We start from the raw sequence: 115,343 nt of genomic DNA, 5'->3' as shown, positions 1-115,343 counted from the left end.
CCTCCTCGATCACGGTGCGCACCAACGCCGTTCCCACCCCGAGGCCACGCGCCCGCTTCGACACCGCGAGCATCCGGAACTCGAGTTCGCCGGGGCGGGCGATCTCGGCGTAGGGGCTGCCGGGTTCGGCGATGGTGAGCGATCCGACGACCTGCCCTTCGTGCAGGGCGACGAGCACCTGTGCGTGCGCGGCCCGGTGCGCCGCGTCACCCAGTTCCCGCGTGTAGTCGTTGTCGGCGGGTACATACCCGTCGCCGACGTACACGTCGACGGTGAGGGCGGAGATGGCGTCGTATTCGTCGGGCTGCGCGGTCCGGATCTGCGGACCGCTCGCTGTTGCGTGGTTGTTGCCGTGCATTCCCGCATGATCGCACCCGGGCGGCTGTGAGCTTCGACGCACCCGTCCCGGCTACCGGGACCGTCTCAGCTACCGAGATATGGGCGCAGGCCCGGGTGCTGCGCGGACCAGCGGTCGGGGTTGCGCGGTGAGTAGACCACATCGAGCTGGTCGCCGATCGACGGCCACTGCGCCGCGTCCCACGCGAACCGCCCGTACACGACCTTCGCGGGCACCGACGGGCCGGTGATGGTTCCGGTGATGGTCACGTAGTGCTCGCCGGTCATGGCGGGCAGCGGGCTCACCCCGGTCACCGACAGCGACCCGTGCTCGACCTGAACTCCGCCACCGCCGCCACGCCTGGTCAGGAGGGCGCCGATCATGACCACGAGCATCGTCACCATGGCCGCCGCCATCACCACTTCGAGCATGACCCCATGGTAGGCCGACTACAGACCGACGAGTTCGCTGACGCCCTGCGTCCGCCGCACCTGCCACACCGCCGTCCTGGTGCGCTGGGACCGGCCGTTGTTACGGTCGATGAGCGCGCGATTCGCGGTGGTGTAGATCAGCTGGGCGCCGCGAGCGTTGGTCTCCGGGTTCTGGAACAGCTGCACCAGACGGTCGGTCTCCTCCACCGGCAGGCCCGCACCGAGATCGTCGACGGCGAGGACACCGCCGGTGTCGAGCGCCTCGAGCATCGCGGGCAGCACCCGCAGCAGTGCGCGGGTCGCGGTCGATTCGTCGGCCAGGTCGAACGCGATGTCGATGCCCTCGTGCACCAGGCTCAGGCCGGGGCCGCGCCGGTCGACCATGCGGCGGTAGAGGGTGTCGCGGGCGGCACGCAGCGTGCTCAGTTCTCGTTCCACGAGAACGGCATCCGCGCCACCCTGGTCCAGTTGTGCTGTGAGCGAGGCGATTCCGGCATCCATGTCACGCAGGTAGTCGGCGTACATCGGGTCGTGCTCGGCGATCAGCAGATCCTCGATACCCAGATCGGCTGTGCGCAACAGCATCAGCAGGCGCGCGGCGTTGTCGGGCGAACGAGAGATGTGGCTGCCGAGCTCGTACGCCAACGCCTCCACACCGATATCACCCTGCTGCACTTGCAGATTCGCCGCGAACCAGCGATAGGCGGGTACCAGAGCCTCCGCGTACAACTGACCGGCCAGGCTCAGCAGCAACGCGTTCGGCCGCAGCAACGGCACCAGCGCCGTCACCCCGTATCGGGCCGCCTCGAACATCGGGCCGATCTTGACCTGATCCCCGTTGCGCTCGAACACGATTCGCTTCCGCGAACGCGGATGGGTGTAGAGCCACTCGGCGATCACATCGGCACTGTCGAGGCGGAAGCCGTAGGTATACGGAACGCCTTCCGCCACGAAACCGGCCACGAATTCGGTCGGCCGATCGGCAAATCCGAGATGCGGCCGACGCACCGGACCCGCGTACGGATCCCACCCGCTCACCGAATTCAAGACGGCATCACGCATCTGCGCGAGCGCGTCGACCACACTGGTCTTCCCCGACGCCGCGACGCCGTACACCGCCGTCACCGGCACCGCGAGCGGTCCACCGGCCCCCTTGGTCAGCCGCAATTGCTGCGCCTCGGCCAAAGACCCATGATTGGCCACCTGAAAACTCCGCAACAAGTGCTCTTCCGCCTCTCTATTCCGCCTCCCCGAGAATCTAGGCCAGATTCAGGTGGGGGGAGACTCCCGTTGGCGGCCAGACCATGTAGCAGGTCACCGTCGCCCGTTCCCGGTGAGTTACCCATGTTCTCACCTGCTGTCGACGCGACAGTCGATGCCCGAGGCCTCGAACAGACGTCAGAAGGTCTGTGTGGACCGACGGTAGCAGGCGTCATCGGCACCCTGGGCAGTTGAGAGTCGCTGGGTCTAGGCGGAAGTGTCCAGGTTTGCGATCGTGTGCATGTCGCGCGCGGGGGTGTGGGTCTGGCGTAGTCTGGCCGAAAATCGGTGAGAGGCGGAGCTGCAGTGATGATTCGTGGGCTGGTTGTTGCGGCGTTGGGGGCCGGGGCCGTGGTTCCGGTGCTGATGGTAGGTGCGCCGAGCGCGGCGGCCGATCCCTGTCCGGACGGGACCGCACGGGTGTTCCTCGGAAACTCGACGAACAGTTGCCAGGGGGCCGGGACCGTCAGCTACACCGAGGCGCCGGTGTCGAAGGTGTGCTCGATGACCGGTAGCGACGTCGTCGTCGACATCGAGGGCAACTCGAAGAAGACGCACCGGCACGTGGAACTCACCAACGGCCAGTGCGCCCAGTTCGACATCCGCACCCAGATGGCGAACACGGTCACCGTCACCCCGAGCTGAGCCGAACCCGGCCCGGGGGTCGCTACTCGGCTTCTGATTCGGCCGGTGCGCTGACCGCTTCCGGCCCTTGCTCGAGCAGCAGACGGAAACCGTCCTCGTCGAGGATCGGAACACCGAGTTCTTCGGCCTTGGCCGCCTTGGAACCGGGCGAATCGCCGATCACGACGAACGCGGTCTTCTTCGACACCGAGTTCGCCGCCTTGCCGCCGCGGACCAGGATCGCCTCCTTGGCACCGTCGCGGGTGAAGGTCTGCAGCGAGCCGGTGACCACGATCGACAACCCCTCGAGGGTGCGTTCGATGGAGGCGTCGCGCTCGTCCTCCATGCGCACACCGGCGGCCCGCCACTTGTCGACGATGGCGCGATGCCAGTCGACGGTGAACCACTCCACCACGGCCGCGGCGATTGTCGGACCCACGCCGTCGGTCGACGAAAGTTCTTCCACCGTCGCGGATTCGATGCGCTCGAGGCTGCCGAACTCGGCGGCCAGCGCGCGGGCGGCGGTCGGGCCGACGTGCCGGATGGACAACGCGACCAGCACCCGCCACAGCGGCCGGTCCTTCACCGCCTGCAAGTTTTCGAGCAGCCGCCTGCCGTTGGCGGACAAGCCGCCTTCCTTGTTGGTGAACAGCGGAACCGACAGCAGTTTCTGCTCGTCGAGGTCGAACAGATCGCCTTCGTCGGTGATGGCGCCGGAGCGCAGCAAAGCGTCGGCCGCCTTGTCGCCGAGCGCCTCGATGTCGAAGGCGCCGCGCCCGGCGAGATGGAACACCCGCTCGCGCAGCTGGGCGGGGCAGAATTGCTGGTTGGGGCAGCGGATGTCGGCGTCGCCCTCTTTCGCGGGCGCCAATTCGGTGCCGCAGTTGGGACAGTGGGTGGGCATCACGAACTCACGTTCGTCGCCGGTGCGGGCGTCGACAACCGGGCCGAGCACCTCGGGGATCACGTCACCGGCTTTACGGATGGTGACGGTGTCGCCGATCAGCACACCCTTGCGCTTCACCTCCGAGGCGTTGTGCAGGGTGGCCATCGCGACCGTCGATCCCGCGATGGTGACGGGTTCCATCACGGCGAACGGGGTGACTCGCCCGGTGCGGCCGACGTTCACCTCGATGTTCAGCAGCGTGGTGGTCGCCTCTTCCGGCGGGTACTTGTAGGCGATGGCCCAGCGCGGTGCACGGGAGGTGGAGCCGAGGCGCCGCTGCAACGCCATCTCGTCGACCTTGATGACCTGCCCGTCGAGCTCGTGCTCGATGTCGTGGCGGTGCTCACCCCAGTAGGCGACCCGTTCGATCACCGCGTCGACGCCCTGCACCAGCCGAGTGTGCTCCGACACCGGCAGTCCCCACGCGGCGAGCGCCTGATAGCCCTCGTGCATGGAGATGGGGCGATAGCCCTCGATGCGACCGAAGCCGTGGCAGATCATCCGCAGCCTGCGCTGGGCGGTGATCGCGGGGTTCTTCTGGCGCAGCGAGCCGGCGGCGGTGTTGCGCGGGTTGGCGTAGGGCGGTTTGCCTTCGGCCACGATCTGGGCGTTGAGCGTCTGGAAATCCTCGAGCCGAAAGTACACCTCGCCGCGCACCTCGAGCAGTTCCGGGATGGGGAACTGCTCGGTGGCGGTGAGTTCGGTGGGGATGTCGTCGATGGTGCGGGCGTTGAGGGTGACGTCCTCACCGGTTCGCCCGTCGCCGCGGGTGGCGGCACGCACCAGTCTGCCGTTCTCGTACACCAGGTTCAGGGCCACACCGTCGATCTTCACCTCGCACAGGTAGTGCAGGTCGGGACCGGTTTCGACCTCCACGCGGGCGGCCCAGGCGCGCAGTTCGTCGAAGTCGAACACGTTGTCCAGCGACAGCATGCGCTCGAGGTGGTCGACCGCGGTGAACTCGGTGGCGAATCCGCCGCCGACCAGCTGGGTCGGCGAATCGGGTGTGCGCAGATCGGGGTGCGCCTCCTCCATCGCCTGCAGTTCACGCAGGAGCGCGTCGAACTCGTCGTCGGTGATGATCGGCGAGTCCCGCACGTAGTAGCGGAACTGGTGCTCACGCACCTCGTCGGCCAACTGCTGCCAGCGCACCCGCTGCTCGGGGGTGGCACCTTCGGCACTCACGGAAACCGCGCTGTCGCTCTCACTCACACCCAGCACATTAGTGGAGGCCACCGACACTTTCGGCGACCGTTCCCGCACGTCGCGGCCTCATACCGGCGAGATGACCTCGACGGTGGGAAAGTAGCTGCGATAGCGTGCCGCATCACGAGTGAGCAGCCGGTATCCGCTGATCGCGGCGTGCGCACCGATATAGAAGCCAGGCAGAGGTGACCGCTTCTCACCGCCCCGCCGACGGTAAGCGAGAAAGGCCCGAGCAGCCAGAAAGGCCGCGTCCCACGGCAGCGGTTCACGCTCGAACGCCTGAGGCGGCAACGCGGCCTCCACCGCTTCCTTCGTCGAATAGCCGATCGAGACCTCCGCGTAGATCAACGGATTGATCACCACTCGCCCGGAGTTGCGAGCGGCGGACAACTCCGAAGCCGACCATTGTTCCCAGGTGGGGTCGCCGTCCAGCACATCAATGAGCACACAGCTGTCGACCAACGTGGTTCGCCGCAGGGCGGTAACTGATTCAGTCACGCAGCAGCGCCATGATCTCGTCGGTCGTCAACTCCGCGACCTCAGGATTGTCGAATCGATGCCGACGCATCTGGCGAACGAGCCGCTCGCCGGGGCTGTCCTCGCCACCACGAACCACGATGCGCAACGCGCCGCCGTCCTCGATCACGTCGAGTTCGTCGCCTTCTTTGAGATTGAACTTCGCCCGCAGCTCAGCGGGGATGGTGACCTGGCCGTTCGCGTTCATGCGCATGTCGGACTCCATCTATTAGGCAACTACGTAATAGATGGTACCTCTGATGAGCCGACCAGCGGAAAGCTATTCGGAGTTGATCGACTCCGGGTCCTCGGTGAACGCGCGGGCGACGTCGGTGCTGAGAGAGAGGGCTTTGCGGGCCCAGTCCAGCGGTGCGCCTGCCAGCCCGCACCCCGGGGTCGCCAACACCTGAGTGGCCAGGGTGGTGCGCGGAAAGCCGAGGCGGTCGATCAGGCGGACGGCGGGTTCCGCGATCGCCCGCCAGGTGGTCGGCGCGGCCGGTTGCTCCGTCGGAACGAGGCCGAGAGCGATCTTCTTGCCGCGGTCCACGATGTCGCCGAGGACGTCGAGGTCGGCGGTGGTAATGGTGGAGGCGTCGAAGGAGATTCCGGCGGCGGCGGTGCGGCCGATGGTGGCGAGGGCGGGCCGAGAAGCGCAGGTGTGCAACAGAACCGGGGCGCTCTGGGCGTCGATCACCGTGTCGAGGATGCGTAGCGCCTCGGGTTCGGGCAGAGCGCTGATCGTATTGAGGATGCTCGGGCCACGCAGCGAGCCGTCGAGGACCGTGGTGAGCTGCGGTTCGTCGAGCTGGATGACAACCTCGGCGCCGAGCCGCCTGCGCACCTCGTCCGCATGCCGTGCCAATCCCTCAGCGAGGGATTCCGAAAGATCGCGCACCGCACCGGTATCGGTGAGGATCCGATGCCCACCGGGGAGTTCCACCTCAGCGGCCAGAGTGAGCGGTCCGGCCGACTGCAGCTTCACGACGCGGCCGGTACCGACCAGACCTGTTGTCTCCCACGCCTCTTCGATGGCGTCGAGGTCGAACTGGAGCAGATCGCGCGCTCGGCGTGAAACAGCACCGGGACGGGCGGCCAGCCGGTATCCGCGCGTTGTCGAATCGAAGCGCAGGTCCACCAGCAAGGCCGAAACCCGGCCGATCATGTCGGCGCCGATTCCGCGCTGCGGCAGTTCGACCAGGTGCGCGAGGTCGGGCAGTTCACCGATGATCGTCGCGGCGGCTTCCCTCGGATCGGTGCCCGGCCACGACCCGATGCCCGTGGCGATGCCGCCGACGAGCAGGTCCGCGGGCGCGCTCTCCTCGAAGTTTTCGCTTCGCGACAATGTCACGTGCACAACACCTTTCGTGTCGTCGAACGGCGCGCTCCTCAGGCGGAAGCGTCGGTGATCCCCGCGTCGACCCCGGCGCGATCGGTGCCGTTGATGGTGCCGCTGCCGACCACGGTGTCGCCACCGTCGGCATCGGGCAGGTAGACCACGATGGCCTGACCCTTCGCGACGCCGCTGAGCGGTTCATGCAGCCGCGCGACCAGCCCGTCACCCACCGGTTCGACCACAGCGGGCGCGGTGCCGCCGTGGGCGCGCACCTGCACCACGCACTCGACCGGTTCGGTCGGGCGCACACCGGAGGTCCAGATGGCGCGGTCGGCGGTGATGACGTCGACCTGCAGGTCTTCCACCGAACCGACCTTCACCGTGCCGGAATCGGGGTCGATCCCGGTGACGTAGCGAGGCTTGCCGTCGGCGGCGGTGTGGCTCAGGCCGAGGCCCTTGCGCTGACCGACGGTGAACCCGTGCACGCCTTCATGAGTGCCGAGCACGGTGCCGTCGGAATCGACGAGCGCACCGGGCCGGATGCCGATCTTGGCGCCGAGGAACGCCCGGGTGTCGCCGGAGGGGATGAAGCAGATGTCGTGGCTGTCGGGCTTGTTCGCCACGGCGAGACCCCGCTCGGCCGCTTCCTCCCGGATACGCGGCTTCGGGGTGTCGCCGACCGGGAACATGGCCCGGGACAGCTGCTCGGCGGTGAGGACCGCGAGCACATAGGACTGGTCCTTGTCCGCGTCGACCGCGCGGCGCAGCACACCGTCTTCGAGGCGGGCGTAGTGCCCGGTGACCACGGCGTCGAAGCCGAGGGCCTGCGCGCGGTCGGCCAGGGCGGAGAACTTGATCTTCTCGTTGCAGCGCAGGCACGGGTTCGGGGTCTCGCCCGCGGCGTAGGCGGCGACGAAGTCGTCGATCACGTCTTCTTTGAAGCGGTCGGCGAAGTCCCACACGTAGAACGGGATGCCGAGCACATCGGCGGCGCGGCGGGCGTCACCGGCGTCTTCCTTGGAGCAGCAGCCACGCGAGCCGGTGCGCAAGGTGCCCGGCGACGCGGACAGCGCCAGGTGCACCCCGACCACCTCGTGACCGGCGTCCACGGCCCGCGCCGCGGCCACCGCCGAATCGACTCCACCACTCATGGCGGCAAGTACTCGCATCAGGCACCTCCTCTAGCGCCGGCCAGACCCGCGGCCCTGGCCCTTTCGATGACCTGCGGCAGCACGGTCAGCAATGTGTCGATATCGGATTCGGTCGAGGTGTGGCCCAGCGAGAACCGCAGCGAACTGCGCGCCTGCCACGGCTCGACACCCATGGCGATCAGGACGTGACTCGGCGAGGCCACCCCCGCGTTGCACGCCGAGCCGGTCGAGCATTCGATACCGGCGGCGTCGAGCAGCATCAGCAGGGAGTCGCCCTCGCAACCGGGAAAGGTGAAGTGGGCGTTGCCGGGAAGTCTGCGTTCGTCGGCCGGACCGTTGAGCACAGCGTCGGGTTCCAGCGCGAGCACACCGGCGATCAGCTTGTCGCGCAAGCCTTTCAGTCTGTGTGCCGCCTTGACGGAGGCGGCGCGCAGGGCGGCGGCGAAGCCGACGGCGGCCGCCACGTCGGAGGTTCCCGAACGCAAGTCGCGTTCGTGCCCGCCACCGTGGATCAGCGGCACACAGGGCACCTGCCGACCCAGCAGCAGCACGCCGACACCGTGCGGACCGCCGACCTTGTGCCCCGCGACGCTCAGCGCGGCCAGCCCGCTCGCCCCGAAATCGACCGGAACCTGGGTCACCGCCTGGATCGCGTCGCTGTGCATCGGAATGTCGAATTCCTGTGCGACGGCAGCCAATTCGGCGATCGGCTGGACGGTGCCGACCTCGTTGTTGGCCCACATCACGCTCACCAGCGCCACTTCGTCACCGTGCGCCTCGAGCACTTCGCGCAGCGTGTGCGGCGACACCACACCCTCGCCGTCGACGGGCAACCAGCTCACCTGCGCACCCTCGTGCTGCTCGAGCCACTCCACCGCGTCGAGCACCGCGTGATGCTCGACGGAGCTCACCACCAGGCGGGTCCGGCGCGGATCGGCCGCCCGACGCCCCCAGAAAATCCCCTTGATCGCGAGATTGTCGCTCTCGGTGCCCCCAGAGGTGAAGATCACTTCCGACGGCCGCGCCCCCAACTCAGCGGCGATCGACTCCCGCGCCTCCTCGAGCGTCCGCCGGGCGGCCCGCCCCGACCCGTGCAGCGACGAGGCGTTCCCCACCATCCCCAAGGCAGCCGTCATCGCCTCGACAGCGGCAGGCAACATCGGAGTGGTCGCCGCATGATCGAGGTAGACCGTCTTGGGCGCACCCGAATAAGCCGACTTCATGACCGACAAAGCCTATACCACCGCTGACCTGGTCATCTTCGGGGTCCACCCCTGCTTCCTACGATTTTCTCGGACTCGTCCACGACTCTCAACACGCATCACACCTGTCTGTATTCCTGGATCGCCATTCCTGGATCGCCGGCAAGAGGCCCGGTGAGCAGGCGTGGTGGTGCTGGCACTACCACCTCGGGGCAGCAGGCGGGAGCCCGTATTCGGGTGCGCGTGGCATGGGCGGGCGGGTTGTCGATTCCTAGGCTCGAAATCGTCGGAAACGCACCGATGATTTCCGGCTCGAACAGGAGAAAAGACACTGCTCATGAACCGATTTCGGTGGAACTCCGGTAAAGCGGGCCTTTCAGTTGTTGTGGTGGGTGCGGTGCTCGCGGTGGCCGCGTGCGGGGGTGGGACGTCGGTGGGGGCATCGGACGAGGTGGTGACGATGCCGCCGCCCGCGGTGGCCGCCGCGATGGACGCGGTGGTTCGCCAGGGATTCCCAGGTGTCCAGGTGGTGATCGATGGGCCCGGCGGGCATCGGACGTTCAGTGCGGGCGTCGGTGACCTGGGCACCGGCGCACCGTTCCCGGACGACGCGCGCGTCCGGATCGGGAGCAACACCAAGACCTATGTGACCACGGTGATCATGCAGTTGGTCGCCGAGGGCAAGGTCGACCTGGACGCGTCGATCGAGCGCTACCTGCCCGGGGTGGTGCGCGGCAGCGGCAACGACGGCAACCGGATCACGGTGCGGCAGATGTTGCAGCACACCAGTGGCGTGCCCGACTATCTCGGTCGTGGCTCCGGCGACGGCATCACAGCCCAGGATTCCGAACAGCTCGATCCGGACGAGGAGGCGCTGCGCTGGCAGCACTTCGAGATGAACGAGCTGGTCCGACGGGCGATGACGGCACCGCCGCAGTTCGAACCGGGCGCGAAATCGGTGTATACGAACACCAACTACCTGCTGGCCGGCCTGCTGATCGAGCGGGTGACGGGCAATCCGGCCGCCGACGAGATCGGGCGCCGGATCCTCGAGCCGCTCGGTCTGCGCGACACCTATGTGCCCGCTTCCCGCGAAACCGGCATCCGCGGCCCGCATGCCCGTGGCTACCAGCGGGTCGACGGTGAGCCGGTCGATTTCACCGACTTCGACCCGTCCTGGGCCGCCACCGCCGGTGACATGGTCGCCACCGCGACCGACCTGAACCGCTTCTTCATCGCGTTGCTGTCCGGAAAGCTCGTGCCGCCCGCGCAATTGGCCGAGATGCAGCGCACCGTGCCGTTCGACCGGATGCCGGGCGCGGACTACGGACTGGCGCTGATCCACCGAACAGCGCCGTGCGGTGCGCAGGCGTGGGGGCACGGCGGCAGCATTCCCGGCTTCGCGACCCGCAACGGCGTGACGGCCGAGGGCACCGCGGTGACCGTCACGGTCAACCAGTTGCCGACCAGCGACGAAGAGGCCGACGCGGTGGACAGCGTGCTGGACGCCGCCCTGTGCGCTTCGTGATCACCAGTTACCAAGACCTATGCGGCCGAACAACTTACGAGGAGAAACAGTGAAGCGCGCGAAAGGGCTGACGGTCGCCCTGACCGGCCTGATGGCCTGTGCCGCCCTGATCGGCTGTGCCGGTCCCGAGGCAGAGGCGGACCCACCCACCGCGGTGCCGGACCGGTTCACCGGTCAGCAGCTTGAGTGGAAAGACTGCGGGGTTCCGAAACTGGACGAGGCCGGGGCACAGTGCGCCGACGTCACCGTGCCGGTGAACTACGCCGACCCACAGGGTCCGACGCTGACGGTGGCGATCTCCCGGATCGCCGGTACCGACCCCCAGCGCGGCGTCATGCTGTCCAATTCCGGCGGTCCCGGTGGTGAAGGTCTGGACTTCATGGTCGATGTCGGCAAGGCGATGACGCCCGAGGTGCGGGCTCGTTACGACCTGATCGGGATGGACCCGCGTGGTGTCGGGCGCTCGTCGGCCGTCGATTGCAAGTGGCCGGTCGGCTTCGGTTTGCATTCGGCGGGGCTCGACGCGGTCGGCTTCGCGGAATCCGTTGCGATGCAAGGTGATCTGGCCGCCCGTTGTGCCGCGACCGAAGGGGCGCGGCTGCCCCACATCACCACCCGCAACACCGCACGGGACATGGACGTCATCCGCGGCCTTCTCGGCGCGGAGAAGATCAGTTACTTCGGCACCTCGTACGGCACCTACCTCGGTGCGGTGTACATGCAGATGTTCCCCGACCGCAGCGACCGGATGGTGCTCGACAGCGCGGCCGACCCGGACGAGTACGGGCCGGTCGGCATGATGCAGGCCATGGGTCCGCTCAACGAGGCCGCGTTCGACCTGTGGGCGGAGTGGGTCGCGGCGCGCGACGCGGAATACCACTTCGGTACCAGCCGCGCCCAGGTTCGCGAGGCCGTTCGAGCGCTGATCGGACAGGCCGCCGTCACGCCGATCCGATTGAGCGAGTACGAGATCGACGAACACTGGCTGCCGGTGGTGTTGTTCGTCGGGTTGGACAGCCCCGACCAGTACGAGATGGTGGCCCGACAGATCCGGACCATCGCCGACGCCGCCGCGGGCAAACCCGCCCAGCCCGACGAGACACTGGATTCCACCCTCGGATTCGCCTTGAAGGCACGGCCGAAAGACAATTCGTCGCAGATGGCGATCATGTGCGGTGACGTGGCCACGCCGCGCGATCCCGAGTTCTACCGGCGCAATATCGAGGCCGCCCGCGCCACCCAGCCGCTGTTCGCCGGGTTCACCAACAACATCACTCCGTGCGCGTTCTGGGCGCCGCCCGTCGAACCGGCCACGGTGGTGCGCAACTCGGTGCCTGCGCTGATCGTGCAGTCCACCGGTGACACCAGGACCACCTACGACGGGGCTGTAGCCCTGCACGAGGATCTGAGCGCTTCCCGCATGGTCACCCTGCAGGATGTGCCGATCCACTGGATCTTCGGGCGATACCCGAACTCCTGCGTGTACTCGGCGGTGAACACCTACTTCCGCGACGGCACACTGCCCGCCGACGACATAACCTGTCGAGCCGACTGACCAAAATCGGGTGTGGCCCTGAATCCCCCACGGGTTCAGGGCTTCACGCGTTCAAATAGGCAAGCACGGCGAGAACCCGACGATGCCCGACGTCCTCGGCAGACAGTCCCAGCTTCGCGAAGATGCTCCGAATGTGTTTGTGCACAGCGCCTTCGCTGACCACCAACCGCTCGGCGATGGTCGCGTTGTTGTGGCCCTCCGCCATCAGCGCGAGCACCTCGCGCTCGCGGGCGGTCAGCGCGGCCATCGGGTCGTCGGCCTTGCGGCGCACCAGCAGTTGCGAGATCACCTCGGGGTCCATGGCGGTGCCACCGGCCGCGACCCGGCGCAGCGAATCGAGGAAGCGATCGACCTTGCCGACCCGCTCCTTGAGCAGATAGCCGACACCGCCCATCCCGTCGCCGAGCAGTTCCGCGGCATAGCTGTCCTCCACCCAGGACGACAGCACCAGCACGGGCAGCCCGGGGTGCAGTTTGCGTGCGCTGACGGCCGCGCGTAAGCCGTCGTCGGTGAATGTGGGCGGCAGGCGCACATCGACGACCACCGCGTCCGGGCGATCAGCGGCCACCGCCGTGAGGAAGTCGTCGGCGTTGTCCACGGCGGCGACCACCTCGATACCCGCGGTGCTCAGCAGCAGCACCAGCCCCTCGCGCAGCAGGGCATTGTCCTCGGCGATCATGACCCGCACGGCAACTCCACCCGCACTACAGTAGGGCCACCGGGTGGACTGGTCAGCGTCATCCGGCCGTCGAGTGCCTCGGCCCTGCGCCGGATTCCGGCCAGCCCGCCGTCGTAGGTTTCCACGGCGCCGCCCACGCCGTCGTCGCGGATCTCGATCGTCAACAGCTCGGGCGCACCGCCCAGCACCAGTGAGATGCCGGTGGCACCGGAATGCTTGGTGGCGTTGGTGAGTGCCTCGGTGATGACGAAGTACGCCGCCGCCTCCACCGCGGCGGGGCGCCTGCCGACCTCGTGGAGGTCGAGCGTGCAGGGGATCGGGTTGCGAGCTGCCACGGCCGCGACGGCACTGGCCAGTCCGCGGTCGGCGAGCACCGGCGGGTACACGTTGCGCACCACATCACGCAGCTCGGCCAGCGCGGCCGTCGCGGTGTCCTGCGCCTTGCGCACGAGCTCGCGCGCGGTGTCCGGGTCCTGGTCGCGCAGCTGGTCGGCCAGTCCGAGCTGCATGATCACCGCCGCGAGGCGGGCCTGCGCGCCGTCGTGCAGGTCGCGTTCGATGCGGCGCAGCTCGGCGCCGTGCGCGTCGAGCGCGGCGGCGCGGGTGGCGGTGAGGGCCGCGACCCGGTCTGCCAGCAGGGCGCCCTCGGGTGGTTTCAGCAGGGCGCGGGTGGCCATCGCCTGCCAGCGCGCGGCGACGGGGAGTTGCAGGGTCACCAGGGCCACCGGGATCGCGAGGACGAAGCTCAGTATCGCCCTCGGCCACGAGTCGACCGCGAATCCGAAACTGGCGAACTCCTCCCCCGGCGGCATCAGCTGCCAGAATGCGGGGATCGTCAGCTGGATGAGGGTGCTGAGCGGGAGGGCGAGGGCGAATACGGCGAGGTAGAGGCCGGTCAGCGCGTGGGCGACCAGCCAGCCGAAGTCCCGGCGGTTCGCCGGATCGGTGAACACCGTCGCGACTCGCTGCCGCAGCCCACCGGTGAACGGCTGATAGGCCCGCACCGCGGGCTCACCGAGGTAGCGTGCCGCTCGGCGCCGATCGAACGACACCAACGGGCGGACCAGCCGAACAGCCTCGGGCAGGGCCGGTATCCCGACCCCGATCAGGCAAAAGGCGCCGACGATCAGCAGGCCGACCACCGCGAACAGCGCGAGCAGAGCGGTGACGCCACCGACCGCCAGGTACCAGACAGCGCCCGGCAACCGCCGTGCTTTGTCTCGCGCCGAGCGCAGGGCCTTCATCACCTCGCCATGCTGTCAGAACGGGACGCGACCGTGCCCGGCCGGTGCGCCGTCGGCACCGACTCCGAACCCTTGACCCCAAGTCGAGTTGAGGTCTTAGCGTGGCGTTCGTCGATCACCACGCGAGAGGACATGCTCATGATTCTGGTTACCGGGGCCACCGGAAATATCGGCGGCCCGTTGCTGAAAGAGTTGCGGGCGTTCAGCTCCGAGCCGATCAGGGCACTCACTCGTGATCCTTCCGGAGCTGCCTTCCCGGCGGGGGTCGAGGCGGTCGAGGGCGACCTGGCCGACCCAGCCTCGGTGCCGACGGCGCTGGAGGGGGTGCGGTCGATGTTCCTCGTGACGGGGATCGGGCCGGACGCCGAGATCATCGACCGCGCCCGTCGAGCCGGTGTCGAGCATGTGGTTCTGGTGTCGTCGATCACCGTGGAGACCCACCCTCACCTCGGTCCCGCAGTCGACAAGGCGTCGGTGGAGAAGATTCTCGAGGCCAGTGGGATGGATTGGACGATTCTGCGGCCGACGCAGTTCGCGTCCAATGCGCTCATGTGGGCGCCGACCATCCAGGCGGGGCAGCCCGTCCAGCTGCCCTACGCCGATGTCGGGCTCCCCACGATTCATCCCGCCGATATCGCCTCGGTGGTCCGGGTCGCGCTGACCGAACCCGGGCACCGAGGGCAACGGTATGCGCTCACCGGCCCCGCACCGGTGAGCGCGCGTCAGCAGGTGACGACCATCGCCGGGCTGCTGCACCGCGACGTCGAGGTCACCGAGATCACCCGCGAGGAAGCCCGGGCAGGGATGGTCGCGGTCTTCGGGGAGGACGCCGCCGATGCCGTCCTGGATGTCACGGGTGGCGATGTCGACGACGCGCTGCTGCGGGTGCGTGACACCGTCACGCGGGTGACGGGGTCGGCGGCCAGGACCTTCGAGCAGTGGGCCGAGGAGAACATCGAGTCCTTCCGGTGAGGGTCACCGGTTGGGGAACGAGCCGACGAGTCCGCCGTCGATGACGAGGTCCTGCCCGGTGATGTAGGAGGCGTCGTGGGAAGCCAGAAAAGCCACCGCCGCAGCGACTTCCGCGCCGTGACCGACGGCGCCCAGCGGTACCTGTGCGGCGTTGCGTGCGTCGGCCTCCGGATCGGTGGTGGCGTCGCGGTACATCTGGGTGTCGATGAAGCCGGGACTCACCGAGTTGACGCGGCCCGAGTCAGCGGATTCCTGCACTGGTTCGCCGGTCGATGCCAGGGAGCGGATCGGCGGCGGCCGCACGAATTGATTTGGTGCCTAACGTCGAACTCGATGTTCTTGTCAGAGGCTCGAGTTACCTTGAGGCGGTCGGCCATTCGTTAAGCAGGGGTGCTCGATGGGGGACAACCAAGATCTGTGCGTGGCGTACAAGATGAACGCGGCGCTAGACCCGTATCGCGACCATCTCATCGACATTCGCATCGATGAGAACTGGGAGCAGTGGCACGGAATCGGGAAGCCGGGTCTGCGTTGCGTGCTCTGCCGCCGCGTCGTCACGCCGTTCCTGTCCACCCAGAGAAACCGGTTCGTTCGCCACGAGAGCGGAGAAGGTACCTCGGCTTCCACGTCTGCGAAGAGGACTGCGCACGAGTCATTTCTGCACCAGCGATGCAAGTACTGGGTCGCTGACCAGTTGCGCGAGGCCGGCGCGATCGCTGAAGTCGAACAGCAACTCGGTGACCGCCGCCCTGATGTGCTCGCGATACGTGACGGCCGACGGTTCGCAGTCGAAGTCCAATGGTCCTCGCTGAGCTTCGCTGCCGCTCAGGAGCGAACGGCAGATCTTCGACGCGCCGGCGCCGACGAGGTCATGTGATTGACCCGCGGCTATACGTGGGTCGAGAAGCTGCCCACGCTCGGCCTTCACGGGTTCAAGCCCGGCGGCGATGGCTACAGAACCGAGTTCGGCTTCCTTGCGCTCACCCCGAGCGGTGGACTCAGGACAGCCATCCGGCCAGTGCGGCAGGCATTGCATCAATGGCTCGACGGCGAGATCGCGTGGGCCTATCGAGACTCCGAGAAGGCGGGATGGGCCACCGTGCAGGACTGGGCGCAGTACACCAAGCAGCAGGCAGAGAAGATCGAGCGACTTGGCAGTGAACTCGGCAAGGCGACGGACAAGATCGAGCGGCTCAGCACGACAGTGCGCAAGCAGAGCGCGCGGATCGAGGCGGTGGAATCAGATCTGAAGAGCGCCAAGGCCGAGCTGTCGCTCGAGCAGGACAAGGTCGAAAAGGCAAGCGCCAAAAGGCCCGTGATGCTGCAACGTTCGAGAGGCTCGGTCGCTGATAGAGAAGGCCATCGGTCAGCGCGACCAGCACGCCGGGGCGGCCTCCGCTCTGGAAGCCCAACTCGAAGCCGAGCGCGAGGCGCACAATCGCACCGCGGCTGCGTTGGTTTGGCGCGCGAGGCTGGTGAAGGTTCTGCTCGCCGCCTGTCTCGTACTGGCGGTTCTCGTTCTGCTCAGCAGCAATTGATCTCTAGGCATCAATGTCAAGGAAGTATGGACCGGTCAGGAGGACCGATTGCGACTGAGAATGCAGCTGAATCAGTTCGGTGCTTTGTGCATCGAATGCCAAGAGGGCGTCGGATCGGGCGGCGGATTCATCTTTAAGCCGGGGTCGAGCAACCGCGTCCTGTGCTTGGACTGTGCGTACCTCCAGTGTGGTCGATCCCGTGGCCTGATCGCGCAGCCACCCAGCGCGCCGTTGGACTGATGCTGTCGGCGACGATGGTATGCACCGCGCGATCGCGGATTCGGTGCGGCGATGCACCCTACGATGAACCGCATGGCAGTCAGCATGAGCAATGTCGGCATCGTCGTCGAGGATCTCGGGGTGGCGATCGAGTTCTTCCAGGAGCTCGGTTTGGAGCTCGAGGGGCGGGCCGTGGTGGCGGGCGAGTGGGCCGGGCGGGTGACCGGGCTCGGGGACCAGCGGGTCGAGATCGCCATGATGCACACGCCGGATGGGCACAGTCGGCTCGAACTCTCGCGTTTTCTCGAGCCCGAGGTGGTCGCCGATCACCGCACGGCCCCGGTGAACGCGCTGGGCTATCTGCGGGTCATGTTCCAGGTGGACGACCTCGACGACACACTCGAACGCTTGCGCAAGCACGGTGCGCGGGTGGTCGACGAGGTGGTGCGGTACGAGGATGTCTATCGGCTCTGCTACGTGCGCGGTCCCGAAGGGTTGCTGATCGGGCTGGCCGAAGAATTGGGGTAGGCGTGCGATGAGTTCCACCGGATCTGCTCGCGAAGAATATCGCCGTGGCCTGCGTGTCTGGCGAACTCCTCGATCATGGCGAGCAGTGTCCAGCGCATGCTGACCCTTCCCTCGCCGGGGATGTCGAGGATGTCGTCGAGGTCGAAGCGGGCGGCGATGTCGCGGGAGCGGCGACTCGCGCGTTCGAACTCGGCGATGACGTCGTCCAGCGATTCGTCGTCGGACACGGCGAACGTACCTTCGTCGCGGCGCGAGTACCCGTCACATTCGGACTCCGCGAGCCCGGCCCAGAACCGCTGAAACCAGATCCGTTCCGCACCCGCGGCGTGCTTGAGGAGCGAGATCGGCGTGGTGAGCGATGGGACGAGACGTCTGCGCGCGTCGGTTTCCGACAACCCGCGCGCGGTATCGATGAGCGCTTCGCGGTTGCGGTCGAGCATATTCTCGAGGAGCAGCCGCTCCCCACCATCGGTGATCCGTTCGGTCTTCATCTCTTTCACTCCATTTCCGTTGTGCCAGAATGCGCGGATGGCCATCAAGTTCGATGCTGTCGACGCCGCGTTGCTCGCCGAGCTGGCGCGGGATCCCCGGGCGCCGATTCTCGAACTGGCGCAGCGGCTCGGGATCGCGCGCAACACGGTGCAGGCGCGGATGAAGCGGCTCGAATCCTCGGGGGCGGTACGGGGGTATCCGCCGGATATCGATGTGGCGGCGATCGGGTTCGCGGTGCACGCGTTTCTCGGAATCGAGCTCGATCAGAACAAGATGGACCCGATCATCGAGCGGTTGCGCGACTTCCCGCATGTGCTCGAGGTACACGCGACGACCGGTCGCGCCGATCTGCTGGTCCGGGTGGCCGCGCGCTCACAGCAGGATCTGCTGGAGATCATTCAGCGGGTGCACGCCATCGATGGGGTCAACCATACCGAGACGATGCTCGCGCTGGCTACACCGATCGGGTATCGGAGCCTGCCGCTGGTCGAGGATCTGACGGCACGGCGATCCGACGACGATGTGAGCTAGGTCTCTCGGCTCGAGCAGTTTGACTCATCCGCCTCAGTGTCCTAGATCACTTTTGAGCAGTCTGATCAACTTTTTGTGTGACTGTTGACACAGTTCACCCCTTCACGGCACATTTCGCAGCACGGGTAGCAGTTTTCCTTCGTGCAGTGAGGTGTTCATGACCAGCGTCGTCTGTTCCACCGCCCGACCGCTGGCCGAACCGGCCGGGTCCTACGATCTGGCCGACCGGTATCGGTCCGGCGCGGGTCCGGTCCTGCTCACCGGGGTCCAGGCCATCGCCCGGCTGCTGGTGGAACAGCATGTGCGTGACATCCGCGCCGGGCGCCGGGTCGCGACCTTCGTCTCGGGGTACCAGGGCAGTCCGCTGGGTGGGGTCGACAAGATGCTGCTCGGCATGCCGGAGGTGCTCACCGAACACGACATCACCTTCGTGCCGGGACTCAACGAGGAATTGGCCGCCACTTCGGTGTGGGGCAGCCAGGCCGACCTGCCCGCCGGGCGCCCGACCCACGACGGCGTGCTCGGCGTCTGGTACGGCAAGGGCCCCGGTGTGGACCGGGCGACCGACGCCATCCGCCACGCCAACATGTACGGGGTGAACCCGCGTGGCGGGGTGTTGCTGCTGGTCGGTGACGATCCGTCGTCGAAGTCGTCGACCGTGCCCGCTGTGAGTGAACGTTCGCTGGCCGCGATGGGTGTGCCGGTGTTGTTCCCGCGCAATGCCGAGGAGATCATCACGCTCGGTATGCAGGGCATCGCGCTGTCGCGGGCCTCGGGGTGTGTGGTGGCGTTGAAGATCGTCGCCGATGTCGCCGACGGCGCGTGGACGGTCGACGCCGACGTGGCCGACCTCGCCGTGACGGTGCCCGAGGTGCAGTGGGAGGGACGGCCCTTCACGTATCGGCAGCGCCCGATGGCCGCTCCGACCGACAGCCTGCTCGCCGAGGCGGACCTGTACGGCCCGCGCTGGGCGATGGTGCACGCCTACGGCGCGGCCAATGCCATCGACAGCATCGAGGTGGACCCGCCGGAGGCGAAGGTCGGCATCGCCGCCACCGGAACGACATTCGACGCCGTGCGCCAAGCACTGCTCGAACTCGGCGTCGACGAGGCCGCGATGCACCGGGCCGGAATCCGGTTGCTGCGCATCGGGATGCCCTATCCGATCGGCCCGGCCAAGGTCACCGAGTTCGCCCGTGGACTCGAGGAACTGATCGTGGTCGAGGACAAGACCGCCTTCATCGAGACCCAGATCCGCGAGATCCTCTACGGCACCGAGCACACCCCACGCATCCTCGGCAAGCACGACCAGCGCGGCGCCCGGCTGATGCCGGTCGACGGCGAACTCGACGCCGGGCGGCTGCTCGCCCCGCTGCGCCGGGTGCTGCGCGAGCGCGTCGAGCTGAAAAGAGCTGCGCCGCCCGCACTTCCGCTGGAGGTGCTCAGCACCAAGCGCACGCCGTACTTCTGCAGCGGCTGCCCGCACAACCGGTCCACCGCCCTGCCCGAGGGCTCGATCGGTGGCGGCGGCATCGGCTGTCACACGCTGGTCACCATGTCGGGCCGCGCCGACAGCGCCGTCACCGGGCTGACGCAGATGGGTGGCGAGGGCAGTCAGTGGATCGGGCAGGCACCGTTCACCGATGTGCCGCACCTGTTCCAGAACATCGGCGACGGAACGTTCTTCCATTCCGGGCAGCTGGCCGTGCAGGCGTGCGTGGCGGCGGGGGTGAACATCACCTACAAACTGCTCTACAACGAGGTCGTCGCGATGACCGGGGCGCAGGAGGTGGGCGGCATGCTCACCGTCGCGCAGCTCACCCACAAACTCACCGTGGAGGGCGTGAAGCAGATCATCGTCTGTGCCGACGAGCCGAAGCGGCACAGCAAGCGGGCGCTGGCCGAGGGGACGCTGCTGTGGCATCGTGACCGGCTCGACGAAGCCCAGCGGATGCTGCGCGAGATCGAGGGCGTCACCGTGCTGATCTACGACCAGCACTGCGCCGCCGACGCCCGCAGGCAGCGCAAACGCGGCACACTGCCGGTGCGCAACACCCGCGTGGTGATCAACGAGGCCGTCTGCGAGGGCTGCGGCGATTGCGGCACCAAGTCGAACTGCCTGTCCGTGCAGCCCGTCGACACCGAATTCGGGCGCAAGACCCGCATCGATCAGACCTCCTGCAACACCGACTACAGCTGCCTGGACGGCGACTGCCCATCGTTCGTGACGGTGGAGGTGTCACCCGACAAGCGTGCCGGCCGCAAAATCCTGGAGCCGCCCTCCGTTCCGGATCCGGCACCGGGCGTGCCGCAGCGCACTCAGAACGTGCTCATCGCGGGCATCGGCGGCACCGGCATCGTCACGGTGAACCAGGTGCTGGCTACGGCCGCCCTGCGCGCCGGGTACGAGGTGGAGACGCTTGATCAGATCGGCCTGAGTCAGAAGGCCGGGCCCGTGGTGTCGCATCTGCGGTTCTCGGGCTCGGAGCTCGAACCAGCCAACCGGCTCACCCCGGGCAGCGCGGACTGTCTGCTCGCGGTCGACCTGCTGACCGCCACCGATCCCCGGTACCTGCGCTACGGCAACGCGGCGAGCACGGTGGCCGTGGCGTCGACGAGCAAGACACCGACCGGCGACATGGTGTACGACAAGTCGACGTCCTACCCCGAGACCGATGCCTTGCTGAATCGTCTTGCAGCCGTGACCCGTTCGATCGACCACTTCGACGCACTCGCGGCCGCGGAGACCCTGTTCGGCAACACCGCGGCCGCCAATTTCCTCGTCGTCGGCGCGGCGGTGCAGGCGGGTGGCTTGCGGTTGCCCGTGGCGGCGATCGAGGAAGCCATCGGGATCAACGGGGTCGCCGTGGCGGCCACCCTTGCCGCGTTCCGCTGGGGTCGTGTCGCCGTCGCGGATCCGGCGGCCTTCGCCGCGGCTGTCGATGAGGGGCAGCCGCGGCGGATTCCGCCGACCGCACCGGCTGAGCTGTTGGCCAATACCGGCTTCGAAGGCGAGGTACGACGGATCGTGGAACGGCGAGCCGGTGAGTTGGTCGGCTACCAGAACACGACGGTGGCCCGACGCTACATCGACACGGTCGAAAGCGTCTGGGCGGCAGAACGTTCCGTTACCGAGCGCACCGAGTTCAGCGAGGCGGTAGCACGTGGGCTGTACAAGTTCACCGCGTACAAGGACGAGTACGAAGTGGCGCGGCTACTGGTCGACCCGGCGTTCCTCGCCGAGGTACAGGCCCAGGTGCCGGGTGGCGAGAAGCTCACCTACAAGCTGCACCCGCCCGTCCTGCGCGCCATGGGCCGGAAGAAGAAGATCGGGCTCGCGCCGAAATCCCATCTGGCGCTGAAGGTCCTCGCCAAGGGCAAGTTCCTGCGCGGCACGAAGCTCGACCCGTTCGGCTACGCCCATGTGCGCAAGGTCGAACGCGAACTGCTGGCCCACTACACCGCGATGGTGACGCGGCTCGCCGCCGGGCTGACCGAGGAGAACTACGAGACAGCCACTGCGGCAGCCGCTCTCGCCGACCTCGTGCGCGGCTACGAGGACATCAAACTCGCCAATGTCGAGCTGTACCGCGCCGGGCTGCGCGATCTCGGCATCGACTTCTGAGTGATCACGGCGCCGAATCCATCGGCGCCCGTCAGCGACATCAGGCCGCAGACCCGCGGCACGAACGAACCACCCGGACACGACCCGTGGTGGAGGCAACCGGAAAGGATCGACAGTGACCGTCGCACACCCCGAAGCAGGAGTTTTCGGACGATCGCACGAGTTGAGTGCCCGCGCCCACGAGCAGGTGGTGTTCTGCGAGGACGACAGGTCCGGGCTGAAGGCGATCATCGCCATCCACTCCACGGTGCTCGGCCCCGCCCTCGGCGGCACCCGCTTCTACCCCTACGCCGACGAATCCGCGGCGTTGCAGGACGTGCTGCGACTGTCCTGGGGCATGACCTACAAGGCCGCCGCCGCGGGTGTCGACCTCGGCGGCGGCAAGGCCGTCATCATCGGTGACCCGGCGACGATGAAGAGCGAGGAACTGCTCGCCGCCTACGCGCGCTTCGTCGACACCCTCGGCGGCCGCTACATCACCGCGGGCGATGTGGGCACCACCACCGACGACCTCGACATCATCGGCAGGCACACCCGCTATGTCACCGGCCGCAGCGTCGCCGCGGGCGGCAGCGGTGACAGCGCCCGGCTCACCGCGCTCGGCGTGTTCCAGGCCATGCGCGCGGGCGCCGAATCCGTGTGGGGCGCACCGACACTGGCCGGGCGCACCGTCGGCGTGGAAGGCGTCGGCAAGGTCGGCCGCGAGCTCACCGCCCTGCTGCTCGCCGACGGCGCCGAGGTCTGCGTGACGGATGTGAACGAAGCGGCACTGCGCCGCATCGCCTCCGAGCACCCCGAGGTCCGGCTGCTGTCCACGGTCTCGACCGCACCGGTCGACGTGTACGCCCCCTGCGCGCTCGGCGCCACCCTCACCGCCTCGACCGCCGCGACGATCGAGGCCAAACTCGTCTGCGGCGCGGCCAACAACCAGCTCGCCACCCCCGATGTGGAGCAGGCACTCACCGAACGCGGCATCACCTGGGTCCCCGACTTCGTCGCCAACAGCGGCGGACTCATCCAGGTGGCAGGCGAATTGCGCGCCGCCCCACCCGCCGAGGTGGAAGCCGAAGTCACCGACATCTTCCCGCGCTGCCGCGAGATCATCGCCGCGGCGAAAGCCGACGGTATCGCCACCGGTGCCGCTGCCAATCGGTTCGCCGAACGCCGCCTCGACGCCATCCCCCGCTCGCTCTGAGCGCGCCCGAGTTTCAAGGAGGAGACACAGTGGCGATCACGAGCGGGTTGTTCCGCACGAAATCTGTCGAGCAATCGATCCGGGACACCGACGATCCCGATGCCAAGCTGCGCAAGGACCTGACGGCGAAGGACCTCACGATCTTCGGTGTCGCGGTGGTGATCGGTGCGGGCATCTTCACCCTCACCGCCCGCACCGCGGGCACGGTGGCCGGGCCCGCGGTCTCGCTCGCGTTCGTCTTCGCGGCGATCGCGTGCGGGCTCACCGCCCTCTGCTACGCCGAGTTCGCCTCTACCGTTCCGGTGGCCGGCAGCGCGTACACCTTCGCCTACGCCACCTTCGGTGAGGTGATCGCCTGGATCATCGGCTGGGATCTGATCCTGGAATTCGCGCTCGCGGTCTCCGTGGTCGCCAAGGGCTGGTCGCAATATCTCGGTGACGTGCTCGGCTCGTCGGCACCGGTGGTGCACATCGGGTCGGTGAGTTTCGACTGGGGTGCGGTGGTGATCATCGCGGTGGTCGGCGTGCTGCTGGCCACCGGGACGAAGCTGTCGTCGCGGGTCTCGGCCATCGCCGTCGCCATCAAGCTCGGCGTGATCGCGCTGGTGCTCGTGGTCGGCGCGACCTACTTCAAGCCGTCGAACCTGTCGCCCTACATTCCGCCCGCCGAGCCGTCGGAGAAGGCCGAGGGGCTGCGGCAGTCACTGTTCGCCTTCGTCACCGGGTCCGGCGGCACCAGCTACGGCTGGTACGGCCTGCTCGCCGCCGCCAGCCTGGTGTTCTTCGCCTTCATCGGCTTCGATGTCGTCGCCACCACCGCCGAGGAGACCCGCAACCCGCAGCGCGACATCCCGCGCGGCATCTTGGGTTCGCTGGCCATCGTGACCGTGCTCTACATCGCGGTGTCGCTGGTCCTCACCGGCATGGTCTCCTACACCCAGCTCGCCGACGGAAATGCCACCCTCGCAACAGCGTTCGCCATCCACGGCGCCACCTGGGTGAAGAACATCATCGCCATCGGCGCCCTGGCCGGGCTCTCGACGGTGGTCATGGTGATGTTCCTCGGGCAGACCCGGGTGCTGTTCGCCATGGCCCGCGACGGACTGCTCCCCCGCAGCTTGGCCCAGACCGGTCGCAAGGGCACGCCGGTGCGGCTCACCGTGATCGTCGGTGTGATCTGCGCGCTGCTCGCCGGGTTCGTCGACTTCGGCACGCTCGAGGAAATGGTCAATATCGGCACGCTGGTCGCCTTCGTGCTGGTGGCGGTGGGCGTGCTTGTCCTGCGCCGCACCCGCCCCGACCTGCCGCGCGGGTTCCGCGTGCCGTTCGTCCCGGTTGTTCCGGTCCTCGGCGCGCTGGCCTGCCTGTGGCTGATGGTCAACCTCTCCATCGAGACCTGGCTGCGGTTCATCATCTGGATGGCACTCGGTGTCGTCGTCTACTTCGCCTACGGCCGCAGGCATTCCGTGCTCGGTCGCCGACGACCGGATCCGGACAAGCCGGAATTGACACCAGTGGGATAGGCCACGTTCCACCTCCCCTGGCACTGAGTGCCAGGGGAGGTGAAATAATCGCCGGGACAGCCAGGGAAACGCGATGTTGGGAGTTCTGCAGTGGAGTTGATCGGTGTAATCGGTGGCGGCACGATGGGTGCGGGTATCGCCGAGGTGTGTGCCAAGGCGGGCAGCTCGGTGCTCGTGCTCGAGACCAAGCAGGAGTTCGCCGATGCCGCGCAGCAGCGCATCGCCACCTCGATCAGCAAGGGTGTGGCGCGCGGCAAGATCTCCCAGGAAGACGCCGACGCGGCCATCGCCCGCGTGCGGGTAACCCTGGACATGGACGAGTTCGCCGACCGCGACCTGGTGATCGAGGCCGCCCCGGAGATCGAGTCGCTGAAGTACGAGATCTTCGGCAAGCTGGACAAGATCGTCAAGCCCGAGGGCATCCTGGCCACCAACACCTCCTCGATCCCCGTGATCAAGGTGGCCGGTGCCACGCAGCGCCCCGAGCGCGTGGTCGGCGTGCACTTCTTCAACCCGGTGCCGGTGATGCCGCTGGTCGAGATCATCTCCACCCTGGTCACCGCGCCCGAGGCGGCCGAGGCCGTCACCGACTACGCCAAGAACACCCTCGGCAAGCTGACCGTGCAGGCCGGTGACCGTTCCGGTTTCATCGTCAACGCGCTGCTCATCCCGTACCTGTGCTCCGCGATCCGGATGCTCGAGTCGGGTTACGCCACCGCCGAGGACATCGATACCGCGATGAAGGGCGGCTGCGGTTACCCGATGGGCCCGCTGACGCTGCTCGACACCGTCGGCCTCGACATCGCGCTCGCCGCCGCCGAGTCTCTGTACGCCGAGTTCGCCGAGCCGCACTACGCCCCGCCGGCACTGCTGCGCCGCATGGTCGACGCGGGTCGCCTCGGCCGCAAGACCGGTCGCGGTTTCTACGACTACGCCAAGTGAGAACCTGGTCCCGCGCCCGCCCGGGCGCGGGACCGGCTCAGGCGACGCCCGCCGGGGCCGGGAAGAACCCGGTCTCGATGTAGTGGTCGAAATAGCGGGCGATGACGGCCGCGTCGACCGCCGGAATATCGATGGGCAGCGTTTCGGCCGACTCGACGCTGCTCGACTCGACCGCGTCGAGCACCGAGCTCGCCCCCGCCGCCGCGACCGCCGCCACATAGTTGCCGCTCAGTGCCGACGCACGCGCCAGCATCGGGTCGACCCCCGGCTGTTCGGCGGCCGTGGTGAGGATCTGCCCGAACTCCATCGGATCGATGAAGTCGAAACGGTAACCGCGCCGCACGATCTCGTCGTAGACGATGCCGAGCGGCACCTCCGGACCCGCCGCCCGGAACACCTGGCCCAGCGCCGAATCGTCACGTGACCGCCGCACGATGCCCGCCGCGACGTAGTCGACCGGCGCCATCCCGATCGCGACCGAGCGCACGTCGACGGCCGTGCCGAGCACAAGCATCGAGCGAAGCATCGTCCACCAGGCGTCCTCGGCCGGTGCGACGCCGGTGCGGGAATCACCGGTGATGAGGCCGGGCCGGTACACCGCGATCGGCACGCCGCGCTCGGCCGCCGTGTGCATCAACTGTTCGGCGACCCACTTGGTGAGCGCGTAGCCCGGAAGCCCGGCAGGCACGCCGTCGGCCTGCGGAATGCCCGCGAGCACCGACGTCGTCGATACGTAGTGCACCGCCTTGACGCGGGTGGTGGTGGCCAGGCGCAGCACCTCGGTGGTTCCACCGACATTGGCCTCGCGCATCCGCCCGTACGGCTCGAGATGATTCACCAGGGCGCCGTTGTGGTAGATCACGTCGATCCGGTCGGCCAGTTCGGCGAAGCGGCGTGGGTCGATGCCGAGCTGCGGCCGGGCGAGATCGCCTGGGACACCGGCCAATCGGGCCCGATCGACCTCGATGCCGTATCCGGCCGCCGTGGCGACCACCCGGTCGAGTGCGGTGTCGGGGTCGGCGGCGCGCACCAGGCAGTGGACGGTCGCGGTGGTGTGTTCGAGCAGTTCGCGCAGCAGGAAGCTGCCGAGGAATCCGGTGGCGCCGGTGAGCAGGATGTTCGCCGGTTCGCCCGAGCGCGGTGGGGTGCACCCGTCGAGGGTGATCGACGGATCGAGCACCCGGTCGAGCGCCGGATCGGGGCCGGTCGAGGAGGCCGCCTTCTCGTCGCGCAGTGCCAGCGCCAGGTCGCTGACCAGCGGATAGCTGAACAGCAGTCGCAATGCGACCTCGATGCCGAGCCGTTCGGCCAAGCTCGCACGCACCCGGATGGCCGACAGCGAAGTACCGCCGAGGACGAAGAAGTCGTCGTCGCGGCCCACCCGCTCCAGCTCGAGCACGCTCGCGAACACCTCCGCGACGACTCGTTCGTCGTCGGTGACCGGTGCCTGGTACTCACGGATCTCGCGCGCGGGTGCGGGCAGCGCCTTACGATCGAGCTTGCCGGTCGCGCCGAGCGGGAACTCGTCGAGCGCGAGCACCCGGTGCGGGATCATGTACGGCGGCAACAGGGTTCGCGCGGTGGCCAGCACCTCGGCGACATCGACACCGGACGGCGTGACGTAACCGACGAGTTGTTCGTGGTGCACCGTCACCGCCGCACCGGCCACCGACGGATGCGCGCGCAGTGCCGCCTCGATCTCGCCGGGTTCGATGCGCAGGCCGTGCAGTTTGAGCTGCACGTCGGTGCGGCCGAGGTAGGTCAGTTCGCCGGTGGGCAGGCGGCGCACCAGGTCACCGGTGCGGTACATGCGTTCGCCGACCGGACCGTAGGGGTCGGCCACGAACCGCTCCATCGTGCGACCGGGGCTCCCCAGGTATCCGCGGGCCAGCTGCGCACCGGCCAGGTACAGCTCGCCGGGCGTGCCGAGGGGCACCGGCCGCAGCCGGGCGTCGAGCACATGGGCGCGAGAGTTCCAGTGCGGCAGGCCGATCGGGACGATGCCGTCACCCACCTCGGTGACGTCGGCGGCGGTGATCGAGACGGTCGCCTCGGTCGGCCCGTACAGGTTGTGCAGCCGGCCGGAGGTGGCGGCGGCGAAACGGGCGATGGTCGCGTTCGGCAGCGCCTCACCGCCCACCCAGACCGCACGCAGCGTCCGCAGTACGCCCGCGGGCGCGGCGTCGAGGAGCATCTGCAGCACCGACGGCACGATGGTCGTGCCGGTGACACCGTGGCGCGCGATGAGATCCGCCAGGTAGGCGGGGTCGGTGAGTCCGTGTGCGGCGGCGACGACCATGTGGGCCCCGGCGCGCAGCGGGGTCGCGAAACCGATCATCGAGGCGTCGAAGGTGAACGGAATCGACTGCAGCACAATATCGGCGGCGCCGACCGCGTACTCGCCGACCATGAACGCGGTCTGGTTCACGATCGCCGAATGCGGTACACCGACACCCTTGGGTTTGCCGGTGGAACCCGAGGTGAAGATCACGTAGGCGAGGTCGAGGGTCCGCAGCGGACGCAGCCGGTCGGCGTCGGTGAGCCACGTGTCCGAGAAGGCTTTCAGCGCACCGGAATTCGCGACCAGGTCGACCGAGATCACGGGCAGGTCGTCGACCTCGACGGTGTCGGCGACCGTGCTGAGCACGCAGGCCGGGCGCGCGGCGGTCAGGATGTCGGCGCGGCGTTCGGCGGGCGACTCCGGGTCGATCGGCACATACGCACCGCCCGCCGCGAAGACCGCGTACATGGCGACGACCAGGTCGAGCGACGGCCGGATCGCCACCCCGACGGTGCTGCCCGGCCCGACCCCGGTCGCCACGAGCAACCGGGCCAGCCGGTTGACCCGGCTCGCGAGCTCGTGGTAGGTCAGGGTCCGATCGGCGAACGTCACCGCGGGCGCCTCCGGCGTGCGCGACGCCTGCGTGCGGAACTCGTCGAGCAGCGTCACGTCGGGAACCAGCCGCAGCTCACCGGCCGGTTCGGTCCGCTCGGACTCGGTGAGCAACGGCAGATCACCCACGGCGTGGTCCGGGTGGGCCACGGCGGCCGCGAGCAGCGTTCCGAGTCGGGCGCCGAGCGCCGCCATGGTCGACTCGTCGAACAGCGCGGTGGCGTAACGCCACGAACACCGCAGCCCGGCCGGTCCGTCCCCGTCTTCCTGGGGAACCACCGTCAACTGCAGGTCGACCGGGGCCACCTCGTCGCCCAGATCGACTGCCGCCACACTCAATTCGGGCAGTTCCAGGCGTGCGGCACCGAAGTTCTGGAACGACAACGCCACCTGGTACAGCGGATGATGCGCCTGGGTGCGGGGTGGATCCAGTTCGGCCACAAGACGTTCGAACGGCACGTCGGCGTGCCCGAAGGCCGCCAGATCGCTCTCGCGGACCCGGTCGAGCAGGGCGGCGAAGGGTTCCCCCGCCGCGATCCGGGTGCGCAGCACGACGGTGTTGACGAACATGCCGACCAGGTCGTCGAGTTCGGGCTCACCACGACCGGCGACCGGGGCGCCGAGGGTGACGTCGTCGGTGCCCGCCATCCGGGCCAACAGCACCGCCAGTGCGGTGCGCACCACCATGAACAGCGAGGCATTGTGTTCGCGGGCGAGGGTTTCCAGTGCCCGATGCAAGTCGGCGTCGAAGGCGAAGTGGTGCGCGGCGCCCCTGGTGCTCGCGATCGGTGGGCGCGGACGGTCGGTGGGCAGCTCGAGCAGGGCGGGCGCGCCCGCCAGCGCGGTGCGCCAGAAGTCGAGCTGGCGGGCCAACAGGGAGGCGGGATCGTCTGCGGCGCCGAGCACTTCGTGCTGCCACAGGGTGTAGTCGGCGTACTGCACCGGCAGCGGTGACCAGGCGGGGGCGTGGCCCTCGGTGCGGGCGCTGTAGGCCGTCATCAGATCGCGGGTGAGCGGGCCGAGGGAGAAGCCGTCGGTGGCGATGTGGTGCACCACCACGGCCAGGACATGCTCGGTCGCCGAGAGCTGGAAGACGGTGGCGCGCACGGGAACCCGGGCGCACACATCGAACCCACCGAAGGTGTGCCTGGCGAGCTCACCGCGCAGGTCGGACTCCGCTATCGCGGTCACCGCCACCTCGAGACCGGCCGCGGCCACCGGAAGGACCTGCTGGTAGCCCTGGCCGTCGTGTTCGGGGTAGACCGTACGCAGCACTTCGTGGCGTTCGAGCACATCGTCGAGGGCGGCGGTGAGGGCGGCGGTATCGAGCGGACCGGACAGGCGAAGCGCGACCGGAATGTTGTAGGTGCTCGCATCGGGGTCGAGGCGGGCCATGAACCACATGCGCTGCTGGGCCAGCGACAGCGGAATCCGCGCACCACGCTCGCGGCGGGTCAACGGCACACGGGTGTCGGCGACGAGGTCGGCCAGCGCGGTCGCCAGCGCGGCCACACTCGCGTGCTCGAACACGGTGCGCGCGGGCACCCTGACGCCGGTGAGCGCGCCCAGGCGCCCGGCCAGGCGGGTGGCGAGCAGGGAATTGCCGCCGAGCGCGAAGAAGTCGTCGTCGCGGCCCACCCGGTCGGTGCCGAGCAGCTCGGCGAAGACCTCGGCGACGGTGCGTTCGGCGTCGGTTCGCGGCTCGGCGAATCCGCGTGTGGTCAGCTCGGGGTCGGGCAGGGCGCGGTGGTCGAGTTTGCCGACCGGAGTCAGTGGCAGTTCGTCGAGCACCACGACGGCCGACGGCACCGCGTGCTGCGGCAACCGCTGCTCGGCGAGCCGAGTCAGCGCCGCCGGATCGACGGTCGCGCCGGGCGCGGGCACCACATAGGCGACGAGGGCGTCGACCCCGCTGGGCAGCGTCCTGATCAGCGTCGCGGCGAAGTGCACCGAGTCGTCGGCCGAGAGCACGGCGTCGACCTCGCCCAATTCGATGCGGAAACCGCGCAGCTTCACCTGCGCGTCGGTGCGGCCGAGGAATTTCAGGCCCATCCCACCGGGCACCGGCTCCCATTGCACCAGGTCACCGGTGCGGTAGAGCCTGCCGCCGCCCGCCGGGTCGGCGACGAAACGGCTCGCGGTGAGCCCGGCGCGGTCGTGGTAGCAGCGGGCCAGCCCGGCGCCTGCCAGGTACAGCTCGCCGGGGACGCGGTCGGGCACCGGGTGCAGCCGGGCGTCGAGGACCACCGCCGTCATGCCGGGGATCGTGTTACCGATCGTCACCACGTCGCCGGGGTCGAGCCGGTCGCTCATGGCGCAGACGATGGTGGTTTCGGTCGGGCCGTAGACGTTGAAGAAGGAGCGACCCGGCGCCCACCGCGCGATCAGCTCCGGTGGGTAGGCCTCGCCGCCGACGGCGAGCGCACGCAGCTCGGGCAGCACGGTGGCATCGAGACCGGCCAGCGCTGCCGGCGTGATGAAGGCGTGAGTCACCCGTTCGGTACGCAGCAGTTCGGTGAGTTCGTCACCGCCGTACACATCCGGCGGCGCGATGACCATCGTCGCGCTCGCCCCCACCGCCAGCAGCACTTCGAGCATGCTGGCATCGAAGCTGGGTGAAGCGAAATGCAAGGTGCGCGAATCGGTATCGATGCCGAATCGGCGGACCTGCTCGGCACACAGGCCCGCCAGACCGGTGTGGGTGACCGAGACGCCCTTGGGCACACCGGTGGAACCGGAGGTGTAGATGATGTAGGCCAGCTCGTCGGGACGCAGCTGCGCGGTGCGCTCCCCCGCACACACGGGTTCGTCCGACGCGGCGGCGAGTTCGGCCTGGTAAGCGGCGGAATCGACGGCGAGCCAGCGGATTCCGGTGTCGAGGCGGGCGGCGTCGTCGGCCAAGGCGAGGCCGAAGCCCGCGCCGGAGTCGCCGAGCATGTGGGCGACGCGTTCGGCCGGGTAGCGCGGGTCGACCGGCACGAAGGTGGCGCCGCACTTGGCCGCCGCCCACACCGCGACCACCGATTCGATCGAGCGGGTGAGCGCGAGGACGATGCGGTCACCGGGGCCGAGCCCGCGGGCGATGAGCACACGGGCCAGCCGGGAGGACCACTGGTCCAGCTCGGTGTAGGTGAGCGAGCGGCCGGCGAACCGCAGCGCGGTGGCCTCGGGGGCACGCTCGACAGCTGCCGTGAGCAGCCGGGGCAGGGTGGCGGAGGTCGATACTCGTCCACGTCGAACGGGGCGGGGTCGACGGACGCCAGAAACTTGCTCGGTCACCGGAAACGCTTCCCTTCACCATGGATCAACCCATGCGTTCGCACTGCTCACACGCCGCCGGGCGACGACTACACCCGGCGTATCGGGAAAATCCTGCGTGACGGTACCGCAAATATCTCATTTAGTTCATGGCATAGCCAATTCACAGGTTTCACTTCGCAGCGAAGTGGGTAGAGGGGACTCTTCAGTCAGCGGCGCAGGTCACGCGGTGATCAGGGCAGCATCGCACGCACACGCTGCGGTAGCGCCCTTTTCACATTTGCGGGCGGCACCTGCTCGGCGGCAGGACGAATACCGGTAGCGGAGGTCGCGATCGCGACCTCCGCTACCGGAACAAGACCGGGAGGGTTACCAAGCAGTAGCTCCGGTGGACACCGGCTCCTGCTGCGTCACCGAGGGATCCTGCACGCGCGTATTGCCCGATTCGATCCATTCCGTGTCGAGCACACCGTGGCGCGAGCGGTCGGCGCCGCGAATGGCGCGCTCACACCGGCGTGCCAGATCACGGCGGTCGGTGCCGGGGTGCTCGCGCGGTTCCAGCACGATCTCGACGGTCATGCCTTTGCTGCGCAGCACCCGCTTCGCCGAGTCGGCGAAGGTGTCGTCACCGACGAAACCCGGAACGGTGCACGGCATTCCGTCGCGGTCGAGGTAACGCAACCGCACCGGCTGCACCGGGGTGGCGGTGTCCACGGCGGCCTGGAACATGGCCGGGCGCAGCGAACCGTAGGCCCGGCCACACCAGGTGGTGCCCTCGGGGAACACCACGATCCGGTTACCCGCACTCAGCCGTTGCGCGACTTGCCCGACCACACCCGGCAATTCGCGCAACCGGGCGCGCTCGATCGGGATCACGCGGGTGAGCTGGGCCAGCTTGCCGAGCAGCGGCCACTCGACCATGTCGGCACGCGCCACGAAGCTCACCGGTTGTACGGCGGCCAGCGCGACCACGTCGGCCCAGCCGATGTGCCCGGCCACCACCATCATCGGCGTGCCCGGATCGGCGAACCCGGCCGCCGAGGCGTCGGCTCCGCGGTTGTCGATGACGCGCAGCCGCATCCCCAAGCAGCGCAACGCCGCTCGGGCGTACCGGCGCTGCATGTCCTCGCGACGCGCCTTCGGGGTGGCGACGGTGAGGACCGGGAAACCGAGCACCAGCCCGGCCACCCCGGCCAGCCTGGTCAGCATTCTGGCGGTACCGACCTCGTCGATCGGTTCGATACAGCCGGAACCACAGGGGCTCGACGGCATCCACGAGTGTGAGTGGGGGGCGGGCGGCGCGTCGAACACCATGGCGGTTACTTCCCGTCGAAATTGGCGGCCGCGCTCTGCAGCCGCTCCAGGTACCGGGTGTTGATGGTTTCCATACCGAGCAGCGCGACGAAGTCGGCGACCGCGAAATCGGGGTCGTGCGCCGGTTCGCCGCAGATCTCGGCGCCCAGGCGCAGGTAACCACGTAACAGCGGCGGTAGCTTCGGGCGGCTCGGCGGGGTCAGCTGGTCGAGCGACAGTCCGTCGACGACGACCGGGTTGTACGGCTCCACATAGCGTTCCGGGTCGCAGGAGTGGCGGCCCAGCAGCATGTCGCGCACGCCGCGCACGTTCACCCCGGCGGGGTCCTGCGGGCTGTCCTGCATGGGCACCGACACACAGCCCATCACCCAGTCGTAACCGGTGAGTTGGATGTAGTGCAGGATGCCCGCCCACATGAGGGTGAGCACCGAGCCGTTGCGGTGGTCGGGCACCACGCACGCCCGGCCCATCTCCACGATGCGGTGGCCCTCGGGATCGAGGCGGGTGAGATCGAATTCGGTGGCGGTATAATAGCCGCCCGCCGCGATCACCCTGTCCGGCGGCAACATCCGGTAGCAACCGACGAACTGTTCGGTGAACTCGTCACGCACGAGCAGGTGGTCGCAGTGCTCGTCGAACCGGTCGGCGTCCAGACCGGTACCGTTGTCGGGCATCTGGAAACCGGGTTCGGCGGCGAAGACCTGGAAGCGCAGGCGCTGCGCGGCTTCGCGATGCTCGGCGTCGGAGGCGACGACGAGCGAGTAGCGAGACTTCCCCACCCCGGAGTCCGGCGCCGGCGCGGTCAACACGGACGAAATTGTCATGCAGTTGATGAAGCCAGCCCGACTTGGCATCGGGGCGACGCTCCAGTGTCGTGACGATGCCCGTTCGGTGAACGAGACACCCGTCACACCGGGCGTTCACCGACCCGCTGCCCATCGTTCGCCCACCTGCGGGTTTCTGGCCGAACACCGTGGATTTCGCGTGAGATCCGGAATGCGGGTGCGCACTGCGTAGCTTGCGAAACGGGGACGGCCCGCCGGTTTCCCGGCGGGCCGTCGGACAGTCGGATCAGGCCGCGACACGATCCTTCTTGTCGTTGTTCGCATCGTCTGTCCCGGCGCGCTCGTCACCGGATGCGGCCGCCGGGAGCTCGCGCACCTCGGCCTCGGCGAAACCGGGGCGGGCCGTACCGGCGAACGCGACCAGCCAGGACGCCACCGCGGCGAACCGGTTGCGGAAACCGACCAGGTACATCAGGTGCACGGCCAGCCACATCGCCCAGGCGATGGTGCCGCGGAAGGTGATGCGCTCGTTGAGCTTCACCACGGCGCTGAACCGGCTGATCACCGCCATGCTGCCCTTGTCCCAGTAGACGAACGGCGTGCCTGCGTCCTTCTTGCCGCGAATGATGTCGGCGGCGTGACGACCCTCCTGCATGGCCACCGGCGACTGGCCGGGGTAGCCGTTGAGCGAGGTCATGTCGCCGATGGCGTAGATGTCGGCGTGCCCACCGACGGTCAGATCGGGGTTGATCAGGATGCGTCCCGCGCGGTCGGTCTCGGCGCCGGTGGCCTCGGCCAGCAGCGTCGCGAAGCCACCCGCCTGCACACCCGCCGACCACACCACGGTCTCGGCGGCGATACCGCGCTCGATGCCCTCCTTGTCGCGGACGGTCACCTTGCCCTCGGCGATGTCGGTGACGAAGGTGCCGAGCAGCACCTGCACGCCGCTACCCTCGAGCGACCGCTTGGCGTACTCCGAGAGCCCGCCGCCGAACGGCGGGAGCACCGCGTCGGCACCCTCCACCAGCGTGACCGAGACCTTCTGGTGGAAGTGCCTTTTCGCGAGTTCCTTGATCTGGCCCGCCACCTCGACACCGGTCGCGCCCGCGCCGACGACCACGAAGCTGAGCAGCTTGCGCTTGGTCGCCTCGTCGGCGTGCTCGGCCTTGGCGAAGACGGTGGCGATCTGGTCGCGCAGCCGTTCGGCGTCGTCGATGGTCTTGAGCGAGAAGGTCTTGTCGGCGAAGTCGTCGCGACCGAAGTAGCTCTGGCTGGCGCCGGTGGCCGCGATCAGCGAGCCGTAGCGGATCTGGCGGGTGCCCTCGGCGGTCTCGTAGGTGAGCACGGCGGCGTCGGCGTCGATGCCGGTGACCTTGCCCAGGCGGACGTCGGCCTCGGGGTGGCGGCGCAGTACGTTCTTGATCGGCGGGGCGATCTCTTCGGAGTCGAGTACGCCGGTCGCCACCTGGTACAGCAGCGGCTGGAACAGGTGCTCCGGGGTGCTCGAGATCAACACGAAGTTGATTCGCGACTTGGCCAGCTGCTTGGCTGCGGCAAGTCCGCCGAAGCCCGAGCCGACGATGACGACATCGGTGTGTTCCATGATCGCGCGCTCTCCAAGATCGGTAATGAATCCTTTCCTATGAGTAAACGCGATGCGGAACGCAAACGTTTCCCCCGCGTGGGCGCATAATGAAGATGACTCTTATCTGCATAACTAATATATGGGAGGTCAGCGGGTGGAACTGCGTCAACTTTCGTACTTCGTGGCGGTCTGCGAAGAGCTCAGTTTCAGCCGTGCGGCGAGCCGCTGCTTCATCTCCCAGTCGGCCATCAGCCACCAGATCGCGCGCTTGGAACGCGACCTCGGCGCCCAGCTTTTCGAGCGGACCACCCGGGCCGTTGTACCCACCGAAGCGACGCTGCGACTGCTCCCCCTGGCCAAGCAGATGCTGAGTCTCGAGTCGGCGATCCGGGCGGCCGTGCGCACCACCGGGCCGCGAATTCGGTTGGCCGCCAACATGTCTTTCGCGGCGCCGTCGCTGTCCGCGATCGCCACCGCGCGCGCCGCGCACCCCGACGCCGAGATCGAATACGTCATCAAACCGTTCCGTCAGCGGATCACCGCCGTCGCCGACGGTGACTGCGATCTGGCCCTGATCCGCGGGAGCGTGGAGCAGCCCGGTCTGGCCGTGGAACAGCTGTGGGTGGAGGACCTCGTGATCGCCATCTCCAGCAGTCATCCGCTCGCCGAACGCGGCGCGGTGACCCTCGCCGAACTCAGCCCCTACCCCCTGCTTCTCCCCCCGGAACAGGAGCAGGTGTTGTTGCACACACTCATCCGCTCGGCCTTCGCCGACCTCCCGACCGGCCCCACCTTCGGCCCCCCGATCCCACCCGACCACACAGCGACCATGGAGCTACTCAACCGCCCGGAGTCCTGGACGATCCTCTACGAAGGACCCACCAAGGGCCTGCTCACCCTCGACCTCACCGACCACCGGCTGCGGATCCCGGTGTCGGCGGTGTTGCGTGAGGACGCTCGGGAGAATCCGATCGTGCGCACCCTGCTCGACGCGCTCCACGAGCACTGATCAAGTTTTGGCGATGGTGGCGGACGGTCCGTCGCCATCGGGGAGCGTGAACGGGAGTCGCGCCAGTGCGTTGGCGACTGCGGCGTGGAGATCGCGCATTTCCGGGTCGTTGTCTTCGAGGGCCCAGGTGAGTTCCTCGACGGTGCGGACCAGGGCCCAGCCGCGGGCGCGTTCGGGGTCTACGTCGAGTGCTGCTGCCGTGGTGGCGATCACCGTGTCGGCGTGCTCGGGGGTCGGGTCGGACTGGGTCTGGATCATCAGGAGGAAGCCCGCGTCGAAGGATGCTTCGCCGAGGCACGGTTTCGGGTCGATCAGAAGCCATGGTTCGCGTTCGGCGGCAACGATATTGCCGAGGTGGGTGTCGCGGTTGACGATCAACAGGGGACCTTCCGGCTCGCTCAGTGTGATGCACCAGCGCTCCACCAACGTCCGTAGAGATGGTGAGATCTCTTGCGCCACAGCAGGGTCGGTGAGTCGGGTGCGGAGGCCGTCTATGACGTCGGTCGCGGCGGGGAAGGCCGGAAAGCTGTCGGGAACGGCAGGCGCTGGTCGGCGGAGCCTGCGGTACAGCTCGCATGCCGACTTCACCTTCGCCGCGTTCTCCGGCCGACCCTCGAGGCTCGGGAAGCCGGGCTGGGTGAGCAATTCCGTTCCGGGGAAAGCCCATTCGAGCAGCATCGCACCGGTGGCGGGGTCGAATTCGAGCAGCCGGACAGCGCCGTCACCGTCGTAGGCGTACAAGGCGGTCGCCTCGGCGATGTTCTCCTCGTCGACCATCGGCACCTTCAGCACGGCCTGCCGTCCGTCGTCGCGCCTGGCCCCGGCGACGTAGGCGTGCGTTCCGCCGCCGAACGGCGCGGTGAACTCGCTGAGCCCCCACCGCTCGGCCAGCCCGGCCACGACGTCCGGCAACTCGTCGATCCACCGCGCACCGGCCGCACCGAACACCGCACGAACCGTCTCCTCGATCGCCGACGGCAACTCCACAGGCAATCCACCCGACACCATCAACTCACCCTGCCGACGCCGACTCCTGCCGTCAATCGAATTCCTACGCCCTCGACCGACCACCACCGAACCTGACAGCCTTCCGACCATGACGGATCCGCTCACCCCCGACTTCCCCTCCGGCTACGAAGTCTCCACCGACACCGCCCGCATCGACGCGGGACGTGTCCACACCTGGCTGTCCACCGACTCGTACTGGGCGAAGGGCAGAACGCGGGAGAAGCAGGACAGCGCGATGGCCGGTTCCCTCAATTTCGGTGTCTACGACAGTGGTTCGGGCGAGCAGGTGGCCTACGCCCGGGTCGTCACCGACCGTGCGACCTTCGCCTGGCTCTGCGACGTGTACGTCGACCGCTCGGTCCGAGGCAAGGGCCTCGGCACAGCCCTGGTCACCGCAGTCCGCGACCACCTCGCCCCCTACGGCCTGCGCCGCATCATGCTCGCCACCCACGACGCCCACGGCGTCTACGAGAAACTCGGCTTCGAGCCGCTGAGAAACCCGGAGCACTGGATGGCCCTCGAAATACGGTGAGCGCTACTGGCTCGCCGAGTCAGAAAACCAAGGACAGCCAATCGATTTCGATGGGGAAGGGGTACGGGAAGGAGATACCTGGCGCGGAACCGCGAGCCCACTCCCCCGCCAGCAGATAGTTCGCGTTGCGGAGTGGACGAACGCCGGGGGGAAGTTGCGCGTGGCCGGTTTCGAGGATGTACACGCGCAGGGCGCCGATACCGGTGAGGTCCTTGGTCAGGTCCACTTCCCAGTACGAAGGGATGCCGGCGCCCGCGTAGCGCGCCTTCTTCGCTTCTATGTCGGCCGGGGTATTGGACGGCGACAATACTTCCCCGACCAGAACAGTGTCGGAGGCACGGACATCGGAGCCCGGTGACAGGCAGCGGTGCACGAGGAAGTCCGGCGTCACGAAATCCGACTTTCCGGTGGAGCCGAAAAATACGTTCGTCTCGAGATTCACCCGCCAGCACCGGTCAGGGTGCGTGGACATCTCACGCCGGGCGCTGAGTTCGAGTTCGTTGGTCAGACGACGCGTGGCAGTTTGATGCTCACCGGGCCCGCGGCGCACGAAGACCACACGCCCCTCCCACAGCTCGATCTGAGCAGCAATCTCCTCAGGTAGCTCCTCCAGTTCCTCCCAGGTCATCGACTCGGGAAGATCAGGGCGATCGACGCTCGGCATGGCCATGTCCCCATGCTACGCAGCGGAAAACGCAAAACTCGCCAGACCTGACGTCTCTCGACGACAGATCTGGCGAGTCAGCGGACGCGCCTAGCCCTTGTGGGACTTGACGGCGTCGGTCAACTGCGGGGCGACGTTGAACAGGTCGCCCACGATGCCGTAGTCGGCGATCTCGAAGATGGGAGCCTCTTCGTCCTTGTTGACCGCGACGATGGTCTTCGAGGTCTGCATGCCCGCGCGGTGCTGGATGGCACCGGAGATGCCGAGGGCGATGTAGAGCTGCGGGGAGACCGTCTTACCGGTCTGGCCCACCTGGAACTGGCCCGGGTAGTAGCCCGAGTCGACGGCGGCACGCGAGGCACCGACGGCGGCACCGAGCGAGTCGGCCAGCGCCTCGACGACCGAGAAGTTGTCGGCGGAACCGACACCGCGACCACCGGAGACGACGATGCTCGCCTCGGTGAGCTCCGGACGGTCACCGGCGACGACCGGCTCACGGGAGACGACCTTGACGACGCCTTCTTCCTGCGCGGGCACGGCCACGGCGACCTGCTCACCGGCGCCGGCCTGCGGGGCGGCCTCGATGGAGCCGGGGCGCACCGAGATCACCGGCACGTCGCCGGTGGCCTTGGCGTCGACGGTGAACGCGCCACCGAAGATGGAGTGCACGGCCGAACCGTCACCGTTGACGCCGATGACGTCGACGAGCAGACCGGAGCCGATGCGCGCGGCGAGGCGGCCCGACACCTCCTTGCCCTCGGCGGTGGCGGCGACGATCACGGCGGCGGGGGCGGCGGACTCGACCAGCGAGGCGAGCACGTCGACCTTCGGGGTGACCAGGAAGCTCTCGACCTCGTCGCCCTCGGCGACGTAGATCTTCTCGGCGCCCGCGGCGGCCAGGGCGGCGGCCAGCTTGTCGGCGGTGCCGGGGGCACCGGTCACGACGGCGGCCGGGGTGCCGAGCGCGCGTGCGGCGGTGAGCAGTTCGGTGCTGACCTTCTTGACGGCACCGTCGGCGTGCTCGACGAGCACAAGTACTTCAGCCATTGTTCTTTCTCCTAGGGAAGTTCTCGGACGGTCCGGATCAGATGATCTTCTGGCCGATGAGGTAGGTGGCGATCTGGTTGCCGCCCTCGCCCTCGTCCGCGATCTTCTCGCCCGCGGTGCGAGCGGGCTTCGGGGTGGCGGCGGTGACCGCGGTGCCCGCGTTGGCCACACCGACGGTCGACGGGTCGATGCCCAGGTCGGCGAGGGTGAAGACCTGAACTTCCTTCTTCTTCGCGGCCATGATGCCCTTGAAGGACGGGAAGCGCGGCTCGTTGATCTTCTCGTTCACCGAGACGATCGCGGGCAGGGTGGCCTCGAGCTTGAACACACCCTCGTCGGTCTCGCGCTCGCCGGTGATCTTGTCGCCGTCGACGGTGAGCTTGCGCAGGTGGGTGAGCTGCGGGATGCCGAGGTACTCGGCGATGATCGCCGGGACCGCACCCGCGCGGCCGTCGGTGGACTCGTTGCCGGCGATGACCAGCTCGACGCCCTCGACCTGGCCGAGCGCACCGGCGAGCACCCAGGCGGTCTGCACGGCGTCGGAGCCGTGGATGGCCGGGTCGTTGATGTGGATGGCCTTGTCGGCACCCATGGACAGCGCCTTGCGGATGGCCTCGGTGGCGCGATCCGGACCGGCGGCCAGCACGGTGACCTCGCCGCCCTGGGCCTCCTTGATCAGCAGCGCTTCCTCGACGGCGCGCTCGTTGATCTCGTCGAGGACGGCGTCGGCGGCCTCACGGTCGAGGGTGTAGTCACCATCGGTCAGCTTGCGCTCGGACCAGGTGTCGGGGACCTGCTTGATGAGTACGACGATGTTCGGCATCGGTCTTCGTCGACCTCCTTCTGGGTTACACGTGAGTGGTGGGCCGCACGAGCTGGGCCGTACGTCCGTGTGGGTGCTCAGAGGGGAACAGTACCCTACGCTAAGTTACCGGTGGGTAACCTACTTGTGCAACAGGTCCCTGGCTCAGGAGCGGACCATCGGTACCAGTAACGTCGAGGCCATGAGCGAGGCTGTGATCCCTGCCGCACCGGTGGACGCAACACATGACCCACTGCCGCTGACCGGTGAGCGGACGGTGCCGGGTATCGCCGAGGAGAACTACTGGTTCCGTCGGCACGAGATCGCCTACGCCCGGCTGCTGGAACACTGCGCGGGCAAGACCGTGCTCGAGGCGGGCTCGGGCGAGGGCTACGGCGCGGACATGATCGCCGGGGTCGCCCAGCGGGTGATCGGCGTGGACTACGACGAGGGTGCCGTCGCGCACGTACGCGCGCGCTACCCGCGCGTGGAGATGATCCAGGGCAACCTCGCCGACCTCCCGCTCGACGACGAATCGGTCGACGTGGTGGTGAACTTCCAGGTCATCGAGCATCTGTGGGACCAGGCGCAGTTCCTGCGCGAATGCCTGCGCGTGCTGCGCCCGGGCGGACGGCTGCTCGTCAGCACCCCGAACCGCATCACCTTCTCCCCCGGTCGCGACACCCCGCTCAACCCGTTCCACACGCGCGAACTCAACGCCGCCGAACTCACCGAACTGCTGGTCGAGGCCGGTTTCACGGTGTCGCGGATGCTCGGCGTGCACCACGGTGAAGCCCTGAAAGCGCTGGACGCCAAGCACGGTGGGTCGTTCATCGACGCCCAGATCGAGCGCGCCCTCGCCGGTGAGCCCTGGCCCGCCGACCTCACCGCCGACGTCGCCGCCGTGACCATCGACGATTTCGACCTGCGTGAAGGCGATATCGATGCCAGCCTGGACTTGGTCGCGATCGCCGAGAAGGCAAGGCGTTGACCGACTCTCGCTTCGTGCCGGGTCAGTTCACGCTCGTCCTGCACTCGCATCTGCCCTGGCTGGCCCATCACGGGCGCTGGCCGGTGGGTGAGGAATGGCTGTACCAGTCCTGGGCCGCGTCCTATCTTCCCCTGGTCCGGGCGCTGAAAACCCTTGCCGCCGAAGGCCGCTCACATCTGCTGAGCCTGGGTATCACCCCGGTGCTCGCCGCCCAGCTCGACGACCCGCACTGTCTGGCGGGCATGCATCACTGGCTCGGCAACTGGCAGTTGCGCGCCGACGAGGCAGCCATGGCGGGCAATGTGGCGCTCGGCAGGCACGAACACCGGCTCGCCGCAACGGCTCTCGCCGATTTCGAGCAGGACTGGCGGCACGGCAGCGCGCCGGTCTGGCGTTCGCTGATCGACGCCGACGCCATCGAACTGCTCGGCGGGCCGCTCGCGCATCCCTTCCAGCCGCTGCTCGACCCGCGCCTGCGTCAGTACCAGCTGACCGAAGGCCTCGCCGACGCGCGGTTGCGCTGGGGCACCACCCCCACGGGAATCTGGGCGCCCGAATGCGGTTACACGCCGGGCATGGAACTCGGTTACGACGCCGCCGGTGTGACGCATTTCATGGTCGACGGACCGTCGCTGCGCGGCGACACCAGCCTCGGCAGGCCGGTGCGCGACGCCGATGTGGTCGCCTTCGGTCGCGATCTGCAGGTGAGTTACCGCGTGTGGTCGCCCAAACAGGGTTATCCGGGCCAGAGCGCGTACCGCGATTTCCACCACTACGACCATGCGACGGGACTCAAGCCGTCGCGGGTCACCGGCAAAACGGTCGCCGGTCCTGACAAGGCCCCTTACGATCCCGAACTCGCCGCCGAAGCCGTCACCCGCGATGTCGCCGACTTCGTCGAGACCGTGCGCGCGCGGCTGCTCGAGGAGTCCGAACGGATCGGCAGGCCCGCGCTCGTGGTCGCCGCGTTCGACACCGAACTGTTCGGCCACTGGTGGCACGAGGGACCCCAGTGGCTCGAGCAGGTGCTGCGCGCGCTGCCCGAGGCCGGAGTCACCGTAGGCACGCTCGCCGATGCCCGCGCGAAGGGGTTCGTGGGCGAACCCGTGCAGCTCAACGACTCGTCATGGGGTTCCGGCAAGGACTGGCGGGTGTGGGCGGGTGATCAGGTGGCCGACCTCGTCGAGCTCAACGCCGACGTGGTTCGGCTGGCCCTGGACACCCTCGACAAGGTGCGCCGCGACGGTGCGCTGCGCGATCCGGTCGCCGATCAACTGCTGCGCGAAGCGATCCTCACGGTGTCCAGCGACTGGGCGTTCATGGTCAGCAAGGACTCCGCCGCGGGCTACGCGCGCGACCGCGCCCACGAACACGCGCACGCCGTCCGCGAACTCGCCGAGGCGATCGGTGCCGGTCAGTTCGCCAAAGCGACCCGTCTCGCGGCAGGATGGAGCGCGGCCGACGGACTCTTCCCAGGTCTGGACGCACGGCGGTTGCCGACCGCCGTCCCGTCGGTCGCCGAAGGATCGTCATGAAGATTTTGATGGTGTCGTGGGAGTACCCGCCGGTCGTGGTCGGTGGGCTCGGTCGGCATGTGCATCACCTGGCCGTCGAACTGGCCGCGGCCGGGCACGAAGTGGTCGTGCTCGCCCGCAGGCCCACCGGCACCGATTCGCTCACCCACCCGACCCATTCCTATATCGCCGACGGTGTTCTCGTCGTCGCGGTCGCCGAGGACCCGCCGTGCTTCGACTTCGGCGAGGACATGCTCGCCTGGACGCTGGCCATGGGGCACGCGATGGTGCGCGCGGGCGTCGCGCTCGGCAAACCCGGCGTCGGTGACGGCTGGACGCCCGATGTGGTGCACGCCCACGACTGGCTCGTCGCCCACCCGGCGATCGCGCTCGCCGAGTTCTACGACGTGCCGCTCGTGTCGACCATTCACGCCACCGAGGCCGGGCGCCACAGCGGCTGGGTGTCGGGGCGGGTGAACCGGCAGGTGCACTCGGTGGAGTGGTGGCTCGCCAACGAATCCGATCAGCTCATCACCTGCTCGACATCCATGCAGGACGAGGTGGAGCGGCTCTACGGACCCGAACTTCCGCCGATCACGGTGATCCGCAACGGCATCGACGTCACGTCGTGGACGTTCCGGCCGCGCGCACCCCGCTCCGGACCACCCCGGCTGCTGTATGTGGGCAGGCTCGAGTACGAGAAGGGTGTGCAGGACGCGATCGCCGCGCTGCCGAGGATCCGGCGCGCGCACCCCGGGACCACCCTCACCGTCGCCGGGATCGGCACTCAGTTCGACTGGCTGCGCGAACGTGCTCGCGTGCACCGGGTGGCGCGCGCCGTCAACTTCGTCGGCAATCTCGGCCACACCGAACTGCTCGGCTGGTTGCACGGCGCCGACGCGATCGTCCTGCCCAGCCGCTACGAACCGTTCGGCATCGTCGCCCTCGAGGCGGCCGCCGCAGGCGTACCCCTGATCGCCTCCACCGCGGGCGGACTCGGCGAAGCGGTGATCGACGGCGTCACCGGCGCCTCCTTCGCCCCCGCCGACATCGACGGCCTGGTCGACGCCACCCGCGCCGTCCTCGACGACCCGCTCACCGCCCAGGACCGCGCCTACACCGCCCGCGAACGCCTCACCGCCGACTTCGCCTGGGACGTGGTGGCCGCCGAAACCACCCAGGTCTACACGACGGCCAAGCGGCGGGTTCGCACCCCCCTCGGCCGCCCCACCATCCCCGAACGCCCTCTCCCGGAGCGGGATCCGAAGTAGGCATCTCAGGGAACCAACGGCTCCGCGCTCAGCACTCGACCCCCGATTTCGCGATCGGGTGGTGCGGCTCGTCGTGTCTACTGCCGGACGTGGTGTCGGGTTGAGTCTCCATCAGGGGGAGACTGCAGGCTTGTAGGCATGGACGACGAGAACCTCCTGACTATCGGGGCCCTGGCTGTGCGGACCGGTCTTTCGGTCAAGACAATCCGGTTCTACTCCGACACGGGGATCGTTCCGGCGACCTGTCATAGCCCGGCCGGCTACCGCCTGTACGACGTGGATGCCCTGACTCGTTGGGAACTGGTCCGGACGCTCCGTGAGTTGGACATCGATCTGGCGACGGTTCGGCGCTTGCTGGCCGGTGAGACCTCGCTGGCTGAGGTCGCCGCAGCGCACGCCGCGGCCCTCGACGTGCAGATCCGCGCGCTGCGCCTGCGGCGCGCGGTGTTGGCGGCGGTAGCGAATCGTGACTCGAACCCTCAGGAGATGGATCTGATGCACAAACTGGTGAACCTGTCCGACGCTGAACGGCGCCGCTTCATTCATGATTTCGTCGACGACACCTTCGGTGGTGTCGACGCCAATCCGGCCATGGTTGAACTGCTGCGTTCGAGCATGCCGGAACTACCCGAAGAAGCTACCGTCCAGCAGGTCGAGGCGTGGATGGAGCTGGTGGAGTTGGTGCGCGACACCGACTTCCGGGCAGCGGTGCGGCGGATGGCCGAGTATCAGGCAGCCCAACGCGCCGACGGAGACACCACCGGCCTGCATCACGACCTGACCGAGGCCGTGCGTATCGATGTCGGCCGTGCGCTGGCAGAGGGGCTTGCACCGGACTCGGAGTCGGCCGGCGGTGTTGTCGCCACACTGACCGCACGCTACGCCGACACCTTCGGCAAGGCCGACGATGACCAGTTGAAGCGGTGGATCCTCGAACGGCTCGCGGTCGCCAACGACCCTCGCGTAACGCGGTATTGGCAGTTGGTGGCCACTATCGACGACTGGGCCCCGCTCCCAGATCTGGAACCGGTGTTCTCCTGGTTCGGGCAGGCACTGCGCGCCCAGCTCGACAGCTGACACCGACTACTCCAGCCCCGATCTGTGATCAGGCGCGCTGACCGGATCGAGGCGGCAAGCCAGGTCCACACCGCCACCGGCTGACGGCGCCGTTCAGTGGGATTGCACACCGTCATTGTCAGACCGGGTGGATTCCACCCCCGTGGTAGCGGGTGGCCGCGTTCCAGAAGAAGAACCCGTCGATGCCGGCGGCGCGGGTGGCGTCGATCTGGGCTTTGACTTCGGCGTCGCCGTAGGTGACGCCGAGGGAGAAGTCCTGGAGCCATGGGATGACGCCTGCGTTGGTGCCCTTGGTTTGGGTGATGAAGTCCTGGAGGGAGCGGTAGACGATGTCGTAGGGCTGGGCGTTGGGGTTGGCGACGCCGTATTCGCCGGGGTTCCAGTGGGAGGGGTAGATCATGGGGGCGACGAAGTCGACGTGGCGGGCGATGAGGGGGATGTCCTGGGCGATCTGGTCGGGGCGGGTGGAGGCGATGCCGTAGACGGCGGCGCTCTGGTGGGCGCCCGCGCTGTTCACCGGGTGCCTGCTCTCGGCGAGGAAGGCCGCGATCGCCACCGACGGCGTATCGGTGAGGCCCGTGAAGGTCATGCTCGTGAGGCTGCCGTCGGGTCGGCGGACGTAGTCGTACATGATGCCGTCGAACCCGAGCCGCGCGCCTTCCACGGCCAGGTCGATGTTGTAGCGGCGCACGTCGGGATGGGCGAAATTGGTGAAAGCGATCGGCCCGTAATGGCTGGAATACGGTTGGCCGGAAGGGTTCTGGACCACCCAGTCGTTGCGCCCGCTGTGCCACGCCCACGACGCCAGAGTCGGATCGCGGAACGCGACGATGCGCCCGACCACCTGCACACCCATGTCGTGCAACTGCCGAAGCGCGGCGGGCGCGTCGTAGATCTTCGTGGCGGCACCGGACTCCCGGGCGAGCGGCACCTGCGAGTCGTAGCCGACGACTCCGTCCTCGTCCTTGATGTCGAGCTGCACGGTGTCGATGCGTCCCTGGCGCGCCAGGTCGAGGACCGATTCACGCAGCCCGTCGTGCGACCAGGCGTGCGCGGTGACGTGCACCGCCCGCATCCTCGGCAGGGCCCGCGCGGTGACGACGGTGCTGCTGGCCGCGTTGCCCGCGTCGTCGGCCGCGACCACTTCGAAGGCGGGCGCCCACGGCACCGCGAACTCGAACGACCCGTCTTCGGCCGGTGTCACCGATTCCGCGCCGATGGAGACCCGAACGGCGTCGACGGCGGTGCCGCGCACCACCACCGGTGACCGGTACGACGTCACCGGGTCGGCGGGGTTCACGGTCAGCGTCGGTGGCGTGGTGTCGGCGAGCGGCACCACGGCCGATCTACTCAAAGCGAATCCGGCCACGAGCGCGACCACGACGATCGCCAGGCCGACTCCGACGACGGTGCTCGTCCACCGCCACCGGACGGCCGAACGGAATGAGAACCCCAACGCCAACACCGCCTTCCAATACTGTTGACACGCCAACTATTTCGCGGTTCCGACACGGATGTGGCGGGTATCGGTAGATCAACTGTAAACCGAGGCCGCCGCGTAATATCGCATTGATGACAGGTGGTTCTCCTGCTCTTTCGCGACTTCTGCCGATCCTCGCGCTGACCACCGCCCTCGCGGCGTGCACGGACACGAGCACCGAGGCGGCCTCGGTCGACCCACCCGCCGCCCACAGCACCACGGCGGCACCCCCGAACCCGGCCGAAGTCGGCGCCAACGAGCTCGGTCTCGTCCCGGTGTTGATGTATCACCAGATTTCGGCGAACCCGGCGGGCGAATACGACCAGACCCCAGCCGAATTCCGCGACGAACTCGAACGCCTCTACCGCGAGGGCTACCGCCCGGTGACCGCCGCCGACTATGTGTCCGGCCGCCTCGACCTCCCCGCGGGCACCCACCCGGTGGTCCTCACCTTCGACGATTCGACTACCAGCCAGCTCGCCTTCACCGACTCCGGCGCCGTGGCCCCCGACAGCGCTGCGGGCATCCTCGCCGAATTCGGCGCCCGCTACCCCGATTTCCGGCCGGTCGCCACCTTCTACGTGAACAACGAACCGTTCCAGGGCGATCCGCGCGCCCTGCCCTGGCTGGCGGCCAACGGCCACGAGATCGGCGCCCACACGGCCACGCACCCGAACCTGTCGACGCTGGACGACAACAGCGTGCAACGCGAGTTCGCCGAGAACGTGCGCGCGGTGACGGCCGCCGCGCCGGGCGCCACCGTGCGGACGATGGCGCTACCCCTCGGCATCCACCCCGACAACCGAGCCCTGACCACAGCAGGCAGCTGGGACGGCACCACCTACACCTTCGACGCCGTGATGCTCGTCGGCTCGAATCCGGCCCCGGCGCCCTACGCCGGGCTCGACCCGGCCGGTGTGCCACGCATCCGTTCCGGCCGCGGCGCGGTGCCCTTCGACTCGGCCCATTGGCTCGATCACCTCGCCGCCCACCCCGACCAGCGCTACACCGCCGACGGCGACCCCACGCGCGTCTCGTTCCCCCGCGCCCTCGCCGGCGAGCTGAACCCGCGCTTCACCGCGCAGGCGAACCCGTACTGAGCTACGCGTCCGGGGTGAAGGTGAAGATCTCGCCGAGGCGGGTGGCGACGACGACCTGACCCTCGGGCCCGATCGATGTGCCGGTGGTGGTGCCGGTGGCGTTCGGCAGCGGATCGGAGTCGATCGTGGTGCCGGTGGTGGTGTCGAAGGTGATCAGGTTCAGGCCCGCGCCGATGGCGGCGACCGTGTAGCCGATCTCGCCCGAGGTCAGGGCGGGGGTGCCGCGCTGGGCCAGGTCCTTGCGTTCCCAGGCGCGGTCGGCGCGGTCGCCGTGATCGCGGATGGCAGCCAGGTAGCCGTCGTCGCCGGACGGGAGGATCAGGTCGTCGACCAGAGCGATGCGGCCGCGCGGGGTCCAGCCGAGCGCGTGGGTCCAGCGGGTGCTGCCGTCCTCGGTGTTCACCGCGATCAGGCGGCCGCTGTTGTCGCCGACGTACACCGTGGCGCCGTCGGCCGACAGGGCCGGGCTGGTCGCGCTGCCGTCGGTGAGCATGTCGGCGCTCCACAGCTGCGTCACAGTGCCGTCGGCGTAGGACATCGCCCGCAGCGACGCCATCGGCTTGCCCGGTTCCCACACGGTGACGAAGAAGCGGCCGGTCTCGGGGTCGACGGCGGTGGTGTTGGCGACCGCGCAGCGCGGGCCACCGACCTGGCAGTCGTCGAGGCCGTCGCCGGAGGCGGGGCGGGTCAGGCCGGGGTACTTCAGGAAGTCGGGTTCGCCGAGCAGCTGCAGGGTCGGCACCTCGCGTTCGCCGGTCTGGCGGCTGAGCACGTCGACCTGGCCGGACTGGGTCACCGTGAGCACGCGGCCGTCACCGGTGAACTGGATCGCCACCGGCACCCCGGCGACGGGGGTGCGCCAGCGCGGCTGACCGAGGTAGTTGAACGAATTCACCGCGCCGTCGTCACCGACGTAGACATTGTTGATGCCGTCGACCACGGTGGGCGCCTCGATCGTCGACGGACCGAGCGGGTTGCAGAACCGTTTGCGGCCTGTCTGCATCTGATAGGAGAACACCGCGCAGTTGCCGGTGCTTGTGGTGACGAACAGCTGACCCTCGCCGCCGATCGTCACCGGCTGGGCGATCGGCCCACCCACCGGCCGCGACCAGCTCAACGTCATCGCCGACGCACCGCTCACCGGGCTCGCGGCGCTGTTGCGGCCGTCGTGATGGGCTGCGGGCCAACCCTTTCCGGAGCCGACGGTGATGTCGTCCACATCGGTGCCGCAACCGGCCAGTGCCACCACACCGGCGGCAGCGAGCGAGGCGGCGACGCGAGTCCGAGTTCGCACCTGCTGATCTCCTGGGTAATCGGGCCGAGGATCGGGGTATGGCACGGTAAGTGTGCCCTGCGAAAGTACTCTGTGTACCCGATGACCGAATCCCCGGGGCTCACCCGGTGGACGCCGTCGAGGTCGGAAGAGGGAGAGTAGTTCGTGACGAGCATGTGGGGCGCGCCGCTGAGCGCGCGCTGGCGTGGATCACGCCGCCGCGATCCGCAGCAGGCGCGTTTTCTGACCAGGGATTCGTTGCGCTGGGTGCTCGCCAATCGCGCCTACACCCCCTGGTACCTCGTGCGTTATTACCGCCTGTTCAAATTCCGGCTCACCAATCCGCACATCGTGCTGCGCGGAATGGTGTTCCTCGGCCGCAATGTGGAAATCCACGCCACCCCCGAATTGGCGCGCATGGAAATCGGGCGCTGGGTACATATCGGTGACGGCAACGCCATCCGCTGCCACGAGGGTTCGCTGCGCATCGGCGACAAGGTCGTGTTCGGCAAGGACAACGTGGTCAACACCTACCTCGACATCGAGATCGGTGAGTCGACGCTGGTCGCCGACTGGTGCTACATCTGCGACTTCGACCACAAGATGGACGACATCACCCTGCCCATCAAGGACCAGGGCATCGTGAAGAGCCCCGTGCGGATCGGCCCCGACACCTGGATCGCCGCGAAGGTGACCGTCCTGCGCGACACCCGCGTGGGCCGCGGCTGCGTGCTCGGCGCGCACGCGGTGGTGCGCGGCGACGTTCCCGACTACAGCATCGCCGTCGGGGCACCCGCCAAGGTCGTGAAGAACCGCAAGGTGGCCTGGGACGCCGGTGCCGCCGAACGAGAGGCCTACCTGGCCGCGCTCGCCGATATCGAACGCAAGAAGAACGCGGGCGCCCAAGCCTGAACGACACTCCGCCGACAGGACCGTTCCTGTCGGTGACGGTCGGTACGGTCGCGACGTGGACAGTTATGCGGCGCTGCTGCGCGGGATCATGCCGACCAACCCGAACATGCGCAACGACAAGTTGCGCGGGGTGTTCGAAGGGCTCGGTTTCGAGGGCGTCGCGACGGTGCTGAGCAGCGGCAACGTGGTGTTCCGCACCGACGACGACCGCGACGCTCTCGAAGACCGCATCCAGCAGGCGCTCGCGACCGAGCTCGGTATCCCCGGCGGCACCATCGTGCGCAGCCACCCCGAACTGCGTGCGCTGCTCGATCGCGACCCGTTCGAGGGCCTGGCCCACGAACGCGGTTCCTATCTCACCGTCACCTTCTTCAAACACACCATGCGCGAAGCCGATACGTCCGCCTTCACCGACGACCCGCTCACCCGCGTCATCGGCTACGACCCCGCCGCACGCGCGTTCCTCACCGTGATCGACAACAGCACCGGCAAGACGCCCGATTTCATGGCCCGGCTGGAGAAGACCTACGGCAAGGACATCACCACCCGCACCTGGCTCACCGTGCAGCGCGTGGTGAAGAAGATGGAAGCCTGAACTCGGGCGTCAGGAAACCTGAGCGGCCTGTGCGGTGCAGAGGAAAACTGTTGCGTTGCGGCCTATTCGCGTGACGACCAAGGTGAAGGGCCGGTTGCCGCGCGGTTTGAGCTTCTTGCGCAAGGCATCCGGGTCGATGTCGACGCCTCGGACCAGGATCTCGAGGGCACCGCAGTCGCGGCGGGCCAGTTCCTGACGCAGCGTCTTCTCACGCAGATCGAAGCGGTCTTCGATGCGGAAGCCGCGCATGCCGGGAGGCACGGTGTCACCCGTGAGGTAGGCGATGTGTGGGTCGAGTTGCCACAGAGCGTGTTTCGCGGCGTAGTGGCGAACGAGGCCGGCGCGGACGACGGCTCCGTCGGGGTCGATGATCCACTCGCCGGGCGCGCGTTCGGGGATGTCGTCAGGCTCGGCATCGGTGAGAGTTGTCGCGCCACCACGAGAATCGAGGACAGTGGCGCGACGGGTGATACCGGGTCCGGTGAGGCCGGGTGACCAGAGACACGCTTCGCGAACAGCACCGTCGAGGGAGACGATCTCGATCTCCCCGTCCCACCCGAGGCGGTCGAAATCCAGGCCCGGCGCGGACTTCACGGCGATGTCACGACCCGCGTAGGCGGCGAGCAGATCGGGCAGCGGGGGTTGGAGTTTGGCCGGATCGTACGTGCGTCGTCCGTCGGCCCGGCGGGCCGGATCAGCGATGATCACGGTGTCGCGGGTGGTCGGGACGAGGGCATCGGCCTTGGCCAGCACGATATTTCGGCCACCGACCGGCACGGTCGCGTCAGGTCCTTGCGCCGTCAGTGGGGCGACCCCTAGATTGTGGGCGGCCATCGACAGCCGCACGTCGTCGAGATCGCTGCCGATCACCGCCGGGCACACCTCCGCCAGCTCGGCCAGCTCGGCACCGATCGAGCACGTCACGTCGTGGACGGCACGACCGGCCAACCGCGCGGCCCGGTGCCGGGCGACGAGTGCGGGGGTGGCCTGTTGCAGCGCGTCGTCGGTGAACAGCCACTCCCCCGCCGCGGGCAGCTTCGCCAGCGCCTTGCGCCGCAACCGCACGGTCTCGATCAAGGCGGCACCGTGCTCGGGAAACGAGCGACGCACCTGCTCGATATCGCGCAGGTGCGTCGCCGCCGTCAGCTCCAGCCGGTCGACCTCGGCGAGCGCGGCACGTCCCGCCGCGCTGCCGAGGAAGGCGACATCGTCGCGGCCGAAGCGGTATCCCACCTACTTCTGCGCCGCGCCCGGCTTCACGCCGGTGATCATCGCGTTGTAGAAGAACTCGCGCGGAACCACCTTGCGCAGCACGTTCTCGTCGAGCCAGCTCAGGCCGAGCCAGGCACGGTACTGGGCCATGCGGTAACCGACGGTCAGCTTCTCGTCGGGGACGGCCGCCTCGAAGGTACGCACCGGCCAGCCCCACAGGGCGGCGGCGAATTCCTCGGTGGTGGCCTTCACGTCGACGGCACCGGCCGACTTCGCCATCTTCTCCAGGTCATTGGGGTCGAAGGTGTGCAGGTCGACGACGGCCTCGAGCGCTGCGGCGCGCGACGACTCGTCCAGCTCGGTCTGCGGACGACGCCACCCCGACAGGAACGGCAGCTTGGTGACCTCGGTGGTCACCTTCCAGGTGAGCTGACCGAGCTTGCGGGCGTAGAAGTTGCCCACGGTGGTCGGTTCACCGGCGAACACGAAACGCCCGCCCGGCTTGAGCACGCGCAGGCATTCCTTCAGCGCCAGCTCCACATCCGGGATGTGGTGCAGCACGGCGTGCCCGCACACCAGGTCGAAGGTGTCGTCCTCGTAGGGGATGGTCTCGGCGTCGGCGACGCGGCCGTCCACATCGAGGCCGAGGTGCTCGGCGTTGCGCAGCGCCACCTTCACCATGCCCGGCGAGAGGTCGGTGACCGAACCGGTCTTGGCCACCCCGCCCTGCATCAGGTTGAGCAGGAAGAACCCCGTGCCACAGCCGAGTTCGAGCGCCCGCTCGTACGGCAGCGGGGCGGGGCCGACCGCCAGGTCGAAGCGGCCGCGGGCATAGTCGATACAGCGCTCGTCGTAGGAGATCGACCACTTGTCGTCGTAGGTCTCGGCTTCCCAGTCGTGGTACAGAACCTGGGCGAGCTTGGTGTCCTTCAGCGCTGCTTCGACCTCGGCCTCGGTGGCGTGCGGGTTCGGCGCCGGATCATCGGGGTGAACCGTCATAACACGCAAGAGTAATAGGAGACCCTCAGCACGCAATCGCCGGTCTTGTTTCGCGCCATTCCTGCTGGCCGACTGACCGGTCCAGAGTCAGCGGCCGGTGAATACGGCGCTGTTCGGGCCGTCGGCGGCGAAGGATCGGGTGCCGGTGCGGGTGTCGTCGGTGTCGAAGAGGGCCGCCCACTCGGTGACGGCGGTCGAGTGGGCGTGGGGGCCCGCTTCGAAGACGGCTTTGGCGGCGGCGAGGGCGCGGGGGGCGGCCGTGACGAACTGGTCGGCCCAGCGGCGGGCGGCGGTGAGCACGTCGTCGGGGGGGACCACTTCGTCGACCAGGCCGAGTGTCGCGGCTTCCTCGGCGTCGACGAAACGGCCGGTGTAGACGAGGTCCTTGGCGCGGCTCTGGCCGATCAGCAGCGAGAGCCTGCGGATACCGGACAGGGGGATCAGGCCGGCCTTGATCTGGGGGAAACCGAGCTTCACGTTGTCGCCGACGATGCGGTGGTCGGCGCCGAGCGCCAGCTCGAGTCCCGCACCGAGGCAATAGCCGGCTATGGCGGCCACGGTCGGTTGCGGCACGCGGGTGAGGCAGCCGAGGGCGGCCTGCAGGTCGGCGGCCATGGCGGCGGCCTGGCCGGAGTCGAGCTCGGCGAGTTCACGCATCTCGTCGCCCGCGCTGAACACCCGCTCGTCGCCGTAGACGATCAGGGCGGCCACCCCCGGGTGGTCGGCGACCGTGCGCGCGGCCGCCGCGACCTCGCGGGCCAGCTGGGCGTCGACGAGGTTCAGCGGCGGACGATCGATGCGCAGCAGCGCGACGCCGCGAGCGGAGGGCTCGGCGGGCAGCTCGAGGGTGACGAATTCGGCCATGGCGCCAAACCTACCGGCCGCGCAGCGCGTCCACGTCCGGGAGCTGGTCGAAATACCGTTCGTTGTCGGGAAAGTCCGACAGCGGACGGCCGTCGGCGCCCGGCGAGTACCTCGGCATGATCGGCGCGATCGGCCGCTGGGCGGCCAGCACCGCGGCGGTGTCGGCGAACTCGCACAGGGCGTCGAGTTGCGACCAGGTGGGCGGCATCAGCACGTGCTCGCCCGCACGCCAGCTCTCGAGCGCCTCGACCGGGGTCTGCCAGCGCACGTGCGCGGCCTCGGAGGTCGCACCGTCGGCGATCTGCCCCTCCGGCAGGACCGCGACGAAGAATCGAGTGTCGTAGCGGCGCGGTTCGGCCTCGGGCGTGATCCAGTTCGACCACGGACGCAGCAGATCGGCGCGCAGCACCAGCCCCTCGGCGGCCAGGAAGCCCGCGAGGGAGATCTCGCGCCGCTCCAGCCGGCCGCGCGCCTCCCGGTAGACCGTCGAATCGCACACCACGGTGTCGACGGTCGGGCCGGCGAGCAGCACACCGCACTCCTCGAACGTCTCGCGCACCGCCGCGGCGACCAGCGCTTGCGCGGACTGCTCGTCGGTGCCGAATCGCTGTGCCCACCAGGCGGGTTCGGGCCCGGTCCAGGCGATGTCGGCGGTGCCGTCGGCCGGGTCGACCCCGCCGCCGGGGAACACGGTGACCCCCGCCGCGAACGCCATCCCGCTCACCCGCTGCTGCAGGAAAACCTCGATGCCGCGCGCACCGTCGCGCACCAGCATCACCGTCGACGCATCCCGCGCCCGCACCACGGACTCGCTCATAGCCGTTCCTCTCCGCCTCACCGCCCGGCATCGTCGCCGGTCGACACGCGAACGGGAACCCCGGCCACCGACGACGGCGGGCTCCCCGATCCTTACGCACCCTAACCGTTGCTTGGTCGGCGGTGCACCCCGTCCGCCCACCCATCGGGCAGCCCAGGCGCACGGCCCGCCCAGGTGGTGACGCAGCGCCACGCGGCACGGAGCTACACCCCGGGCGCGCGACCATCACTCGGCGCGCCGGGCTGCAGATGGCCCGTCAGTTCCGGCGGCGATGCCCACCCGAACGACGCGCACGCCGCGCGAACCAGCGCCCGTCGACCCGGTCCAGCGCGATGGCCTGGCTGAAAGCCTTGCTCAGGTTGTCGGCGGTGAGCACGTCCTCGAGCAGTCCCTGGCCGACCACCTCGCCCTCCTTGAGGAGCAGGGCGTGGGTGAAGCCGGGCGGGATCTCCTCGACGTGGTGGGTCACCAGGACCATGGCAGGCGCGTCGGGGTCGGCGGCCAGGTCGCCGAGGCGTTCGACGAGTTCCTCGCGCCCGCCGAGGTCCAGGCCTGCGGCCGGTTCGTCGAGCAGGAGCAGTTCCGGATCGGTCATCAGGGCACGGGCGATGAGCACCCGCTTGCGTTCGCCCTCGGAGAGGGTGCCGTAGGTGCGGTCGGAAAGGTGTTCGGCGCCAAGGGTTTCCAGCATGTCGACGGCGCGTTCGGTGTCGATGTCGTCGTAGCGTTCGCGCCAGCGGCCGAGCACCGCGTACCCGGCCGACACCACCAGGTCGCTGACCTTCTCGTCGACGGGGATGCGGCTGGCCACCGCCGCCGAGGACAGGCCGATGCGTGGGCGTAATTCGGTGACGTCGACGCGACCGAGGGTCTCGCCCAACAGGTTCGCCGTCCCGGCGGTCGGATGGACCTCGGCGGCAGCCATTCTCAGCAGTGAGGTCTTACCGGCACCGTTGGGGCCGAGGACCACCCAGCGTTCGTCGAGTTCGACCTGCCAGGTGACCGGGCCGACGAGCGTTCGGCCCGAGCGGCGGATGGTGACGTCGGAGAAGTCGATGAGCAGATCTGGATCGGGTTGCGACACGCGCTCCATCTTGGCCCACGGGAGCCCTCAGCGGAACGACCGGCCCGGGTGGGATTCGTCGGTTCGGTGCCGCGCCGCTTCGCGCGACGCGCCGAGGTCGCTGCGCAGCATCCGGGCGGCGAGGAACGACACCGGCACCGCGAGTGCGACCCAGACGATGAGGATCACGGCGATTGTCGTCATCATGGCGGAACCTCCGTGTGTCTCTCGCTGCGGACGGGTATCCGATAGGTCTTACCCACACAATGCCGCCGGTACACCCGAACATCGCGACGACGCGCGCGAACCGCAACGACAGCCGTCCGATCCGCCCGCGCGTGTCGGCCGTCTCACGGCACGGCGATCACCGTCATCGAGCCCGGGGCCACCTCGGTGAAGCCCGCGTCACGCACGGCGACAGCACGTCCCGCCGATACCAGCGCGACGAGTTCGGACCATTGCCGCGGGTCGGCATCACGCACGGCGCAACGGAATTCGCGTTCGGCCCAGGCGGCGGCCGCTTCGACCGGCATGGCGCCGGCCAGCAGCATGCTCGCGTGCCCCACCTGCGCGGCCGCCTTACCCACCGACATCCGCAGCGCGCTGTTCACCCACAGCACGGGCAGGTCGGGGTCGGGTGGGCCCGGTTCGTCGTGTTCGAGGTCGGTTCCGCCGATCTGGAGTTTGCGGATGCGCGGGTCGATCGCGCCGACGGGGCCGGGGACGAATGCCCGCGCCTGCGCACCGCCGATGTCGACGGTCACGCCGTCGACATCGTTGGCCGCCACCCATTGCGCACCGCGCGCCCGGCGGGCCACCTTCCTGATCCGCGAGCGTTTCCACGCCAGGTACCGCGCCTCCCATTCGCCGCCCGGCCCGGAACGCGGGTCGAGACACACCGCGACCGCGGCGGCGGCAGCGGCGGCGAGTAGCGCACTGCGCGCGGGTGGTTCGGCCTTGGGGATGTGCAGCACCATCTGCATCGCCTGCACCATGGCCGGGTCGTCGGGGTCGCCGGTGCCGCCGTAACCCTGCGCCAATTCCGCGTGCCGCACAGCGAATTCGGCCGCTTCGTCGCGGACCTCCACCTCGGTATCCCCACCGCTCAGTTCCGCGCTACCCACACCACACCCGATTCGATCGACACCACACGTGCGAACCAGCGTAGCGAGCCGTGCGCGCTAGGAGACCTCGACCGTCACCAGGAAGGTGCTCTCCGGCCGGACCGGCGGCTCCTCGAGCTGCCCGTAGGTGAACTCGACCGTCGTCGTCCCCTCGGCGACCGCGCGCAACGGCCACACCGTCGTCCTGCCCTCGGCCACGGGTTCCTCGGCGACCAGGATGCCCTCGTCGAGATTCACCGGCTCCCATTCCTGGTCCGAGTCGGCGGCCTGGGGCAGCCGGACCCGCAGTTCCTGACCCACATCGAGGGTCACCGTTCGACCGGCGGCCGACTGGTCGACGGTGACCGCCGGTTTCGCGACCGCCGGAGCGGTGCTCGGCAGGGTGAGCGTCGTCGATCCGATGCTGTCGGGGATCGGTTCGTCGTCGCCGCAGCCGGTGAGCAGACCGGCCACGGCGAGCGGGACGAGCAGGAATTTGCGCACGGACTCTCCCAACGCCGAAGTTCTTTCTGCGCTGGGAATACCCGCCGTGCCCGGAACTAACGGCCGAGCAGCGGAACTCGGCGGACCCCGCCGTCGCGGGCGTCGGCCGCCTCCACCTCGTCACGCGTCACACCGAGGATGAACAGCACCGCGTCCAGGTACGGGTGCGACAGCGCCGTATCGGCCACCTCGCGCAGCGCGGGCTTGGCGTTGAACGCCACACCGAGCCCGGCCGCGTTGAGCATGTCGATGTCGTTGGCGCCGTCACCCACGGCGACGGTCTGCTCCATCGGCACGCCCGCGTCGGCGGCGAACTTGCGCAGCGCGGTCGCCTTGAACGCGCGGTCGACGATCTCGCCGGTCACCCGCCCGGTGAGTTTGCCGTCGATGATCTCGAGGGTGTTGGCCTGTACGAAGTCGAGTTCCAGCTCGTGCGCGAGCGGCTCGATGACCTGCCGGAACCCGCCGGAGACCACGCCACAGCGGAACCCGAGCCTGCGCAGCGTGCGGATGGTGGTGCGCGCGCCCGGGGTGAGTTCGATGCGGTCGGCGACCTCCTCGATCACCGATTCGTCGAGCCCCTCGAGCGTGGCCACGCGCTGACGCAGCGACTCGGCGAAATCGAGTTCACCGCGCATCGCGGCCTCGGTGACCTCGCGAACCTGCTCCTCGACGCCCGCGTGCGCGGCGAGCATCTCGATGACCTCACCCTGGATGAGGGTGGAGTCCACGTCGAACACGATGAGCCGCTTGGCGCGCCGCGCCAGGCCCGCGCGTTCCACGGCGATGTCGACCTGTTCGGCGACGGCCACATCGGCCAGCGCCGTGCGCAGTCGCGCGTCGGTATCGGCACCGGAGTCGGCCGCCGACACCATGAGCTCCATGCCGGTCACCGGGTAGTCGGCGATGCCGCGGATGGTGTCGATATTGGCGCCGAGCCCGGCGAGCAGCCGCGAGATCGCGCTGAAGGCGTGCGCGGTGACCGGCGAGCCGAGTACGACGACGGCGTGGGTCGACATCGGCGGCTTGCCGATCTGCGCGTCGACCGACACGTCGACCTGCATGCCGACGGTGTTCATCGCCTCTTCGAGCTCGTCCTGCAGCGCCTCGGGGTCGTTCGGGCACGAGACCAGCACGCCGAGGGTGAGTCGGCCCCGGATGACCACCTGCTCCACGTCCAGCAGGCTCACCTGATGCCGCGACAGCGCCGCCAGCAGCACCGAGGTGACGCCGGGTCGGTCGGGGCCGGTGACGGTCACGAGAACTGTGGTGTCGGCCAAGTCGATCTGCTCCGTTCGTTTACCCACAAAAAGAGTGTGCACCCGCTGGTCACCCAGCAGGTGCACACCCTGGTCGTTCGGTGGTTCCTTGCTACTTCGTCAGCACGGGTTCGTCGGCGTGGGCGTTGTGCTTGCCCGAGCCCCAACCCACGTGCGCCTCGCGCTTCATGCGCTCGATCATGTGCGGGTAGTGCAGCTCGAACGCCGGACGCTCCGAGCGGATGCGCGGCAGCTCGTAGAAGTTGTGGCGCGGCGGCGGGCAGGTGGTGGCCCACTCGAGCGAGTTGCCGTAACCCCACGGGTCGTCCACGGTGACGACCTCACCGTAGCGGTAGCTCTTGAAGGTGTTCCACACGAACGGCAGCATCGAGGCGCCGAGGATGAACGCGCCGATGGTGGAGATGGTGTTCAGCGTGGTGAAGCCGTCGCTGGGCAGGTAGTCGGCGTAGCGACGCGGCATGCCCTCGGCGCCCAGCCAGTGCTGCACCAGGAAGGTGGTGTGGAAGCCGATGAAGGTGGCCCAGAAGTGCCACTTGGCCAGACGCTCGTCCATCATGCGGCCGGTCATCTTCGGGAACCAGAAGTAGATACCGGCGAAGGTGGCGAACACGATGGTGCCGAAGAGCACGTAGTGGAAGTGCGCGACGACGAAGTACGAGTCGGTGACGTGGAAGTCCAGCGGCGGCGAGGCGAGGATGACGCCCGACAGACCACCGAAGAGGAAGGTCACCAGGAAGCCGATCGACCACAGCATCGGTGATTCGAACGTCAACTGACCGCGCCACATGGTGCCGATCCAGTTGAAGAACTTCACACCGGTCGGGACCGCGATGAGGAAGGTCATGAACGAGAAGTACGGCAGCAGCACGGCGCCGGTGGCGTACATGTGGTGCGCCCACACGGCGATGGACAGCGCGGCGATACCGAGGGTCGCGTAGACCAGCGTGGTGTAACCGAAGATCGGCTTACGGCTGAACACCGGGAAGATCTCGGACACGATGCCGAAGAACGGCAGCGCGATGATGTACACCTCGGGGTGGCCGAAGAACCAGAACAGGTGCTGGTAGAGCAGGATGCCGCCGGTGGCCGGGTCGTAGATGTGGCCGCCCAGGTGGCGGTCGTAGGCCAGGCCGAACAGGGCCGCGGTGAGCAGCGGGAACGCCAGCAGCACGAGCACCGAGGTGACCGCGATGTTCCAGGTGAAGATCGGCATGCGGAACATGGTCATGCCGGGCGCGCGCAGGCAGACCACGGTGGTGAGCATGTTGACGCCACCGAGGATGGTGCCCAGACCGGAGACGGCGAGACCCAGAATCCACAGGTCGGTGCCGACACCGGGCGAGTGCAGGATGTCGGTGAGCGGCACGTACGCCGTCCAGCCGAAGTCCGCGGCGCCACCGGGGGTCACGAAGCCCGCGGTCGCCATGGTCGCGCCGAACAGGTACAGCCAGTAGCTGAACGCGTTCAGGCGCGGGAAGGCGACGTCGGGGGCGCCGATCTGCAGCGGCAGGATGATGTTGGCGAAGCCGAACACGATCGCGGTCGCGTAGAACAGCAGCATGATCGTGCCGTGCATGGTGAACAGCTGGTTGAACTGCTCCGGCGACAGGAACTGCAGACCCGGACGGGCGAGCTCGCCACGCATGAGCAGCGCCATGAGGCCGCCGATCATGAAGTAGCTGATCGCCGTCACCAGGTACATGGTGCCGAGCACCTTGGGGTCGGTGGTGGTGACCGCCTTGTAGAGGAACGAGCCCTTCGGCCCGGTCCGAGCCGGATACGGTCGAGTCGCTTCCAACTGAGGGACTGGCCTGGGCTCTACCGCAGTCACTGATCCTCCTGAAGATGCCTGTACGTCACTCGCAGAGCCGACCGCGCCTCGTACAAGGGCAGCAGACATGCGTTGAAGTGATCGTAAACCGTGCGGCCGCAGCATTCCGCGCGGGTCCTACTCTGTGTCGTATTCAGCGCGCCGTAGGCGCTGCTCGCCATCTTCCTCCGCAGGTCGCGCGGGTGCAACGGTTGGCGGGGACAACCTTTCGGGTTCCGGCGCGTCTCGTGCGCGGCCGGTCCGGTTCACCCACCTTGGGGTGGTATTCGATCCCCCTCGGAGTGCGTGCCCCACCGCTGGGGTCGCTGTCGGCGGGGTCCCTGGGCGACGAGATTGGAGGTGTACCGAAAACACCGCTGACAAGCCCTCGAGGGGAACACGATGAGCACCTTGGTCACCGCACCCGCCGACAACGTCATCCAGCTGCCGCGCCGCTCGAGCACACCGATCGCCGACGGCCGACTCGCCGACGCCGACCTGGACCGCTGGGCGAACCGCCTGGCCCGGCTCCTGCTCGGCCGTGGTGCGGGCGCGGGCGACCGGATCGCCCTCGCGGTCGATCCACGGGTGGAGGCCGTCGTCGCCGAGGCCGCGGTGCGCAAGATCGGCGCCGTCCCGGTGAGTGCCGAGGAGCAGTCGGACACGGGTTTCGGGATCACCACCAGGTCTCGCCGCGGCGAACTCTCCGACACCGTCGACTGGCTGGTGCTCGACGATCGGTCGACCCTGCGGCGCTATCTGGTGAGCTCGGACGCCCCGCTGTCCGGCATCGATCTGCGCGCGGTCTCCTGAACCCATTCCGGTCTGGTCCCCACAGGTTCAGAATGGAACCCAGAGCGCAGTACCAAGCGGTCGGGGACACCGGGCTCCACATATGAAAACGCAGGTCAGCTCATGATCCAGCCTTCTTCGCGAGCGTCCGACACCGCGCCCGAAGATCCTTTCCCCCTGTCCGCCGCCCAGCGCGGCATCTGGTTCGCCCAGCACATCGCGGGCGACACCCCCATCTCCATCGCCCAGTACGTCGAACTCAGCGGCGCGATCGACCACGCGCTGCTGACCGCGGCCGTGCGGCAAACCGGTCGCGAGTTCGGCACCGGTTTCGTTCGCCTGGTCGACATCGACGGACAACCCCATCAACTCGTCGACCCGACCTTGGACGCCGACATCGCCGAACTGGATCTGCGCGGCGAGCCCGACCCGGAAGCGGCCGCGCACGCCTGGATGCGCGCCGAGTACTCCGCGCCGCTGGATATGACGCGTGACCGTCTGGTCCGCCTGGCGATGCTGCGGATCGCCGAGGATCGCTGGTTCTGGTACTCGCGGATGCATCACATCGTGCTCGACGGAATGGGCGCCCTGGCGCTGGTCCAGCGCACCGGCGAGCTGTACAACGCCGCCTTCGAGGGCCGTGAGCCCCCGCCGGCCAAGGCCGAGCCGTTGCAGCGGATCGTCGAGGCCGACCTGGCCTACCGGAGCTCGGACCGTTTCGCGGCCGACCGTGAGTACTGGCGCACCCATCTGGCGGACCTGCCCGACCCGGTCACCCTCGCCGGTCGTGCGGCCGAGGTCGACAGTCATCCCACCCGGGTCGCGGGCGCGCTGCCCGCCGAGACGAGCGCCCTCCTGGATTCGGTCGCCGCGGGGATCAATTCGGGCGTCGCCCCGACGGTGGTCGCCGCCTTCGGCGCCTATCTCGCGGCGATGACCGGTGCGCCCGAAGTGGTGCTGAGCCTGCCGGTGTCCGCGCGGACCTCCGCGACGCTGCGCCGCTCGGGCGGCATGCTGGCCAATGTCGTCCCGTTGCGGGTCGCTCTCGACCCGACCACCACGGTGGGTGCCGCGATCCTCGCCGTGCAGAGCGAGCTCACCGGGGCGCTGCGGCGGCAGCGGTACCGCCAGGAGGACATCATCCGCGATCTCGGCTGGTCGATGGACGAGGCGGTGTCGTTCGGTCCGGCGGTGAACCTGATGATGGTGGACACCAAGATCGCGCTCGGCCCGGTCGTCGGCCGCCTGCACGTGCTCACCTCCGGCCTGATCGACGATCTGTTCGTCAACCTGTATCCGGGGATGGGTGGCGAGAGCACCCATATCGATCTCCAGGGCAACGGCAATCTCTACAGTCCCGCGGAGCTGGCCGCGCATCACGACCGTTTCCTGCGTTTCCTGCATCGCTTCCTCGCCACGGGCCCCGAGGCGCCGCTGTCGTCGGTCCACGTGCTCGCCGATGCCGAGCAGGCCGTTTCGGTGCCCGCGCGCGGTGCTGCCGGGGCCGAGCAGCGCACCCTGCCCGAGATCCTCGCCGCGGGCGCCGCGATCGCTCCCGACTCGGTGGCCCTGCGCTGGGGCGTGGACGACACGATGACCTACCGCGAGGTCGACGACTACACGAACCGGTTGGCCCGTGTGCTCATCGCGACCGGTGCCGGACCGGAACACGGAGTGGCGCTGTCGATTCCACGATCGGCCGAATCGGTGCTCGCCACGATCGCGGTCGCCAAGTCGGGCGCTCCCTTCGTCCCGATCGACCCGACCTACCCGGACGACCGGATCGAGCACATGCTCGACGACAGCGCGGTGGTGACCGGCTTGACGGTGACCCAGGCACGAAAGTCGTTGCCCGACAGGGTCGACTGGCTCTGCCTCGACGACGAAGCCACCGCCGACCGCGTCGCCGAGCAGGAGGCCACCCCGATCACCGACGACGACCGGACCGCCTCGATCCACCCCGATCAGGTCGCCTACGTCATCTACACCTCGGGCTCGACCGGATTGCCCAAGGGCGTGCTCGTCTCGCATCGCGGGCTGGCGAATCTCGCCGCCGGCTCGGGCGCGGGTTTCGGTGTCGACGCGGGTTCGGTCGTCGCGCACGCTGTTTCCCCGAGTTTCGACATCTCGGTGGAGGAGATCCTGGTGACGCTGGCGGCCGGGGCCACCCTCGCTGTGGTGCCGCCGTCGGCCTACGCGGGCGAGGACATGGCGCAGGTCTTGCGCGCGCACCGCGTGACGCATCTGAACGTGACCCCGGCGGTCGTCGGCTCCCTCGATCCGGCGACGCTGCCCGACCTGGGCACCATCGTGGTCGGTGGCGACGCCTGCCCGCCCGAGCTGGTGTCGAAGTGGGCCGGGCGCAGGCTGCTCAACGGGTACGGCCCGACCGAGACGACGGTCACCGCCACGCTGAGCGAACCGCTGACTCCGGGCGGCCCGGTCACCATCGGTGGCCTCGCCCGCGGGGTGAACGGGCTGGTACTCGATCCGTGGCTGCGGCCGGTCGCACCGGGCACCGTTGGCGAGTTGTATCTGTCGGGCCCCGGAGTGGCGCGCGGTTACCACCGGCGCAGCGGGCTGACCGCGAGCCGCTTCGTCGCCGATCCGTATGCCCCGGGAGCGCGCATGTACCGCACGGGCGATCTGGTGCGCTGGACCGCCGACGACGGCCGGTTCACGCTGGAATACCAGGGCCGCAGTGACTTCCAGGTGAAGGTGCGTGGATACCGGATCGAACTCGGTGAGATCGACGCAGCGCTGCAACGGCTGCCCGCCGTCGATTTCGCCATCACCCTCGGTGTCGAGACACCGTCCGGCGCGACCGCTCTGGCCTCCTACATCACTGTCGAACCCGGTGCCGATGTCCATCCCGAGGCGGTGAAAGCCGCTGTCGGCGAGACTCTTCCGGCGTATATGGTGCCCGCATCGGTGATCGTGCTCGACCGGGTTCCGCTCACGCCGCTCGGCAAGGTGGACCGCAAGGCCCTGCCCGCACCGGATTTCGGCGCCCGCGTCGTCGCGAGCAGAGCGCCGTCCACACCGCGTGAGGAAGTCCTCGCCGCCCTGTTCGCCGAGGTGCTCGGGGTGGACACGGTCGGGGTGGACGACAGCTTCTTCGCCCTCGGTGGTGACAGCATCGTGTCCATTCAGCTGGTCTCCCGGGCGAAGGCGGCGGGGATCGCGTTCAGCGCCCGCGACGTGTTCGAACGCAAGACCGTGGCCGCGCTGGCCGCGATCGCGGGCGACACCGAGGCCACCGTGGTGCACGAGCTGCCCGGCGGCGGTGTCGGCGCGGTGGAGCTCACACCCATCGTGCACGCCATGATCGAGCACGGTGAGCCGTGGGGTCGCTACGGTCAGGCCGTCCTGATCGGTCTGCCCGACGGCACCCGCCGCGAGACACTCGTCGCGGCGCTCGGGGTGCTGCTCGACCATCACGATCTGCTGCGCAGCTCGTTGCGCGGTGGGGAATGGGTTGTCGCCGAAGCTGGTTCGATCGATGCCGACAGTCTCGTCGAGGTGGTGCGGTCGGATTCCGACGATGTTGTCGGCCGCGCGTTGCAGGACGCGGCGGACCTGCTCGATCCCGCCTCGGGCGTCGTGGTGCGCTGCGTGCTGATCGAACGCGCGGAGGCCGCTCCGCTGTGCTGGCTCGTGCTGCACCACCTGGTCACCGACGGTGTGTCCTGGCGAATCCTGCTGCCCGACTTGGCGATCGCCGCAGCCAGTGGCACGCCCGCCCCGGTCGGGACCTCGTTCCGGCGGTGGGCACACAGTCAGGCGGAACAGGCGGCGCTGCGTGCCGGTGAGCTGCCCGTCTGGCGGCGGATCGCGGCCACCCCCGACCCGGTGTTCGGCCGCGACACCTTCGATCCGGCCCGCGATGTGGTCGCCACCATGGCGCAGCTGCGATCGACCGTCCCCGCCGAGGTCGCGCACGCGGTGCTCACCACCGTTCCCGAGCGATTCCATTGCGGCGCGGACGATGTGCTGCTCGCCGCCCTCACCATGGCGGTGTGCCGCTGGCGTGCGCGCACGGGCACCCTGCTGACCCTGGAAGGGCACGGCCGCAGCGAATCCCTGCTGCCCGGTGCCGATATCGGCCGCACCGTCGGCTGGTTCACCACCGTCTACCCCGTCGCGATCGACCTCACGGGCATCGACCTCGACGACGCGTTCGCGGGCGGCGGCTCGGCGAGCTCGGTCGTCAAGGCGACCAAGGAGCAGTTGCGCGCCGTCCCCGACCGGGGCGTCGGCTACGGACTGCTGCGGTACCTGAACAGCGAGACGGCACCGGCCCTGGCGGACGCGCCGATACCCCAGCTCAGCTTCAACTATCTGGGCCGGGCGGTCACCGGCGAGGGCCCCTGGCTGCCGCGCCGCTTCGCCGCGACCAACGACGACCGCGCGCCCCTGGCCGCCGTCGTGGATGTCAACGCCGTGCTCACCGACGCGGGGCTGGAGGTCACCTGGGCATACGCGGGCAGGCTGCTCGACGAGGCCGACGTGCGGGAGTTGAGCGAACTGTGGTCACAGGCACTCGACGCGCTGGTCCACCATGCGCGCACCGATGGGGCAGGTGGGCGCACACCGTCGGACTTCGCGCTCGTCGCGGTCGATCAGTCCCAGATCGACAGCTGGGAGGCGACCTATCCGAATTTCGCCGATGTGTGGCCGCTGTCGCCGCTGCAGTACGGGCTGCTGTTCCACGCGCTCTACGACTCCGACACCGCCGACGGCTACACCGTCCAGTCCCTGCTCACCCTGGCGGGCACCGTCGACAGCGCCCGCCTGCGCCGCGCGGCTCAGGCGTTGGTCGACCGGCACGAGAACCTGCGGGCGGCGTTCGTCGAAACCGCCGACGGACCACGTCAACTCGTCCTCGCCGAAGCCGAGATCCAGTGGAACGAAATCGATCTCACCGACACCGCCGAGGAGCAGCGGGCGCGTGAGTGCGACCGGGTGGTCGAACTGGACGCGCTCACCCGCTTCGACCTCACCCGTCCCCCACTGCTGCGGTTCACCCTGATCACGACGGCGCCCGACACGTACCGCCTCGTGATGACCAACCATCACCTGGTGCTCGACGGCTGGTCGACGCCCCTGCTGGTCCGGGAACTGCTCGCCCTTTACGTCACCGCGGGCGACACGTCACCGCTGCCGCCGCGGTCCTACCGCGAATTCCTGTCCTGGCTCGCGGAGCGCGACGCCCAGGAATCGCTCGACGCGTGGACGCGGTCGCTGGCCGGGATCGACACCCCGACCCGCGCGGTCCCCACCCTGGCCGGGATCGAGTCGACCGAAACCGCGATGATCTCGCACGACCTGCCACGGACCACCGTGGCCACCCTCGAATCCGCCGCCCGCGCCGCCGGTGCGACGGTGAACACCCTCGTCCAGACGAGCTGGGCGCTGGTGCTGGCCATGCTCACCGGCCGCACCGATGTGGTGTTCGGCAGCACCGTGTCCGGTCGCCCGCCGGAGCTGCCCGGCGTCGAGGAGATGGTCGGCCTGTTCATCAACACGCTTCCGGTGCGGGTGACGCTCGACCCCGGTGAGCGGGTCGCCGATCTCCTGGCGCGGGTGCAGGCCGAGCAGGCGCGCCTGATGGACCATCAGCACGTCGGACTGGCGGAGATCCATCGCGCTGTCGGCCTTGCCGAATTGTTCGACACACTCACGGTTTTCGAGTCCTATCCGATCGACCGGGCGGCATTGTCGCAGGCCCTCGACATCGCCGGGATGCGTGTACTCGATGTGGAGGGCACCGACGCCACGCCGTACCCGCTGAACCTCATGGTGATTCCGCTGCGCGGCGAGGACGACGCGGGCGACACCTTGCGCATCACCGTCAAATTCATGGCCGATCAGCTCGAACACACTGCGGCACAGTCTCTTCTGGACCGATTCATTCGGCTCTTGGGTGCGCTCGCCGAGAATCCGGATATCCCGGTGGCCCGCCTGCAACATTGCGACGACGACGAAAGAGCTTTGCTGGCCCCGGTATACGGTGCCCCGGCGCTGCCGATGCGCACCCTGCCCGAGGTACTGACGGCGGGTGCCCGCATCGACCCCGCCGCGATCGCGGTCAGTTCGGGCGACCTGCGGATGACCTACGGTGAACTCGACGCCTGGTCGAACCGGTTCGCGCGGGTCCTGCTCGGCCGGGGCATCGGGCCCGAGGTGTTCGTCGTGCTCGCCCTGACCCGATCCCTGGAATCGGTGGTGGCGGTATGGGCGCTGGCCAAGACGGGCGCGGCGTTCGTCCCGTTGGACCCCAGCTATCCGGTGGAGCGGATCGAGCACATGCTCGCCGATTCCAAGGCACCCATCGGTGTCACCGTCACCGAGACCGGCGAGACCCTGCCGGGATCCATCGACTGGCTGCTGCTCGACGACCTGAACACCCTGCGCCGGGCCATGCTGGTGTCGGACGCGCCGATCACCGATGCCGAACGCGGCGGACCCCTCGACATCGACCACACCGCCTACCTGATCTACACCTCCGGATCGACCGGCAAACCGAAGGCGGTCCTGCTCAGCCATCGCGGCCTCGCCAATCTCGTCGCCGCCCAGCGCGAAACGCTCGCCCTCGACCCGTCGGCAAGCGCGCTGCAAGTGGCCTCCCCCAGCTTCGACGCGTCGGTCTTCGAAATACTCACCGCGCACGCGGCGGGCGGACGGCTCGTGGTGTCCCCGCCGGAGGTGTACGGCGGTAGCGAGCTGGAGACGTTGCTGCGCACCGAACGCGTCACCCAGGCGGTGATCACCCCGTCGGCGCTGGCCACGATGGAACCCACCGATCTCACCGACCTGCGGGTACTCGCGGTGGCGGGCGAAGCGGCCACCCCCGAGCTCATCGAGAAGTGGGCCGCGGGCAGGCGCATGGTGAACCTGTACGGGCCGACCGAGTTCAGTATCTGGGCGACCGGTCCCGCCGAACTCGTGGCCGGTGCACCGGTCACCATCGGTGGGCCGATTCGCGGTGCGGCGGTGGTGGTGCTCGACAGCTGGTTGCGGCCGGTCCCGGTCGGTATCGCCGGTGAGCTGTACCTGTCGGGCCCCGCGCTGGCCCGCGGCTACTTCAACCGCTTCGAGATGACCGCCGGTCGCTTCGTCGCCGACCCGTTCGGCGCACCCGGTGAGCGCATGTACCGGACCGGCGACATGGTGCGCTGGGTGACCGACGCGGACGGCCGGCTCACCCTGGAGTACCTGGGCCGCAGCGACTTCCAGGTGAAGATCCGCGGTCTGCGCATCGAACTCGGTGAGATCGACGCGGTGCTCTCGCGTGACGAGGAAGTCGACTACGCGGTCACCATCGGGCGCGACGGACCGGCGGGCGCGACCGTGCTCGTGTCCTATGTGCTGCCGGTCCCGCACGTCGAACTCGACACCGAGCGGTTGCGGGCACGCGTCGCGGCGGAACTGCCCGGTTACATGGTGCCTTCGTACGTCGTCGTGCTCGACGACATTCCGCTCACACCGGTCGGCAAGCTGGACCGCAAAGCCCTTCCGGTACCGGACTTCTCGGCGGCCCGGCAGGCGTATCTTGCGCCGCGCACGCCCGTCGAACAGGCCGTTGCCGAAGTCTTCGCCGAGGTGCTCGGCAGCGAGCGGGTGAGCGTCGATCAGTCGTTCTTCGAGCTCGGCGGCAATTCGCTGAGCGCGACCAAGGTGGTGGCGCGGGTCAATGCGGCGCTCGGTTCGACCATCGCCCTGCGCGATCTGTTCGACGCGCCGACGGTGGCGCAGCTGTCGGCGCGGGTGGTGCCCGCCGCCGAGGGCAGCCGAGGACGTCCCGCGCTCGCGCCACGGGTGCGCCCGGATCGGATTCCGCTGTCCCCGGCCCAGCAGCGCATGTGGGTGCTCAACCAGCTCGATCCGGCCTCGTCGGCCTACAACATCGCGATCGCGCTCCGCCTCACCGGAACCCTGGACGTCGCGGCCATGCGCGCGGCCCTCATCGACGTGATCGACCGTCAGGAGAGCCTGCGCACCCGCTACCCCGCCGACGCCGAGGGCCCACGTCAGGTCGTCGTCGGTATCGACACCGCCACGCCGGTGATGCCGCTCATCGAAACCGAAGACGGTGCCGCACTGCGTGATCGGATCAACGAGCTGGCAGGTACCGGGTTCGACCTCACCCGCGAGGGACCCCTGCGCGTCGGACTGTTCGCGGTTCGTCCCGCCGCCGTGAACCGAGATCGGGACACCGAACCGGTCGACAGGGCGTTGTCGGACTCGTCTGCGGCCATGCCACAGCGCCCTTCTGCGCACACGCAGCGCGCCGGAGCTGACCGTCCGCCCGCGTCTGTCCGGCCCGCGGGCAACGAAACCGCTGATGGTGTGACCGACCATGTCCTGGTTCTCGTGGTGCACCACATCAGCGCCGACGGTGCGTCGATGGCGCCCTTGGCCGCCGATCTGGTCGCCGCGTATTCGGCGCGGGTGGCGGGTGCGGCACCGTCACGGCCGCCGCTCGCGGTGCAGTACGCGGACTTCGCGCTCTGGCATCGCGAGCTACTCGGCTCCACCACGGAACCGGAATCGCTTGCTGCCCAGCAGATCCGGTATTGGCGCGAAACGCTCGCCGGTGCGCCGGATGCGCTGGAACTCCCCTCGGACCGGCCACGACCGGCCGTGCAGACGATGCGCAGCGACGACGTGGGCTTCGGTATCGACGAGCAGACACACCGCGCGCTGATCGATTTCGCCGCCGCCCACAATGTGAGCGTCTTCATGGTGGTGCACGCGGCGCTGGCGGTCCTGCTGGCCCGGCTCGGCGGCACCGACGACGTGGTCATCGGCACCCCGATCGCCGGCCGGGGCGACGCGGCCCTCGACGACCTGGTCGGGATGTTCGTGAACACCCTCGCCCTGCGCACACCGGTCGACCCCGGCGCCGATTTCCGGCAGCTGCTCGCCGCCGTCCGCGCCACCGATCTCGACGCGTTCGCACAGGCCGACGTGCCGTTCGAACAACTCGTCCAAGCCCTCGACCCCACCCGGTCCACCGCGCATCACCCGCTGTTCCAGGTGTCGCTGTCCCTGCAGAACTTCGTGGAGCCGGTCCTCGAGCTGCCCGGCCTGCGCTTCGAGGTCGAGGATTTCGACCGGCGCTCCTCAGCCTTCGACCTCACCCTCGACCTGCGCGAACGCTTCGACGACGCCGGTGCGGCGGGCATCGACGGCGTCCTCACCTACGCGACCGATCTGTTCGACACCGCCACCGTCGTCTCTTTCGCCGACCGCTGGAAGCAGGTACTCACCACAGTCCTCACCGCCCCCGACACCCGCCTGTCCGACATCGACATCCTCGCCGAATCCGAACGCGCCGAACTGGTTCCGGCGCTCGGGCCCGCCACCGCCGGGACAACGACCCTTGCCCAGCTGCTCACCACCACAGCGACCACCTACCCCGACCGTGCCGCCTTGGTCGCCGGCACCGGCGGCACGACGACCTACCGTGCTCTCGATGCCCGCTCGAACCAGCTGGCCCGGCTGCTCATCGAGGCGGGTGCGTGCACGGAAACAGTTGTCGCCCTCGGCCTTCCGCGCTGCCCCGAACTGCATCTCGGCATCTGGGCCTCGGCGAAGGCGGGCGCGGCGTTCCTGCCGGTCGATCCGAAACATCCGGTGGATCGCATCGAGCACATGCTCACCGATTCCGGTGCGCGCGTGGGGATCACCCTCGCCGACTACCGACCCGCGCTGTCGGACGCCATCCGCTGGCTGATCCTCGACGACCCGGACTTCGCCGCGCGCCTGGACAACGCCGACGACAGCGCTCTCGAAGACCTCCCGGCGCCGATCAGGGTCGAGAATCCGGCCTGGATGATCTACACCTCCGGGTCGACCGGCACCCCGAAGGGCGTCACCGTCACCCACCGTGGCCTGGCCGATCTGGTCGCCTCCCAGCGCGCCGTTCTGCGTTTGGACGAGCAGGCCCGCGTCTTGCAGGTCGCCTCACCGAGTTTCGACGCCTCGATCTTCGAGGCACTGATGGCCTTCGGCCGCGGCGCCGCCTCCGTGATCGCCCCGCCGGACGTGTTCGGCGGCGCACCCCTGGCCGAACTCATCGCGGCCGAGGGTGTGACCCACATGGTGATCACCCCCTCGGCACTGTCCACCATCGATCCCGCCGGAGTGTCGAGTGTGCGGGTCCTCGCGGTGGCAGGCGAAGCGGTCGGGCCCGACCTGGTCGCGCGGTGGTGCGGTGGCACCGACGGCCGGACGATGGTCAACCTGTACGGCCCGACCGAATACACCATCTGGGCAACGGGTTCCGGCCCGCTGTCGGCGACGGAGCCGGTCACCATCGGCACTCCGGTGCGGGGTGCGGCGGCGCTCGTCCTCGACGACCGGCTGAGCCCGGTGCCGGTCGGTGTCGCGGGTGAGCTCTACCTCGCGGGCACCGCACTGGCGCGCGGCTACCATGCCCGGCCGGGGCTGACGGCGGCCAGGTTCGTAGCCGACCCGTTCGGCGCGCCCGGTGACCTGCTCTATCGCACCGGCGATCTGGTGCGTTGGACCCGTGGCGCGTCGGGGCTCGCCCTGGAGTACCTGGGCCGCACCGACTTCCAGGTGAAGGTGCGTGGTCAGCGCATCGAACTCGGCGAGATCGATGCGGTTCTCAGCGGCATCGACGGGGTGGAAGTCGCTGTGACCCTGGGTGTTCCCGGTCCCACCGGAGCCACCGCGCTCGCCGCCTACCTGGTGCGAGTGCCCGGCACCGAGCTCGACGTCGACCGCGTCCGCGCCCTGGCGGCCGACACCCTGCCCGCGTACATGGTGCCCGCCGCCTTCGTCGTCCTGGACGAGATCCCGGTCAACGCCGTCGGCAAACTCGATCGGAAGGCGCTGCCCGCACCGGTTTTCGTTTCCGACGAAGCACCGTACCGGGCGCCGGAGACACCGACCGAGAAGGTGCTGGCCGAGGTGTACGCCGAGCTGCTCGGCCGCGATCAGGTGGGTGTCGACGATTCCTTCTTCGCGCTCGGCGGCGACAGCATCCTCGCCATCCAGCTGGTGACCCAGGCCAAGCTGCGCGGTGTGCACTGCACGCCCCTACAGGTGTTCGAACACCGCACCGTGGCTGCGCTCGGCGCCGCGATCGATGCCGCCGACACCGTCGAAGCACTCGCCGAACTGCCCGGCGGTGGCACCGGCGACCTCCCGCTGACCCCGATCGTGCGGTACATGGTCGAACGCGGCGGGAACTTCGACCGGTTCGCCCAGACGGCGGTCCTCGAACTGCCCGTCGGCATCGACCGGGCCGCGCTCGTCGCCACGCTCACGGCCGTCATCGACCGGCACGACATGCTCCGATCGCGGCTGTGGGCGAGCGCGGACGGCTGGCGGCTGCGGGTCGCCGAACCGGGGTCGGTGAACGTCGACGCCCTGGTGCACCGCACCGTGTTCGACTCCGCCGCCGACCCGGTCGACCTGCGGGAATTCGCGCAGACCGAGCTCGACACCGCGATGAACCGGCTGGGTCCCGCCGATGGTGTCGTGCTGCAATTCGTGTGGCTCGACCCCGTCGGCGACGCCGGTTCGCACACCCGGCCCGGTCGACTGATCGTGGTGGCCCACCATCTCGCGATCGACAGCGTGTCGTGGCGAATCCTGGTGCAGGATTTGATCGCCGCCTGGGCGCAGGTCGACGCGGGCGCCACGCCGGTGCTCCCCGAGATCGGCACCTCGATGCGGCGCTGGTCGCACGCCCTCACCGAGCAGGCGAACTCCGAACGGCGCGAATCCGAACTCGACTACTGGCAACAGGTGGTGAACGGTCCCGACCCGCTGCTCGGCACACGACACCTCGATCCGGCGATCGATCAGGCACGCACCGTGCGCCGTTTCGGCATCGAGGTCGACGAGGACACCACAGCGGCGCTGCTCACCACCCTGCCCCGGCTGTTCCAGGGGACGGTCACCGACGCGCTGCTGGCCACCCTCGCACTGGCCCTGGTGCGGTGGCGCCTGCGCCGCGGCGTCACCGAACGTTCGGCGCTGCTACGGCTGGAAGGCCACGGCAGGCAGGAGGAGATCGTGCCGGGCGCCGACCTGTCGCGAACCATCGGCTGGTTCACCAGTCTGTACCCGGTCCGGCTCGATCTCGCCGAGGTCGATGTCGACGAGGCGTTCGCGGGCGGTCCCGCGATGGGTGCGGCCATCCGGGCGGTCAAGCACGACCTGCTGTCGGTACCGGACAAAGGCATCGGCTTCGGAATGCTGCGCTACCTGAATCCTACGACCGCACAACAACTCCCGGCCCGGCTTCCCGGCCAGATCTGCCTGAACTACCTGGGCAGGCACACCTCTGTCGACACCCCCGCAGGTCTCGAAGGGCTCGGCTGGCTGCCCACCGACGCGCTCGGCGACCTGGACGCACCCGAACACCAGGACGTGCCGATCATGTCGGCCGTCGACATCAACGCGATGGTCACGGGCGAACGCCTGCACGCAGAATTCGGCTACGCCGCAGAACTACTGGCCGAGGCAGACGTCACCGAGCTCGCCGGCCTGTGGGCCGAGGCACTGCGAGCGGCCGCGCACTTCGCCGAAACACCCGCCGCCCGAACCGCTTCGGCCGACGAAGCCGCCGCGATGACCGCCCGCACCGCACCCACCAAGACAGGACCGGCGGGCCTCGGCCTCGACGTCCTGCTGCCGATCCGACCCGGCGGCGACCGCCCCGCCCTGTTCTGCGTCCACTCCTCCTCCGGAATGTCCTGGAGCTACCTGGGATTGGCCGAGCAACTACGGCCGGGACGACCGATCTACGGGTTGCAGGCGCCCGATCTCAGCGGCCGCGAACCATCGGCTCGGTCCATCGAGGAATTCGCCCACCGCTACGTGCGCGAGATCCGCGCCGTTCAGCCGACCGGCCCGTATCACCTGCTCGGCTGGTCCTTCGGCGGCCTCATCGCCCACGCCATGGCGGTCGAATTGGCCACGGCGGGTGAGCGAGTCGGGGTGGTCGCGCTCCTGGACACCGACACCGCCGACATCGACGGTGACACCATCGAACGCCTCTCACCCGGTGCGTTCATCAACACCTTCGGGGCGATCTTCGGCATCGACGACGTCCCCGCCACCTCGACGGCCGAGGAGGCGGCCGACCTCATCACCGCCCGGCTCGGCGGCGTCGAACTCATCGATGCCGCGACCATCGAGCGGATGGCGGGCTCCTACAACGCCTCCGCGGGGACCAGAACCGGCTACCGGCGCCCCGTCTTCCAGGGCGATGTCCTGTACTTCAGCGCCACCGTCGACCCCGCCGAATGGATGGGACCCGACGGCTGGCGGCCCTACGTGACCGGCGACATCGTCAACCACGACGTCGACGTGTCCCACGACGACCTGACCAACCCCTACGCACTGTCGGTCATCGCGCCGGTGCTCGACGACCACATGGAAGCAGGAGACCGGATATGAGTGTCGAACACACTGCCGTACAGAGCCCTGCGCGCACCGGCACCGGTGGCGTCGTCGTCGAGGGGATCGAGAAATCGTTCGGGGAGGTGCGTGCCCTGCGCGGCATCGACTTCGAGGCCGCGCCCGGGCAGGTGCTCGGCATCCTCGGCCCCAACGGCGCTGGCAAGACGACCATGGTGAACATCCTGTCCACCCTCGTCGTGCCCGACCGCGGCCGGGCGACGGTCGCCGGCCACGATGTCGTCGCCGACCCGGCCGCGGTGCGCAAACGGATCATGCTCACCGGTCAGTACGCCGCGCTCGACGACATGCTCAGCGGCTACGAGAACCTGGTGATGTTCGGCAGGCTGATGGGTCTGCGCAAACCGGCCGCCCGGGCCCGGGCGACCGAGCTCATCGGCGAATTCGACCTCGACCAGGCCGCCGATCGACGCGTCGGCACCTACTCGGGCGGCATGCGGCGACGCATCGACATCGCCTGCGGCCTGGTGGTGCGGCCCGACGTGGTGTTCCTCGACGAGCCGACCACCGGTCTCGACCCGCGCAGCAGGCAGGGCGTCTGGGATCTGGTGCGCAGCTTCAAGAACGCGGGCATCACCACCCTGCTCACCACCCAGTACCTGGAGGAGGCCGACGCCCTCAGCGACCGGATCATCGTGATCGACCACGGTGTGGTGATCGCCTCGGGCACCGCCGACGAGCTCAAGCACCGCACCGGCGGCAGCTACTGCGAGATCGTGCCGCTGGATCTGGAGGAACTGCCCGCGATCGTCACGGCGCTCGGCACATTGCTCCCCGCCGAGCACCGGGCGGCCCTCACCCCGGAATCGGACCGCATCACCATCCCCGCCCCCGACGGTGCGAAAACGCTCGCCGAAGCCCTGCGGCGGCTCGACAACGCCGGGCTCGAACTCGTCGACATCGCCCTGCGACGGCCCTCGCTCGACGACGTCTTCCTCCAGCTCACCGGTCACCTCGCCTCGACCGAATCCACCCCGCAGGTGATCTCATGACCGCAACCACCTGGCAGACGCACTGGCGCGCCGCACCGAACACGCTGCAGCAGTGGTGGGTACTCACCACCCGGCTGATCGTGCCGTCGGTCAAATCCGGTGAGGTGCTCGCCTCGCTGCTGGCACCCGCCGCCTTCACCGCGAGCTTCTACATTCCGTTGAAGACGGTGATGTCGTTCTCCGGCAACGGTTTCAGCAGTTACGCCCAGTACATGATGCCGCTGGTCATCTTGCAGGCGGCGGCGTTCACGGCCATCTCGGCAGCGTTCCGATCGGCCACCGATTCCGTCGCCGGGATCGACCGGCGATTCGCCTCGATGCCACTGCGACCCCTGGTCCCGGTGGCCGCACGCATGTCGGGCAATCTGTTCCGGCTGCTGCTGTCGCTGGCGGCGGCGATCGCGGCAGGTTATGTGATCGGGTTCCGGTTCCGGCTCGACGCCGCGCACACCCTCGGGTTCCTGGCGTTCTCGCTGCTCATCGGCATCGCGTTCACCCTGGGCGCCGACGTGATCGGCACCCTGTCCAAAAGCCCGGAGACCACCTCGCAGGCGCTGATGCTGCCGCCGTTGATCTTCGGCATGCTCTCGACGGGCCTGGCACCGGCCGACCAATTCCCCACCTGGGTCCAGTGGTTCGTGCGCAACCAGCCCGTCTCGCAGTTCGCGACGGGGCTACGCGCGCTCGCCGGTGACACCAAGGCCGACACCGGTGCGGTGAGCTGGTCGCTGATGGGGCCGTCGCTGCTGTGGCTGGCCGCGATCCTGCTGATCTGCGTCCCGGCGGCGATCCGGTTGAGTTCGAGGAGGGCGTGATGACATCGCAGTCGGAGACCTCACCGGTGGCGCTGGTGCGGCAGACGACGATCCAGACCCAGCGGCTGCTGCTGCGCTGGGCCCGCAATCCGATCACCGTGCTCGAGGCGTTGTTCATCCCGTGCCTGCTGCTCGTGATGCTCGACATCGTGGTCGGCGGCCAGATCGAGCGGTTCACCGGGGAGAACGCGCTGTCCAGCTCGGTCCCGATGGTCGCGATCGTCGGCGCCCTGTCCGGTGCCGTGGCGAGCGGGGTACTGCTCGGCCGCGAACGCGACGCCGGGCTGCTCGCCCGATTCTGGGTGCTGCCCGTGCACCGGGCCTCCGGCCTGGCCTCCCGCATCCTCGCCGAGGGATGCCGCATCCTGCTCGGCACCGTCACCGTCGTGATCGTCGGGCTGCTGCTCGGCTTCCGATTTCAGCAGGGACCGCTGGCGGCGCTCGTCTTCCTGCTGGTCCCGGTGGTTTTCGGGCTGGCCTTCGCCACCATCGTCACCGCCGTGGCCGTCTACACGGCGAAGTCCTCGCTGGTGGAGGGGATCACCATCCTCACCTCGCTGATGATGTTCTTCAGCACCGGGTTCGTTCCGCTGGTCGCCTTTCCCACCTGGATCCAGCCGCTCGTCCGCAATCAGCCGATGTCGGTCGCCGTCGATGCCATGCGTGGCCTCGCCGACCACGGGCCCGTCGCCCGCCCGCTGCTGCTCACCCTCGCCTGGTCGGCCGGTGCGATCCTGCTGTTCGCCGTGCCCGCCGCCATCGGCTTCCGACGGGCCAGCCGCCGCTGAGCAGGGTCCGATCGAGTACCCGGACGGTCCTCCGCAGGATGCGACGGTCGGTGGCGATGACTTTTCCCGCTGCGGCGCGTCTTGATTGCAGACGGTGTGCTCGCCTGCGACCGTCTGCGTAGATCCCTTCAGCCGAGGAGTCAGCATGCAGTTCACCCCACAACCCGGCGATCCCACCTGGATCGACCTCTACACCTCCGATCTCGACCGTGCCATCGCCTTCTACGGCGAACTGTTCGGCTGGACTGCCGAACGCGGCGGGCCGGAGTTCGGTGGGTACACCACGTTCAGCAAGAACGGCGTCGCCGTCGCCGGCGCCATGAGCCGGATCGAGGACGAAGGCGATCCGTACCCCGACCGCTGGACCGTCTACCTGCACTCCGACGACGCGGCCGCCACCGAGCAGAAGGCCGCCGAAGCGGGTGGCACCGTGTTCGTGAAAGCGATGGAGGTCCCCGGTGTCGGCACGATGGCCGTGCTGGCCGATGTGGGCGGCGTGGGTGTCGGCGTGTGGCAGCCGGGACCGTTCTCCGGTTTCGGCGAGATCGGCCGGGTCGCCGACGGAGTCTGGCAGGACGCCGCAGGCCTGCCGTCCTGGTTCGAACTCATGACACGCTCCTACCCGCAGTCCCTCGACTTCTACCGCGCGGTGTTCGGCTGGAACGACACCTTCACCGTCGCCGACACCGAGGAGTTCCGCTACACCACCCTGCACGCCGAGTCCCCGATGCTTGGTGGGGTGATGGACGGGCAAGGCCATCTGCCCGAGGGAGTACCCGGCGCGTGGGTGGTGTACTTCGGCAGCGACGACACCGACAAGTCGGCCGAGCTCGCCGTGTCCCTCGGCGCGAAACTGGTCTTCGAGCCGATGACCACGCCCTACGGCCGGGTCGTCGGCCTCACCGATCCCACCGGCGCCCACTTCAGCATCGGCGGCACCGCCCGCTGACCGAGGCGGCGACGTTTCCCGCGTCGCCACCCCGGCGCTAGTCTCGACGCGACGCCCGAGCGGGCGGCAGCGACGAGTTCTTGTGTGGGGGAAGATGTCCGGGGACAAGACGACCGAACGTGCGCGTGTACTGCGGTCGATACCGATACTCGCAGGCCTGGTCGGTGCCGTGCTGCTCGCCGGGGGTGTGGTGCTGGCGCTCTACAGCCAGTTCGTCGCGGCGCCGATTCCGGTGCCGTTCAACGGTCCTTACGCCGAGGCTTCCGATTTCCCCTTCCGCCTCGTCCGGGGAACGCTGATCTTCGCGAGCGCTGCCGCGTTGGTCGGCGGGGTGGTGCTCGTTCTCGGGCGTCGCGGAGACGAACGGGCCGTGAGTGTCGGCGCGGGCGGTGTTCTCGCGATACTTTTCGTACTCGGGTTCGGCCTGCTCTTCGCGGTGACAGCGGACGTCCCGTCGACGTATAGGCGGCTGACCGGCGACTACATCGTGACTCCCCGTGTACCGTCCGCGATCGCCGCGCTGGTGCTCGTGGTCTTGGGCGCGGTGCTGATGTTCGTTTTCGTGGCGAAGCCGACCGGCCAGGTTCCTCGACGGTCGGCGCTCGCGATGGCGGTTGTCGTTGGTGTGGTGCCGGTGCTCGGCGCCGCCGGGGTCACGGCCTCGGTCGGGAACGACAGCGTCTCGATCGATCACGTCACCGCCGCAGCCCGTCCGGAAGCCCCTGCGCCCGCAGCGCTGGGTTCGGAGAAGTACCGGCTCCAGCTCCCGGTCGACCCCGACTTCACCAACCGAATTGTCGTCACCCGCACCGGATTCGTCGTCTCGACTCCAGAGGGGCTGTCACAGTACGACGGCGCTACAGGCGCGGAACGGTGGCACTTCCGGCGCGGCGATGCCCGTTCCGACAAGGTGCGGAACCGACATGCCGAGACGACATACCTACGCGCCGAAGACGTCGTGCTGACCAACTGGCGGAATATCGGGTGGATAGCGTTCGACGCGAACACCGGCGAAAAGCTCTGGACCGGAGAGGATTTCGCCCGCGACAGTCGCTCCGTAGCCGACGGTCACATGCTTGTCACGGTCTCCGAGCGCGGGCAAGTGACCCGATACGACGCCAGGTCCGGCCGCGAAATGTGGACCATCCCAGGCGAATCCGGCCAATGCACCACCAGCCACCGGCGCGTCGTCGCTGCCATGACCGCGATCTACCGTGCCGCGAGCTGTGGTGAAGGGGAGGCCGCGACGGTGGTCGTCACTGCGTTCGATCCGAAATCCGGAGAGCTACGCGACCAGCGCAGCTTTCCCACGCCGCGACTGGAACCGATCTATGGTGTCTCGATTCGTGTGTTCGACAGTGGGTTCGTCTGGGTGCAGGGCCAACGGGCCGAGGTGAACACCGACATCCTCCTGCCACCGGACCAACCGCTGGCAGCGGCCCTCGTGGACTCGAATCGCACGAACAGTAAGGTGCACGCGACGGACCGCACGGCTGCCCTCGTGAGCGCACACGACCCGGACTGGCAACCGATGCCCGGGCGCGGGTGGCCGGAGCGATGGGAAGTTCTGTCGGCGGCCGGCGCCGTGTCGACCGAGCTCGAAATGAGCACGCTCACCAGTTCGGAACAGATGGTCGACGCCGCAACCCTGCTCGCCGACCAGGCAGTCACACTCGCCTGGGATGACGGATTCGCGCTGCGGACCTGGGACCGGTCGACCGGACGCGAAAGTCGAGTGGTGCCCGTCACGATCGAACAGTCCAGGAGTCTGCGGTTCGCCACCACCTCGGGATCCCTGGTGTTGATCGTGACAGATCACCAGGATCGCGACATCGAGATCATCGGCTTCGGCTGACCCATGGACCTCCAACCGCACGGCGTTCGCGCGGTTCGAGGTCTGTCCGCAAGTCGATGCCGGTGATCGCCCGCCGCGACACCACCGGCCGCTGGCTCCTGATCGCCGCCGCACAACACGGCCTCGGGCCGCTCGCCCTGCGCGATCCTGCTACCACTGGACCTGCGCGTGCCCACCAGCTTGCCGCTGATCGCTCGGCGGTGAAGATGTCGACGCACGTGTAGAAGACAAGTCCCCGCACTGATGACCTCGGCCCCCGGCACTAACGCCCACCCCAACCCAGTACCCTCGTGCGCATGCCGGTGAGCGCCCGAGAACGCACCCGATTCCGTCGCACCGCCACGCAGGGTCGTCGTGACCGCTCGCGGGGCGCGCTCGTTGTCGCCGCGTTGCTGTGCGTCGCCGTGGTGAGCGCGGGTTGCGCGGACAAACACGACGACGCGAGCACGATCATCCGCACCACGACCAATATCGCCGGTGCCGGTGTGGTCGGTGCCGACCGCGATACGGCCACTGCGTGCCCGACGCCGAGCGCACCCGACGCGGGTTCGGGTACCCGCTCGGTCACCCATTCGGCCGGGGTCACAGAGGTACCCGCCGACCCGCAGCGCATTGTCGTGCTCACCAGTTCCGCTCTCGACGCGGCGTGCGCGCTCGGCTTGTGGGAGCGGGTCGCGGGCGCGGTGACGCTCGACGGTGAGCGTCCGCAGCCGATGTACCTGGGGTACGGCGTGCTGAAGGTGCCGAGTGTGGGCCCGATCGGCGCGCCCGACCCGGCGCGGATCGCCGAGCTGAAGCCCGACCTCATCCTCGGCGACGTCCCCCCTGCCGCAGGCGGTTACGAGGCGTTGCGCGCGATCGCCCCGACCGTGCTGGTCGGCAGCGGCGGCAGCTGGCAGTCCGATTTCGTCGCCTACGCCGCCGGTATGGGCCGCACCGACGCCGCCGAAAGTGCCCTGCAGTCCTATCTCACCGAAGCCCAGGACGTCGGCACCGCGCTGCACGCGAACCAGTCCCAGGCCTCGGTGCTGCGCTTCACCGCCGACACGATCCAGGTGCAGGGTTCGGAAACCTTTGCCGCCCAGGTCCTTTCGGATGCCGGTGTGCAGCGTCCGCAGGCACAGCGCGGCACCTCGTTCGACATCACCCCCGACGACTTCTCGAACAAGGCCGAGGGCGACATCATCTACGTGATGTTCGACGGCCCCGACGGCGAGGCGCACGGCAAGAAGGTGCTGCGCTCGAAGGAATTCGAGAACCTGGGCGCCGCGACGGATCGCCGCGTGTTCGCGGTGGACGACAAGATCTGGCACACCACCGGCCTCACCGCGGCGCGCGCCGTGCTGACGGATCTGCGCAACAGCCTCAACGGCTACGTCACCGACTGATCGGCACACAGCAAACGTCCAGCGAGTTTCCAGGCCGGGCGCGGTCCGCGCGCCTACCGTCGTCGGCATGGACGAACACGATCTGGGACTCGGTCACGACCTGCGGGTGATGTCGCGGCGGCGAATTCTCGGCGTTCTCGGAGCCGCGGGTGTAGCCGCCGTCGCGGCGGGCTGCGCGGCGGGCGAGGAAACCGGCGCGACCACCACCGAGGCGTCGACGACCACCACGGCCACCCCCGCCGCTGCCCCACAGGAAACCGCGGGTCCCTACCCCGGCGACGGCTCCAACGGACCGAATGTGCTGATCGAATCCGGCGTCGTCCGATCCGATCTGACCACCAGCTTCGGCACGTATTCCGGTGTCGCCCAGGGTATCCCGATGTCACTGACCTTGACATTGCACGACCTTGTGCAGGGCGGGGCCGGTGCGGGGATGGCGGTGTATGTGTGGCATTGCGATCGCGAGGGCCGCTACTCGCTCTACAGCGAGGGCGTCACCGACCAGAACTATCTACGCGGCGTACAGATGGCCGACGATGCGGGCGTCGTCGAATTCACCTCGATCTTCCCCGCCTGCTACGCGGGCCGCTGGCCGCATATCCACTTCGAGGTCTACGACTCGCTCACCACCGCCGTCGCGGGCGAGAACGCCCGCCTCACCTCCCAGATCGCCCTCCCCCAGGACTCCTGCGAGACAGTGTTCGCCGCCGACGCCGGTTACGCGGCCAGCACGAAGAACCTGTCGGCGGTGAGCTTGTCCTCGGACAACGTCTTCGGCGACGGCTGGGATGCCGAACTGGCCACCGTCTCAGGCACTCCCGCCACCTCTATGGCCGTATCGCTCACGATCGGTGTGGGCGAGAAGTCCAGCGCCGGTGGCGGTCCCCTGCCGGGTGGTGGCCGTCCGCCTCGCTGAGGTCATTCCGGCGCGTCGGCGCGCACGCTGCGGCGCAGCTTCAGTTTGTTGAACACACCGATGGCGACGACGCCTGCCAGCAGCACGTACAGCGTGATCGTGATCGGGGTGCTCACCAGCGTCAGCGGATCGTTGTCCGAGTTGTTCATGGCCGCGCGCAACGAGGTCTCGGCCAGCGGCCCGAGGATCACCGCGATGAGCACCGGGGCGATCGGCACGTCGTAGCGGCGCATGGCGAAACCGATCGCGCCGAGCACCAGCATGAACACGACGTCGACGATCGATGCCGCCGCGGCGTACACACCGAAACACGCGAACACCGCGATCCCCGCGTACAGGTATTCGCGCGGGATCTTCAGCAGATTCGCCCAGAGCCGGGCGAAGGGCATGTTCAGGATCAGCAGCACGACCATGCCGATGAACAGGCTCGCCATCAGCGCCCACACCAGGTCGCCGTTGCGGCTGAAAAGCAATGGGCCAGGCTGCATTCCGTACTGCTGGAACGCGGCGAGCAGCATCGCGGCCGTCGCCGAGGTCGGCAGGCCGAGCGCGAGCAGCGCACCCATCGCGGTGCCCGCGGTGGCGTTGCCCGCCGCTTCCGGTGCGGCCACACCGCGGATCGCGCCTGTGCCGAACTTCGGCTTGCGGCTGCGGCGGTCCAATCGTTGCTCGGCACCGTAGGCGAGGAAGGTCGGCACCTCCGCGCCGCCTGCGGGAATCACACCGAACGGCACACCCAAGGCCGTGCCACGGGCCATGGCGGGCACCATTTCCCGGAACTCCGAGCGCGTCAGGTAGGGCCGTCCCTGCGGGGCGATGAGCGTGCGGTCGTCGGGTCGCCCGATCCGGGACGCGACGTACAGAACTTCACCGATGGCGAGCATGGACACCGTGATCACCACGACGCTCACCCCGTCGAACAGTTCCACACTGCCGAAGGTGAACCGCTGCGCACCGCTCACCTGATCGGTGCCGATCACAGACAGCGCCAAGCCGATGAGCAGCGCGGCAACGCCTTTGAGGACCGAATCCGACACCACCACCGAGATCGCGACGAACGCGAAGACCGCCAGCGCGAAATACTCTCCCGGCCCGAACCTGGTCGCCAGATTCGCCAGGTGCGGTGCGAAGAACACCACGAGGACGGTCGCGATCAGCCCGCCGAAGAACGCTCCGACCGCCGCGGCCGCCAACGCCTGTGGGGCGCGGCCGTTGAGCGCCATCCGGTGGCCCTCGATGGATGTCGCTATCGCGGTGGAGTTGCCGGGTGTGTTCATCAGGATGCCGGAGATCGAGTCACCGAACAGGCCACCGAAGTAGATGGCGGCCATCATCACCAGCGCGGCCAGCGGGTCGAGCGTGAACGTCACCGGCAGCAACAGCGCCACCGCCATCGCCGAACCGAGCCCGGGCAGCACGCCGACAGCGGTGCCGATCACGCAGCCGAGCACTACGTAGAGCAGATTGACCGGGGTCAGGACACTGCCGAAACCCTCCAGGAGATTCGCGATCTCGTTCATCTAGAACAGTCCCATCACGCCGGGCGGCAAGCTGATACCGAGCAGACCGCCGAAAACCAACTGGATGGTCGAGGACAGGGCAAGGCCGACAAGGATATTGAGCCCGTACCGCCTGCTGCCGAGGCCGATGGTGACACCCCAGAACGTCACCGCCCCCGCGATGATCCACCCGGCCGGCAGGAGCAGCACCGCGAACATGACCAGCGACGCGAAGGTGATCCCGGTGCCACGCCAATTGCTGGACAGACCGATGATCGGGCGGCCGTTCTCGTCGAGCGGGACCTCCGGCCTGCGGATCACGCTCACCGCCAACAGCACCGCGAACACCAGGCACAGCACCGCGGCCAGCAGCGGCACCGTTTTCGGGCCGAACAGTTCGCTCTCGTCCGCCACTTCCATGTCGGCGATACCGGCGAACAGGAACGCCGCCAGCGCGACGAGCAGCAGCGGCATGATGAGCGCGCTCCAGCCGGGCCGCCACCACGAGCGTGACACCGACGCCGGTCCGGGTTCGGTGGTACTCACGACAGCCCCAGGTCTTCGACGATCTCGGTGATCCGCGTCTGTTCCTCGGCGAGGAACTGGCGAAACGCCTCGCCTGCCAGGAACGTCTCCTGCCACCGGTTGCGGGCGACGGCGTCGCGCCAGCTCTCGGTGCGGGTCATCTCGGTGACGATGTCGATCAGCTCCTTCTGCTCCTGCTCGCTCAACCCCGGTGGGGCCACGAACCCGCGCCAGTTCACGAGGTCCACCTGTGGGTAGCCGGCCTCGGCCATGGTCGGGGTCGCCTCGAGTCCGGGCAGCCGGCCGGGCGCGACCACGGCCAGCGGTCGCAACCTGCCGTCCTCGATCAGGTCGCGGAAGTCGTTGAAACCGCTGATCCCGATGCCAGGGGTGCCCGGTGCGGTCGAGAGCAGGTTGATCGTGAGTTCACCGCCACCGGCGTAGGCGGCGTAGCGCACCTGAGCGGCGGGGATGCCTGCGGCCTCGGCCAGCTGGGCGGCGAGCATGTGGTCGATCCCGCCCGCCGATCCGCCGCCGACCGGTGTGGTGGCCGGGTTGGTTCGCCAGTCGCGGATCAGGTCGTCGAGGGTGCGATAAGGCGAGTCGGCGGGGACGACGATCACTTCGAAGTCCTCGGCGAGCCGGGCGATCGGCGTCATATCGGCGAGCTCCACGGGCGAGCCGTTGCGCGCGATGCCACCCATCATCACGGTGCCCGTGACCATGATCGTCGTCGCCACCCCGGTCTGCGTGGACAACTGACCGAGCCCGATCGTGCCGCCCGCGCCGGGCACGTTCACCACCTGCACGTTGTTGACGATCCCGTCGCCGCGCAGCGCCTGCTGGGCTTCGCGGGCCACCAGGTCCCAGCCACCGCCCGCGGCGGCGGGCGCGATGACCGTCAGCTTGGCCCGCGCATCGGCACCGTGGCCCGACCGATTGGCATCCAGCCCCGCCGCGACCACCAGGACCACGACTCCGAGGACACCGAGGATCCAGCGAACTGAGCGGGGAACACGGTGCATCGGGGTCCTCTCACCAAACGTCTGCCGAAAGTTTGCCCGAGCCGGGTCTGCGCTGTGGACAGAACGCACAACAATTCGCCGACGGATCCGGCCGCGCGTCCCCGCGGTTACCCTCGTGCTCATGCCCGTGCAGCGCGACAGTTCCGTCATCCATTTCACCGACACCGGCAGCGGCGAGCCGATCGTGCTGTCGCACGGATTCCTCATGGACGCAACGATGTTCGACCGCACCACCGCGCGGCTCACCGCGGCGGGACTGCGGGTGATCGCCGTCGACGCGCGCGGTTTCGGCGAGACCGTCAGCGACCCCGACGAACCGTTCACCTACTGGGACCTGGCCGACGACATCGCCTCGGTACTCGACCATCTGGACATCACGGGCCCCGTCGTCCTCGGCGGCATGAGCCAGGGCGGCTACACGGCCCTGCGTTTCGCCCTGCGCTACCCCGACCGAACCAGAGCTCTGGTCCTCGCCTCGACCACAGCCCGCGCCAACACTGTCGAGGAATCCGCTCAGTACCGCGCCATGGCCACCGCCTGGACCGACCCCGTCATCCCCCTCGAACCCCAAGCCCGCGCCCTCGCACCCCTGCTCATCGGCGGCACCGACGCCGACCAGGAACACTGGATCCGCCGCTGGCTCACCGACCCCGACCGCCCCCACACCTCAGCGGCCTGGACGAACCTCGCCACCCGCGACGAAATCACCCCCCGCCTCCCCGAGATCCCCTGCCCCGCCCTGGTCCTGCGCGGCCACGCCGACCAAGCAGGCGGCACCGCCGACGACGCCAGCGCCCTAGCCGCATCTCTCCCCGGCACCCAGGGCCTTTCCACCGTCATCGCGGGCCCCACCGCAGGCCACGCAGTGTGGTGGACCCACCCCCAACCCGTATCCACGGCCATCACCACCTTCGTCGACCGAGTGCGTCGCGCCGAACAGGTATCTTCCGGATAGCGAGTTCTTCGATCAGGGGCGAAGCGCAGGCCCAGCAACGGCAATCGGCCGGACGCACCACTGCTTCGGAATACGTCCGGCCGATACCTCACATTCGTTGTGGTGCAGCGATTCCCAACTGTCCCAGGCCCAGTTCGAGGGTGCGAGCGGTGAGCCGGCACAGGGCGATCCGGTTGGAACGAATCGGTTCGTCGGCTGTGAGGACGGGGCACGAGTCGTAGAACGCTGTGTACGCGCGGGCCAGATCGTAGAGATAGCCGGCCAACCTGTGCGGTTCCAGCGTCTCGGCGACTTCGTCGAGCACGGACCCGTATCCGTCGAGAACCAGGACGAGTTCACGTTCAGCCGGTTCGACCGGGACACTGATGTCGACCGTGGACCGAACTCCCGCGCCGGCCTTGCGGAGGATCGAACAGACCCGCGCGTGCGCATACTGCAGGTAGACGCCCGTGTTGCCGTTCAGCGAGGTCATCCGGACCGCGTCGAAGGTGTAGTCCTTGACCCTGGAGGTCGACAGGTCGGCGTACTTCACCGCGCCGATTCCAGCCTGCTCGGCAATGGTGTCCAGTTCAGCAGGCGACAAATCCGGATTCTTCTCCGCGACCACCGCTCGAACACGCGCGACGGCTTCGTCCAGCAGATCCATCAACCGAACCGTGCCGCCTGCCCGGGTTTTGAACGGTTTACCGTCGGGTCCGAGGATGGTTCCGTAGGCGACGTGATCGACCTGGATAGCGTCGGTGAGCCAGCCGACTCGCCGCGCTGCCTCGAAAATCAGCTGGAAATGCAGAGATTGGCGGGAGTCGGTGACGTAGAGCAACCGGTCGGCGTGCAGGGTGGCGATCCGGTACCGGATGGTCGCGAGGTCGGTGCTGTCGTAGCCGTAGCCACCGTCGCGCTTGCGGGCCATCAGGACGGCGGGCTTGTCGTCGGGGCCGTTGACCTGCTCGGACAGGACAACGATCGCGCCCTCGCTGTCGACGGCCACGCCCTTGTCGACCAGTTCGGTCACCGTATCGACCAGCTGATCGTTGTAGAACGATTCGCCGGCGTAGTCGTCGGGCGTGAGCAGGACGCCGAGTCGGTCGTAGATCGCGCCGAACGCCTTCTCCGACTCCGCCACGATCTCGCGCCAGCGGGCGACGGTGTCGGGATCGCCTGCCTGCAAGGCGACCACACGATTTCTGGCCCTGTCCGCGAAGCCCGAATCGGCGTCGAACTGTGCGCGAGCAGCTTTGTAGAGGCTGTCCAGAGCGGATACCGAACTCGTCTCGTCGTCGAGTTCGTCAGTGTGCCAAGGTGACTCGGGATGCTCGTCGATGTACTGGATGAGCATCCCGAACTGGGTGCCCCAGTCACCCAAGTGATTGGCACGGATCACGTCGGCACCAAGGAATCCGAAGACCCTGGCGAGGCTGTCGCCGATGATGGTGGTGCGCAGGTGCCCCACGTGCATCTCTTTTGCCACGTTCGGGGCCGAGTAGTCGATAACCACCCGACGCCCGTCCTCTGTAGTCGGAATGCCGAGCCGTTCATCCGCTACACGCTCCGCGACAGCCGTCCACACCGCGGAGTCCGACAGGTTGATGTTCAAGAAACCCGGTCCCGACACCTGCACGTCAGCGATCACCCCGTCGGTGCGATCGATGCCGGCGGCGATGTCGGCACCGAGCTGAGCCGGTGACATCCCGACCCGCTTCGCAAGCGGTAACGCGGCATTGGACTGGTAATCGGCGCGGTCGGATCGTCGCACTACCGGGTCCGCATCCGCCGTTTCCGGGCGGACTCGGGCGATCGCCTCCGACACAGCGGTAGCGACACGTCCGAGCAGCGGTACAACACCGGCAGAGCTCACCTTCGGTTCCTTTCGAGATGGGATGGTGACGTTATTGTCGCAGGCTCCGCACGCCGGCCGACCAGGGCTGACCAGATCGCTCGTTGACCCTCGGTAGGTAAACCCGCAGGTACAGACACAATTGCTACGATCGAACCGCTGATCCATGACCCGCGAGCGTCAAGGAGAGATCTATGTCGAAGCGTGAGGTTCCGCCCGAATCCGACAATGCCGCCGATGTCGATATGCCGTGGGCGCCGCGGGATCATGAGTGGACCGGGCATCGGGCCGAGCACGATGCCCTGGAGTGGGCTAAGGGTGATCCGAAGAAGCTCGCCGGCATCTATCTGTATCGCGATCCGGAGGGGGATCCGGCGCTCGAGAAGGATTACAAGTTTCCGGTTGCCGACATCATCGACGGGAAGCCGACCAGGGTGTTCCGGGCGGTCGCGAATGCGGCGGCGCGGCTGGATCAGGCCGATATCTCCGGCGCCGACCGCGACAAGGTGAAGCAGCGCATCAGCGAGCTCTACCGCGACGCGGCCGACGCCTTCGACGATCCGGAACTGCGGGCACCGTGGGATCGGTGAACTAGAACTCCCAGTCCTCGTCCTCGGTGTTGACGGCCTTGCCGATGACGTAGCTGGAACCCGAACCGGAGAAGAAGTCGTGGTTCTCGTCGGCGTTGGGTGACAGCGCCGACAGGATCGCCGGGTTCACCTCGCACTCGTCCTTGGGGAACAGGCCCTCGTAGCCGAGGTTCATCAGCGCCTTGTTGGCGTTGTAGCGCAGGAACTTCTTGACGTCCTCGGTGAGGCCGACCTCGTCGTAGAGGTCCTGGGTGTAGTCGACCTCGTTGTCGTAGAGCTCGAAGAGCAGCTCGAAGGTGTAGTTCTTGAGCTCGTCGCGCTCGGCCTGGGAGACCAGCTCGAGGCCCTTCTGGTACTTGTAGCCGATGTAGTACCCGTGCACCGCCTCGTCGCGGATGATCAGGCGGATCATGTCGGCGGTGTTGGTGAGCTTGGCCCGCGAGGACCAGTGCATCGGCAGGTAGAAGCCGGAGTAGAACAGGAAGCTCTCCAGCAGCGTGGAGGCGACCTTGCGCTTGAGCGGGTCGTCGCCGTTGTAGTACGACAGGACGATCTCGGCCTTGCGCTGCAGGTTGCGGTTCTCCTCCGACCAGCGGAACGCCTCGTCGATCTCCTTGGTGGAGCACAGGGTGGAGAAGATGGAGCTGTAGCTCTTGGCGTGCACCGACTCCATGAACGCGATGTTGGTGTACACCGCCTCCTCGTGCGGGGTGAGCGCGTCGGGGATCAGCGAGACCGCGCCGACGGTGCCCTGGATGGTGTCGAGCAGCGTCAGGCCGGTGAAGACCCGCATGGTGAGCTGCTTCTCCTCGGTGGTCAGCGTGTTCCAGGAGGGGATGTCGTTGGACACCGGCACCTTCTCCGGCAGCCAGAAGTTGCCGGTGAGCCGGTCCCAGACCTCGGCATCCTTCTCATCGGGTACCCGATTCCAGTTGATGGCCGACACCCGATCGATGAGCTTCATTCCGCCTCCACACCTTTCCGCCAGACCTGTGACCCGCACCCGCCGCCGTGTGCGAGGCCGTTCCCCACGAACACTACTCGTAGTGGGTGACAACCTCGCGGAGCACAACAGCTTGTGTTGCGATGCGGGCGATCCGACCTCACCGGCCGACCATCCGCACCACACACGCGGCCCCCATTGTGCGTCACGCGCCCGCGCGGACCACCATCGCATCGCCCGCGTTTTCCTCACACGCACCGACCACCCCGCCCCGTCGGTGAGTACCACCACCCGCCGCCCGATCCGGAACCACCCCGTCGACCCACGATCACCGTGCGGGAAGATCGTCGGGAGAGAGTGAATCGATCCGAAGGGACATCGACTGTGCGACGGATGTTTCTGTTGACCCTCGCCGCGGTGACCTCGGTCGCATGCGGTCCCGGCCCCGCGCCGGATGCGATGCCCAGCGACGGATTCTGGTCCAGGGCAGCGGTTTCCGACGAGGAGAAGGTGACCGTCCTGCGCAAGGTACGCGCGATCGACGTGTGCGCCCTGCTGCCGCGCGCCTCGCTCGAGCCGTTCGGAACGGTGAGCACGGTCGAGGACGTCCGCCCGGATCAGTGCCGCGCCGCCATCGCCGTCGATGGTCATCTCACCGGTATCGACGCCACCTGGAGTACAGGGGTGATGTTCTCCGGTGAACCCGCGATGGACGGACCGGTGCGCGAGGAGTCGATGGGCGATGTGCGCGTGTTGTTCGACGACGAGCCCGCTACGTCGTCGGATCCGCAGTCGCGGGCGGCGTGTCAGGCGTGGGCGCTGTTCGTGTCGGGCGCCGATCTGTCGCTGAGTGTCCGCGCGCCGGGCGACGCGTGTGCGACCGCCGCCGACCTGTTGCGGATCGCGCTGGTCGAGTTCCGCGAGGAGCCGCCGCACGGCACCTCACCCGATACGGATCGCACGGTGGTGACCGGCGCCGACCCGTGTGCCGTTGCCCCGCTGCTCGGTTCGCTCGTCCCCGTGCGCGATCAGCGGCTCACCACCTGCAAACTCACCGTCGACGGCCACGAGGCGATCGTGACCTACGACTACGGCTCCGAACGCTCCGTCACCGATGACACCCCCGCCTTCACGGTCGGCGGGCGCCAGGTGTTCCGCTTCGAACCGGGCACCGCGACATCGTCCATCATCTCCCTGACCGCCATCGTCGGCCGGGCTCTGACTCCCGGCCCGACCGACGCCCTGCTCGGCCCCCGCGTGCCGAAGGTGTCGGTCACCGCCGACTCGTCCGTCGCGGAGAAGGTCATGCGCGAGGCACTGCCGCTGCTGCCGTGAGCTACTCCGTGTCCTCCGGGAAACGGCGCAGAGCGATGACGGAGGCGAGCAGCCCACCCCACACCACCACGATCGAAATGATCAGCATTGTGATCGCACCAGCCGACATCAGGACTTCGCCTCCTCGGTCACCGGCGCCGCGACGACGCCGTCCTCGTCTTCCGGTACACCGGGATCGCGCCATGGCAGCAGAGCCATGACCACGCCGAGCACGATGGCCACACCGGCCACGCCCCAGCCCGCGATCAGCACGTACTCGGTCGTGTATCCGCCGTAGGTCTCACCGAATTCCTGGCGCAGGCTGTCGACCATCATCCACACCAGCGCCACCGGCGTCACCACACCGAGCAGCACCATCCACACGCGGCCGACCTTCAGGTTGGACACCGTGTCGGTGTGTTCGCGCAGTACACCGAGTTTGCGCAGCGCCCAGGCGACCACGATCACCGCCACGAACGCGGCCAGCACGATGCCGTACTGGTTGATGAAGTGGTCGGCCACGTCGAGCAGGTACAGACCGTTGCGAGTCGGGAACAAGGCGATCGAGACAGCGGCGGTGAGGCCGCCGACGATCAGCACCGCGGGCACCCGGGCGAGCCCGGTCCGGTCCTGCACCGCCGAGACGATCACCTGGACGATGCTGATCAGCGAGGTGAGCCCGGCGAGAACCAGGCAGGTGAAGAACAGGATGCCGAACCACGCCGCGCCCGAGGACAATTCGGAGATGATCGTCGGGAACGCGACGAAGGCCAGACCCGGACCGCTCGTGGCGGCCTCGCTCACCGCGACACCGGTCTGGTGCGCCATGAAACCGAGAGTGGCGAAGACACCGATACCGGCCAGGATCTCGAAGGAACTGTTCGCGAACCCGGCGACCAGCGCGGACCCACCGAGGTCGGCCTTGCGCCGCAGGTACGAGGCGTAGGTGACCATGATGCCGAAGCCGACCGACAGGGAGAAGAAGATCTGTCCGTAGGCAGCGACCCACACCTTGCCGTCGGTGATGCTCGACCAATCCGGGGAGAAGAACGCGTTGAGCCCCTCGGCCGCGCCGGGCAGAAACAGCGCGCGCACGACCAGGATCAGGAAGAGAACCACGAGCAGCGGGATGAAGATCTTGCTCGCGACCTCGATGCCGCGGCGGATACCGAGGGCGAGGACGACCAGCGTCACCACCCACACCGCGATCAGCGGCCACAGCACGCCCGGAACGAACGGGGCGGCGAAGCCCGGCTGCTCGGCGACGTGCAGGAAGTCGTTGGAGAAGAACTTCTCGGGGTCGTCACCCCACTGCTGGCCGACGGAGAAGCCGACGTAGCGAATGGCCCAGGCGATGATCACCGCGTAGTAGACGGAGATCACGAAACAGATCGCCACCTGCCACCAGCCGATGGGTTCGGCCGCACGCGCCATCCGACGGAACGCCAGCGGCGGCGACCCACGAAACTTGTGACCGATGGTGTACTCGAAGATCAGCAGCGGGATACCTGCCGAGAGCAGGGCGACGAGGTAGGGCAGAAGAAAGGCCCCGCCGCCGTTCTCGTAGGCGATATAGGGGAATCGCCAGATATTGCCCAGCCCGACCGCCGAGCCGATCGCCGCGAGCAGGAATCCTGCCCGTGTACCCCATTGTTCCCGGGGGCGTGCTGTCATCGCACTACTCCATCTACTCGCGACGTGTGGTCTCGGTTGCGCGAAAGGACCTTAGTGTAGGGGCGCCCGGCTCTTCCCGGCCGGGGATCCGATGTCGCCCCGGTGACGATCCGGCGGAGATCGCGATGCGGCGACAAGGCGGCATCGGTCCAGTTCCGGTGTTTGCGAGTGGATTGCTCGCACGGGCACACTCGGGTTCGGGTCCGACATCGGACCGGGTCACCGACGACAGGGGTTGCCGATGGTGCGCACGATAGCGTTCGCCGTGGCATTACTCGTTTGCGTCGGCTGTGGTGACCACGAGAGCGACCCGTCCGCGACCGCGCCGCCACCGCCGGTGGTCCCGGCGCCGCCACCGGAGTTCTGGTCGCAGGTGCCGCGTGACCGAGCCGAACGCGAGAAGGTCGCCCAGGCGACCCGGCAGGTGGATGTGTGCGCGATCTTGCCGCGCGAGGCGCTCGAACCGCTGGGTTCGGTCGAGAGCGTCACCGTCGGCCTGGATTCGTGCCGGGCGGTCCTGCACAGCGATTCCCCTGGCGAAGGCACCACCCTGACCTGGCACGCGACACTGCTGCCCGGCCTGACCGCGGGCGGACGAGGCAGGACCAGCCAGATCGGCGATGTGACCGTCCGCCTCGTTCCCGACCGAGACGCCGGTGAGCCCCGATCCTGCGGCGTCACCGCGCATTTCCCGGCGGGGGCGGCGTTCTACCTCGGCCTGTCCTCGCGCCCGGGGACCAACCCGTGCACCGTCGCCGACGCGCTGGTGCCGGGGATGGTGCAGCGGTGGCGTGAGTCACCGGCGCAGGGCACCTCCCCCGACACCGTGCCGACGGTGCTGCTCGGCGCCGACCCGTGCGCGGTACGCACGAAACTCGTCGGCACGGTGCACGACGACGAGCAGCGACTCACCCAGTGCCTGTTCGGTTACCGGGGACAACGGATCACGGTCGGCTACGAGTACCGGGTGCCGGAATACCTGGCGGCCAACAGCACCGAAGAGCACATCGACGGGCGGACCGTGCACCGTTCGGTCTCGGTGTACGACAGCTCGATTCCTATCTACACCGCCGCCGTCGGACCTGAATTGCCACCTGAATCAACGATTTTCGGACGGCGGATCCCCATCGTCGAGGTGGTCGCCGCCACCGACGATGTCGCGAGGGACGTGATGGCGGCGGCCCTCACCCTGTTTCCACCCCGCTGAAACTCAGATGCCGAGAACGAGTTTCGCGGTGGTGAAGTAGATGATCAGGCCGGTGGCGTCGACGAGTGTCGTCACCATCGGCGCCGATACGACGGCCGGGTCGATGCGGAACTTCTTGGCCAGCAACGGCATCGTGCCGCCGATGGTCGCGGCCCAACCGCAGATGAGCACCAGCGTGACAGCCACGACGATGGCGATCTTGGGGCCGACGAACACGGTGCCGATCAACAGGCCCGCCGCGGCCAGCATGCTTCCGAGCACCAGGCCGACCCGGCATTCGCGCCAGATCACCTTGAACAGATCAGACACCCGCACCTCGCCGACGGCCAGCGCACGCACACACGCCGTGGCCGCCTGCGCGCCCGCGTTGCCGCCCGCCCCGATGAGCAGCGGAATGAACAGCGCCAGGCTGGCCGCCTGCTCGAGGGTGGTGGCGAAGATGTCGGTGACGCTCACCGTGAGCGTGGCCGCGAACAGCAGCAGCATCAGCCACAGTGCCCGGTAGCGCGCCAGCTGGAACACCTTGGCGGCCATGTAATGGCCTTCCCACGGCGCCGAACCGGCCTGCTTGGCCACGTCCTCGCTGTCGGCGGCCTCGAGCACCTCCATCGCGTCGTCGATGGTGAGCAGTCCGACCACCCGGTCCTCGCTGTCGACGACGACCAGGTTGATCTCGTTGGTCGAACTCATCAACCGCGCCGCCTTCTCGGCGGAATCGGTGGCACGCACGAACGGCGGTTCGGTGACAACCAGTTCCGACACCATCGCCTCGGGCGCGTGCAGCACCAGCTCGCGCAGTTCCACGATGCCGGTGAGCCTGCGCCCCCGGTCGACCACGGGCAGGGTGTACACCGTTTCGGCGTTGGCGCCCTTGGCACGCACCAAGGCCAGCGCCTGGGCGACGGTCAGATTGCCCGGCAGCGCAACGACTTCCGGCGTCATGTAGTGACCGACCGACCCCTCCGGGTAGCCGAGCAGGGCGGCGGTCATCCGGCGCTCGCGAGGACTCAGCCCCTCGAGCACCTTCTTGGCGACCTTGGCGGGCGCCTCGTGCAGCATGCGGGCGCGGTCGTCGGGGTCCATCGCCTCGACCAGATCGCGAAAACTCTTCTCGCGCAGGCCCTGCAGGATCTGCTGCTGGTCGACCGGCTCGAGTTCCTCGAAAACCGTGATGGCGCGGTCCTTGTCGAGCAGCCGGAACACCACCCCGGCCTGCACGGCGTCCATGCGGGCCAGCGCATCGGCGATGACGTGCGGCGGTCGGTTGTCGAGCCAGTCCATCGCGCTGTTCACGCGGTGGGTCTCGACGATGTCGCGCACCGACTCCGACAGGATCGCCAAGGCCTCGGTCACCGAATGATCTTCGGCCACAATAGGATTCGGCTCGTGCGCGACGGCTTCGACAGGTACGTGACGTGCTTCGACGAGATCGATCTGTGACATGGGACAGTCCTCGGGCGCGACAACGCGCATGCCTACGGCAGAGGTAGGTACATGCGCCGAGATGGTTTCGGGAGACGGCGAGGATTACCGCGGGCGTCCGCCACCACGACCATCACGCACCACCGTCAGGAGAGCCGGCCGGTTTCAGTGCGAGAGCGAAGGGGCGACGCCGCGCGGCCTTCGACTAGGGGGTTCGCTGCGCATGGCAACACCACCTCCTCGTCGTCACCGCGGGCCCTGTGCCCACACTTCTCCCCGAAGGATACATGCGAGGACTGGTCGTTTCATCTTTACGCTGTCGTACCACTGGTCACAGTGGCCTCTGTCACACCATGGGCGGGCAATCCCGCGATGACGGTGTCGACCGCCTGTTCGGCGAACTGCCAGACCTTCGCGCCGTCCACGTGGCGCAGCGGTCCACGCAAGGCCAGTTCGGCAAAGCCGTGCACCGTCGACCAGCAGCTCCACGTGGCGGCCTCGCGCGCCGACGGGGTGAGGTCGCCGATATGGACCATCATGTCGAGCGCCTCGGCGAGGGCCAGGTAGGCGGGCGAGTCGGCGATCGCGGCGGGCGAGGTGTCTCCCGCGCCGAAGAACGCGACGGCGAACCAGCCCGGTTCGGCGAGCGCGAACGCGATGTAGCCGAGACCGACGGCGCGCAGGCTTTCCCGCGGCCCGGCGGGTACGCGGTCGGTCGCCATGCGCGCCGCCATGTCGGCCTGGATCGCCGACGACACCGCGTCGAGCAGCGCCTTGCGGTCGGGAAAGTGCCGGTAGGCGGCATTTGGCGTGACCCCGACGCGACGGGTGACTTCCCGGATGGTCAGCGCGTCGGGCCCACCGGACCTGGTGAGTTCCAAGCCCGCCGCGAGCAGCGCGGCCGCGAGATCGCCGTGGTGATACGCCAACCCTTGTACACCCCTTCCGCGAAGTATATGGTGTGAACATATCAAATGTGCACGCCGTACACATCGGAGGCCGTACCCATGACCGCACTCCCGAACGTCGTCGACCACGACACCTGGCAAGCCGAACTCGACGCCCTTCGCGTCCGCGAGAAGGCCGCCACCCGCGAACTCGACGCCATCGCCGCCCAGCGACGCAGGCTGCCCGCCGTCCGCCTGCCCGATTACACGCTCGAAGCCGAAGACGGCAGCGATGTTTCGCTCGCCGAGGTGTTCGACGGGCGCACCCAGCTCATCACCTACCACCACATGTGGACGCCGGGGAACACCTGGCAGTGCCCCGGCTGCACCGGGCTCACCTCCCAGTACGCGCGGCTCGATTTCCTCGACGCCTACGACGCGCGGTTCGTCATCGTCACCCAGGGCCCCATCGACGAGGTGCTCGCCTACAAGCGCCGCGTCGGCAACACCATGACCTGGTATTCCACCGCCGACAGCCCCTTCGGCGCCGATATGGGCGCGGGCCCCGGGGCGGGCTTCGCGGTGAACACCTTCCTGCGCGACGGCGACACCGTCTACCGCAGCTGGCACACCGACGGTCGCGGCACCGAACAGCTCGCCTACACCTTCGGCCTGATCGACGCCCTCCCCTACGGACGCCAGGAGGAGTGGCAGGACAGCCCCGAAGGCTGGCCGCAGTCACCCACCTACAGCCGGTGGCCCAGCTCCAAGGACATCGCCGCCTCCTACGGCGACCCGAACGCCTGAGCGGACGGTCGCGGGCGAAAACCGCCGGTCGGGGATTCGGCGCGGCGCGCGCACAATAGTTGCCGGAGTGGACGGCAGTGGGAACAGTGGAGACCGGAAGCCGCGGTGCGTGGCGCGGCGACATCGGTTGTCAACACACTGAGGAGAAACCTGTGCGCTTCGGCATCTTCGTCCCCCAGGGCTGGCGGCTCGACCTGGTCGACATCGAACCGGCCGACCAGTGGGCGGTGATGCGCGAACTGGCCGAGCGGTTCGACAGCGGCGGCGTGTGGGAGTCGATCTGGGTGTACGACCACTTCCACACCACCCCCGTGCCCACTGACGAGGCGACCCACGAGGCGTGGTCGCTGATGTCGGCCTTCGCCGCCTCGACCAGCCGGGTGCGGCTGGGGCAGATGTGTACGGCCATGAGCTACCGCAACCCCGCCTATCTGGCCAAGGTCGCCGCGACGGTCGACCTGATCTCGGGTGGCCGGGTGGAGATGGGTATCGGCGCGGGCTGGTACGAACACGAGTGGCGCGCTTATGGTTACGGCTTCCCGCCCGCCGGTGAACGCCTGGGCCGTCTCGACGAGGGCGTGCAGATCTTCCGTCAGGCATGGCGGACCGGGCGCGCCACCCTCGACGGCAGGTACTACCAGGTCGACGGCGCCATTGTGCACCCACGTCCGTTGCAGGAGAACGGGATTCCCATCTGGATCGCGGGCGGCGGGGAGAAGAAGACACTGCGCATCGCCGCGAAGTACGCGAACTACACCAACTTCAGCGCCGTCCCCGACGAGTTCATCCGCAAGTCCGAAATCCTGCGCGAACACTGCGCAGAGGTGGGCACCGACTTCGCCGCCATCACCCGCAGCGCCAACTTCAACGCCGTGGTGGGCAGCACGGAAACCGAAGTACAGGAACGTCTCTCGCTCATCGTCGACCGCTACGCGCCCTTCCTCGGCGCCGATGCGGCCAAGACCTATGTCACCGACAATTTCGCGAGCAGCGCCGCCACCGGCACGCCCGAGCAGATCGCCGAACGGCTGGGCGCCGTCGAGGATCTCGGCCTCGGCTACGCCATCCTCAACTTCCCCGAAGCCGCCTACGACACCTCCGGTATCGAACTGTTCGAGCGCGAGGTGGTTCCCGCGCTAGGCGGGTAGGGCGGGAACGATCGCCTCGCCCATCCGGGTCAGCGTCGCGCAGGCGTCCGGCGCGGGCTGGCCCGGGTTGGTCACCACGATCATGCGGACCACTCCCTGTTCGGCGCCGAAGGCGACATCGCACACCGTGGTCAGCGAGGCCGAGTCGACCAGCTTGCGTCCCGCACGTCCGGCGACCGTGATGTCGTAGAAGTTGCCGGGACCGGCCTCGGCCTCGAACTCCTCGAGGGAACGATCCGCCGAGTAGACCCGCAACGACGCGGTCGCACCGTCCCACGCGCACGTCTGCCACCCCGCCTCCGCCGACCCGGCGGGGACTCGCGACGCCGGGTCGACCCCCGCCTGTGTCAGCGCCTGCTCCCCCACGCCCGCGCACGGCTCGAACAGCGCCTTCGCCGCCGGGTCGTCGCCGGAACATCCGGCGACCGTGCCCGCCACCACGATTCCCAGGCCAATCGTCGACAACCGGCGCATTCCAGGTCCCTTCCACTGCCTCACAAACGCGCCCAAGCTACCAAGCGATTGTCCTCACCCAGCCCTGCGTCGCCCGATCCTGTCGCGGTCACCACTGCCGACCATCCGGGTTGTGGCAGATCCGTACGGTCCTCCGTCTGTCGAATCTTCTCGGCACTGCGGCTTCTGCCGAATCCTGTTTCCACAGCGGGCTTTCCGACTCCGAACTTCCGGTGGGTGGCGACGTAGGATCACTGCCGGGCCTGCCCGTCGGCGGGTCGGGAAGGGGAATCGGACGATGAGTGCCACCATGCCCGTCGAACTATTGGCGGCGGGTTCTACTACTTTGGGCGCTGCCTACGCGGCCGCGCTGCAACTCCTCGACGCGCGCCGCTCTCGTGTCCGCGTCCAGCAACTGAGCAGAACGATCACCTAGGACACCGCGGAACCGAAGGCCGAGGCCGACTGGCTCGAAACCGCCGCACGCGAGCGCTCCGCCCTCGACATCGAGCATCATCACAGCGCGCTCCAGCAGCAGCGGCTGGCGACCATCGCCTCGTTGGTATGCGGCGTTATCGCGATCGGCGTGGTGATGTACGGCCTGATCGGCGACGATCCGAGCGACCCACAAGGGCTCGCCACCGTTGCCGCGGGTCTGCTGCCCGGCGCGGCCCGCGCCCTGCTGTTCTGGCAGTCGCGCGGAGCGAGCACCCGCGCCGACAAGTTCGCCGAGCGCATCGCCGCCACCGCCGTCCTCCTCAGCACCGCGTTCCCGGAACTCACCGGACGGGAAATCTGGCGGATGGCCGAGAGCAAAGCTTTTGCCCACCAGCTTGATTCGCTGCCAACCGCCGAAGTCCAGGTCGACTGAGAGCTCGACCTGGCCCGGCCACAGTATTGGCATGATCAACGGTTCCCGTTAAGCACCCTCACCTACCTTGCCGACATGAGCGACTCGGTGGACATGCGGAAAGAGACCAAGCTTCTCAGCGCCAGATACGAGCGAGACAGCGACGGTCGGCTGGTCTTCGTCCCGGCGGTGCCCGCCAAACCGGACCGCGACGCGGAATGGCCGCTGCTGGCGAAGGATTCGACCGGCAGCACCACCCGGATGTGGTTCGCGTTCCCGTTGGACATGTCGCTGCACCTCGCGATCGGCGCCGCCACATGGTTCGCCGTCCCCGGCTCGATATCGCTGCTCTACGGCCTGCTCGCCTGGCTCACCGCATCGTTCCTGCACCGCACCGTCATCCAACGCCTCACCCGAGCAACCCTGGGAAAGGCCGTCTTCGGCCTCCGCATGCGCTACACCGACGGCACCTACCCCACCCTCGGACGACTGATCAAGGAGTGGTTCCGTGGCCTCGGCGCCGCCCTCGAGATGCTGGCCTGGTTCGGCTAGAGCCCGGCACCCAACCGCGACCGCCCTGGCGTTCACCGTCCTCAGGTTTCAGTGCTTCTCCGGGAGGGGGTCGGCGAAAGACCAGCCCTCGGAGAGGAGTTGGTCGACGGCGGCTACGGCGGCGCGGAGGCGTTCGTGATGGGAGCCCGTCAGGACGGTGAATCGTTTGCCGGTTCGGGTGAGTTCGGTGTGGAAGCGTTCGGTCATCCAGGGGCGTAGGTGTTCGCCGTCGCGGAGGCCGTCGTCTTCGAAGGGGACGGCGGTGTGGTCGGTGAGCAGCCAGAGGTGCTGACGTGGGGGTGTGCGCAGGCTCGGGTGGGGGAAGCCGAGGTAGCGCTCGTGCCAGATTTCGGTGGCGAAAGCGTCGGTGTCGCAGAAGAGTACGGGGCCCGACTCGCGTGCGGCGCGGTCTTCGCGTTCTTGTTGGCGTGCGGCGATCAGGGGGAACTCGGCGGAGGTGAATTCGACCTGGGACCAGTGGGCGGAGGGGCCGAGGGCGGCGAGTTTCCGCTCGCTGTATTCGCGGCCGTATTCGGGAACCCGAGGGGCGCCGTAATGTTCGGCCAGCGCTTCGGCCATGGTCGTGGTTCCGGTGGACTCGGCGCCGAGGACGACCACGCGTCTGGTGAGCGCGGCTCGCACCGGTGGCGCGAGAAACTTCCAGTGCGCCATCGGATCTCGCCGGATCACTGTCGCCGAGATCGGGTAACGGCGGCGCTGCGGGTCGACGCTGATCGGCTGGGCGCCGAAGCGGCGGGCCAGCTCGTCGCCGTAGGTCTCCGAGGTGAACACGGCGTCGACCGGCTCGGGGACGGCGGCAAGGAACACCGCCATGTGCGCGTCCCAGACCCGCGGATCGGTGAGGTCCATGGGTATGTCGTCGACGGCGCCTACAGCGGAAATGCCTGGCTCTGAGTGTATTTCACGCATCCACGCCACCCGGTCGGTGAGCGGAATCGACTCCACCGAGGCGGCACAGACCAGCACCGTAAGCCGGTCACAGCGCGCGGCTGCGGTGCGCACCAGATGATGGTGGCCCGCATGCGGCGGATAGGACTTGCCCAACACCAGACCGTGCGCGAACCTGTGTGCGGAATCTGATTGCCCGACAGTCGCATTCATTGTGCTCATACCGCCACAACCGCCGGCTCCACGTGCACATCCCGCCGCCAGGCGATCAGCCCGCGCACGCACAACGCGAGGAAGCCGCAGTACAGGATCGCGGTGAGATAGAGGTCTTTGTAGACATAGAGGGGGATGTAGACGACATCGGCCGCGATCCACAACCACCACGACTCGAGGCGCTTACGGCACTGCCCGTAAGTGGCCATCAGCGACAGTGCGGTGGTGAGCGCGTCCCAGAACGGCACCGTCGATTCGGTTGCGGTATCGAGCAATACGGTGGTCGCCGCGGCGCCGAGCACACCGCACGCCCCGAGCACGAGCCATTCGGTGCGTGTGGTCCTGCGGACGGGCAGCCGTTCACTCCGTGGCGCCCCGGTGGCCCATGTCCACCACCCGTAGCCGGCCAGTGCGATGAACACCACCTGCGTGCTGGCGAGCCACCAGCCAGACACACAGCGCACCGCTACCGAATCCGAGCACCTCGGTCCAGCTCACCGGCGTGCCGAGCAGCGTGAACAGCGGTTCCTGCATGGCACCTATCAGATCGAGCACGGTCATCCCCCGCATCAGTAATAGTCATCGCGACAATAACCTGACAGAGGCTGCGGCACAAGGGATCATCACCAAGGTCGTCACACGGTTCTTGTTAAGCGGAGCCGAGCAATCTGTGGCGCATGACCAACGCAGCACCGCCCCGGCACGCGACGAGGAACGGCAGCTACGAGCGCGACGGACGATCGAGGTACGCCCCGGAGACGACGACCGCGCACGACGAATTCCCGCTCACCGGAAGCACATCCACGGGTTCGGAGACCGGCGTGATCCCCGCGTTCCTCATCGACATGGCCCTGCACGCCGCGATCGGCCTCACCACCTGGCACCTCGTCCAGGGCCCGACCGGCGTGCTCTACGGCCTGCTCGCCTGGCTCGGAGCCTCGTTCACGCACCGCACGATCGTCCAGCACCTGGCCGGCACCACCATCGGCAAATGCTCGTTCGGCCTCAGCCTGCGCCACGCAGACGGCACCCACCCGTCCCTCGGACAGCTGATAATCCAGTGGTTCCGAGGCGGCTGGGCCTGCTTCGACTTCTTCGGCTGAGGCCGGTCACGACGAACGACCTCGGCGCGGATCACCCGCACCGAGGTCGTCGGCCAAGACTTACAACATGCAGCTGACGCAGTTCTCCACTTCAGTCCCCTCGAGGGCCATCTGCCGCAGGCGGATGTAGTAGAGGGTCTTGATTCCCTTGCGCCAGGCGTAGATCTGGGCCTTGTTCAGGTCGCGGGTGGTGGCGGTGTCCTTGAAGAACAGCGTCAGCGACAGGCCCTGGTCCACGTGCTGGGTGGCCGCGGCGTAGGTGTCGATGATCTTCTCGTAACCGATCTCGTACGCGTCCTGGTAGTACTCCAGGTTGTCGTTGGTGAGATACGGGGCCGGGTAGTAGACGCGGCCGATCTTGCCTTCCTTGCGGATCTCGATCTTCGACGCCACCGGGTGGATCGAGCTGGTGGAGTGGTTGATGTAGGAGATCGAGCCGGTCGGCGGCACCGCCTGCAGGTTCTGGTTGTAGATGCCGAATTCCTGCACCGAGGCCTTCAGCTCACGCCAGTCGTCCTGGGTGGGGATGCGCACGCCCGCGTCGGCGAAGAGCTGTGCGACCTTGTCTGTCTTGGGCTCCCACACCTGATCGGTGTACTTGTCGAAGTACTCACCGCTGGCGTACTTCGACTCGGCGAAGCCGCCGAAGGCGGTACCGCGCTCCTTGGCGATCAGGTTCGACGCCCGGATCGCGTGGTAGACCACGGTGTAGAAGTACATGTTGGTGAAGTCGATGCCCTCTTCGGACCCGTAGTGCACCCGCTCGCGCGCCAGGTACCCGTGCAGGTTCATCTGGCCGAGGCCGATGGCGTGCGACTCGTTGTTGCCCTGCTCGATCGAGGGCACCGAGTAGATGTGGGTCTGGTCCGACACCGCGGTGAGCGCGCGGATCGAGGTCTCGATGGTCTGCCCGAAATCGGGTGAGTCCATCGCCTTGGCGATATTGAGCGAACCCAGGTTGCAGGAGATGTCCTTGCCGACCTTGGAGTACGAGAGGTCGTCGTTGAACTCCGACGGGGTGGAGACCTGCAGGATCTCCGAGCACAGGTTCGAGTGGGTGATCTTGCCCTTGATCGGGTTGGCCCGGTTCACCGTGTCCTCGAACATGATGTACGGGTAGCCCGACTCGAACTGCAGCTCGGCGATGGTCTGGAAGAACTCGCGCGCCTTGATCTTCGACTTGCGGATGCGCTTGTCGTCGACCATCTCGTAGTACTTCTCGGTGACGTCGATATCGGCGAACGGCTTGCCGTAGATGCGCTCGACGTCGTACGGCGAGAACAAGTACATGTCCTCGTTCTTCTTCGCCAGCTCGAAGGTGATGTCGGGGATCACCACGCCCAGCGAGAGGGTCTTGATGCGGATCTTCTCGTCGGCGTTCTCGCGCTTGGTGTCGAGGAAGCGGTAGATGTCGGGGTGGTGTGCGTGCAGGTACACCGCACCCGCGCCCTGTCGCGCGCCCAGCTGGTTGGCGTAGGAGAACGAGTCCTCCAGCAGCTTCATGATCGGGATGACACCCGAACTCTGGTTCTCGATCTTCTTGATCGGTGCGCCGTGCTCACGAATGTTGCTCAGCAGCAAGGCCACACCGCCGCCGCGCTTGGACAGCTGCAGCGCGGAGTTGATGGAGCGCCCGATGGACTCCATGTTGTCCTCGATGCGCAGCAGGAAGCAGGACACGGGCTCGCCGCGCTGCTTCTTGCCGGAATTCAGGAATGTCGGGGTGGCCGGCTGGAAGCGGCCGTCGATGATCTCGTCGACCAGCTTGCTCGCCAGCGTCTCGTCGCCGGCGGCCAGGGTCAGCGCGACCATGCAGACACGGTCCTCGAACCGCTCGAGGTAGCGCTTACCGTCGAAGGTCTTGAGGGTGTAGGAGGTGTAGTACTTGAACGCGCCGAGGAAGGTGGGGAACCGGAACTTCTTGGCGTAGGCCTGCTGGAACAGCTGCTTGACGAAGCCGCGGCTGTACTGGTCGAGCACCTCGGGCTCGTAGTAGTTCTCCTTGACCAGATAGTCCAGCTTCTCGTCCAGGTTGTGGAAGAAGACGGTGTTCTGGTTGACGTGCTGCAAGAAGTACTGGTGCGCGGCCTCGCGGTCCTTGTCGAACTGGATCTCGCCGTCGGGGCCGTACAGGTTCAGCATGGCGTTGAGGGCGTGGTAGTCCATCACCTCGCCCGCGGCGTCGGGCCGCACCGCCGACCGCTCTAGACGGGCTGACTTGCCTGCCGGTGCTGTGGTTGCTGTTGCCAAAACAATCCCAATCCCTCTCGGACGCGCGCGACGTCCTCAGCGGTTCCCATCAGTTCGAAGCGATACAGGTACGGCACCCCGCATTTGCGCGAGATGACATCGCCTGCAGCACAGTAGGTTTCACCGAAGTTCGTGTTACCGGCCGCGATCACACCGCGCAGCAGGGCACGGTTGTGCGGGTCGTTGAGGAACTTGGCGACCTGCCGCGGTACGAGGTCCTTGTCGGACCGTTGCTCACCCATGACGTGCCGACCACCACCGTAGGTGGGGGTGATCAGCACGTAGGGTTCGTCGACGCGCAGCGAATCAGCGGTGTGCAGTGGTAGTCGAGTAGCCGGGAGACCCAGCTTCTCGACGAAACGGTGAGTGTTCTCCGAAGCGCTGGAGAAGTAGACCAGCCCGCCCGGAGTCGTCCGTTCGGGCATCGCGGCTCCTTCCGAGCGAAGTCCTAGGCGGCCGCGACGGCGAGCGACTTGATGCGGTCGGGACGGAAGCCCGACCAGTGATCCTCACCCGCGACGACGACGGGCGCCTGCAGGTAACCGAGCGCCATGACGTAGTCGCGCGCCTCGGCGTTCTCCGAGATGTCGATGACGTCGTACTCCACCCCGACCTTGTCGAGCGCCTTGTAGGTGGCATTGCACTGAACGCAAGCGGGCTTGGTGTACACGGTGACGGTCATTAGAGTCCCTCTCTCCTATGCCTGATCCACAGCCTGTGATCCGTATGCAGTGCACGAACGGTGATGCTGCGCAAACTCCTGGATCTGGCGAAGAAAGCCCTGCTCGTAACCCCTTCCCTTGGGCCCGATCAGTAGTGGCTTCACACCGTGTTCCAGTACCGAAGACACTACACCTAGTGGCCGACAGATGGGAACAACACAAGGGGTTGCGAGTCGCACAGATGTAATTTCCACCGGGTAAGTCCCAGGACGCACCGGCGGCGAGCAGCCGAAACAGTGGTTCAGATCACGATTTCGCCTACCGGCGAGTCTTCAGCAAACCGGCTCGACAACGAAAGAGCGCCGCATCGACCGTGTCGATGCGGCGCCCGTCGGGAGCGCTGTCAGCTTACGCGCTGACGCGCGCGCCGTTCGCGGCGGCGACCAGCTCGTGCACCGCGGCACCGAGCTGGGTCAGCGCCTCGGCGTCCTCACCCGGATGCACCTGGGCGAACCGCTCACCGATGGTGCCGAACCGCACGGTGGCCGACTCCACGACCACACCACCCGCGACGCCCACAGACTTCACCGCGTCGCCGTGCGCCCACTCGGCGGCACGCGCACTGATCGAGGCACTCACCACGGCGACCGGCTTGTCCTTGATCGAACCGGCACCATAGGGACGCGAGGCCCAGTCGATGGCGTTCTTCAGCACGGCAGGCAGGGTGCCGTTGTACTCGGGCGTGACAAGCAGGACGGCGTCGGCGGCGGCCACGGCGTCGCGCAGCGCCTGCGCGGTGGCGGGCACGGAACCGGGTACGTCGAGGTCCTCGTTGTAGAACGGAACCTCGGCGAGACCCTCGTAGATGGCGATGTCGACGCCCTCGGGCGCGGTCTGTGCGGCGGCCTCGGCGAGGCGGCGGTTGATCGAACCGGCGCGCAGGCTGCCGACCAGAGTAAGGATGCGGGTCTCGCTCATGACGACTCCTGGTGTACTCAGTGGAAAGATCCAAGTTTCATCCGACAATAACCGGACCGCGGTCCGAATACTTCCCCGGAGGGGCGTGTGAGCAGCGTGAGCTACAGCACACCGAGGTCGGACGAGCCCGGCGTGCTGCGGATCGGGCAACCCTCGTCCCTCAATGCCGAACCGGCCGAGCGCGCCGACGCGGCCCGCAATCGAGCCCTGCTACTCGACGCGGCCCAGCAGCTGGTGCGCGAGCACGGCGTCGCCGGACTCACCATGGACGCGCTCGCCAAGCGCGCGGGCGTGGGCAAGGGCACGGTGTTCCGCCGCTTCGGCAATCGCTCGGGGCTGATGCTGGCCCTGCTCGACCACTCCGAACAGAAGTTCCAGACGGCCTTCATGTTCGGACCAGGACCGCTCGGGCCCGAGGCCGAGCCGATCGACCGGCTGATCGCCTTCGGCCGCACCCGGCTGCTCGATATCGAACTCGAGGGCGACCTGCACCGCGCCGCCGAGGAGAAGGGCCGCTTCGGCGACGGCCCCTACGCGCTGCACCGCGCCCACATCGTGCTGCTGCTGCGCGCGGCCGGGGTGCGCGGCGAGCTCGCCCTGGTCGCCGACGGCCTGCTCGCCACGCTCTCGGCGGCGCTGGTCCTGCATCAGATGGAGGAGCTCGGCTACACCCGCGCACAGATCGGCGACAACTGGGAATGGTTCGTTCACCGGGTTGTTTCGCCTGTCGCCCAAGTAGAGTGAGACGGCATGGGGACACTGCGTGAACAGATCATTGCCGAATTGGGTGTGCAACCCGAGATCGAACCGAAGCAGGAGGTCCGCAGGCGCGTCGACTTCCTCAAGGAGTACCTGAGCACCACCCCCGCGAAGGGTTTCGTGCTCGGTATCAGCGGCGGGCAGGACAGCTCCCTCGCCGGTCGGCTGTGCCAGCTGGCCGCCGAGGAGCTGCGTGCCGAGGGCAAGGACGCCACCTTCCTCGCGGTGCGGCTGCCCTACGGCGTGCAGGCCGACGAGCACGACGCGCAGGTCGCCCTCAACTTCATCGACCCCGACCACTGCGTCGTCGTGAACGTGCGCCCCGGTGTCGACGCGGTGTCGGCCGAGGTGGCCGGGTCCATCGACCACGAGCGGCTACGCGACTTCGTGCGCGGCAATATCAAGGCACGCGAGCGGATGGTCGCCCAGTACGCGCTGGCCGGGCAGGAGAACCTGCTGGTGGTCGGCACCGACCACGCCGCCGAGGCGGTCACCGGTTTCTTCACCAAGTACGGCGACGGCGGTGTCGACCTGACCCCTCTCACCGGCCTCACCAAGCGTCAGGGTGCCGCGCTGCTGCAGGAACTCGGCGCGCCGCCGAGCACCTGGTCGAAGGTGCCGACCGCCGATCTCGAGGACGACCGCCCCGCCCTGCCCGACGAGGACGCGCTCGGTGTGCGCTACAGCGAGATCGACGACTACCTCGAGGGCAAGGAGGTGAGCGACGAGGTCGCCGAGCGCGTCGAATCGCTGTTCACCGCCACCCGTCACAAACGCACCGTGCCGGTGACTCCGCTCGACACCTGGTGGCGCTAGGCCGATATCGGCATCGTCTTCGAGCAGAACGCCGACTCGTCGGCGACGGTGGCCCATCGACTGGGGATGAGTCCAGTGAGTAGCGCTCACCGCACCGAGCGCGTTCAGCGTCGGCATGGGCTGTCCCCCTTGGCGATTCGCGACGGGCTCGTCGCGAGCTGATCCGCGCGCGGACTCGAGACGCGCGGATGTCGCGTTCCTGGGGCGGGAGCGGCTCGGTATCGACGCCGCCCTCATCCAGCTCGGACCGCGTCATGGCGTATCGAGTCCGCGGGCAGACGGGTCAGCGAGCTCTGGATTCACGGAGGTGTGCGGCGGCAGGCCGCGACTTCCGAAGAAACTTTCGCGAATCGGGAATCAACACGCCCCCTACTAACCTTTAAATAGATGATTGACGGTTAGAAAACCGGCTGTCGCCGCTCATCCCGAGTTCGTTCCAGAAGAAGAGGTTCCTCATGTCTCGTCTGCCGCTCATCCAGTCCGACGCCGCCACCGGCAAAGCCGCCGACCTGCTCGCCGGGGTACAACAGGCCCTCGGTGTGACCCCGAACATGACAAGGGCGATGGTCAACAGCCCCGCCGTACTCGAGGCGTACCTCGGTTTCTCCGGCGCGCTGGCCGGCGGCGCGCTGTCGGCCGCGACCAGGGAGCGGATCGCGCTGCTGGTGGCCGAGGAGAACGGCTGTGACTACTGCCTGTCGGCGCACAGCTACATCGGTGCCAATATCGCCAAGCTCGACGCCGAGGAGATCGAGCGCAACCGCCACGGCCAGTCGTCGGACCCGAAAGCCGAGGCCGTGCTGGTCTTCGCCGCGGCCGTGGTCCGCACGCGAGGTGGTGTCGAAGAGACCGATATCAAGGCCGCCAAGGCCGCGGGTCTGACCGACGGGGAGATCACCGAGATCATCGCCGGTGTCGCGCTGAATGTGTTCACCAACTACCTGAACAAGGCGGTCGACACCGACATCGACTGGCCGGTGGTGCGCCACCACCAGCACTGACCCGAATTCGCCGGGCCTCGCCCACCAGCGAGGCCCGGCTCTTCTTCTCCCGTGAAAGGGTTTACGGTGATCGAGATTCCTGTGATCGCACATCGATTCGTCGAGGTCGACGGCGTGCGCGTCTTCTACCGTGAGGCCGGCCCGCGCGACGCGCCGACGCTGGTACTGCTGCACGGCTTCCCCTCCGCCTCACATCAGTTCCGCCGGTTGATGGATGCCCTCGGCGACCGGTACCACCTCATCGCCCCGGACTACCCCGGCTTCGGGCACACCTGGGCTCCCGAGGATTTCGCCTATTCGTTCGATCGTCTGGCCGATATCACCGAAGGCTTCCTCGAGGCCCTCGGCCTGCACCGCTTCATCATGTACGTCTTCGATTTCGGTGGGCCGGTGGGCTTCCGGATCGCCGAGCGTCATCCGGAGTGGATCGCCGGACTGATCGTGCAGAACGCCAACGCCTACACCGATGGCCTGTCCGACGGCGCCCGCGATTTCATCGCACTGACCCCGGAAACCCCCGGATCACGCGATGCGATCGGCGACCTGCTGACCTTGGACGGCACCCGAGGCCAGTACGAAACCGGTGTGTCCGACCCGCATGTGCTCGACCCCGACGCCTGGACCCTGGACCAGCACTTCCTCGACGCGCCCGGACGGAAGCAGGCGCAGCTGACGCTGGCCTTCGACTACCACAGCAACCTCGAGCGCTATCACGCCTGGCAGCTCTGGCTGCGGACGCACACACCACCCACCCTGATCCTCTGGGGTCGGCACGACCCGTTCTTCCCCGAGCCCGGCGCCCACGCCTACCTCGCCGACGTGCCCCAGGCCGAACTGCACCTGTTCGACACCGGCCATTTCGCCCTGGAGACCCATCTGCCGGAAATCGCTCCGCGCATCGCGGATTTCGCCGACCACGTCTGGGACACCGGCCGGCGCGATCGCTGAGACCGGTCGTCCCTCGCGGCGACCTGCCAGACGGTGCGCCGGATCTATGGCTGGATCGGGTTCAGCCGCCCGCGAAAGGGGGGAGAACATCCACTCGGTCGCGGAGCATGGCCGCGGGGTCGCGGGTGAGTTCGTCGCCGATCAGGAAGGCGCAGACCCGGACCAGGGTGTCCACCTCGGCACCGTAGGTGGTGGCGAGGGTGGTGCGTAGGTCGGCGACGGTGGCGCCGTCGGGGAGGTCGAGTGTTTCGGTGTTCTTGCCGACCGCGTCGGCGATGGCGGCGAAATAGCGGACCTCAACCACCGATGGCTCCCATCGTGCGTTCCGGGGGGACGAAACCTGCGGCATCGATGCCGTGACCTGCCCACTTCTGCCACATCGCGCCGCGCCACAGTTCGGCGACCTCGGCGTCGTCGGCGCCGGCCCGCAGGGCGGTGCGCACGTCGAACTCCTGGTCGCTGAACAGGCACGAGCGCAGCATGCCGTCGGCGGTGAGCCGGGTGCGGTCGCAGGCGTCGCAGAACTTGCGGGTCACTGTCGCGATGATGCCGACGGTCGCGGGGCCGCCGTCGACCAGCCACTTCTCCGCGGGCGCCGAGGGGTCGGCGCGGCCGGCGGGCGTGAGGGTGAAGCGGGTGCCGAGGACGTCCAGCAGATCGGCAGCGGTCACCATCTGTTCGCGCGCCCACTCGTGGTCGGCGTCGAGCGGCATTTCCTCGATGAAGCGCAGTTCACATTCCTCGGCCAGGCACCAGGCCAGCAGGTCGGCGGCACCGGCGAGGTTGTCGCGCATGAGCACGGCGTTCACCTTCACCGGTGCGAGGCCCGCGTCGCGGGCGGCGCGGATGCCGTTGAGGACCGATTCGAGGCGGTCGCGGCGGGTCAAGCGGGCGAAGTCGAGCCGGTCGACGGTGTCGAGGGAGACGTTCACCCTGGTCAGGCCGGCAGCGGCGAGGGCACGCACCCGATGTTCGAGGCCGACACCGTTGGTGGTCATCGCCAGCGGCGTGTCGGGAACGGCGGCGTGGCAGCCCGCGATGATCTGCTCGAGTTCACGGCGCATCAGCGGTTCGCCACCCGTGAAGCGCACCTCGCGCACCCCGAGTTCCTTCACGGCGAGGGAGACCAGCCGCACGATCTCGTCGGCGGTGAGCAGTTCCTCGCGCGGGATCGGCGGCAGGCCCTCCTCGGGCATGCAGTACGTGCAGCGCAGCGAACACTTCTCGGTGATGGAGACGCGCAGGTCACGGGCGACGCGGCCGAATCGGTCGACCAGCAGCGGCGTCTCGGGTCTGCCGTCGAGAGACGGCCGCTCCGAGCGCACAGCGGGGATCCCCATCTCGACCAGCGTCATTCCTCCAGTATGACCCGTCGGGGCCGTCACATCGGGTCCGGTGCGGCGATTCGTTGCTCACCGCTAGGGCCGGGAAAGAGTGAGCAACACGATCGAACCGGGTACCGCGACGACGATTAGGCTGGGCACATGACTCACCGGCCCGCCACCGCTTCGGCGCGCAGCGTGGACGAGTACCGCGACACCGTTGCCGCGCTGCTCGCCCACCTCGCCGACCGCACCCCCGAACAGGTGCCGGTCCCCGACGCACTCGGGCGCGTGCTCGCCGCCGACGTGAACTCCCCGATCGATCTGCCGGTCTTCCGCAATTCGGCGATGGACGGGTACGCGGTGCGGGCTGCCGACGTCGCCGTCACGCCGGTGACGCTGCCGGTCGCGGGTGTAGTGGCCGCCGGTAGGCCCGGCACCGAGGTACTGCCCGAGGGCGCGGCGATGAAGGTGATGACGGGTGCGCCGCTGCCGCCTGGCGCGGACTGCGTCGTCCCGGTGGAGGACGTGCAGGCGGGCGCCGACCGCATCGTCGTCGAACGCGGCCGGGCACGTGGGGAATTCGTGCGCGAGGCCGGTACCGATGTGCGCGTGGGTGAGCTGGTCACCCGGGCGGGCACGGTGCTCGCGCCGCGTCATATCGCCGCGCTGGCCGCCGTCGGGCTGGCGAGTGTGCCGGTGCTGTCGCGACTGCGTGCGGTGTGCCTGACCACCGGGGACGAGCTGCGACCGGCCGGTTCGGTGCTGGCCCCCGGCCAGATCTACAACTCGAACGGGATCGGACTGGCCGCCGCGCTGCGCGCCGACGGCGTCGACGTGCTCGAGATCGCCCACAGCACCGACGACGCGACCGTCTTCGCGCAGGTGCTGCCGTCGGCTGTCGCGAAGGCCGACGTGGTGTTCACCTCTGGTGGGGTGTCCAAAGGCGACTTCGAGGTGGTCAAAGAGGTGCTGGCGCCGCTGGGCGGAACGTTCGGTTCCGTCGCGGTGCAGCCGGGCGGACCGCAGGGGTACACGGTGGTCGACGGTGTGCCCGTGCTGAGTTTCCCGGGCAATCCGGTGAGCACGATGGTCTCCTACACGGTCTTCGCGCGGCCGGTGATCCGGGCGCTCGCCGGGCTGCCGGCGCCCGCGAGCCGGGAGCTCACCCTGCTCACTGCCGTCCGCTCGCCCGCGGGCAAACGTCAGTTCCTGCGCGGCCTGACCTGCGACGACGGCGTGGAGGTCGTGTCCGGGCCCGGCTCGCATCTCATCGCGGGTATGGCCTGGGCCGATGCGCTCGTCGACATTCCCGCCGAGGTCACCACGCTCGCCGCCGGTGCCACTGTGCGAATCTTGATGCTATGAGCGAGTTGTCGCACGTCGACCGCGAAGGTCGCGCCCGCATGGTCGATGTGAGTGCCAAGCCCGACACCACCCGGATCGCCGTCGCCGCAGGCGAATTGGAGACTACGGCCGAAGTCGTGCGCTTGGTCCGTGCCGACGGCATGCCCAAGGCCGACGTGCTGTCCACCGCCCGGCTCGCCGGAATCGCCGGTGCCAAAAAGACTTCCGAACTGATCCCGCTGTGTCACCAGCTGGCACTGTCGTCGGTGAAGGTGGAGTTCGGGTTCACCGAGACGACCATCACCATCGAGGCGAGCGCCAAGACCACCGGGCCGACCGGGGTGGAGATGGAGGCACTCACCGCCGTCGCCGTGGCGGGACTCACCCTGCACGACATGGTGAAGGCGGTCGATCCGGCGGCGGTGCTGAACGGGGTGCGGCTGGTCACCAAAGAGGGTGGCAAGCACGGACATTGGGTGCGGCCTGAGGCGCGGCCGGCGTCGACCGAGGCCGTGGAGGCTCCGGCCGTCGCCGAATCGGGCGGCACTGTGGGCATCTCGCAGGCAGCTGGTTCCGTCGCCCCTGCCGCTGATGCTGCGGTCGGCGTCTCGGAATCGCCGCATGCTGCCGAATCACGTTCGGCCGTCGCTGATTCTCGGCACGCCATGAACAGCGCCCCCACCGGGTCTCGTACAGCCGCTGTCGTGGTCGCGTCTACTGGCGCGGCGGCCGGGTCACGTGTCGACACCACCGGCCCGGTGCTCACCGAATGGCTTGCCGCACAAGGGTTTTCCGTGCGCGGTCCACTCGTCTACGCGGACGCCGACATCACGGCAGGCTTGGCCGACGCACTGACCGGGGCGCCGTCGCTGGTAATCACGACCGGCGGCACCGGCGCCTCGCCGACCGACGCAACCCCCGAAGCGACACGGGCCTTGCTCGATCGGGAGCTGCCCGGGGTGGCCGACGCCATCCGGCAGCGTGGGACGGCGAAATTCCCGCTCGCGGCGCTGAGCCGCGGGGTCGCGGGCCTGGTCGGGAGCACCGTTGTGGTGAACCTGCCCGGTTCGCCCGGCGGGGTGAAGGACGGCATCGCCGTGCTGGAGCCGCTGCTGGATCATCTGCTCGCGCAAGTAGCCGGAGGCGGCAATCATGAATGACAAGGGCACGGTCGCGCTGGCCGCGATCAGTGACCGCGATCTCGATCCCGCCGCCGTCGAAAAGGCCGTCGACGGACCGGAATTCGGCGCCGTGGTGGTGTTCACCGGCAAGGTCCGCAATCACGATGGTGGCCAGGCGGTTTCCTCGCTCGAGTACTCCGCGCACCCGCAGGCCGAACGGTTCCTCCACGCAGTGTGCGCCGAAGTCGCGACGGCCAGTGGACTTCCCGTCGCCGCCGCCCATCGGGTCGGTGCGCTCGACATCGGTGGCCTGGCGATCGTGGTCGCCGTCGCCGCACCGCATCGGGCCGAGGCGTTCACCGTATGCCACGAGCTCGTCGACCGGATCAAGCACGAAGTGCCCATCTGGAAGCGGCAACTGTTCGCCGACGGACTCTCGGAATGGGTCAACGCCTGCGGTTAGACCATGCTCGGGGTGTAGCGCCAGATGCCGAGCATCGCTTGGTCGTCCAGTGGTGAGTCGCCCTCGAAGGCGGTGGCGCGCAAGCGTTCCAGGGCCGCGTCCGCGTCGAGGCCCGCGCCGATGAGTACCAGACTCGACACCCGCTGCTCACCCCGCGCCCAGGTGCCGAGGGTGAACGTCACGTGGCGGCCGACCAGGTGCATCTCGAATTTGCGCCGCTCGCTCTCCACGGCGAAGGCCACGCATCCTTTGGCGCGGAACAGGCCGTGCGGCGGGTTCTCCAGGAACTCCACCAGCGCACGGGGATTCAGTGGGCGCTCGCTGGTGAACGACACCGAGGCGTAGTCGTCGTGGAAGTGGCGGTGGTCGGGATCGTCGTGGTCGTGGTCGTCGAGCAGGGCGTCGAAGCTCAACTGCTGCGCCACCTTCGGCTCTTCGCGGGTGCGCTCGTCGAACAGCAGACCCGGGTCGACCCGGCCGTGCGTGGTCGCGTAGACGGGTACCTGATCGGCCCACTCGGTGATCTGCGCACGCAGGGCCGTGAGTGCCTCGGGGGTGACGCGGTCGGCCTTGTTCACCAGCACCAGGTCGGCCAGTTTCAGATGCGAGATCAACTCCGGGTGCCGGGTGCTCGTTTCGCCGAATTGTTCGGCATCGACCACCTCGACCAGTCCGCCGTAGCCGATGCGCGGATTCGGATTCGCCACGACCATCCGGATCAGATTGCGCGGTTCGGCCAGCCCGCTGGCCTCGACAACGATCACGTCGACCGCGCTGCGCGGCTGCGCCAGCTGCGCGAACAGATCGTCGAGCTCGGACACGTCGACCGCGCAGCACACACACCCGTTCCCCAGCGACACCATGGCATCGACCTGGCCCGCGACCAGCATCGCGTCGATGTTCACCGCCCCGAAATCGTTGACCACCACCCCGATCCGGGTCCCCCGGTTGTTGCGCAGCAGATAGTTCAGCAGAGTCGTCTTCCCTGACCCCAGAAACCCAGCAACGATCACCACAGGAATCACGGCACCCATGGTGCCATCTCGCCGCTGCGCCCCACTCTCACCGCCCACCCACTGAGCCCCTCCCCGGCCCTGGACGCGCGATCACCACGCTCTGGTGGCGGCATCGACGGCGAGCCGACCGCCAGCAGAGCGTGGTGATCTTGAACGAAGGGTTTCGGTGGTCTACTTCGTCGGGCCGAAGACGACGCCGGCGAGGGTATAGGCCAGGTTGATGAGCTGATCGGTGACGACGCTGTTGTCCATGCCGAGAGACTGAGCCATGGGCATCAGCATGTTCATCACCGTGAGGACCGGGCCGCCGAGAGAACTACTCAGCGACGTGATGTCGGGAACCGATTCCTCCTGGTAGGGCTGGGCCTTCGGGGCGGCACCGCCGCGTTCCCTCGGGGTGGGAGCCGGCGCGGCCGGCGGGCGGGCGTTGGCACCGGGTGCGGTGCGGG

At 68.2% G+C, this 115,343-nt stretch carries 100 protein-coding genes and 1 pseudogene (1 of these 101 running past the window's edge); 48 read left to right on the top strand and 53 right to left on the bottom strand.

Going from position 1 to position 115,343, the window contains the following annotated elements; all coding sequences use genetic code 11:
- The 3 genes from NI2_RS21080 to NI2_RS21070 form a co-directional block, all read right to left on the bottom strand.
- Positions 1–358: the 5' portion of a GNAT family N-acetyltransferase gene (locus NI2_RS21080; protein ID WP_067493221.1), read on the bottom strand. It extends 161 nt beyond the left edge of the window; only the first 358 of its 519 coding nucleotides appear in the window; it begins with the start codon at positions 356–358; its stop codon lies off the left edge, out of view.
- 65 nt (positions 359–423) lie between these two features.
- Positions 424–768, bottom strand: coding sequence for a hypothetical protein (locus NI2_RS21075; RefSeq protein WP_067493220.1), 345 nt, complete (start codon positions 766–768; stop codon positions 424–426).
- An 18-nt stretch (positions 769–786) separates the two neighbouring features.
- Entirely contained in the window at positions 787–1,971 is a 1,185-nt protein-coding gene (locus NI2_RS21070) for an AAA family ATPase (protein WP_243749712.1), read from the bottom strand.
- Positions 1,972–2,532: 561 nt separating this feature from the next.
- On the opposite strand from NI2_RS21070, the gene NI2_RS33940 reads away from it, so the two are divergent.
- Complete coding sequence (locus NI2_RS33940) at positions 2,533–2,673, top strand: hypothetical protein (RefSeq protein WP_157104674.1); 141 nt, start codon at positions 2,533–2,535, stop codon at positions 2,671–2,673.
- Positions 2,674–2,695: 22 nt separating this feature from the next.
- Here NI2_RS33940 and ligA read toward each other — a convergent pair whose 3' ends face one another.
- The 6 genes from ligA to NI2_RS21035 form a co-directional block, all read right to left on the bottom strand.
- Complete coding sequence (gene ligA, locus NI2_RS21060) at positions 2,696–4,810, bottom strand: NAD-dependent DNA ligase LigA (protein WP_371851994.1); 2,115 nt, start codon at positions 4,808–4,810, stop codon at positions 2,696–2,698.
- Between the two features lie 60 nt (positions 4,811–4,870).
- Positions 4,871–5,302: a type II toxin-antitoxin system VapC family toxin gene (locus NI2_RS21055; protein WP_208115309.1), complete on the bottom strand. Its 432-nt coding sequence runs from the start codon at positions 5,300–5,302 to the stop codon at positions 4,871–4,873.
- Positions 5,295–5,534: an AbrB/MazE/SpoVT family DNA-binding domain-containing protein gene (locus NI2_RS21050; RefSeq protein WP_067493448.1), complete on the bottom strand. Its 240-nt coding sequence runs from the start codon at positions 5,532–5,534 to the stop codon at positions 5,295–5,297. Before NI2_RS21050 ends, NI2_RS21055 begins: the two co-directional genes overlap by 8 nt.
- Positions 5,535–5,600: 66 nt before the next feature.
- Positions 5,601–6,668, bottom strand: coding sequence for a methionine synthase (locus NI2_RS21045; RefSeq protein WP_084476577.1), 1,068 nt, complete (start codon positions 6,666–6,668; stop codon positions 5,601–5,603).
- A gap of 38 nt (positions 6,669–6,706) precedes the next feature.
- Positions 6,707–7,822: a tRNA 2-thiouridine(34) synthase MnmA gene (gene mnmA, locus NI2_RS21040; protein WP_067493214.1), complete on the bottom strand. Its 1,116-nt coding sequence runs from the start codon at positions 7,820–7,822 to the stop codon at positions 6,707–6,709.
- Positions 7,822–9,027, bottom strand: a complete 1,206-nt coding sequence (locus NI2_RS21035) for a cysteine desulfurase family protein (protein WP_067493213.1) — start codon at positions 9,025–9,027, stop codon at positions 7,822–7,824. Before NI2_RS21035 ends, mnmA begins: the two co-directional genes overlap by 1 nt.
- Positions 9,028–9,343: 316 nt before the next feature.
- Here NI2_RS21035 and NI2_RS21030 point away from each other — a divergent pair, with 316 nt between their 5' ends.
- Positions 9,344–10,534, top strand: coding sequence for a serine hydrolase domain-containing protein (locus NI2_RS21030; RefSeq protein ID WP_067493211.1), 1,191 nt, complete (start codon positions 9,344–9,346; stop codon positions 10,532–10,534).
- A 49-nt stretch (positions 10,535–10,583) separates the two neighbouring features.
- Entirely contained in the window at positions 10,584–12,089 is a 1,506-nt protein-coding gene (locus NI2_RS21025) for an alpha/beta fold hydrolase (protein ID WP_243749713.1), read from the top strand.
- 43 nt (positions 12,090–12,132) lie between these two features.
- Here the strand turns inward: NI2_RS21025 and NI2_RS21020 are convergent, their stop codons facing one another.
- Both NI2_RS21020 and NI2_RS21015 read right to left on the bottom strand, forming a co-directional pair.
- Positions 12,133–12,777, bottom strand: coding sequence for a response regulator (locus NI2_RS21020; RefSeq protein ID WP_067493207.1), 645 nt, complete (start codon positions 12,775–12,777; stop codon positions 12,133–12,135).
- Entirely contained in the window at positions 12,765–14,012 is a 1,248-nt protein-coding gene (locus NI2_RS21015) for a sensor histidine kinase (RefSeq protein ID WP_067493205.1), read from the bottom strand. Before NI2_RS21015 ends, NI2_RS21020 begins: the two co-directional genes overlap by 13 nt.
- Positions 14,013–14,150: 138 nt before the next feature.
- Between NI2_RS21015 and NI2_RS21010 the strand changes: the two genes are divergently transcribed.
- Entirely contained in the window at positions 14,151–14,984 is an 834-nt protein-coding gene (locus NI2_RS21010; RefSeq protein ID WP_067493444.1) for an SDR family oxidoreductase, read from the top strand.
- Between the two features lie 3 nt (positions 14,985–14,987).
- Here NI2_RS21010 and NI2_RS21005 read toward each other — a convergent pair whose 3' ends face one another.
- On the bottom strand, positions 14,988–15,242 hold the full coding sequence (locus tag NI2_RS21005) for an SDR family NAD(P)-dependent oxidoreductase (RefSeq protein WP_243749714.1): 255 nt from the start codon (positions 15,240–15,242) through the stop codon (positions 14,988–14,990).
- Positions 15,243–15,405: 163 nt separating this feature from the next.
- Here NI2_RS21005 and NI2_RS21000 point away from each other — a divergent pair, with 163 nt between their 5' ends.
- From NI2_RS21000 to NI2_RS20995, 3 genes are all read left to right on the top strand, one after another.
- Entirely contained in the window at positions 15,406–15,861 is a 456-nt protein-coding gene (locus NI2_RS21000) for a competence protein CoiA family protein (RefSeq protein WP_133733803.1), read from the top strand.
- Positions 15,862–16,659: a hypothetical protein gene (locus NI2_RS33935; RefSeq protein WP_133733804.1), complete on the top strand. Its 798-nt coding sequence runs from the start codon at positions 15,862–15,864 to the stop codon at positions 16,657–16,659.
- 175 nt (positions 16,660–16,834) lie between these two features.
- Positions 16,835–17,269: a VOC family protein gene (locus NI2_RS20995; RefSeq protein ID WP_067493442.1), complete on the top strand. Its 435-nt coding sequence runs from the start codon at positions 16,835–16,837 to the stop codon at positions 17,267–17,269.
- Here the strand turns inward: NI2_RS20995 and NI2_RS20990 are convergent.
- Positions 17,215–17,760: a DinB family protein gene (locus tag NI2_RS20990; protein ID WP_084476576.1), complete on the bottom strand. Its 546-nt coding sequence runs from the start codon at positions 17,758–17,760 to the stop codon at positions 17,215–17,217. The genes NI2_RS20995 and NI2_RS20990 overlap by 55 nt on opposite strands.
- 37 nt (positions 17,761–17,797) lie before the next feature.
- Between NI2_RS20990 and NI2_RS20985 the strand changes: the two genes are divergently transcribed.
- The 5 genes from NI2_RS20985 (at position 17,798) to NI2_RS20965 (ending at position 25,577) form a co-directional block, all read left to right on the top strand.
- Entirely contained in the window at positions 17,798–18,292 is a 495-nt protein-coding gene (locus NI2_RS20985; protein WP_067493199.1) for an Lrp/AsnC family transcriptional regulator, read from the top strand.
- A gap of 157 nt (positions 18,293–18,449) precedes the next feature.
- Positions 18,450–21,917, top strand: coding sequence for an indolepyruvate ferredoxin oxidoreductase family protein (locus NI2_RS20980; RefSeq protein WP_067493440.1), 3,468 nt, complete (start codon positions 18,450–18,452; stop codon positions 21,915–21,917).
- Positions 21,918–22,032: 115 nt separating this feature from the next.
- On the top strand, positions 22,033–23,112 hold the full coding sequence (locus NI2_RS20975; RefSeq protein WP_067493197.1) for a Glu/Leu/Phe/Val dehydrogenase dimerization domain-containing protein: 1,080 nt from the start codon (positions 22,033–22,035) through the stop codon (positions 23,110–23,112).
- A gap of 29 nt (positions 23,113–23,141) precedes the next feature.
- Entirely contained in the window at positions 23,142–24,635 is a 1,494-nt protein-coding gene (locus NI2_RS20970) for an amino acid permease (protein WP_067493195.1), read from the top strand.
- 90 nt (positions 24,636–24,725) lie between these two features.
- The gene (locus NI2_RS20965) at positions 24,726–25,577 is read left to right on the top strand and encodes a 3-hydroxybutyryl-CoA dehydrogenase (protein WP_067493193.1); all 852 of its coding nucleotides are present in this window, start codon (positions 24,726–24,728) and stop codon (positions 25,575–25,577) included.
- 37 nt (positions 25,578–25,614) lie between these two features.
- Here the strand turns inward: NI2_RS20965 and NI2_RS20960 are convergent, their stop codons facing one another.
- From NI2_RS20960 to NI2_RS20945, 4 genes are all read right to left on the bottom strand, one after another.
- A complete protein-coding gene (locus NI2_RS20960; RefSeq protein ID WP_067493191.1) occupies positions 25,615–31,749 on the bottom strand; it encodes a non-ribosomal peptide synthetase in 6,135 nt (2,044 codons plus the stop codon).
- Between the two features lie 348 nt (positions 31,750–32,097).
- Positions 32,098–33,000, bottom strand: coding sequence for a lysophospholipid acyltransferase family protein (locus tag NI2_RS20955; protein ID WP_243749715.1), 903 nt, complete (start codon positions 32,998–33,000; stop codon positions 32,098–32,100).
- Positions 33,001–33,047: 47 nt separating this feature from the next.
- Positions 33,048–33,866: a GNAT family N-acetyltransferase gene (locus NI2_RS20950; protein ID WP_067493187.1), complete on the bottom strand. Its 819-nt coding sequence runs from the start codon at positions 33,864–33,866 to the stop codon at positions 33,048–33,050.
- A gap of 247 nt (positions 33,867–34,113) precedes the next feature.
- Positions 34,114–35,430 (bottom strand): NAD(P)/FAD-dependent oxidoreductase, encoded by a 1,317-nt coding sequence (locus NI2_RS20945; protein ID WP_067493185.1) that lies wholly within the window; start codon positions 35,428–35,430, stop codon positions 34,114–34,116.
- 136 nt (positions 35,431–35,566) lie between these two features.
- On the opposite strand from NI2_RS20945, the gene NI2_RS20940 reads away from it, so the two are divergent.
- On the top strand, positions 35,567–36,421 hold the full coding sequence (locus tag NI2_RS20940) for a LysR family transcriptional regulator (protein WP_067493438.1): 855 nt from the start codon (positions 35,567–35,569) through the stop codon (positions 36,419–36,421).
- On the opposite strand, the gene NI2_RS20935 is transcribed toward NI2_RS20940, so the two are convergent.
- Positions 36,422–37,408 (bottom strand): aminoglycoside phosphotransferase family protein, encoded by a 987-nt coding sequence (locus NI2_RS20935; RefSeq protein WP_243749716.1) that lies wholly within the window; start codon positions 37,406–37,408, stop codon positions 36,422–36,424.
- Positions 37,409–37,517: 109 nt separating this feature from the next.
- On the opposite strand from NI2_RS20935, the gene NI2_RS20930 reads away from it, so the two are divergent.
- Positions 37,518–37,961: a GNAT family N-acetyltransferase gene (locus NI2_RS20930; RefSeq protein WP_067493183.1), complete on the top strand. Its 444-nt coding sequence runs from the start codon at positions 37,518–37,520 to the stop codon at positions 37,959–37,961.
- Between the two features lie 19 nt (positions 37,962–37,980).
- Here the strand turns inward: NI2_RS20930 and NI2_RS20925 are convergent, their stop codons facing one another.
- The 3 genes from NI2_RS20925 to NI2_RS20915 form a co-directional block, all read right to left on the bottom strand.
- Positions 37,981–38,631 carry a Uma2 family endonuclease gene (locus NI2_RS20925; protein WP_243749717.1) on the bottom strand — a complete coding sequence of 217 codons (651 nt, stop codon included), beginning with the start codon at positions 38,629–38,631 and terminating at the stop codon, positions 37,981–37,983.
- A gap of 84 nt (positions 38,632–38,715) precedes the next feature.
- Positions 38,716–39,672 carry an electron transfer flavoprotein subunit alpha/FixB family protein gene (locus NI2_RS20920; protein WP_067493179.1) on the bottom strand — a complete coding sequence of 319 codons (957 nt, stop codon included), beginning with the start codon at positions 39,670–39,672 and terminating at the stop codon, positions 38,716–38,718.
- 37 nt (positions 39,673–39,709) lie between these two features.
- The gene (locus tag NI2_RS20915) at positions 39,710–40,495 is read right to left on the bottom strand and encodes an electron transfer flavoprotein subunit beta/FixA family protein (protein WP_067493177.1); all 786 of its coding nucleotides are present in this window, start codon (positions 40,493–40,495) and stop codon (positions 39,710–39,712) included.
- 181 nt (positions 40,496–40,676) lie between these two features.
- On the opposite strand from NI2_RS20915, the gene NI2_RS20910 reads away from it, so the two are divergent.
- The 4 genes from NI2_RS20910 (at position 40,677) to NI2_RS20895 (ending at position 45,327) form a co-directional block, all read left to right on the top strand.
- Complete coding sequence (locus NI2_RS20910; RefSeq protein ID WP_067493175.1) at positions 40,677–41,465, top strand: class I SAM-dependent methyltransferase; 789 nt, start codon at positions 40,677–40,679, stop codon at positions 41,463–41,465.
- On the top strand, positions 41,462–43,000 hold the full coding sequence (locus NI2_RS20905; protein ID WP_067493173.1) for a 1,4-alpha-glucan branching protein domain-containing protein: 1,539 nt from the start codon (positions 41,462–41,464) through the stop codon (positions 42,998–43,000). The genes NI2_RS20910 and NI2_RS20905 overlap by 4 nt, the downstream gene beginning before the upstream one ends.
- Positions 42,997–44,250, top strand: coding sequence for a glycosyltransferase family 4 protein (locus tag NI2_RS20900; protein ID WP_067493171.1), 1,254 nt, complete (start codon positions 42,997–42,999; stop codon positions 44,248–44,250). The genes NI2_RS20905 and NI2_RS20900 overlap by 4 nt, the downstream gene beginning before the upstream one ends.
- A 138-nt stretch (positions 44,251–44,388) precedes the next feature.
- Positions 44,389–45,327: a MerR family transcriptional regulator gene (locus NI2_RS20895; protein WP_067493169.1), complete on the top strand. Its 939-nt coding sequence runs from the start codon at positions 44,389–44,391 to the stop codon at positions 45,325–45,327.
- 118 nt (positions 45,328–45,445) lie between these two features.
- Here the strand turns inward: NI2_RS20895 and NI2_RS20890 are convergent, their stop codons facing one another.
- Complete coding sequence (locus NI2_RS20890; RefSeq protein WP_243749718.1) at positions 45,446–46,783, bottom strand: putative glycoside hydrolase; 1,338 nt, start codon at positions 46,781–46,783, stop codon at positions 45,446–45,448.
- A 116-nt stretch (positions 46,784–46,899) separates the two neighbouring features.
- Between NI2_RS20890 and NI2_RS20885 the strand changes: the two genes are divergently transcribed.
- Positions 46,900–47,907 (top strand): polysaccharide deacetylase family protein, encoded by a 1,008-nt coding sequence (locus NI2_RS20885; protein ID WP_067493167.1) that lies wholly within the window; start codon positions 46,900–46,902, stop codon positions 47,905–47,907.
- 1 nt (position 47,908) lies between these two features.
- On the opposite strand, the gene NI2_RS20880 is transcribed toward NI2_RS20885, so the two are convergent.
- Positions 47,909–49,201, bottom strand: coding sequence for an outer membrane protein assembly factor BamB family protein (locus NI2_RS20880; protein WP_067493164.1), 1,293 nt, complete (start codon positions 49,199–49,201; stop codon positions 47,909–47,911).
- Between the two features lie 153 nt (positions 49,202–49,354).
- Between NI2_RS20880 and NI2_RS20875 the strand changes: the two genes are divergently transcribed.
- Together NI2_RS20875 and NI2_RS20870 are read left to right on the top strand one after the other, a co-directional pair.
- The gene (locus tag NI2_RS20875; protein ID WP_174550295.1) at positions 49,355–50,092 is read left to right on the top strand and encodes an acyltransferase; all 738 of its coding nucleotides are present in this window, start codon (positions 49,355–49,357) and stop codon (positions 50,090–50,092) included.
- Between the two features lie 55 nt (positions 50,093–50,147).
- Positions 50,148–50,687: a DUF1697 domain-containing protein gene (locus NI2_RS20870; RefSeq protein WP_084476575.1), complete on the top strand. Its 540-nt coding sequence runs from the start codon at positions 50,148–50,150 to the stop codon at positions 50,685–50,687.
- 9 nt (positions 50,688–50,696) lie between these two features.
- Here the strand turns inward: NI2_RS20870 and NI2_RS20865 are convergent, their stop codons facing one another.
- The 10 genes from NI2_RS20865 to ctaD all read right to left on the bottom strand — a co-directional run bounded on the left by NI2_RS20865 (position 50,697) and on the right by ctaD (position 60,360).
- A complete protein-coding gene (locus NI2_RS20865; protein ID WP_067493160.1) occupies positions 50,697–51,920 on the bottom strand; it encodes a THUMP-like domain-containing protein in 1,224 nt (407 codons plus the stop codon).
- Positions 51,921–52,898, bottom strand: a complete 978-nt coding sequence (locus NI2_RS20860) for a class I SAM-dependent methyltransferase (protein ID WP_067493158.1) — start codon at positions 52,896–52,898, stop codon at positions 51,921–51,923.
- 87 nt (positions 52,899–52,985) lie between these two features.
- Positions 52,986–53,762 (bottom strand): enoyl-CoA hydratase-related protein, encoded by a 777-nt coding sequence (locus tag NI2_RS20855; RefSeq protein ID WP_067493155.1) that lies wholly within the window; start codon positions 53,760–53,762, stop codon positions 52,986–52,988.
- 10 nt (positions 53,763–53,772) lie between these two features.
- The gene (locus NI2_RS20850; RefSeq protein WP_067493153.1) at positions 53,773–54,579 is read right to left on the bottom strand and encodes an NUDIX hydrolase; all 807 of its coding nucleotides are present in this window, start codon (positions 54,577–54,579) and stop codon (positions 53,773–53,775) included.
- 256 nt (positions 54,580–54,835) lie between these two features.
- Complete coding sequence (locus NI2_RS20845; RefSeq protein ID WP_067493152.1) at positions 54,836–55,672, bottom strand: ABC transporter ATP-binding protein; 837 nt, start codon at positions 55,670–55,672, stop codon at positions 54,836–54,838.
- An 18-nt stretch (positions 55,673–55,690) separates the two neighbouring features.
- Entirely contained in the window at positions 55,691–55,849 is a 159-nt protein-coding gene (locus NI2_RS33930; protein WP_157104673.1) for a hypothetical protein, read from the bottom strand.
- 143 nt (positions 55,850–55,992) lie between these two features.
- The gene (locus tag NI2_RS20840) at positions 55,993–56,766 is read right to left on the bottom strand and encodes a peptidyl-tRNA hydrolase (RefSeq protein ID WP_084476574.1); all 774 of its coding nucleotides are present in this window, start codon (positions 56,764–56,766) and stop codon (positions 55,993–55,995) included.
- Positions 56,767–56,823: 57 nt separating this feature from the next.
- A complete protein-coding gene (locus NI2_RS20835) occupies positions 56,824–57,249 on the bottom strand; it encodes a protease inhibitor I42 family protein (RefSeq protein WP_067493150.1) in 426 nt (141 codons plus the stop codon).
- 56 nt (positions 57,250–57,305) lie between these two features.
- Positions 57,306–58,535, bottom strand: coding sequence for a phosphoserine phosphatase SerB (gene serB, locus NI2_RS20830; protein ID WP_133733910.1), 1,230 nt, complete (start codon positions 58,533–58,535; stop codon positions 57,306–57,308).
- 85 nt (positions 58,536–58,620) lie between these two features.
- Positions 58,621–60,360, bottom strand: coding sequence for an aa3-type cytochrome oxidase subunit I (ctaD, locus tag NI2_RS20825; RefSeq protein ID WP_067493148.1), 1,740 nt, complete (start codon positions 60,358–60,360; stop codon positions 58,621–58,623).
- A 381-nt stretch (positions 60,361–60,741) separates the two neighbouring features.
- On the opposite strand from ctaD, the gene NI2_RS20815 reads away from it, so the two are divergent.
- The 10 genes from NI2_RS20815 (at position 60,742) to NI2_RS20775 (ending at position 82,301) form a co-directional block, all read left to right on the top strand.
- Positions 60,742–61,152: an AMP-binding protein gene (locus NI2_RS20815; protein WP_067493144.1), complete on the top strand. Its 411-nt coding sequence runs from the start codon at positions 60,742–60,744 to the stop codon at positions 61,150–61,152.
- Between the two features lie 102 nt (positions 61,153–61,254).
- Positions 61,255–74,577 carry a non-ribosomal peptide synthetase gene (locus NI2_RS20810; protein ID WP_067493142.1) on the top strand — a complete coding sequence of 4,441 codons (13,323 nt, stop codon included), beginning with the start codon at positions 61,255–61,257 and terminating at the stop codon, positions 74,575–74,577.
- A complete protein-coding gene (locus NI2_RS20805) occupies positions 74,574–75,590 on the top strand; it encodes a daunorubicin/doxorubicin resistance ABC transporter ATP-binding protein DrrA (RefSeq protein ID WP_067493140.1) in 1,017 nt (338 codons plus the stop codon). The genes NI2_RS20810 and NI2_RS20805 overlap by 4 nt, the downstream gene beginning before the upstream one ends.
- Positions 75,587–76,405: an ABC transporter permease gene (locus NI2_RS20800; protein WP_067493138.1), complete on the top strand. Its 819-nt coding sequence runs from the start codon at positions 75,587–75,589 to the stop codon at positions 76,403–76,405. Before NI2_RS20805 ends, NI2_RS20800 begins: the two co-directional genes overlap by 4 nt.
- The gene (locus NI2_RS20795; protein WP_067493136.1) at positions 76,405–77,193 is read left to right on the top strand and encodes an ABC transporter permease; all 789 of its coding nucleotides are present in this window, start codon (positions 76,405–76,407) and stop codon (positions 77,191–77,193) included. Before NI2_RS20800 ends, NI2_RS20795 begins: the two co-directional genes overlap by 1 nt.
- 145 nt (positions 77,194–77,338) lie before the next feature.
- Positions 77,339–78,142: a VOC family protein gene (locus tag NI2_RS20790; RefSeq protein ID WP_067493134.1), complete on the top strand. Its 804-nt coding sequence runs from the start codon at positions 77,339–77,341 to the stop codon at positions 78,140–78,142.
- 94 nt (positions 78,143–78,236) lie between these two features.
- Complete coding sequence (locus tag NI2_RS20785; RefSeq protein WP_133733805.1) at positions 78,237–79,997, top strand: outer membrane protein assembly factor BamB family protein; 1,761 nt, start codon at positions 78,237–78,239, stop codon at positions 79,995–79,997.
- Positions 79,998–80,053: 56 nt separating this feature from the next.
- Positions 80,054–80,221 carry a hypothetical protein gene (locus NI2_RS33925; RefSeq protein WP_157104672.1) on the top strand — a complete coding sequence of 56 codons (168 nt, stop codon included), beginning with the start codon at positions 80,054–80,056 and terminating at the stop codon, positions 80,219–80,221.
- Between the two features lie 72 nt (positions 80,222–80,293).
- Positions 80,294–81,385, top strand: coding sequence for an ABC transporter substrate-binding protein (locus NI2_RS20780; RefSeq protein WP_084476573.1), 1,092 nt, complete (start codon positions 80,294–80,296; stop codon positions 81,383–81,385).
- Positions 81,386–81,452: 67 nt separating this feature from the next.
- Positions 81,453–82,301: a dioxygenase family protein gene (locus NI2_RS20775; RefSeq protein ID WP_067493130.1), complete on the top strand. Its 849-nt coding sequence runs from the start codon at positions 81,453–81,455 to the stop codon at positions 82,299–82,301.
- A 2-nt stretch (positions 82,302–82,303) separates the two neighbouring features.
- Here the strand turns inward: NI2_RS20775 and NI2_RS20770 are convergent, their stop codons facing one another.
- The 3 genes from NI2_RS20770 to NI2_RS20760 are packed head-to-tail and all read right to left on the bottom strand — an operon-like array spanning position 82,304 to position 85,350.
- Positions 82,304–83,821 carry a tripartite tricarboxylate transporter permease gene (locus NI2_RS20770; protein ID WP_067493128.1) on the bottom strand — a complete coding sequence of 506 codons (1,518 nt, stop codon included), beginning with the start codon at positions 83,819–83,821 and terminating at the stop codon, positions 82,304–82,306.
- On the bottom strand, positions 83,822–84,346 hold the full coding sequence (locus tag NI2_RS20765) for a tripartite tricarboxylate transporter TctB family protein (protein WP_067493126.1): 525 nt from the start codon (positions 84,344–84,346) through the stop codon (positions 83,822–83,824).
- On the bottom strand, positions 84,343–85,350 hold the full coding sequence (locus tag NI2_RS20760; protein ID WP_067493124.1) for a Bug family tripartite tricarboxylate transporter substrate binding protein: 1,008 nt from the start codon (positions 85,348–85,350) through the stop codon (positions 84,343–84,345). The genes NI2_RS20765 and NI2_RS20760 overlap by 4 nt, the downstream gene beginning before the upstream one ends.
- 121 nt (positions 85,351–85,471) lie before the next feature.
- Here NI2_RS20760 and NI2_RS20755 point away from each other — a divergent pair, with 121 nt between their 5' ends.
- Positions 85,472–86,305, top strand: coding sequence for an alpha/beta fold hydrolase (locus tag NI2_RS20755; protein ID WP_133733806.1), 834 nt, complete (start codon positions 85,472–85,474; stop codon positions 86,303–86,305).
- Between the two features lie 88 nt (positions 86,306–86,393).
- On the opposite strand, the gene argS is transcribed toward NI2_RS20755, so the two are convergent.
- On the bottom strand, positions 86,394–88,160 hold the full coding sequence (gene argS, locus NI2_RS20750) for an arginine--tRNA ligase (RefSeq protein WP_067493120.1): 1,767 nt from the start codon (positions 88,158–88,160) through the stop codon (positions 86,394–86,396).
- A gap of 173 nt (positions 88,161–88,333) precedes the next feature.
- On the opposite strand from argS, the gene NI2_RS20745 reads away from it, so the two are divergent.
- Complete coding sequence (locus tag NI2_RS20745; protein WP_067493118.1) at positions 88,334–88,729, top strand: hypothetical protein; 396 nt, start codon at positions 88,334–88,336, stop codon at positions 88,727–88,729.
- A gap of 1 nt (position 88,730) precedes the next feature.
- Here the strand turns inward: NI2_RS20745 and nrdF are convergent, their stop codons facing one another.
- The gene (nrdF, locus tag NI2_RS20740; protein ID WP_067493116.1) at positions 88,731–89,693 is read right to left on the bottom strand and encodes a class 1b ribonucleoside-diphosphate reductase subunit beta; all 963 of its coding nucleotides are present in this window, start codon (positions 89,691–89,693) and stop codon (positions 88,731–88,733) included.
- 372 nt (positions 89,694–90,065) lie between these two features.
- Here nrdF and NI2_RS20735 point away from each other — a divergent pair, with 372 nt between their 5' ends.
- Entirely contained in the window at positions 90,066–91,007 is a 942-nt protein-coding gene (locus tag NI2_RS20735) for a hypothetical protein (protein ID WP_067493114.1), read from the top strand.
- A 1-nt stretch (position 91,008) separates the two neighbouring features.
- Here NI2_RS20735 and NI2_RS33195 read toward each other — a convergent pair whose 3' ends face one another.
- The gene (locus NI2_RS33195; protein ID WP_084456630.1) at positions 91,009–91,116 is read right to left on the bottom strand and encodes a methionine/alanine import family NSS transporter small subunit; all 108 of its coding nucleotides are present in this window, start codon (positions 91,114–91,116) and stop codon (positions 91,009–91,011) included.
- Positions 91,116–92,660: a sodium-dependent transporter gene (locus NI2_RS20730; protein WP_067493112.1), complete on the bottom strand. Its 1,545-nt coding sequence runs from the start codon at positions 92,658–92,660 to the stop codon at positions 91,116–91,118. Before NI2_RS20730 ends, NI2_RS33195 begins: the two co-directional genes overlap by 1 nt.
- A 241-nt stretch (positions 92,661–92,901) precedes the next feature.
- On the opposite strand from NI2_RS20730, the gene NI2_RS20725 reads away from it, so the two are divergent.
- Positions 92,902–93,867 (top strand): peptidase, encoded by a 966-nt coding sequence (locus NI2_RS20725; protein WP_067493110.1) that lies wholly within the window; start codon positions 92,902–92,904, stop codon positions 93,865–93,867.
- A gap of 3 nt (positions 93,868–93,870) precedes the next feature.
- Here NI2_RS20725 and mgtE read toward each other — a convergent pair whose 3' ends face one another.
- Both mgtE and NI2_RS20715 read right to left on the bottom strand, forming a co-directional pair.
- Positions 93,871–95,310 carry a magnesium transporter gene (mgtE, locus tag NI2_RS20720; RefSeq protein WP_243749719.1) on the bottom strand — a complete coding sequence of 480 codons (1,440 nt, stop codon included), beginning with the start codon at positions 95,308–95,310 and terminating at the stop codon, positions 93,871–93,873.
- A gap of 290 nt (positions 95,311–95,600) precedes the next feature.
- Complete coding sequence (locus tag NI2_RS20715) at positions 95,601–96,218, bottom strand: TetR/AcrR family transcriptional regulator (RefSeq protein ID WP_067493108.1); 618 nt, start codon at positions 96,216–96,218, stop codon at positions 95,601–95,603.
- Positions 96,219–96,296: 78 nt separating this feature from the next.
- Between NI2_RS20715 and NI2_RS20710 the strand changes: the two genes are divergently transcribed.
- Positions 96,297–96,983, top strand: a complete 687-nt coding sequence (locus tag NI2_RS20710; protein ID WP_067493107.1) for a DUF899 domain-containing protein — start codon at positions 96,297–96,299, stop codon at positions 96,981–96,983.
- Positions 96,984–97,135: 152 nt separating this feature from the next.
- Positions 97,136–98,131, top strand: a complete 996-nt coding sequence (locus tag NI2_RS20705) for an LLM class F420-dependent oxidoreductase (RefSeq protein WP_067493105.1) — start codon at positions 97,136–97,138, stop codon at positions 98,129–98,131.
- On the opposite strand, the gene NI2_RS20700 is transcribed toward NI2_RS20705, so the two are convergent.
- Entirely contained in the window at positions 98,120–98,605 is a 486-nt protein-coding gene (locus tag NI2_RS20700; protein WP_084476572.1) for a DUF3558 family protein, read from the bottom strand. The genes NI2_RS20705 and NI2_RS20700 overlap by 12 nt on opposite strands.
- Positions 98,606–98,882: 277 nt before the next feature.
- On the opposite strand from NI2_RS20700, the gene NI2_RS33920 reads away from it, so the two are divergent.
- The 3 genes from NI2_RS33920 to NI2_RS20690 all read left to right on the top strand — a co-directional run bounded on the left by NI2_RS33920 (position 98,883) and on the right by NI2_RS20690 (position 99,986).
- On the top strand, positions 98,883–99,020 hold the full coding sequence (locus NI2_RS33920) for a hypothetical protein (RefSeq protein WP_157104671.1): 138 nt from the start codon (positions 98,883–98,885) through the stop codon (positions 99,018–99,020).
- 123 nt (positions 99,021–99,143) lie between these two features.
- Positions 99,144–99,455: a hypothetical protein gene (locus tag NI2_RS20695; protein ID WP_133733807.1), complete on the top strand. Its 312-nt coding sequence runs from the start codon at positions 99,144–99,146 to the stop codon at positions 99,453–99,455.
- Positions 99,456–99,530: 75 nt separating this feature from the next.
- Positions 99,531–99,986 (top strand): RDD family protein, encoded by a 456-nt coding sequence (locus tag NI2_RS20690; protein ID WP_067493099.1) that lies wholly within the window; start codon positions 99,531–99,533, stop codon positions 99,984–99,986.
- A 48-nt stretch (positions 99,987–100,034) separates the two neighbouring features.
- On the opposite strand, the gene NI2_RS20685 is transcribed toward NI2_RS20690, so the two are convergent.
- The gene (locus NI2_RS20685; RefSeq protein ID WP_243749720.1) at positions 100,035–101,117 is read right to left on the bottom strand and encodes an AAA family ATPase; all 1,083 of its coding nucleotides are present in this window, start codon (positions 101,115–101,117) and stop codon (positions 100,035–100,037) included.
- Positions 101,114–101,563 (bottom strand): nicotinamide riboside transporter PnuC, encoded by a 450-nt coding sequence (gene pnuC / locus NI2_RS20680; protein ID WP_307657694.1) that lies wholly within the window; start codon positions 101,561–101,563, stop codon positions 101,114–101,116. The genes NI2_RS20685 and pnuC overlap by 4 nt, the downstream gene beginning before the upstream one ends.
- 222 nt (positions 101,564–101,785) lie before the next feature.
- Between pnuC and NI2_RS20675 the strand changes: the two genes are divergently transcribed.
- The gene (locus NI2_RS20675) at positions 101,786–102,211 is read left to right on the top strand and encodes an RDD family protein (RefSeq protein ID WP_067493094.1); all 426 of its coding nucleotides are present in this window, start codon (positions 101,786–101,788) and stop codon (positions 102,209–102,211) included.
- A gap of 60 nt (positions 102,212–102,271) precedes the next feature.
- Here the strand turns inward: NI2_RS20675 and nrdE are convergent, their stop codons facing one another.
- From nrdE to NI2_RS20655, 4 genes are all read right to left on the bottom strand, one after another.
- Positions 102,272–104,377 (bottom strand): class 1b ribonucleoside-diphosphate reductase subunit alpha, encoded by a 2,106-nt coding sequence (nrdE, locus tag NI2_RS20670; protein WP_133733911.1) that lies wholly within the window; start codon positions 104,375–104,377, stop codon positions 102,272–102,274.
- 38 nt (positions 104,378–104,415) lie between these two features.
- Positions 104,416–104,886, bottom strand: a complete 471-nt coding sequence (gene nrdI, locus NI2_RS20665; protein WP_067493091.1) for a class Ib ribonucleoside-diphosphate reductase assembly flavoprotein NrdI — start codon at positions 104,884–104,886, stop codon at positions 104,416–104,418.
- Between the two features lie 23 nt (positions 104,887–104,909).
- The gene (nrdH, locus tag NI2_RS20660; RefSeq protein ID WP_067493089.1) at positions 104,910–105,143 is read right to left on the bottom strand and encodes a glutaredoxin-like protein NrdH; all 234 of its coding nucleotides are present in this window, start codon (positions 105,141–105,143) and stop codon (positions 104,910–104,912) included.
- 388 nt (positions 105,144–105,531) lie between these two features.
- Positions 105,532–106,101 carry an NAD(P)H-dependent oxidoreductase gene (locus NI2_RS20655; RefSeq protein WP_067493086.1) on the bottom strand — a complete coding sequence of 190 codons (570 nt, stop codon included), beginning with the start codon at positions 106,099–106,101 and terminating at the stop codon, positions 105,532–105,534.
- Between the two features lie 135 nt (positions 106,102–106,236).
- Here NI2_RS20655 and NI2_RS20650 point away from each other — a divergent pair, with 135 nt between their 5' ends.
- From NI2_RS20650 to NI2_RS20635, 4 genes are all read left to right on the top strand, one after another.
- Entirely contained in the window at positions 106,237–106,845 is a 609-nt protein-coding gene (locus tag NI2_RS20650; protein ID WP_067493425.1) for a TetR/AcrR family transcriptional regulator, read from the top strand.
- A gap of 6 nt (positions 106,846–106,851) precedes the next feature.
- On the top strand, positions 106,852–107,676 hold the full coding sequence (gene nadE, locus NI2_RS20645) for an NAD(+) synthase (RefSeq protein WP_067493084.1): 825 nt from the start codon (positions 106,852–106,854) through the stop codon (positions 107,674–107,676).
- Between the two features lie 455 nt (positions 107,677–108,131).
- A complete protein-coding gene (locus NI2_RS20640; protein WP_067493082.1) occupies positions 108,132–108,677 on the top strand; it encodes a carboxymuconolactone decarboxylase family protein in 546 nt (181 codons plus the stop codon).
- A 66-nt stretch (positions 108,678–108,743) separates the two neighbouring features.
- The gene (locus NI2_RS20635; protein WP_243749721.1) at positions 108,744–109,625 is read left to right on the top strand and encodes an alpha/beta fold hydrolase; all 882 of its coding nucleotides are present in this window, start codon (positions 108,744–108,746) and stop codon (positions 109,623–109,625) included.
- A 61-nt stretch (positions 109,626–109,686) separates the two neighbouring features.
- On the opposite strand, the gene NI2_RS20630 is transcribed toward NI2_RS20635, so the two are convergent.
- Both NI2_RS20630 and moaA read right to left on the bottom strand, forming a co-directional pair.
- Positions 109,687–109,929 (bottom strand): MoaD/ThiS family protein, encoded by a 243-nt coding sequence (locus NI2_RS20630; RefSeq protein ID WP_067493080.1) that lies wholly within the window; start codon positions 109,927–109,929, stop codon positions 109,687–109,689.
- On the bottom strand, positions 109,922–110,980 hold the full coding sequence (gene moaA / locus NI2_RS20625; protein ID WP_067493078.1) for a GTP 3',8-cyclase MoaA: 1,059 nt from the start codon (positions 110,978–110,980) through the stop codon (positions 109,922–109,924). Before moaA ends, NI2_RS20630 begins: the two co-directional genes overlap by 8 nt.
- A 129-nt stretch (positions 110,981–111,109) precedes the next feature.
- Between moaA and NI2_RS20620 the strand changes: the two genes are divergently transcribed.
- From NI2_RS20620 to NI2_RS20610, 3 genes are read left to right on the top strand one after another with little or no spacing between them, the layout of a single operon-like run.
- On the top strand, positions 111,110–112,315 hold the full coding sequence (locus tag NI2_RS20620; protein ID WP_067493076.1) for a molybdopterin molybdotransferase MoeA: 1,206 nt from the start codon (positions 111,110–111,112) through the stop codon (positions 112,313–112,315).
- A complete protein-coding gene (gene moaCB / locus NI2_RS20615; protein ID WP_067493074.1) occupies positions 112,312–113,454 on the top strand; it encodes a bifunctional molybdenum cofactor biosynthesis protein MoaC/MoaB in 1,143 nt (380 codons plus the stop codon). The genes NI2_RS20620 and moaCB overlap by 4 nt, the downstream gene beginning before the upstream one ends.
- Entirely contained in the window at positions 113,447–113,878 is a 432-nt protein-coding gene (locus NI2_RS20610) for a molybdenum cofactor biosynthesis protein MoaE (RefSeq protein WP_067493072.1), read from the top strand. The genes moaCB and NI2_RS20610 overlap by 8 nt, the downstream gene beginning before the upstream one ends.
- Here the strand turns inward: NI2_RS20610 and NI2_RS20605 are convergent.
- Both NI2_RS20605 and NI2_RS34500 read right to left on the bottom strand, forming a co-directional pair.
- Complete coding sequence (locus NI2_RS20605) at positions 113,875–114,912, bottom strand: CobW family GTP-binding protein (RefSeq protein ID WP_067493070.1); 1,038 nt, start codon at positions 114,910–114,912, stop codon at positions 113,875–113,877. The two genes, NI2_RS20610 and NI2_RS20605, sit on opposite strands and share 4 nt — an antisense overlap.
- A gap of 153 nt (positions 114,913–115,065) precedes the next feature.
- Positions 115,066–115,343: pseudogene (locus NI2_RS34500) on the bottom strand (N-acetylmuramoyl-L-alanine amidase); the annotation flags it as partial.

The organism is Nocardia ignorata NBRC 108230, from assembly GCF_001612905.1.
GTDB lineage: Bacteria > Actinomycetota > Actinomycetes > Mycobacteriales > Mycobacteriaceae > Nocardia > Nocardia ignorata.
This window is presented reverse-complemented; position numbering and strand designations above follow the sequence as displayed.

Excerpts from the sequence above, each read along its gene's own strand:
- NI2_RS20815 (WP_067493144.1), top strand. The coding sequence starts at position 60,742 with ATGAGCACCTTGGTCACCGCACCCGCCGACAACGTCATCCAGCTGCCG.
- NI2_RS20785 (WP_133733805.1), top strand. The coding sequence starts at position 78,237 with ATGTCCGGGGACAAGACGACCGAACGTGCGCGTGTACTGCGGTCGATA.
- NI2_RS20745 (WP_067493118.1), top strand. The coding sequence starts at position 88,334 with ATGTCGAAGCGTGAGGTTCCGCCCGAATCCGACAATGCCGCCGATGTC.
- NI2_RS20895 (WP_067493169.1), top strand. The coding sequence starts at position 44,389 with ATGGACGACGAGAACCTCCTGACTATCGGGGCCCTGGCTGTGCGGACC.
- mgtE (WP_243749719.1), bottom strand. The coding sequence starts at position 95,310 with ATGTCACAGATCGATCTCGTCGAAGCACGTCACGTACCTGTCGAAGCC.
- NI2_RS21050 (WP_067493448.1), bottom strand. The coding sequence starts at position 5,534 with ATGCGCATGAACGCGAACGGCCAGGTCACCATCCCCGCTGAGCTGCGG.
- NI2_RS33925 (WP_157104672.1), top strand. The coding sequence starts at position 80,054 with ATGCCGGTGATCGCCCGCCGCGACACCACCGGCCGCTGGCTCCTGATC.
- NI2_RS20760 (WP_067493124.1), bottom strand. The coding sequence starts at position 85,350 with ATGCACCGTGTTCCCCGCTCAGTTCGCTGGATCCTCGGTGTCCTCGGA.
- nrdE (WP_133733911.1), bottom strand. The coding sequence starts at position 104,377 with ATGGACTACCACGCCCTCAACGCCATGCTGAACCTGTACGGCCCCGAC.
- NI2_RS20855 (WP_067493155.1), bottom strand. The coding sequence starts at position 53,762 with ATGGCCGAATTCGTCACCCTCGAGCTGCCCGCCGAGCCCTCCGCTCGC.
- nrdI (WP_067493091.1), bottom strand. The coding sequence starts at position 104,886 with ATGCCCGAACGGACGACTCCGGGCGGGCTGGTCTACTTCTCCAGCGCT.
- NI2_RS20955 (WP_243749715.1), bottom strand. The coding sequence starts at position 33,000 with ATGCCGTCGAGCCCCTGTGGTTCCGGCTGTATCGAACCGATCGACGAG.
- mnmA (WP_067493214.1), bottom strand. The coding sequence starts at position 7,822 with ATGCGAGTACTTGCCGCCATGAGTGGTGGAGTCGATTCGGCGGTGGCC.
- NI2_RS20985 (WP_067493199.1), top strand. The coding sequence starts at position 17,798 with ATGGCCATCAAGTTCGATGCTGTCGACGCCGCGTTGCTCGCCGAGCTG.
- NI2_RS20735 (WP_067493114.1), top strand. The coding sequence starts at position 90,066 with ATGTTTCTGTTGACCCTCGCCGCGGTGACCTCGGTCGCATGCGGTCCC.
- NI2_RS20710 (WP_067493107.1), top strand. The coding sequence starts at position 96,297 with ATGACCGCACTCCCGAACGTCGTCGACCACGACACCTGGCAAGCCGAA.
- NI2_RS20685 (WP_243749720.1), bottom strand. The coding sequence starts at position 101,117 with ATGAGCACAATGAATGCGACTGTCGGGCAATCAGATTCCGCACACAGG.
- NI2_RS21010 (WP_067493444.1), top strand. The coding sequence starts at position 14,151 with ATGATTCTGGTTACCGGGGCCACCGGAAATATCGGCGGCCCGTTGCTG.
- NI2_RS20850 (WP_067493153.1), bottom strand. The coding sequence starts at position 54,579 with ATGAGCGAGTCCGTGGTGCGGGCGCGGGATGCGTCGACGGTGATGCTG.
- NI2_RS20990 (WP_084476576.1), bottom strand. The coding sequence starts at position 17,760 with ATGAAGACCGAACGGATCACCGATGGTGGGGAGCGGCTGCTCCTCGAG.
- NI2_RS20900 (WP_067493171.1), top strand. The coding sequence starts at position 42,997 with ATGAAGATTTTGATGGTGTCGTGGGAGTACCCGCCGGTCGTGGTCGGT.
- NI2_RS21015 (WP_067493205.1), bottom strand. The coding sequence starts at position 14,012 with ATGAAGGCCCTGCGCTCGGCGCGAGACAAAGCACGGCGGTTGCCGGGC.
- NI2_RS20860 (WP_067493158.1), bottom strand. The coding sequence starts at position 52,898 with ATGACGGTTCACCCCGATGATCCGGCGCCGAACCCGCACGCCACCGAG.
- NI2_RS20610 (WP_067493072.1), top strand. The coding sequence starts at position 113,447 with ATGAATGACAAGGGCACGGTCGCGCTGGCCGCGATCAGTGACCGCGAT.
- nrdH (WP_067493089.1), bottom strand. The coding sequence starts at position 105,143 with ATGACCGTCACCGTGTACACCAAGCCCGCTTGCGTTCAGTGCAATGCC.
- NI2_RS20700 (WP_084476572.1), bottom strand. The coding sequence starts at position 98,605 with ATGCGCCGGTTGTCGACGATTGGCCTGGGAATCGTGGTGGCGGGCACG.
- NI2_RS20930 (WP_067493183.1), top strand. The coding sequence starts at position 37,518 with ATGACGGATCCGCTCACCCCCGACTTCCCCTCCGGCTACGAAGTCTCC.
- NI2_RS20730 (WP_067493112.1), bottom strand. The coding sequence starts at position 92,660 with ATGACAGCACGCCCCCGGGAACAATGGGGTACACGGGCAGGATTCCTG.
- NI2_RS20780 (WP_084476573.1), top strand. The coding sequence starts at position 80,294 with ATGCCGGTGAGCGCCCGAGAACGCACCCGATTCCGTCGCACCGCCACG.
- NI2_RS33195 (WP_084456630.1), bottom strand. The coding sequence starts at position 91,116 with ATGTCGGCTGGTGCGATCACAATGCTGATCATTTCGATCGTGGTGGTG.
- NI2_RS20675 (WP_067493094.1), top strand. The coding sequence starts at position 101,786 with ATGACCAACGCAGCACCGCCCCGGCACGCGACGAGGAACGGCAGCTAC.
- NI2_RS20915 (WP_067493177.1), bottom strand. The coding sequence starts at position 40,495 with ATGCCGAACATCGTCGTACTCATCAAGCAGGTCCCCGACACCTGGTCC.
- NI2_RS20925 (WP_243749717.1), bottom strand. The coding sequence starts at position 38,631 with ATGGCCATGCCGAGCGTCGATCGCCCTGATCTTCCCGAGTCGATGACC.
- nadE (WP_067493084.1), top strand. The coding sequence starts at position 106,852 with ATGGGGACACTGCGTGAACAGATCATTGCCGAATTGGGTGTGCAACCC.
- NI2_RS20800 (WP_067493138.1), top strand. The coding sequence starts at position 75,587 with ATGACCGCAACCACCTGGCAGACGCACTGGCGCGCCGCACCGAACACG.
- NI2_RS20910 (WP_067493175.1), top strand. The coding sequence starts at position 40,677 with ATGAGCGAGGCTGTGATCCCTGCCGCACCGGTGGACGCAACACATGAC.
- NI2_RS20950 (WP_067493187.1), bottom strand. The coding sequence starts at position 33,866 with ATGACAATTTCGTCCGTGTTGACCGCGCCGGCGCCGGACTCCGGGGTG.
- NI2_RS20640 (WP_067493082.1), top strand. The coding sequence starts at position 108,132 with ATGTCTCGTCTGCCGCTCATCCAGTCCGACGCCGCCACCGGCAAAGCC.
- nrdF (WP_067493116.1), bottom strand. The coding sequence starts at position 89,693 with ATGAAGCTCATCGATCGGGTGTCGGCCATCAACTGGAATCGGGTACCC.
- NI2_RS20770 (WP_067493128.1), bottom strand. The coding sequence starts at position 83,821 with ATGAACGAGATCGCGAATCTCCTGGAGGGTTTCGGCAGTGTCCTGACC.
- NI2_RS21035 (WP_067493213.1), bottom strand. The coding sequence starts at position 9,027 with ATGAAGTCGGCTTATTCGGGTGCGCCCAAGACGGTCTACCTCGATCAT.
- NI2_RS20690 (WP_067493099.1), top strand. The coding sequence starts at position 99,531 with ATGAGCGACTCGGTGGACATGCGGAAAGAGACCAAGCTTCTCAGCGCC.
- NI2_RS20945 (WP_067493185.1), bottom strand. The coding sequence starts at position 35,430 with ATGGAACACACCGATGTCGTCATCGTCGGCTCGGGCTTCGGCGGACTT.
- NI2_RS20845 (WP_067493152.1), bottom strand. The coding sequence starts at position 55,672 with ATGGAGCGCGTGTCGCAACCCGATCCAGATCTGCTCATCGACTTCTCC.
- NI2_RS20655 (WP_067493086.1), bottom strand. The coding sequence starts at position 106,101 with ATGAGCGAGACCCGCATCCTTACTCTGGTCGGCAGCCTGCGCGCCGGT.
- NI2_RS20810 (WP_067493142.1), top strand. The coding sequence starts at position 61,255 with ATGATCCAGCCTTCTTCGCGAGCGTCCGACACCGCGCCCGAAGATCCT.
- NI2_RS33920 (WP_157104671.1), top strand. The coding sequence starts at position 98,883 with ATGAGTGCCACCATGCCCGTCGAACTATTGGCGGCGGGTTCTACTACT.
- NI2_RS20980 (WP_067493440.1), top strand. The coding sequence starts at position 18,450 with ATGACCAGCGTCGTCTGTTCCACCGCCCGACCGCTGGCCGAACCGGCC.
- NI2_RS20755 (WP_133733806.1), top strand. The coding sequence starts at position 85,472 with ATGCCCGTGCAGCGCGACAGTTCCGTCATCCATTTCACCGACACCGGC.
- NI2_RS21075 (WP_067493220.1), bottom strand. The coding sequence starts at position 768 with ATGCTCGAAGTGGTGATGGCGGCGGCCATGGTGACGATGCTCGTGGTC.
- NI2_RS20605 (WP_067493070.1), bottom strand. The coding sequence starts at position 114,912 with ATGGGTGCCGTGATTCCTGTGGTGATCGTTGCTGGGTTTCTGGGGTCA.
- NI2_RS33930 (WP_157104673.1), bottom strand. The coding sequence starts at position 55,849 with ATGATGACGACAATCGCCGTGATCCTCATCGTCTGGGTCGCACTCGCG.
- NI2_RS20775 (WP_067493130.1), top strand. The coding sequence starts at position 81,453 with ATGGACGAACACGATCTGGGACTCGGTCACGACCTGCGGGTGATGTCG.
- NI2_RS20805 (WP_067493140.1), top strand. The coding sequence starts at position 74,574 with ATGAGTGTCGAACACACTGCCGTACAGAGCCCTGCGCGCACCGGCACC.
- moaCB (WP_067493074.1), top strand. The coding sequence starts at position 112,312 with ATGAGCGAGTTGTCGCACGTCGACCGCGAAGGTCGCGCCCGCATGGTC.
- NI2_RS20885 (WP_067493167.1), top strand. The coding sequence starts at position 46,900 with ATGACAGGTGGTTCTCCTGCTCTTTCGCGACTTCTGCCGATCCTCGCG.
- NI2_RS20795 (WP_067493136.1), top strand. The coding sequence starts at position 76,405 with ATGACATCGCAGTCGGAGACCTCACCGGTGGCGCTGGTGCGGCAGACG.
- NI2_RS20790 (WP_067493134.1), top strand. The coding sequence starts at position 77,339 with ATGCAGTTCACCCCACAACCCGGCGATCCCACCTGGATCGACCTCTAC.
- NI2_RS20920 (WP_067493179.1), bottom strand. The coding sequence starts at position 39,672 with ATGGCTGAAGTACTTGTGCTCGTCGAGCACGCCGACGGTGCCGTCAAG.
- NI2_RS21030 (WP_067493211.1), top strand. The coding sequence starts at position 9,344 with ATGAACCGATTTCGGTGGAACTCCGGTAAAGCGGGCCTTTCAGTTGTT.
- NI2_RS20875 (WP_174550295.1), top strand. The coding sequence starts at position 49,355 with ATGTGGGGCGCGCCGCTGAGCGCGCGCTGGCGTGGATCACGCCGCCGC.
- moaA (WP_067493078.1), bottom strand. The coding sequence starts at position 110,980 with ATGACGCTGGTCGAGATGGGGATCCCCGCTGTGCGCTCGGAGCGGCCG.
- NI2_RS20725 (WP_067493110.1), top strand. The coding sequence starts at position 92,902 with ATGGTGCGCACGATAGCGTTCGCCGTGGCATTACTCGTTTGCGTCGGC.
- NI2_RS20620 (WP_067493076.1), top strand. The coding sequence starts at position 111,110 with ATGACTCACCGGCCCGCCACCGCTTCGGCGCGCAGCGTGGACGAGTAC.
- NI2_RS33940 (WP_157104674.1), top strand. The coding sequence starts at position 2,533 with ATGACCGGTAGCGACGTCGTCGTCGACATCGAGGGCAACTCGAAGAAG.
- NI2_RS20995 (WP_067493442.1), top strand. The coding sequence starts at position 16,835 with ATGGCAGTCAGCATGAGCAATGTCGGCATCGTCGTCGAGGATCTCGGG.